This window comes from Bradyrhizobium lablabi (assembly GCF_018131005.1).
Taxonomy (GTDB): domain Bacteria; phylum Pseudomonadota; class Alphaproteobacteria; order Rhizobiales; family Xanthobacteraceae; genus Bradyrhizobium; species Bradyrhizobium lablabi_D.
On sequence record NZ_JAFCJK010000015.1, the window covers coordinates 1 to 92219 of the forward strand.

General features: G+C 62.8%; 89 protein-coding genes and 1 tRNA gene. 51 read left to right on the forward strand and 39 right to left on the reverse strand.

The genetic code is table 11. The features are described from left to right. Positions 1 to 450 precede the first annotated feature (450 nt). Positions 451 to 1248: a DUF2927 domain-containing protein gene (locus JQ553_RS31035; protein ID WP_212503873.1), complete on the reverse strand. Its 798-nt coding sequence runs from the start codon at positions 1246 to 1248 to the stop codon at positions 451 to 453. A gap of 93 nt (positions 1249 to 1341) precedes the next feature. Continuing rightward, positions 1342 to 1911, reverse strand: a complete 570-nt coding sequence (locus JQ553_RS31040; protein WP_212503874.1) for a L,D-transpeptidase — start codon at positions 1909 to 1911, stop codon at positions 1342 to 1344. Positions 1912 to 2128: 217 nt separating this feature from the next. On the opposite strand from JQ553_RS31040, the gene JQ553_RS31045 reads away from it, so the two are divergent. Beyond that, the gene (locus tag JQ553_RS31045; protein ID WP_212503875.1) at positions 2129 to 3676 is read left to right on the forward strand and encodes an acetolactate synthase large subunit; all 1548 of its coding nucleotides are present in this window, start codon (positions 2129 to 2131) and stop codon (positions 3674 to 3676) included. A 4-nt stretch (positions 3677 to 3680) separates the two neighbouring features. Next, on the forward strand, positions 3681 to 3908 hold the full coding sequence (locus JQ553_RS31050; RefSeq protein WP_212503876.1) for a hypothetical protein: 228 nt from the start codon (positions 3681 to 3683) through the stop codon (positions 3906 to 3908). Between the two features lie 128 nt (positions 3909 to 4036). Here the strand turns inward: JQ553_RS31050 and JQ553_RS31055 are convergent, their stop codons facing one another. Beyond that, on the reverse strand, positions 4037 to 4246 hold the full coding sequence (locus JQ553_RS31055) for a hypothetical protein (RefSeq protein WP_212503877.1): 210 nt from the start codon (positions 4244 to 4246) through the stop codon (positions 4037 to 4039). A gap of 163 nt (positions 4247 to 4409) precedes the next feature. Here JQ553_RS31055 and JQ553_RS31060 point away from each other — a divergent pair, with 163 nt between their 5' ends. Continuing rightward, entirely contained in the window at positions 4410 to 4550 is a 141-nt protein-coding gene (locus JQ553_RS31060; protein WP_212503878.1) for a hypothetical protein, read from the forward strand. A gap of 177 nt (positions 4551 to 4727) precedes the next feature. On the opposite strand, the gene JQ553_RS31065 is transcribed toward JQ553_RS31060, so the two are convergent. The 5 genes from JQ553_RS31065 to JQ553_RS31085 all read right to left on the reverse strand — a co-directional run bounded on the left by JQ553_RS31065 (position 4728) and on the right by JQ553_RS31085 (position 8298). Beyond that, the gene (locus tag JQ553_RS31065) at positions 4728 to 5195 is read right to left on the reverse strand and encodes a DUF4118 domain-containing protein (protein ID WP_249144713.1); all 468 of its coding nucleotides are present in this window, start codon (positions 5193 to 5195) and stop codon (positions 4728 to 4730) included. Next, positions 5195 to 5626: a hypothetical protein gene (locus JQ553_RS31070; protein ID WP_212503879.1), complete on the reverse strand. Its 432-nt coding sequence runs from the start codon at positions 5624 to 5626 to the stop codon at positions 5195 to 5197. Before JQ553_RS31070 ends, JQ553_RS31065 begins: the two co-directional genes overlap by 1 nt. 329 nt (positions 5627 to 5955) lie before the next feature. Next, a tRNA-Val gene (locus JQ553_RS31075) sits at positions 5956 to 6030 on the reverse strand. Between the two features lie 116 nt (positions 6031 to 6146). Next, positions 6147 to 7433 (reverse strand): hypothetical protein, encoded by a 1287-nt coding sequence (locus JQ553_RS31080; RefSeq protein WP_212503880.1) that lies wholly within the window; start codon positions 7431 to 7433, stop codon positions 6147 to 6149. Positions 7434 to 7695: 262 nt separating this feature from the next. Next, a complete protein-coding gene (locus JQ553_RS31085; RefSeq protein WP_212503881.1) occupies positions 7696 to 8298 on the reverse strand; it encodes a DUF1134 domain-containing protein in 603 nt (200 codons plus the stop codon). Between the two features lie 153 nt (positions 8299 to 8451). Here JQ553_RS31085 and JQ553_RS31090 point away from each other — a divergent pair, with 153 nt between their 5' ends. Next, the gene (locus JQ553_RS31090) at positions 8452 to 8916 is read left to right on the forward strand and encodes a YHS domain-containing (seleno)protein (RefSeq protein ID WP_212503882.1); all 465 of its coding nucleotides are present in this window, start codon (positions 8452 to 8454) and stop codon (positions 8914 to 8916) included. Position 8917: 1 nt separating this feature from the next. Here the strand turns inward: JQ553_RS31090 and JQ553_RS31095 are convergent, their stop codons facing one another. Further along, positions 8918 to 9745: a 3'(2'),5'-bisphosphate nucleotidase CysQ gene (locus tag JQ553_RS31095; RefSeq protein WP_212503883.1), complete on the reverse strand. Its 828-nt coding sequence runs from the start codon at positions 9743 to 9745 to the stop codon at positions 8918 to 8920. Between the two features lie 140 nt (positions 9746 to 9885). On the opposite strand from JQ553_RS31095, the gene chpT reads away from it, so the two are divergent. The 6 genes from chpT to JQ553_RS31125 all read left to right on the forward strand — a co-directional run bounded on the left by chpT (position 9886) and on the right by JQ553_RS31125 (position 16521). Further along, positions 9886 to 10533, forward strand: coding sequence for a histidine phosphotransferase ChpT (chpT, locus tag JQ553_RS31100; RefSeq protein ID WP_212503884.1), 648 nt, complete (start codon positions 9886 to 9888; stop codon positions 10531 to 10533). Between the two features lie 191 nt (positions 10534 to 10724). Then, positions 10725 to 13433, forward strand: coding sequence for a hybrid sensor histidine kinase/response regulator (locus tag JQ553_RS31105; RefSeq protein WP_212503953.1), 2709 nt, complete (start codon positions 10725 to 10727; stop codon positions 13431 to 13433). 28 nt (positions 13434 to 13461) lie between these two features. Beyond that, positions 13462 to 13932: a chemotaxis protein CheW gene (locus JQ553_RS31110; protein WP_212503885.1), complete on the forward strand. Its 471-nt coding sequence runs from the start codon at positions 13462 to 13464 to the stop codon at positions 13930 to 13932. Positions 13933 to 14003: 71 nt separating this feature from the next. Then, entirely contained in the window at positions 14004 to 14369 is a 366-nt protein-coding gene (locus JQ553_RS31115; protein WP_212503886.1) for a PleD family two-component system response regulator, read from the forward strand. 119 nt (positions 14370 to 14488) lie between these two features. Further along, positions 14489 to 15658, forward strand: coding sequence for a chemotaxis response regulator protein-glutamate methylesterase (locus JQ553_RS31120; protein WP_212503887.1), 1170 nt, complete (start codon positions 14489 to 14491; stop codon positions 15656 to 15658). Then, positions 15655 to 16521, forward strand: coding sequence for a protein-glutamate O-methyltransferase CheR (locus JQ553_RS31125; protein WP_212503888.1), 867 nt, complete (start codon positions 15655 to 15657; stop codon positions 16519 to 16521). Before JQ553_RS31120 ends, JQ553_RS31125 begins: the two co-directional genes overlap by 4 nt. Before the next feature lie 41 nt (positions 16522 to 16562). On the opposite strand, the gene JQ553_RS31130 is transcribed toward JQ553_RS31125, so the two are convergent. The 8 genes from JQ553_RS31130 to ctrA form a co-directional block, all read right to left on the reverse strand. After that, positions 16563 to 17720 carry a glutathionylspermidine synthase family protein gene (locus JQ553_RS31130; RefSeq protein ID WP_212503889.1) on the reverse strand — a complete coding sequence of 386 codons (1158 nt, stop codon included), beginning with the start codon at positions 17718 to 17720 and terminating at the stop codon, positions 16563 to 16565. Between the two features lie 36 nt (positions 17721 to 17756). Then, positions 17757 to 17990, reverse strand: a complete 234-nt coding sequence (locus JQ553_RS31135) for a hypothetical protein (protein WP_212503890.1) — start codon at positions 17988 to 17990, stop codon at positions 17757 to 17759. A 103-nt stretch (positions 17991 to 18093) separates the two neighbouring features. After that, positions 18094 to 18483 (reverse strand): hypothetical protein, encoded by a 390-nt coding sequence (locus JQ553_RS31140; protein WP_212503891.1) that lies wholly within the window; start codon positions 18481 to 18483, stop codon positions 18094 to 18096. A 2-nt stretch (positions 18484 to 18485) separates the two neighbouring features. Continuing rightward, positions 18486 to 18890, reverse strand: a complete 405-nt coding sequence (locus JQ553_RS31145) for a DUF350 domain-containing protein (protein ID WP_212503892.1) — start codon at positions 18888 to 18890, stop codon at positions 18486 to 18488. A 222-nt stretch (positions 18891 to 19112) separates the two neighbouring features. Then, on the reverse strand, positions 19113 to 20933 hold the full coding sequence (locus tag JQ553_RS31150; protein ID WP_212503893.1) for an ATP-binding protein: 1821 nt from the start codon (positions 20931 to 20933) through the stop codon (positions 19113 to 19115). A gap of 4 nt (positions 20934 to 20937) precedes the next feature. Continuing rightward, complete coding sequence (locus JQ553_RS31155; RefSeq protein ID WP_212503894.1) at positions 20938 to 22077, reverse strand: CHAT domain-containing protein; 1140 nt, start codon at positions 22075 to 22077, stop codon at positions 20938 to 20940. A gap of 9 nt (positions 22078 to 22086) precedes the next feature. Continuing rightward, on the reverse strand, positions 22087 to 23346 hold the full coding sequence (locus JQ553_RS31160; protein ID WP_409363104.1) for a hypothetical protein: 1260 nt from the start codon (positions 23344 to 23346) through the stop codon (positions 22087 to 22089). Positions 23347 to 23980: 634 nt separating this feature from the next. After that, positions 23981 to 24682: a response regulator transcription factor CtrA gene (ctrA, locus tag JQ553_RS31165; protein WP_016848562.1), complete on the reverse strand. Its 702-nt coding sequence runs from the start codon at positions 24680 to 24682 to the stop codon at positions 23981 to 23983. A gap of 367 nt (positions 24683 to 25049) precedes the next feature. Here ctrA and fliI point away from each other — a divergent pair, with 367 nt between their 5' ends. The 4 genes from fliI (at position 25050) to JQ553_RS31185 (ending at position 28601) form a co-directional block, all read left to right on the forward strand. Beyond that, positions 25050 to 26375 carry a flagellar protein export ATPase FliI gene (fliI, locus tag JQ553_RS31170; RefSeq protein WP_212503896.1) on the forward strand — a complete coding sequence of 442 codons (1326 nt, stop codon included), beginning with the start codon at positions 25050 to 25052 and terminating at the stop codon, positions 26373 to 26375. A 111-nt stretch (positions 26376 to 26486) separates the two neighbouring features. Then, positions 26487 to 26906: a flagellar export protein FliJ gene (gene fliJ, locus JQ553_RS31175; protein ID WP_212503897.1), complete on the forward strand. Its 420-nt coding sequence runs from the start codon at positions 26487 to 26489 to the stop codon at positions 26904 to 26906. Positions 26907 to 27096: 190 nt separating this feature from the next. Next, positions 27097 to 27642 carry a sigma-70 family RNA polymerase sigma factor gene (locus tag JQ553_RS31180; protein WP_212503898.1) on the forward strand — a complete coding sequence of 182 codons (546 nt, stop codon included), beginning with the start codon at positions 27097 to 27099 and terminating at the stop codon, positions 27640 to 27642. 83 nt (positions 27643 to 27725) lie between these two features. Next, positions 27726 to 28601 carry an anti-sigma factor domain-containing protein gene (locus JQ553_RS31185; RefSeq protein WP_212503899.1) on the forward strand — a complete coding sequence of 292 codons (876 nt, stop codon included), beginning with the start codon at positions 27726 to 27728 and terminating at the stop codon, positions 28599 to 28601. 267 nt (positions 28602 to 28868) lie between these two features. Here JQ553_RS31185 and JQ553_RS31190 read toward each other — a convergent pair whose 3' ends face one another. The 3 genes from JQ553_RS31190 to JQ553_RS31200 form a co-directional block, all read right to left on the reverse strand. Beyond that, the gene (locus JQ553_RS31190; RefSeq protein WP_212503900.1) at positions 28869 to 29069 is read right to left on the reverse strand and encodes a hypothetical protein; all 201 of its coding nucleotides are present in this window, start codon (positions 29067 to 29069) and stop codon (positions 28869 to 28871) included. 397 nt (positions 29070 to 29466) lie between these two features. Beyond that, positions 29467 to 31596 carry a flagellar biosynthesis protein FlhA gene (flhA, locus tag JQ553_RS31195; RefSeq protein ID WP_212503901.1) on the reverse strand — a complete coding sequence of 710 codons (2130 nt, stop codon included), beginning with the start codon at positions 31594 to 31596 and terminating at the stop codon, positions 29467 to 29469. A 263-nt stretch (positions 31597 to 31859) separates the two neighbouring features. Beyond that, a complete protein-coding gene (locus JQ553_RS31200; protein WP_212503902.1) occupies positions 31860 to 32156 on the reverse strand; it encodes a hypothetical protein in 297 nt (98 codons plus the stop codon). Between the two features lie 752 nt (positions 32157 to 32908). Here JQ553_RS31200 and JQ553_RS31205 point away from each other — a divergent pair. After that, positions 32909 to 33340 (forward strand): hypothetical protein, encoded by a 432-nt coding sequence (locus JQ553_RS31205; protein WP_212503903.1) that lies wholly within the window; start codon positions 32909 to 32911, stop codon positions 33338 to 33340. 72 nt (positions 33341 to 33412) lie between these two features. After that, entirely contained in the window at positions 33413 to 34711 is a 1299-nt protein-coding gene (locus JQ553_RS31210) for an MFS transporter (protein ID WP_249144714.1), read from the forward strand. Between the two features lie 10 nt (positions 34712 to 34721). On the opposite strand, the gene JQ553_RS31215 is transcribed toward JQ553_RS31210, so the two are convergent. Continuing rightward, positions 34722 to 35129: a DUF4864 domain-containing protein gene (locus JQ553_RS31215; protein ID WP_212503905.1), complete on the reverse strand. Its 408-nt coding sequence runs from the start codon at positions 35127 to 35129 to the stop codon at positions 34722 to 34724. Positions 35130 to 35606: 477 nt separating this feature from the next. Beyond that, the gene (locus JQ553_RS31220; RefSeq protein WP_212503906.1) at positions 35607 to 36155 is read right to left on the reverse strand and encodes a cupin domain-containing protein; all 549 of its coding nucleotides are present in this window, start codon (positions 36153 to 36155) and stop codon (positions 35607 to 35609) included. A gap of 147 nt (positions 36156 to 36302) precedes the next feature. On the opposite strand from JQ553_RS31220, the gene JQ553_RS31225 reads away from it, so the two are divergent. Both JQ553_RS31225 and JQ553_RS31230 read left to right on the forward strand, forming a co-directional pair. Beyond that, positions 36303 to 37631, forward strand: coding sequence for an aspartate aminotransferase family protein (locus JQ553_RS31225; protein WP_312015216.1), 1329 nt, complete (start codon positions 36303 to 36305; stop codon positions 37629 to 37631). Positions 37632 to 37717: 86 nt separating this feature from the next. Continuing rightward, positions 37718 to 38983 carry a D-amino acid dehydrogenase gene (locus JQ553_RS31230; protein ID WP_212503907.1) on the forward strand — a complete coding sequence of 422 codons (1266 nt, stop codon included), beginning with the start codon at positions 37718 to 37720 and terminating at the stop codon, positions 38981 to 38983. Here JQ553_RS31230 and JQ553_RS31235 read toward each other — a convergent pair. From JQ553_RS31235 to JQ553_RS31245, 3 genes are all read right to left on the reverse strand, one after another. Beyond that, the gene (locus tag JQ553_RS31235) at positions 38909 to 40216 is read right to left on the reverse strand and encodes an OpgC domain-containing protein (protein WP_212503908.1); all 1308 of its coding nucleotides are present in this window, start codon (positions 40214 to 40216) and stop codon (positions 38909 to 38911) included. The two genes, JQ553_RS31230 and JQ553_RS31235, sit on opposite strands and share 75 nt — an antisense overlap. Before the next feature lie 140 nt (positions 40217 to 40356). Further along, positions 40357 to 41829 (reverse strand): multicopper oxidase family protein, encoded by a 1473-nt coding sequence (locus JQ553_RS31240; protein WP_249144715.1) that lies wholly within the window; start codon positions 41827 to 41829, stop codon positions 40357 to 40359. Positions 41830 to 42006: 177 nt separating this feature from the next. Beyond that, entirely contained in the window at positions 42007 to 42663 is a 657-nt protein-coding gene (locus JQ553_RS31245) for a TetR/AcrR family transcriptional regulator (RefSeq protein WP_212503909.1), read from the reverse strand. 147 nt (positions 42664 to 42810) lie between these two features. Here JQ553_RS31245 and JQ553_RS31250 point away from each other — a divergent pair, with 147 nt between their 5' ends. Genes JQ553_RS31250 through JQ553_RS31260 form a run of 3 tightly spaced genes read left to right on the forward strand, consistent with a single transcriptional unit; the run spans position 42811 to position 46624 of the window. Then, complete coding sequence (locus tag JQ553_RS31250) at positions 42811 to 43308, forward strand: (2Fe-2S)-binding protein (RefSeq protein WP_212503910.1); 498 nt, start codon at positions 42811 to 42813, stop codon at positions 43306 to 43308. Next, the gene (locus tag JQ553_RS31255) at positions 43305 to 44357 is read left to right on the forward strand and encodes a xanthine dehydrogenase family protein subunit M (RefSeq protein WP_212503911.1); all 1053 of its coding nucleotides are present in this window, start codon (positions 43305 to 43307) and stop codon (positions 44355 to 44357) included. Before JQ553_RS31250 ends, JQ553_RS31255 begins: the two co-directional genes overlap by 4 nt. After that, positions 44354 to 46624 carry a xanthine dehydrogenase family protein molybdopterin-binding subunit gene (locus JQ553_RS31260; protein WP_212503912.1) on the forward strand — a complete coding sequence of 757 codons (2271 nt, stop codon included), beginning with the start codon at positions 44354 to 44356 and terminating at the stop codon, positions 46622 to 46624. Before JQ553_RS31255 ends, JQ553_RS31260 begins: the two co-directional genes overlap by 4 nt. Positions 46625 to 46706: 82 nt before the next feature. On the opposite strand, the gene JQ553_RS31265 is transcribed toward JQ553_RS31260, so the two are convergent. Next, complete coding sequence (locus JQ553_RS31265) at positions 46707 to 47342, reverse strand: cupin domain-containing protein (protein ID WP_212503913.1); 636 nt, start codon at positions 47340 to 47342, stop codon at positions 46707 to 46709. A gap of 187 nt (positions 47343 to 47529) precedes the next feature. On the opposite strand from JQ553_RS31265, the gene JQ553_RS31270 reads away from it, so the two are divergent. The 8 genes from JQ553_RS31270 (at position 47530) to JQ553_RS31305 (ending at position 53895) form a co-directional block, all read left to right on the forward strand. After that, positions 47530 to 48297: an ABC transporter substrate-binding protein gene (locus JQ553_RS31270; protein ID WP_212503914.1), complete on the forward strand. Its 768-nt coding sequence runs from the start codon at positions 47530 to 47532 to the stop codon at positions 48295 to 48297. A 40-nt stretch (positions 48298 to 48337) separates the two neighbouring features. Beyond that, entirely contained in the window at positions 48338 to 48991 is a 654-nt protein-coding gene (locus JQ553_RS31275) for an amino acid ABC transporter permease (protein WP_212503915.1), read from the forward strand. Then, positions 48988 to 49719, forward strand: a complete 732-nt coding sequence (locus JQ553_RS31280) for an amino acid ABC transporter ATP-binding protein (RefSeq protein WP_212503916.1) — start codon at positions 48988 to 48990, stop codon at positions 49717 to 49719. The genes JQ553_RS31275 and JQ553_RS31280 overlap by 4 nt, the downstream gene beginning before the upstream one ends. Positions 49720 to 49732: 13 nt before the next feature. Continuing rightward, a complete protein-coding gene (locus JQ553_RS31285) occupies positions 49733 to 51025 on the forward strand; it encodes an FAD-binding oxidoreductase (protein WP_212503917.1) in 1293 nt (430 codons plus the stop codon). Between the two features lie 147 nt (positions 51026 to 51172). Further along, entirely contained in the window at positions 51173 to 51418 is a 246-nt protein-coding gene (locus JQ553_RS31290; RefSeq protein ID WP_212503918.1) for a hypothetical protein, read from the forward strand. Positions 51419 to 51448: 30 nt separating this feature from the next. Then, on the forward strand, positions 51449 to 51730 hold the full coding sequence (locus JQ553_RS31295; protein WP_249144716.1) for a hypothetical protein: 282 nt from the start codon (positions 51449 to 51451) through the stop codon (positions 51728 to 51730). A gap of 327 nt (positions 51731 to 52057) precedes the next feature. Beyond that, a complete protein-coding gene (locus JQ553_RS31300) occupies positions 52058 to 53059 on the forward strand; it encodes an ornithine cyclodeaminase family protein (protein WP_212503919.1) in 1002 nt (333 codons plus the stop codon). Positions 53060 to 53082: 23 nt separating this feature from the next. Continuing rightward, complete coding sequence (locus tag JQ553_RS31305) at positions 53083 to 53895, forward strand: phosphate/phosphite/phosphonate ABC transporter substrate-binding protein (RefSeq protein ID WP_212503920.1); 813 nt, start codon at positions 53083 to 53085, stop codon at positions 53893 to 53895. Here the strand turns inward: JQ553_RS31305 and JQ553_RS31310 are convergent. From JQ553_RS31310 to hutI, 3 genes are read right to left on the reverse strand one after another with little or no spacing between them, the layout of a single operon-like run. Next, the gene (locus JQ553_RS31310) at positions 53877 to 54476 is read right to left on the reverse strand and encodes a HutD family protein (protein ID WP_212503921.1); all 600 of its coding nucleotides are present in this window, start codon (positions 54474 to 54476) and stop codon (positions 53877 to 53879) included. The genes JQ553_RS31305 and JQ553_RS31310 overlap by 19 nt on opposite strands. 13 nt (positions 54477 to 54489) lie before the next feature. Then, a complete protein-coding gene (hutU, locus tag JQ553_RS31315) occupies positions 54490 to 56157 on the reverse strand; it encodes a urocanate hydratase (RefSeq protein ID WP_212503922.1) in 1668 nt (555 codons plus the stop codon). Between the two features lie 34 nt (positions 56158 to 56191). Then, complete coding sequence (gene hutI, locus JQ553_RS31320) at positions 56192 to 57406, reverse strand: imidazolonepropionase (protein ID WP_212503923.1); 1215 nt, start codon at positions 57404 to 57406, stop codon at positions 56192 to 56194. Between the two features lie 98 nt (positions 57407 to 57504). Between hutI and JQ553_RS31325 the strand changes: the two genes are divergently transcribed. Together JQ553_RS31325 and hutC are read left to right on the forward strand one after the other, a co-directional pair. Then, complete coding sequence (locus JQ553_RS31325; RefSeq protein WP_212503924.1) at positions 57505 to 58863, forward strand: formimidoylglutamate deiminase; 1359 nt, start codon at positions 57505 to 57507, stop codon at positions 58861 to 58863. After that, positions 58860 to 59597, forward strand: a complete 738-nt coding sequence (gene hutC, locus JQ553_RS31330; RefSeq protein ID WP_212503925.1) for a histidine utilization repressor — start codon at positions 58860 to 58862, stop codon at positions 59595 to 59597. Before JQ553_RS31325 ends, hutC begins: the two co-directional genes overlap by 4 nt. 100 nt (positions 59598 to 59697) lie before the next feature. On the opposite strand, the gene JQ553_RS31335 is transcribed toward hutC, so the two are convergent. The 3 genes from JQ553_RS31335 to JQ553_RS31345 form a co-directional block, all read right to left on the reverse strand. After that, positions 59698 to 60738: an ABC transporter substrate-binding protein gene (locus JQ553_RS31335; protein WP_212503926.1), complete on the reverse strand. Its 1041-nt coding sequence runs from the start codon at positions 60736 to 60738 to the stop codon at positions 59698 to 59700. Positions 60739 to 60854: 116 nt separating this feature from the next. Beyond that, positions 60855 to 61697: an ABC transporter permease gene (locus JQ553_RS31340; RefSeq protein ID WP_212503927.1), complete on the reverse strand. Its 843-nt coding sequence runs from the start codon at positions 61695 to 61697 to the stop codon at positions 60855 to 60857. Positions 61698 to 61711: 14 nt separating this feature from the next. Beyond that, complete coding sequence (locus JQ553_RS31345; protein WP_212503928.1) at positions 61712 to 62503, reverse strand: ABC transporter ATP-binding protein; 792 nt, start codon at positions 62501 to 62503, stop codon at positions 61712 to 61714. A 1141-nt stretch (positions 62504 to 63644) separates the two neighbouring features. On the opposite strand from JQ553_RS31345, the gene JQ553_RS31350 reads away from it, so the two are divergent. Both JQ553_RS31350 and JQ553_RS31355 read left to right on the forward strand, forming a co-directional pair. After that, a complete protein-coding gene (locus JQ553_RS31350) occupies positions 63645 to 64568 on the forward strand; it encodes a cytochrome-c peroxidase (RefSeq protein ID WP_212503929.1) in 924 nt (307 codons plus the stop codon). Further along, positions 64565 to 67048, forward strand: a complete 2484-nt coding sequence (locus JQ553_RS31355; RefSeq protein ID WP_312015217.1) for a two-component system VirA-like sensor kinase — start codon at positions 64565 to 64567, stop codon at positions 67046 to 67048. The genes JQ553_RS31350 and JQ553_RS31355 overlap by 4 nt, the downstream gene beginning before the upstream one ends. 58 nt (positions 67049 to 67106) lie before the next feature. On the opposite strand, the gene JQ553_RS31360 is transcribed toward JQ553_RS31355, so the two are convergent. Further along, positions 67107 to 67430: a hypothetical protein gene (locus JQ553_RS31360; protein ID WP_212503930.1), complete on the reverse strand. Its 324-nt coding sequence runs from the start codon at positions 67428 to 67430 to the stop codon at positions 67107 to 67109. A gap of 296 nt (positions 67431 to 67726) precedes the next feature. Here JQ553_RS31360 and JQ553_RS31365 point away from each other — a divergent pair, with 296 nt between their 5' ends. Both JQ553_RS31365 and JQ553_RS31370 read left to right on the forward strand, forming a co-directional pair. Then, positions 67727 to 68452 carry a response regulator gene (locus JQ553_RS31365; RefSeq protein ID WP_212503958.1) on the forward strand — a complete coding sequence of 242 codons (726 nt, stop codon included), beginning with the start codon at positions 67727 to 67729 and terminating at the stop codon, positions 68450 to 68452. Between the two features lie 117 nt (positions 68453 to 68569). Beyond that, on the forward strand, positions 68570 to 68968 hold the full coding sequence (locus JQ553_RS31370) for a DUF1127 domain-containing protein (RefSeq protein WP_212503931.1): 399 nt from the start codon (positions 68570 to 68572) through the stop codon (positions 68966 to 68968). Positions 68969 to 69362: 394 nt separating this feature from the next. Here the strand turns inward: JQ553_RS31370 and JQ553_RS31375 are convergent, their stop codons facing one another. Then, positions 69363 to 69542 (reverse strand): hypothetical protein, encoded by a 180-nt coding sequence (locus tag JQ553_RS31375; protein WP_212503932.1) that lies wholly within the window; start codon positions 69540 to 69542, stop codon positions 69363 to 69365. 1021 nt (positions 69543 to 70563) lie between these two features. Between JQ553_RS31375 and JQ553_RS31380 the strand changes: the two genes are divergently transcribed. Then, on the forward strand, positions 70564 to 70836 hold the full coding sequence (locus JQ553_RS31380; RefSeq protein ID WP_212503933.1) for a DUF1127 domain-containing protein: 273 nt from the start codon (positions 70564 to 70566) through the stop codon (positions 70834 to 70836). Between the two features lie 5 nt (positions 70837 to 70841). Here the strand turns inward: JQ553_RS31380 and JQ553_RS31385 are convergent, their stop codons facing one another. The 3 genes from JQ553_RS31385 to JQ553_RS31395 form a co-directional block, all read right to left on the reverse strand. Continuing rightward, complete coding sequence (locus JQ553_RS31385) at positions 70842 to 71483, reverse strand: hypothetical protein (RefSeq protein ID WP_212503934.1); 642 nt, start codon at positions 71481 to 71483, stop codon at positions 70842 to 70844. Position 71484: 1 nt separating this feature from the next. Beyond that, entirely contained in the window at positions 71485 to 73656 is a 2172-nt protein-coding gene (locus JQ553_RS31390; RefSeq protein ID WP_212503935.1) for a hydantoinase/oxoprolinase family protein, read from the reverse strand. A 118-nt stretch (positions 73657 to 73774) separates the two neighbouring features. Further along, a complete protein-coding gene (locus JQ553_RS31395) occupies positions 73775 to 75073 on the reverse strand; it encodes a hypothetical protein (protein WP_212503936.1) in 1299 nt (432 codons plus the stop codon). Positions 75074 to 75416: 343 nt separating this feature from the next. Between JQ553_RS31395 and JQ553_RS31400 the strand changes: the two genes are divergently transcribed. The 4 genes from JQ553_RS31400 to JQ553_RS31410 all read left to right on the forward strand — a co-directional run bounded on the left by JQ553_RS31400 (position 75417) and on the right by JQ553_RS31410 (position 79413). Beyond that, positions 75417 to 76250, forward strand: a complete 834-nt coding sequence (locus tag JQ553_RS31400; protein WP_212503937.1) for a phytanoyl-CoA dioxygenase family protein — start codon at positions 75417 to 75419, stop codon at positions 76248 to 76250. A 256-nt stretch (positions 76251 to 76506) separates the two neighbouring features. Further along, a complete protein-coding gene (locus JQ553_RS35005) occupies positions 76507 to 76638 on the forward strand; it encodes a hypothetical protein (RefSeq protein ID WP_283817304.1) in 132 nt (43 codons plus the stop codon). Between the two features lie 4 nt (positions 76639 to 76642). Beyond that, the gene (locus JQ553_RS31405) at positions 76643 to 78094 is read left to right on the forward strand and encodes a GntP family permease (RefSeq protein ID WP_212503938.1); all 1452 of its coding nucleotides are present in this window, start codon (positions 76643 to 76645) and stop codon (positions 78092 to 78094) included. A gap of 119 nt (positions 78095 to 78213) precedes the next feature. Continuing rightward, the gene (locus tag JQ553_RS31410; protein WP_212503939.1) at positions 78214 to 79413 is read left to right on the forward strand and encodes an adenylate/guanylate cyclase domain-containing protein; all 1200 of its coding nucleotides are present in this window, start codon (positions 78214 to 78216) and stop codon (positions 79411 to 79413) included. A gap of 51 nt (positions 79414 to 79464) precedes the next feature. On the opposite strand, the gene JQ553_RS31415 is transcribed toward JQ553_RS31410, so the two are convergent. Next, positions 79465 to 80745: a matrixin family metalloprotease gene (locus tag JQ553_RS31415; RefSeq protein WP_212503940.1), complete on the reverse strand. Its 1281-nt coding sequence runs from the start codon at positions 80743 to 80745 to the stop codon at positions 79465 to 79467. 425 nt (positions 80746 to 81170) lie between these two features. Between JQ553_RS31415 and JQ553_RS31420 the strand changes: the two genes are divergently transcribed. After that, the gene (locus tag JQ553_RS31420) at positions 81171 to 82007 is read left to right on the forward strand and encodes an alpha/beta hydrolase (RefSeq protein ID WP_212503941.1); all 837 of its coding nucleotides are present in this window, start codon (positions 81171 to 81173) and stop codon (positions 82005 to 82007) included. A 98-nt stretch (positions 82008 to 82105) separates the two neighbouring features. Here JQ553_RS31420 and JQ553_RS31425 read toward each other — a convergent pair whose 3' ends face one another. Beyond that, positions 82106 to 82303, reverse strand: coding sequence for a hypothetical protein (locus JQ553_RS31425; RefSeq protein WP_212503942.1), 198 nt, complete (start codon positions 82301 to 82303; stop codon positions 82106 to 82108). A 521-nt stretch (positions 82304 to 82824) separates the two neighbouring features. Here JQ553_RS31425 and JQ553_RS31430 point away from each other — a divergent pair. The 10 genes from JQ553_RS31430 to JQ553_RS31475 all read left to right on the forward strand — a co-directional run. Continuing rightward, positions 82825 to 83163 carry a hypothetical protein gene (locus tag JQ553_RS31430; RefSeq protein ID WP_212503943.1) on the forward strand — a complete coding sequence of 113 codons (339 nt, stop codon included), beginning with the start codon at positions 82825 to 82827 and terminating at the stop codon, positions 83161 to 83163. Between the two features lie 979 nt (positions 83164 to 84142). Beyond that, positions 84143 to 84325 carry an HNH endonuclease gene (locus tag JQ553_RS35370; protein WP_409363105.1) on the forward strand — a complete coding sequence of 61 codons (183 nt, stop codon included), beginning with the start codon at positions 84143 to 84145 and terminating at the stop codon, positions 84323 to 84325. A 170-nt stretch (positions 84326 to 84495) separates the two neighbouring features. Next, a complete protein-coding gene (locus JQ553_RS31440; RefSeq protein WP_212503945.1) occupies positions 84496 to 85671 on the forward strand; it encodes a hypothetical protein in 1176 nt (391 codons plus the stop codon). Between the two features lie 813 nt (positions 85672 to 86484). Then, positions 86485 to 86880, forward strand: coding sequence for a hypothetical protein (locus JQ553_RS31445; protein WP_212503946.1), 396 nt, complete (start codon positions 86485 to 86487; stop codon positions 86878 to 86880). Positions 86881 to 86944: 64 nt separating this feature from the next. Then, positions 86945 to 87193 (forward strand): hypothetical protein, encoded by a 249-nt coding sequence (locus tag JQ553_RS31450; RefSeq protein WP_212503947.1) that lies wholly within the window; start codon positions 86945 to 86947, stop codon positions 87191 to 87193. Further along, the gene (locus JQ553_RS31455; RefSeq protein ID WP_212503948.1) at positions 87190 to 87576 is read left to right on the forward strand and encodes a hypothetical protein; all 387 of its coding nucleotides are present in this window, start codon (positions 87190 to 87192) and stop codon (positions 87574 to 87576) included. The genes JQ553_RS31450 and JQ553_RS31455 overlap by 4 nt, the downstream gene beginning before the upstream one ends. After that, positions 87569 to 87811, forward strand: a complete 243-nt coding sequence (locus JQ553_RS31460; RefSeq protein WP_212503949.1) for a DUF6074 family protein — start codon at positions 87569 to 87571, stop codon at positions 87809 to 87811. Before JQ553_RS31455 ends, JQ553_RS31460 begins: the two co-directional genes overlap by 8 nt. Continuing rightward, on the forward strand, positions 87808 to 88440 hold the full coding sequence (locus JQ553_RS31465) for a hypothetical protein (protein ID WP_212503950.1): 633 nt from the start codon (positions 87808 to 87810) through the stop codon (positions 88438 to 88440). Before JQ553_RS31460 ends, JQ553_RS31465 begins: the two co-directional genes overlap by 4 nt. A gap of 535 nt (positions 88441 to 88975) precedes the next feature. Beyond that, the gene (locus JQ553_RS31470) at positions 88976 to 89347 is read left to right on the forward strand and encodes a hypothetical protein (protein ID WP_212503951.1); all 372 of its coding nucleotides are present in this window, start codon (positions 88976 to 88978) and stop codon (positions 89345 to 89347) included. Between the two features lie 2261 nt (positions 89348 to 91608). Then, positions 91609 to 92219: PHB depolymerase family esterase (locus JQ553_RS31475; protein WP_312015218.1), on the forward strand; the 611-nt coding region annotated here is incomplete at its 3' end.

A 92219-nucleotide genomic window follows, 5' to 3' on the forward strand; every position in this document is an offset into this window, starting at 1 on the left:
AGAAGCTCACGCTTCTCAGGGGCGACGGTGGCAACAAAGCCCGGTCTCACCGAGGAGAGCGCGAAATAAGCCGTAAAACCATCGCGCAGGGAAAGCCGGGCTGTTTCCGGTTACACCTGTGGTCCTACCCCCGTGCTTTTTGTTGCACGGGGCCCATGGGTGCGATCGGCACCCGGCTTTCCCTGCGCCCTCATTCCTCATGAGGGTGGAAAGTGATCAAACCTCGAGCGCGCGGCGTCGCGAGAACGAGGACACATGACCAGCGTCATTGTGAGCCACCGGATCGCGCGAATGCGCGCCCGATGACGGGCTCCGCGAAGCAATCCACTGCGTCGCTTCGCTCCTCGCGATGACGGCATGACGCCGTGAGCAGGAAGCCGGTCTCAATGTCGTTGGTCCGCGCCCGGGACGACGTGGCGTTTGCGGTGCGCTTCACCCGAAAACGACGGCTCACTCCGCCAAATGATTCACCTGCCTCACCCACGCACGCACATCGGCGAGCACGTCGGGCAGCACCGCCTTGACCTCCTGCGCGGCCATGCCGGGCTTGATACGGGGATCGTAGAGCAGGTTGAGCAGGTACTGGTCGTAGACGTCGAAATAGCCCATCGAGACGCTGTCGTTGAACATCGTCCACGGGACAGTCGCGGTGTCGTTGATCGGGCCGAGCGACTGCAACAGTTCCTCGTAGGCGCAATCGAAGAAGACGAAGTCGCCATTGTCGACGGTGAGGATCACGTCGGAATGCTCGATCTCGTAACTCTCGTTCTTGCGGAAGCCGGACAGGCATTGCGGGTCGAGCGAGGAGCGGATCTCCTTCGCACGCTCGATGCCGTAGAAGGTGGTAATGGTGCGATAGAGGTCGCGATCGCGCACGAGCTTGACCCGCACGTTGGCGGCCTCACTGTTCTCGGTCATTGCGATGTCGAGATGCCTGACCTTGGCGCCGATGTCGGCAACGATCTTCGCGAGCTGGGCCTTGCGGTCGGCGCGGTCGCCATCGGCGAACACCCGCACGGGGCCGTCGAATTTGCGGATTCGGTCGACCTTGCCGGCGAGTTGGAATTCGGCGCCGAACGCGATCTTCAGAAAGCCCGTGATGATTTCCGCATCGCTGAACGCCTTCCTCTCGTTGCGCTGACGCGAGGCGATCGCCGGAATTTCGGTCACCGCGGCGCGCGTGTCGACCGCGTCGGCAAGGATGGCGGCAAGCGCCGCGGCGAGAAGCAGAATCGAAGGTCGGAGCATCCCGGCCACGCTGCCGCAACCCGCGCGGCGATGCAAGGCTGGATCAGCGCTGACGCCGCACCCCGTCGTCGAGTCCCTTGGATTCGACGTCGCTCAATTCCTTACGACGACGGTGGTTCCGACCCGAACGCGGTCGTAGAGATCGGTGACATCCTCATTGGTCATGCGGAAGCAGCCGGAGGAGACCGCCTGTCCGATCGTCTCGGGCTCGTTCGAGCCGTGGATGCGATAGAGCGTCGAGCCGAGATACATCGCGCGGGCGCCGAGCGGGTTCTCGATGCCGCCCTCCATGTGGCGAGGCAGATCGGGGCGGCGGCGCAGCATCTGCGACGGCGGCGTCCACGACGGCCATTCCTTCTTGGCGCTGATGCGATGGGTTCCACTCCAGCGGAAGCCGTCGCGGCCGACGCCGATGCCGTAGCGCAGCGCCTGACCGTCCCGCAGCACCAGATAGAGCCGCCGCTCGGAGGTACTTATGACGATGGTGCCGGGCGCGTAGTTGGTCGGGTAGTAGACGGTGGCGCGCGAGATCGGGCTCGCGCCCCTGCCGAAGAAGTTCAGGCCGCCCATGGCGTCGCGAGAGTCGAAGAATTCGGCCTGGGCCTGGCCGGCGCCTGCCAGCATGGTGAGGGCGGCAAACAACAGGGGAATCGAGCGGATCATCGTCATCCTCGCGAAACATTAAATATCTGGAAGACAGGCCATAGTTGCCGCCCTTTCGCAAGCGACGAAGCCGTGAGCGCGAAACTTTCGGACAACACGGTTGAAAAAGGCAACACAGTGGACGCGATATCTGCATTGTCCGCTAAGCCTTTGACGAAACGGATGAACAATGGTTGATCTGGACCATACCTTGAAAAGGATCTCCGGGAGAGAGGCCATGAATGGCGCGGAAAGTCTGGTGCGGACATTGGTCGCGGGCGGCGTGGACGTCTGCTTCACCAATCCCGGCACCTCGGAGATGCATTTCGTCGCCGCGCTGGACCGAGTGGAGGGCATGCGCTGCGTGCTCGGCCTGTTCGAGGGCGTGGTGACCGGCGCGGCCGACGGCTATTTCCGCATGAAGGGCACGCCGGCCTCGACGCTGCTGCATCTTGGGCCCGGCCTCGCCAACGGCCTTGCCAATCTGCACAACGCCAAGAAGGCCAATTCCGGGATCGTCAACATCGTCGGCCAGCACGCGACCTACCACATCGGCTACAATGCGCCGCTGACGTCCGACATCGAAGGGCTGGCGCGGCCGATGTCGGCCTGGGTGCGAACCTCGCCGGATGCGAAGTCCGTGGCCGCCGACGGCGCCGCGGCGATCGCCGCTGCCAAGAGCGCGCCGCCGCAGATCGCGACGCTGATCCTGCCCGCCGATACGGCCTGGAACGAAGCCGACGGTATTGCCGATGTGCCGGCGGACAAGCAGCGTCCGAGCTATTCGCCGCAGGCGGTCGAAACCGCGGCAAGGATTCTGCATGGTGATGCCGCGCATACGCTGCTGCTGGTCACCGGCAGCGCGCTGACCGAGCAGGGACTGGCGCTGGCGCGGCGCATCGCCGGCAAGACCGGCTGCACGGTGATGGGCCAGACCTATCACCCCCGCATGGCGCGCGGTCGCAGCCGCTTCTCGATTAATCGCATCCCCTATGTGATCGAGCAGGCGCTGCCGATCCTGAAGGATTTTCGCCACATCGTGCTGGTCGAGGCCAATGATCCGGTGGCGTTCTTCGCCTATCCGAACAAGCCGAGCCTGTTGAAGCCCGAAGGCTGCGAGGTGCATCGGATGACCGCCTGGGGCGAGAACTCCGTCGCAGCGCTTGAAGCGCTCGCCAACGTGCTCCACGCCAGGCCGCAGGACGTCAAGCCGCAGAAGCTGCAGGAGCTGACCAAGCCGACAGGCGCTCTCAATTTCACGACGATTGCCCAGGCGATCGCCTGTGCGATTCCGGAAAACGCGATCGTGGTCGACGAGTCCGTCACCACCGGGCGCGGCTTCTTCCCGCCCACCGCGGCTGCCGCGCCGCATGACTGGCTGCAGAACATGGGCGGGTCGATCGGCTTTTCGACGCCGGTTGCGACCGGCGCAGCGGTCGCCTGTCCGGATCGCAAGGTGATCTGCATGGTTGGCGACGGCAGCGCGATGTACACCATCCAGTCGCTGTGGACGCAGGCGCGTGAAGGCCTCGACGTCGTCACGATCGTGTTCGCCAATCGCATCTACCAGATTCTGCGCGGCGAGTTCGACGGGGTCGGCGCCGGCGAGCCGGGCAAGCGCGCGCAGGACATGCTGAAGATCGATCGTCCGACCATCGATTTCGTCGCGCTTGCCAGGGGCATGGGAGTGCCGGGCCGGGCGGTCGCGACAGCCGACGATTTCAACAAGGCGCTGGCGGAGGCGGTCGCCGAGCCGGGCCCGCGGCTGATCGAAGTGCAGATGTAGAAGATTGTTTTCGGTGGCCGCGGCGGCGGTCATGTTGGAACGGAATTTCGCGCATGTCGGCTGTCATAGCCCGTTTGGATCATGCATCCCTTCCGTATTTGCGCCACAAATGTGGCCGCGGCAGGAGGAGAAATTACAGGGGCTGGTGGTCAATTTTCAGCACGATCCCATGACGGTGCGCATCACCGGCTCCGTTTCTCTTTTGCTCTCCCCCTTCCGCACGCCTTTATGAACCTCGACCACTCACCACGGGCCGACGCAGGCGCGACGTAACGGATCGAGGACCAAACGGGCCGACACAGCGAAAGGCCGCCCGCGGGCGGCCTTTCGTACGATCGCCGAACGCGCAAGCATGTCTGTCTATTGCTTGGTCGCATCCTCGCCGGATTTCGCGCTCGACTTCTTGGCCGTCTTCTTTGCCTTCTTCGGAGCCATCTTGGTGGCCTCGCCCTTGCTCATGGCGTCGTCGCTTTTCGCCGCGGGCGCGGCCATGCCGCCGGCCTTGTCTTGCGCGAGCGCGGTCGACGACAGAAAGGCGAGGGCCGTGGCGGCAAGGATCAATGTTCGCATCGGATAGTCTCCATCTTTTCTTTTTCCCGGCGCGCCTCAACGGAAGCGCCTGTGATCAGTTCCGCCGCTCGGATCAGTTGTCCGTGATTAACGCGGGTCACACGTGGAACCGGGAACCCCACGTTGCGTTATCTGGCAGGGCAGGAGTTCCGAGGAGAGTCGCATGCGCTGGCGACCCATGGCGAATACAACCGACCCGATGTTCGACACCACTCGTGACGATGCCTTCTACGCCGTCGGCTGGACCATCAGCGGAATGGCGACGCTCGCCACCATCGTCGCGGTCTGGATGTTCGGGATTTGAGGGCGGCTATCGCCGCAATGCCCGCTTGCCGACGCCGGCGAACGACCGGCGCGAACGCCAGATGGCGCTTCCGGCCGGCGTGGCGAAGTGCATGACAAATTTCCGCGCGGTCATTGCTATCTCGATCGGCAACAGGATTGACCGTCACCGCGCGGGCGGCACAAGGCGGATCCAAAATCACTTCCGCAAAATGGCCAGCGCGTCCCGATAGAGCTGCGAAAAACAGACGACGAGAGCGCTCGACAGCAGGAACGTGGAGATGCTGTCGTATTCTGTGGCCGTTGGCCAAGTGAATTCAAAATAGGGCGGCATGAAAGCCCACACAACGATCGGGATCGTGACGATGGTGGCGAAGATGCCGGCAGGAGCACCGCCAAGCAGTCCCGCAATCAGGATCGCAGGAACGAAGCCTGCGAAATGAAACTGCCCGCCGAAAGTCACGAATGCTTCCTGCATCGCGGCGGCGACCGCCAGCACCAGCAACGCGGCGACGAACGTGGACAAGGACCACGGCCGCAGTCTCAAGATGTAGTCGTTACCCTTGCGCATCAGGTTCCCCCGCCGCCCCGCGAGTTCCCCGAGGTAGTAGCTGAGGCGGAACACAAATAAAAGCCCGTAGGATCCCGCATATCGGCGGCGCCACATTAGCGACTGCCGCGCTCCCAAACGGACGCGCGATCGTCAACTCCGTGCCTCATTGTCGGGCTTACTGCATTGCGGAAGGGTGATTGCGGGACAACAGAATGCTCGGACTTCTGATCATTGTCGCCGTTTTCGGCATCGGCTTCGGATTGGGATATGCCCTTCGCGAAGCGGCCTCCCGCCGCCGTCGGGCACCCCGCGGTACGGTCAGGGAGATTCAGGACGAACGCCTTCTGCAGCCGGTGGCCGGCGCCGGAGCGGGTGATGCCATCGATCTCGAGCGCCTTCTCGTCGCCGCGAATGACGGTCTCGGCAGCCGCCGCCGACAACAGCCGCGCACCAGGCGACCCGTCGATCGGGACGCCGAGCCTGACGACTTTGACGGCGCCGTTCGCGACCTGCTTGGTGAACTCAACCGACGCACCTCGGGGCACTCGCGGCCGCCACGTGCCGCTCGATCGTGAGTCAACGACCGCAAGCGCGGCCTGCGGACGCTGGCGTCAATCGGTTGGGGACGACATTGGAGCATGATCCGGAAAAGTGTGTCGCGGTTTTCCCTCGCGACAAACGCGCAGCGTTGCGGAGATCATGCTCAAACAAGGAGGTGAGATCATGCTGCCGCGTCAAGACAGCGAGCTACACTAGAGCGTTTTCGAGCGAAGTGGACGCCGGTTCGCGTGAAGAAAACGCGTCAAAACAAGAATTGAGAGCTTCTGTTCTGATTCAATCAGAACCGATGATGCTCTAACCCGGCCCCGGGTGATGGTGGACGCACAAGGGATCGAACCTTGGACCTCTCCCGTGTGAAGGGAACGCTCTCCCGCTGAGCTATGCGTCCGGGATCTGACATCAAGCGCCGCGATGGCGGCCGGACGAGATGCACTCGTCAGACGTCGCGATTTACGAAGTGCCGGGTGGGGGTGTCAAGCCAAGACCTGCGCGAGACCTGCGAGATCACGCCCCCTGCTGGCGGGCGCGGGAGGCATGTGACTGCAGCGCCCTGATCCGCTCGGCAAGCGTGCCGCCGCCCTCCGGCAGGCCGCCGGCCGGGGCCGCCGCGCCGTTGGCCGGCTTTGCCGCCGTCTTGGCGGCCACTGCCGGTTCGGCCGCGAGCATGGCCTCGATCGTCGAATTCGGCCCTTCGAGCTGGATGGCGAGCTTGGCGACCTCGGCGGCGATATCATTGATGCGCTCCCGCAGCAGCGCGTTCTCCATGCGCTCGGTCGCCCATGAGCTTTCGGCCTGCTGCTGGATCGTGTTGACGTCGCGCTGCAACTTGGAGCGTTCGTCGCGGGCGATGCGCAATTGTTCCTCGGCAGCCGCCTTTTCCTGGCGCAGCTTCTCGACCTCGGGCGACCTGCCCCCATTCATCGCGGCGATCTCCTCGCGGAGCTCCTTCACCGTCCGTTCGGCGGCGTCATTGGCCTGCTTGAGCTGAGCGTTCTCATATTCGCGCTCGGCCAACAGCTTGCCTTGGGTCGCAAGCCGTCCTTCAAGGTCGTTGACGCGGTTGCCGAGCAGCTCGGCTTCCTTCACCTGGATGACGAGCTGGCGGTCGAGATCGGTGACACGCTGGCTCAGATTTTCGACCCGGCCGCGTGCGTCGGTCAGGTCGCGGGTTGCGGCTTCCGAGGCGTTGCGCTCCTGGGCGAGGCGAGCCTGGGTTGCCGAGAACTCCTTCTCGGCATCGCCGACACGGCCCTTCAATTCGTCGATCTGCGTCCGTACTGCAACGAGTTCGATCTGGCGGCTGTCGGCCGTGATCGAGCGGTCGTTCAGCTCGGCATTGATCTTGCCGAGCTCGGCCTGCTTGCCGGCCAGGGCCTGCTCGGCAGTGCGCAACAATTCGGATTTGGCGCCGAACTCCTCCTCGGTGGCGCGAAGCTGCTCCTTCATCGCCTTTTCGCGCGCCTCAAGAGCGAAGATCGTGGCGTTCTTCTCGCCGAGCTCGATCTTCATGCGGTTGATGGCATCGGTCTTCTTGCCAAGCTCGGCGAGTTGGCTCGTGGTCTTGCTCTTGAGCTGGTCGACGCTGATCTCGAGCCGGCGCGCCGACATCGCGAATTCCGCGCGGAGCTGGTCCTTGTCGGCCTGGATTTCGGCCATCGACAGCGGCGTTGCCGCTTCCATGCGGCGCGTGGTCAGCCGCACGGCGCGGTTGTGCACCAGCGGCACGATCATGAGGCCGCACAGCATCGAGACCAGGAAACCGATCGCCAGATACATGATCGGTTCGATCATGAAGGGTCACTCCACCGGAGGAAACAATTTGTTAAGCACAATGCCACGGCAGGCCGGCCAAACGCCAGCCCATAGCCGCGTTAACGTGAATCGCCAGAGCATGATCCGGAAAAGTGTGTAGCGGCTTTCGCGACAAACGCGCGGCGTTTGCGCGGAGATCATGCTCAAACAAGGAGATGAGATCACGATGCGATTCGACATAATCGCATCATGATCTAGTGCTGCCACGCGGGCTCGGGCAATCACCCATAAGACTGACGGACTAGAATGGGTTCCAGGTCGCGTTTGGGGTGTATTTGAGGTAGCCGACATTGGCGCCCAGCCGCAAGCCGATCCCAGAGCGGATCGGCACCAGCACGATGTTGTTGGCGGTCAATGCGGTCATGCCGAAACCGCCGACAATATAGGCTGAGCCGTCGATCCCGACGAAGCGTTGGTAGATCGCGTTGGTGGAGGGCAGATTATAGACCAGCGTCATGGTGCGCGCGCCGTCGCCGCCCCAGTCGAAGCCGACCGACGGTCCCTGCCAGTAGACCCGCAAGTCGCCGGCATTCTTGGTGTAAAGCGTGCCTTCACCGTAGCGGAGCCCCGCGACGAAGGCTCCGGAGCCTTCCTCGCCCAGCACATAGCCATTGGGCAGGCCCCACTGGCTGACCGCGCGCTCGATGATCGAGGCGAGCCCGCGCGAGACGTTGCCGAAGAACTTGTGTCCGGCGTTGACCAGTTCGTCCGGTCCGTAATTATACGGACCCGGCTCACGCTGTGCCTGCGGGTATCGCCCGGTGGGCTGTTGCGCCGCAGCCTGCATGGGCCAGCACATCAGCGCGGCGAGCGCGACCGCAGCGAGGCGTGATGCGAAAGTCATAAAGAACCCCTGGTATCGAAATTCCGGACGCTGCCCTTAACCCGACGCCAACAAACACGGCTCTAGGTTGCGTCCAGTCTCCCCTCGACTCGGATGTTATCGGCAGCAACTATGACGGTACAACGGCAGGAAAGATACGCTTGGTGCGCCCCGATGGCGTTTTTCGGCCTGTTGGCGGGCATTTTAGCGACGGTCTGGCCTGGCTCGGCCGCCCGGGCCGCCACGACCGAGCGGGTGGTGGTGGGGCGCTATTCGGGCCTCGCCATCAGGGGCTTCGATCCCGTCGCCTATTTCACGGACTCCGTTGCTATCGAGGGGCGGCCCGAATTCGAAGTCGCCAAGGAGGGGGCTGTCTGGCGTTTCCGCAACGAGGGCAATCGCGCGTCCTTCGCAGCTCACCCCGAGATCTACGGTCCGCAGTTCGGCGGCTACGATCCGACCGACGTGGTGCGCGGGGTCGCCTGCGCCGGCAACCCACGTTTCTGGGCGATCGTCGGACAGCGGCTCTATCTGTTCGGCCGGGAAGCGAGCCGCGACGCCTTCGCTGCCGATCCGGCCCGCTACCTCGGGGAAGCCAGGGCGCGCTGGCCGGAGCTGGAAGAAAAGCTCGCCAAGTAGGTCAGGATGCCGCCGCCGGATCGCCCCAGGCGATGAACTCCGGCACGATGAAGTCCTCGCGGCCGAGGCCGAAATGCACAGGCGCGCCGTTTGAATCGGTGACCTTGCCGCCCGCGGCCGTGACGACCGCGTGGCCCGCCGCCACGTCCCATTCGCAGGTCGGCGAGAGGCGCGGATAGATATCGACCTGTCCCTCGGCAAGACGGCCGAATTTGACCGCCGAGCCCAGCACGGAGCGTACGGCACCGCCGCGCTTCGCGATGAAGGACTCGGTACGGTCGTCACCATGCGAGCGGCTGACCGCGACCGTCCATGGCGCCCCGCTCGGCGGACAGGCACGGGTCTTGATCGACGCAACGTCTAAAACGCTGCCATCGCGCAGCGTCAGTCGTTCCGCGCCCCGGCCGACGATGCCGCGCCAGATCAGTCCGAGCGCCGGTGCGCCGACAATGCCAAGCAACGGTGCGCCGTCGGTCACCAAGGCAAGATTGACCGTGAACTCGTTGCGGCCGGCGACGAACTCCTTGGTTCCGTCGAGCGGATCGATCAGGAAAAAGCTGTCCTTGTACGGCGGCTTCGCGGTGGGGACCCGTTCCTCAGACAACAGCGATATGCGCGGCGCCAGCCGTGCCAGGCCTTCGACGATGACGTGGTCGGCGGCAAAGTCGGCCTCGGTGACCGGCGATCCGTCACCCTTGCCGTCGACCTTCATCGCGGAACGATTGACCGCGAGGATCGCCTCGCCCGCCCGGATCACCAGCTCGGTGAGCGGTTCGAGCAGCGTGGCCGCGGTCTCGCGGTCGACGACGGGTGGGGGTGCCTCATTCATGAGCGGATCCCATATCCTGTTCGTGTTCCCCTTATCAGGGCCGCCGCAAGCTGGCAGCATGCGCTTTCGCAGTGTATCAAGCCCACAGGCATGCGTGATTCGCACTCCTTACGCGGCGTGCGGCTTTCCAGGAACATTCTATGTCTGGCACTTCGTCTCCCGGTACCGCTCCCGATGCACTCGAACTCGCGGCGCTTTTGTGCTCGCGTGTCTGTCACGACCTCATCAGCCCGGTCGGCGCAATCGTCAATGGGCTTGAGGTCCTTGATGACAACCCGAAGCCCGAGGATCGCGACTTCGCGCTTGATCTGATCCGCAAGAGCGCGAAGACCGCCTCGGCGCGACTGCAGTTCTGCCGTCTGGCCTTCGGTGCGGCCGGTTCCTCCGGCGCGCAAATCGATCTCGGCGACGCCCAGGCCATGGCGAAGGGACACATCGAGGACGGCAAGGTCACACTGACGTGGAATTTGCCGCGGCTGCTGCTGCCGAAGAATCGCGCGAAGCTGCTGCTGAACTTGCTGGTGATCGCGCAGCAGACGATCCCGCGCGGCGGCACGCTCACCGTCGATCCGGTCGGCGAAGGCGAGGGCATGGGCTTTCGGATCACGGCGGCCGGCCTCAATGCCCGCGTGCCGCAGAACATCGTCGACCTGCTCAATGCGACATCGTCGAACACCGTGGATGCGCACGCGGTGCAGCCGCACTACACGCGGCTGCTGGCAGAGGCCTGCGGTTTGAAGGTTACGCTCGCGCCCGAGGGCGAAACCGTGATCGTCACTGCGTCCTGAGGGCGCCTGCACGCAGAAATTGTTAATCAACTGTTACGACCCGCCGCGCGAATTGAATTGTGTGGCCTTATCTCTTTGTTGATCCCGTTCTTTTCCAGTTGCTCAACCAATATTAAACGGTTTGCGGGGAAGCTGGCCGAGTTTCGTCAGGCGCGCCGATGTCGCGTGCCGCTGCGTTCGAGGCTGGTTTCATGGACGATCTGTTGCGGGAGTTTTTGACTGAAACCAGCGAGAGTCTAGACACAGTCGACAACCAGTTGGTGCGGTTCGAGCAAGAGCCCAACAACGCGAAGATTCTCGATAACATCTTCCGCCTGGTCCACACCATCAAGGGCACCTGCGGCTTCCTCGGCCTGCCGCGACTGGAAGCGTTGGCGCATGCCGGCGAGACGTTGATGGGCAAATTCCGCGACGGCATGCCGGTCACGGCCGAAGCCGTGACGCTGATCCTGTCCTCGATCGACCGCATCAAGGAGATTCTTGCAGGTCTTGAGGCGACCGAGGCCGAGCCGGAAGGCAATGATCGCGACCTGATCGATCAGTTGGAAGCCATGGTCGAGCGCGGCATGGCGGCCATGGCCGCCGGTGAGACTGTTGCTTCCGAAGAAGCTGTTGTGCCGGTCGTCAAGGCGCCGCCGACCCAGCCGATGGTGACCGAGGGCATGCTGGTTGTGCAGACGCTGGAGCGCCCGCTGCGCCCGGGCGAGGTCTCGCTCGACGAACTCGAGCGCGCCTTCCGCGAGACCGCGACCGAGGTGGCGGCACCGGCCCCGAAGCCCGCGGCGGAGCCGGCGGAGGCGAAAAAGCCGCCGAAGAGAGCGGCAGCGGCGGAGGTTGAGGTGCAGGAAGGCGACAAGATCGCCAACCAGTCGATCCGGGTCAATGTCGACACCCTCGAACACCTCATGACCATGGTCTCCGAGCTGGTGCTGACGCGCAACCAGCTGCTCGAGATCTCAAGGCGCAACGATGACACCGAATTCAAGGTGCCGTTGCAGCGCCTCTCCAACGTCACCGCCGAGCTGCAGGAGGGCGTCATGAAGACGCGCATGCAGCCGATCGGCAATGCCTGGCAGAAGTTGCCCCGCATCGTGCGCGACCTCTCCGGCGAGCTTGGCAAGCAGATCGAACTGGAGATGCACGGCGCCGACACCGAGCTCGACCGCCAGGTGCTCGACCTGATCAAGGATCCCTTGACCCACATGGTGCGGAACTCGGCCGACCATGGCCTGGAGACCACGGCCGAGCGGCTCGCCGCGGGCAAGCCGGAGCAGGGCACCGTCCGCCTGTCCGCCTATCACGAGGGCGGCCACATCATCATCTGCATCGCCGACAACGGCCGCGGGCTCAACACCGAGCGGATCAAGGCAAAGGCGCTGCAGAACGGGCTCGTCACCGAGGCCGAGCTCGAGAAGATGACGGAGGCGCAGATCCACAAGTTCATCTTCGCGCCCGGCTTCTCCACCGCAGCGCAGGTGACCTCGGTCTCCGGCCGCGGGGTCGGCATGGACGTGGTGCGCACCAATATCGACCAGATCGGCGGCACCATCGACATCAAGAGCGTGGCTGGCGAAGGCGCCTCCGTCACCATCAAGATCCCGCTCACGCTTGCGATCGTCTCGGCGCTGATCGTGGAAGCTGGTGGCGACCGCTTTGCGATCCCGCAATTGTCTGTGGTCGAACTGGTGCGGGCGCGCGCCAATTCCGAGCATCGCATCGAGCGGATCAAGGACACCGCGGTCTTGCGGCTGCGCAACAAGCTATTGCCCTTGATCCACCTCAAGAAGCTCCTGAAGATCGACGACGGCGCGACCTCCGATCCCGAGAACGGTTTTATCGTGGTGACGCAGGTCGGTAGCCAGACCTTTGGCATTGTGGTCGACGGCGTGTTCCACACCGAGGAGATCGTGGTCAAGCCGATGTCGACCAAGCTGCGCCACATCGACATGTTCTCCGGCAATACCATCCTGGGCGATGGCGCCGTCATCATGATCATCGACCCCAACGGCATCGCCAAGGCGCTCGGCGCCTCCGGTTCTTCCGCCCATGACATGGCGGAGGAAGGGGCGGCCTCGCACGCCTCATCCGGCGAGCAGCTTACCTCGCTGTTGGTGTTCCGCGCCGGCACCAGCCAGCCCAAGGCGGTGCCGCTCGGCCTCGTCACCCGGCTCGAAGAGATCGCCACCGACAAGATCGAACTCTCAAACGGCCGCTACATGGTGCAATACCGCGAGCAACTGATGCCGCTCGTGCAGATGGCAGGAGTCAGCGTGCAGGCCCAAGGCACCCAGCCGATCCTGGTGTTTGCCGACGACGGCCGCTCCATGGGACTCGTGGTCGACGAGATTATCGACATCGTCGAGGAGCGGCTCAACATCGAAGTCACGGGCTCGGAGGACGGCATCCTGGGCTCCGCCGTGATCAAGGGCCAGGCCACCGAAGTGATCGATGTCGGCCACTTCCTGCCGATGGCGTTTGCCGATTGGTTCACGCGCAAGGAGATGCGGCCGTCCGCGACCGCGCAGTCGGTGCTGCTGGTCGACGACTCGGCGTTCTTCCGCAACATGCTGGCGCCGGTGCTCAAGGCCGCCGGCTACAAGGTACGGACCGCGCCGACCGCGCAGGAGGGCCTGGCCGCGTTGCGCTCGGGACAAAACTTCGACGTTGTGCTGACCGACATCGAGATGCCTGACATGAACGGCTTCGAGTTCGCCGAGAGCATCCGCAGCGACCACAACCTCAATGGGCTGCCGATCATCGCGCTTTCCGCGATGGTCTCGCCGGCGGCGATCGAGCGTGGCCGGCAGGCCGGTTTCCACGACTATGTCGCGAAGTTCGACCGGCCCGGCCTGATCGCGGCGCTGAAGGAACAGACCGCCGAGATCCGCAGAGCGGCCTGATGACGCGGCGTTAGGGAAACCGAGAGCGATGACGAACAAGAGCGATATCCTTGAGGGCACCATGGCCGAATACGTCACCGCCGTGATCGGCGGGCAGTTGTTCGGCCTGCCGATCTCCCGCGTCCAGGACGTGTTCATGCCGGAGCGGCTGACCCGGGTGCCGCTGTCCTCCTCCGAGATCGCCGGCGTACTCAATCTGCGTGGCCGCATCGTCACCGTGGTCGACATGCGCGCCCGCCTCGGCCTGCCCAGGCCCAGTGACGGCCAGCCGTCGATGGCGGTCGGCGTCGACCAGCGCGGCGAATCCTATGGCCTTCTGATCGATCAGATCGGTGAGGTGCTGCGCCTGCCCGACGACAGCCGCGAGGAAAATCCGGTCAACCTCGACCCCCGCATGGCCAAGCTTGCCGGCGGCGTCCACCGCCTCGACGGACAGCTGATGGTCGTGCTCGACGTCGACCGCGTGCTCGAATTGATGCCCGATGCCAAGGCAGCCTGATACGGCGGCGTCGGCCAGAGACTGAAGAACCAAAACGTCCGCTCCGGAGGACGAGGAAGTAGAGGTCGCAAATGAGAACTTGTCTTGTTGTCGATGACTCGAGCGTCATTCGCAAAGTCGCCCGCCGCATCCTGGAAGGCCTCGACTTCCAGATCGTGGAAGCGGAGGACGGCGAGAAAGCGCTTGAAGTCTGCAAGCGCGCGATGCCCGAGGCTGTGCTGCTCGACTGGAACATGCCCGTCATGGACGGTTACGAATTCCTCGGCAATCTCCGCCGCATGCCCGGCGGCGACCAGCCCAAGGTGGTGTTCTGCACCACCGAGAACGATGTCGCGCACATCGCCCGTGCGCTGCATGCCGGGGCCAACGAGTACATCATGAAACCGTTCGACAAGGACATCGTGACCGCGAAGTTCCAGGAAGTCGGACTGATCTAGAGCCAATAACAAGCGCGATCGTCCTGAAGTAATCGCGCTTCACTCCCGCGGTCGATCCGGCGGCAGAAGCCTTCGGCTCAACCGTCGTAACTTGTGCCGTTGCGTCGCTGGTGAAGGTCATGAGTGTTGCGTTGACGAGTGCCCCGACCCGGATATCGTCCCGTACGGACAAGGTACGGGTGATGGTGGTCGACGACTCCGTCGTCATCCGCGGATTGATCGCACGCTGGATTTCCGCCGAGCCCGACATGGAAGTTGCGGCGTCCCTGCGCACCGGCCTTGACGCCGTCAACCAGCTCGAGCGCATCAACCCCGATGTCGCGGTGCTCGACATCGAAATGCCGGAGCTCGACGGCATCTCGGCGTTGCCGCAACTCTTGGCGAAGAAGCGCAACCTCGTCGTCATCATGGCGTCCACGCTGACCCGCCGCAATGCGGAGATCAGCCTGAAGGCGCTGTCGCTCGGCGCCTCCGACTATATTCCGAAGCCGGAGAGCACGCGCGAAGCGAGCGCCGCCGAAACTTTCCGTCACGACCTGATTCAGAAGATCCGCCACCTTGGCGCCAAGGCTCGTCGCGGCACCTTTCACAGCACTGCCAGCCCGCAGCTGGCGCCGGGTCATGACGGGCCACGTGCCACACCGGGCGCGACGACGGTGCCCGCCGCTCCGATGCAGATCGTCCGCCGTCCCTTTGGCCTGCTGTCGCCCAAGGTGCTGCTGGTGGGCTCATCGACCGGCGGTCCGCAGGCACTGATGTCGCTCGTCGCCGAAATCGGGCCGGTGATCGATCGCTTCCCGGTGCTGATCACCCAGCATATGCCGCCGACCTTCACCACAATTCTCGCCGAGCACCTCGCGCGGACCAGCAGGCGGCCGGTGCGGGAAGCGATCGACGGCGAGACGGTAAGGGCGGGCCAGATCTATCTTGCCCCCGGCGGTCGCCACATGCGTGTCGCTCGCCACCGCGCGGACGCGGTCATCGCGCTCGACGACGGCCCGCCGGTCAACTTCTGCAAGCCCGCGGTCGATCCACTGTTCACCTCCGCAATCGACGTCTGGCAGGGCAGCATCCTGTCGCTGATCCTGACCGGCATGGGCTCCGACGGCATGCGTGGCGGCAAGGAGATTGTCGCCGCGGGCGGCAGCGTGATCGCCCAGGATGAAGCGACCAGCGTGGTGTGGGGGATGCCCGGCGCGGCCGCCAACGCCGGCATCTGTGCCGCCGTGCTGCCGCTGAGCCAGATCGCGCCGAAACTGGTTCGTGTGTTTTCGGGAGACCGTTCGTGACGCCCCTGGATTATGAGTATCTGCGTAGACTTCTGAAGGAGCGCTCCGGTCTCGATCTCTCTGCCGACAAGCAGTACCTGGTGGAGAGCCGCCTGGTGCCGCTGGCGCGCAGGTCGAATCTTGCCGGCATCCCCGAGCTCGTGCAGAGGCTCAAGAGTGGCGCCGAGCCGCTGACGTCCGATGTGGTCGAGGCGATGACCACCAACGAGACGTTCTTCTTCCGCGACAAAATTCCCTTCGACCATCTGAAGGAAGCCGTGCTTCCGGCGTTGATCCAGGCGCGCGCGGCGCGCCGCTCGTTGCGCATCTGGTGCGCGGCGTCGTCGACCGGACAGGAGCCCTATTCGATCGCAATGTGTCTGAAGGAAGCGGGCGCGGCGCTTGCCGGCTGGCGGACCGAGATCGTCGCGACCGATTTGTCGCAGGGAGTGTTGGAAAAATCCAAGGCCGGCCTGTTCAGCCAGTTCGAGGTGCAGCGCGGCCTGCCGATCCAGCTCCTGGTGAAGTATTTCACGCAGAAGGGTGAACTCTGGCAGCTCAACGCCGATATCCGCGGCATGGTGCAGCACCGCCAGCTCAATCTGCTGCAGGACCTCTCCCACCTCGGCACCTTCGACGTGATCTTCTGCCGCAACGTGCTGATCTATTTCGATCAGGACACCAAGGCCGGCATCTTCGCCAAGCTTGTGCGGATGCTCGAGCCTGACGGCGTGCTCGCGCTGGGGGCGGCCGAATCCGTGGTCGGCATCACCAATCTCTTCAAGGCCTATCCCGACAGGCGCGGACTCTATCAGCCGAGCAACGCTCCGGTCGCCCGCGCCGGCGCCCTGCCGCATGTGCTGAAGGCTGTGGCTGCGCGCTGAGTTCGGTTTCTCGATCCAAGCGACGAATTCGCCAGCCGATCTCATAAAATCGCGTGCGGCAAGAACCGCGACGCGTTGCCGGTGACCGGGTTCTCGTCCTCCCGGATCGACAACCCACATGGCGTGTGATCGACCAGCCAGCTTCCGAGCACTGGATATTGGCCGGCGAAATTCGGCAGCGGCGCCAGTGCCTGACGGACGAAGCCCTCGGCGCCGTAGGGACCTTCCTGCGCGACCAGCGTAATGCCCGCGCTGACGAGGGCAACATTGGCGCCTTCGCGCGAATAGATCGGTTTTCGCACGAACGACGTGCCGAGGCTCGCGACCCTGGGGTCGTCCTCGAAATAGGCTGGCAGCAGATTCGGATGATTGGGAAACATCTCCCACAACAGCGGCAGGATGCCCTTGTTGGACAGGATCGCCTTCCATGGCGGTTCGATCCAGCGCGTCGGGGCCTTCGCAAGGTTCTTGCCGAACGCATCGTGGAACATCCACTCCCACGGATAAAGCTTGAAAACGAGCTCGATGGGGCGGTCGTCGAGATCGACGAACTGGCCGTCGTCGCGCAATCCGATCTCTTCGATGTCGAGCAGTGTGGTCTTCAGTCCGGCTTGCGCCGCGGTGTCCTCGAGATAGGCGAGCGTGCCGGCATCTTCGGTGTTTTCTGTCATGCCGGCGAGGTGCAGCGGATGCTCGCCCGCCAGCTTGGCCCAGGTCTCGATCAGCCGCTCATGGATCGAGTTGAACTGATCGGCGCGCTTGGGAATGATGTTGCGCTCGATCGCCTGTTCGAGCCAGGTCCATTGAAACACCGCGGCTTCGAAGATAGAGGTCGGCGTGTCGGCATTGTATTCAAGCAGTTTCGCAGGACCCTTGCCGTCGAACTTGAGATCGAGCCGGCCGTAGAGGCTGGCCTCGTCGCGATGCCAGCTCTGCGATATCAAATCCCAGAACGCCTCGGGGATCTTCAGCCGGCGCAGATAATTTTCATCGTCGATCGCATGGCTCACCAGTTCGAGGCACATCGCGTCGATCTCGCCGGTCGGCTCCTCGATCTGTCGCTCGATCTCCTCGAGCGTGAATGCGTAGTAGGCGCGTTCGTCCCAATAGCGTTCGCCGTCGATGGTGTGGAAATCGAAGCCGGACTTCTCCGCCGTCGCGCGCCAGTCGTCGCGTTCGGGACATTCAATCCGTTGCATGGTCGGCCATGGCTTTATCGGACGAGGCGAGAGGCGTCAGCCGCCGCCGCCATGCGCATGACCGCCGTGGCCGTGGCCATGACCGCCGAAGTGATGCAGCCCGCCACCGCCGAAACCGCCATAGGCCGGCCCGCAATAAGGCCTGCCGTCCGGGCCGGACAGCACGCTGCTGCCGGGCCCGCAATCGCGGCGCGGCGTCAGGCCCATCGACACTGCGCCGATCGCCGCACTCCCCATCATTGTCAGCAAGACGCGGCGCGAGCGTTTCATGGCGGCGATCCTTTCATCGAAAATCGGGCTTCAAGTTTCCACCACCCGCGATCGCCCGGCAAGCGAAAGCGCTTCTGCACACGCTATCGTGCAGGGATCGTGTTCAGCCGCCGCTGTAGCCGAACGCATGGGCGAAGGAACCGAAGCCACCGCGGCTCACGGAGCTTGAAGGGGAGGTCGATGACGATGCGCCGGACTCGCCGCTGAAGAAACTGCTGCGCGAGGAGCTTCCGCCGCCGCCGCGGCCGCCCGATCCTGATGAAGAGCTGCGCGGCGCACATTCGGTGCCTGCTTGCGGGACCGCGGGCGCAGCCATGCCCGGCGAGGCCGGTCGGCAGTCCTCGCGCGGCATCAGCGCGTAGGCGCTGCCGCCCACGGCGAGCGTGCCCATCACGAGCAGTGCGACGTGGTTGGATCGCTTGGCGGCAATGGCCGGCCGCGGCGGCTCCGCCCGCCGGCGCTTGCCGAATTCCGGATTGGGCTTCTCCGCCATGATCAGTAGATCATGCAGGCCGCGTTCAGCGCGCCTGCGGCCAGCGAGGACAGTCCGAGCCAGATCGCCGGCGCGAGCTCGCCTGACGCGATCCGCGCCGACAGGTTCGGCACCGGGATTTTGACGATGTAGTAGACGATGATCTGCACGATCAGCGCGATGATGCTCCAGATCAGGCAGTCCACGACATTGGCGGCGTGCGCAATCGCGCTGACAACGGGCAGCACGAAGCCGAGCAGGCTCAATCCGAGCGCGATCGCAGCGGCCGGATCGTTGTCGCGGATCAATTGGAATTCGTCATGCGGCGTGACGCGGGTATAGACGAAGAGGTAGGCGATCACGGACAACAGCGCCGTGCAGAAATAGACCAGGAACGCCGGCAGCCCGGCGAGCGATTGCAGGATCATGTCGATGCGCCGCGCAAATGAGAAGCGCGTCCGCCCGCGCCTCTGATTCGTTTGGTTGAAGCATTGCACGATCCGTTGGTCGGTGCACGCCGATCGCAGGTTCGTCCTCAGCCGGGTGGTTGCTACGGCCGCGCCGTCGAAAGGCGATCGTCGTTCCGCTGCGTGGTTCTCGAACGCACCATCATCGCGCCCTTGCGACATGGTCATCAGGGAAGCAAAGCGTCAGGATTGAGCTTTCGGGCTCATCAAGAACGCCTTGAAGATCGAGGAGCGGATCACGATTCCATCCATATGGCGCGCGAGCCGCTTCGAAAAAATGAACAGGTTTGCACCGATGCACAGAAAAGCGTACCACAGCAGCGCATTGAACATGTTCGCGGGATTGGAAAAAAGTCGCCCGAGCGCTCTGAAATTCCAGTCATCGATGCTGGCGTAAGCGATAGCTATTGCTATCAGGATGATGTAGCCACCGGCTATCTTGTTGGCTAGCTCGAGCCAGCCGCGCACAAACTCCCGCCGCTTCTTGATGACAGTTCTCGCCGAGCCCCAAAAATCCAGGTCTACCGCGATCGCGTCATGTCCAAGGCTGTAGTAGAGGGGGGCCGCATCCGTATCAGGGTGCCTTTCGTCACCCTTTTCGGAAGTGTTTAGCTGTGTACCCGCGAAGATTGGCACCGGCTTCGCACTCGCGCTCTGCCCACGTGGATCGTTACGCAAGATCCTTCGCTCGTCCTGCGAGAGAAACTGTGCCATCTGCGTCGGGTTTGCGCGACATTCCATTTCCTCCGCAATTTCAACGAACCGATACTCGCTGAGGATGAGTGTTAGAGCGGTATTGTCCGACTGCTTGTGGACCATGGCATGCAGGACGTCCTTCCAGCGGTCCCGTTCTTCCTCGAACTCAAAGCCTTTCAAGTCGGGAAACTGCTCGATAATACCAGCCTGAATCGCCTCGTCGATATATTGCCCGACCTGACTGTCGGGCGGTCCAAGCTTTTCGTAGTCGGAAGACCTGATCAGACGCGTTGAGCCGAATGTCGAAAAGCTTTTCGCCCATCGATCCTTGGCGCCCCGGTAGAGACGCTCGCATGTGATCTGCAGGACAGGCAGGATTCCGCCAGACGTCTTCGCCTTTTGCATATTACCAACGATCGTTTCGGGCAGACCGAACTCGAAATCGAAATCGTAGTGATCGCCCGGCTGTCTTCTTCCTTGAAGGTATTTCGTTCGTACGTTGCGCGACGTCGGAATCCGAATGGCCTCAACCAGTTGTTCGTTCGTCAGCTCCTGTAGCTGAAAGGCTCGGGGCTTGTCGCGGTTGTAGCGCCGGCTATCGAGCTCGGGAAAGAAGTCTCCGAAATATTCCTTCCGCAAGGCAACGATCAGCTTCATGTCGATTGTCGCCTTGCTGAAGGCGATCAGGAAATCAAAGAAGGTGCGACGATTGCCTTTGGTGTCTCGCGGGTCGAGCGTCAGAATCTCTTCGCCTTGGTCGATTACCAGCACGACTGTCCTCGGGAGGAGCTTGCCAACGATCCGCAGAACGCTGATCAGTTTTTCGACCGATGTTGCATTGGCTTCCACGAACTCTTCTCGGCTGCTCGCTTCGCCTCGAATCGGCAGCAGCGACAGTTCCTGGGGTCCAGTGTTGGGCAGGTCTATGCGAAAGGGTGTGTCGCCCCAGTCATAGAGAACCTCGCACATCCGCTGCAGCGGCGCCTCGGTGCACCGGATGAAGAGCGCTTTGACATCCTCCGCATCGAAAGTGCGCAGAAACTGGAAGCCGTCGACGCTGGATTCGAGGTGCGGAATAAGTCCCGCACGAAGAAAGGATGACTTTCCGCACCCTGTCGTCCCGTGGAGCAGCAAGACCTTGAGATCTCCGTCGCTGACAATGTTCGCGCAGAGCTGGATTTCCCGTTCGCGCGCGGCAAACAGACCGGCGTCGATGGGGGTGTAGTAGCTAAGGCCCTTGTACGGATTGTTGGGCCAACTGATCGTTGCGGGGACGGGCTCCGGCGGGGCTTCGGCGCTGATATACATTGAATCATCCGGTTGAAACGAGTTCGGTTGAGAGGTTCAGGCCAGCTTGCGCCATGGCACCCTCCGCCGCCTCCAAGCGGAGATCGACGGGGCAACAAACCGAAAAAACCAGGCTCAAGGGCCAATGCTCCATGCGCAACGCCAACATGATTCGGCCGACCGGTTCGCCGGTTGCGAAGAACCGGTCCAGGAAATGAGTAACGAAGCGGAGTGTGAAGATGTCGGGAACCTTCACTTCCGTGCCAATGAAGCCGCAATAACCAGGCTTCGCAGTCGCCCGGAAAAACCCTTGATGAAGGTCGCCGACGCTGGTCTTGCATCCTGCCAGGAACACGAGTGCCGGCGGAGATGCATTCTGAAGGTCCTGGCGCTCGAACATCTCTTCGAATTCGTCAGCACTCAGCGTCCTTCCCCCGATTGAAAGCTCGTTGCCGGTGGCATGACAATAGAGCGTCAATATTCCCTTCAGAGCCGACTCCTGACCGCGCCATTGCCTTCCAATATCATCCAACCTGAAGCTCGGCTCCGGTGGTTGGCCCAGGAGCACGTTGAGCCGATCTTTTTCCGCGGGCTGGAGTTTTGAAGACGTGGCGGTCCACAGCTCCTGGTCAGCGCCGAACAGCAGCCCGAAGCGCTGCTTCGGCCAAGCGCTTTCGAACCATTCAAAACGATTGACGAAGTAATGAACGGCGGCAGTGAACTTCACGCACCAAAAATGCTTCCTGAACTCCTGCGGATCGGTCTTGTCGTCCACCGGTTCGTCGTAGACCAACCCCCACGGAAAGTGAACTTTGGACGGAAGACGAAAAGTGATGATGTCTCGACCGGGCCTGAAGTAGTTCTTGATCCAGTTGCGCGCTCGCGCCGCCTCTGCCTTGTCGGTCGCCTGGTCGCCAAACAGCAACGCTTCGAAGAGCGCGTTTCCTTGTTGCGCCAGCTTGCGAACGAGATCGTCGTATTTGTGGTATTCCTTGTCGCGGCCAGCGTCGACGAGCGCTTGCAGAGCTCCTCGAGCTTGCTTTGCGCGGGTTTCGATCCGACTGATGCTCGTGTGATAGAACACCTCGGTGGTGCCCATCGCCCATGTGACTTTGAAAAGGCCTTCGTCGTGGTTGTTGAAAAATCTGACCGTAATGTCTGCCATTGTAATGCCCTAGGGCCGAAAAATCCTTCTCACCAATTCACCGCGGGTGGTTTCGCCAATTTCGGCGTACGCCAGTTCATAGGGAAAATAGGGATATCCCGTTTCTTTCAATATCGACCATGAAGAACGTTGATTGCCGTCGACTTCCTTGAAGTACCTGATCCAGCTTCCCGTGTTCACATAGTTCAGATCCGGATTGGGGTTCACCGGTTCATGCGTGTGACCCATTACGACCGCGTTGGCCTGGCCACTGTCGATGATGGCTCGCGCCGCCTTCCGCAACTCGCGGGTCTCGTCGGCGACAAATCCTCCACCCAGGGTAAGATAGCCGTCGTCGCCGGGTGATAGCAGCCCGCTGTGATCGCGTTCTACCTCGCCGAGGATGTCAGGGTGCGCGACCAGGAAATCGAGCAACTTCTCCGCATTCGCATCGTCCTGCCTGGCATAGAATTTCAACGTTCTGCTGCCGATGACGAAGCCGGTGGCGGCGAGCCGCGATTTCAAGGCCTCGGCCTTCTCGTCGCCCAGTTCGGAGACCAGCCGGCCCATTTCGGCGGCAATCCTTTCGGGTTTTTCTTCAGCGCTGAGCAGATCGCTCGGGGCCTTGGCGAGCCTATCGGCCAGGAACGAAGCCAAGCCCCAATACGAGACCAGCGCCTTTATCGGTCCGAAGTCGCGGGCAGCCCCTGAGACCAGAAATATCTTCACGAATTTGCTGAACGGCTTGACGTTGTCGACGAATGGATATCGCTCGTCCATCTGGTTCATGAACTTGAGCAGAAATCGCGTCCCCACGCACGAGATCAGCCGCGCTACGTTGTTCCTGTCAGTCATGATCGGCGGGGCGTTCGTCGACCAGTAGGATTTGCCATTGATCTTGAAGTTGTTGCAATTGTCGTGCTGATGACCGTGCTCGATCCACAGCTTTGGAAATTCCGGTGGCTGATATTGCTGATCGAGATGGATGCGGACTTTGCCGGCAGTGGCCTGGCTGGAGAGACTTCTCTTCAATTCGGCTTGCACCGCGGGCCAATAGATATCGGCATCGTGATTGCCGGGCATTATGGTTAGCCGGAGGAGGGCTTTGGATTCGACGAGCCGGGCCAATGCGGCGAAAGCCGACCGGTGTGCGTGCTGGATATTGGCAAGCTTTTGCAGTGATTGCTGTTCGGTGAAGCACAAAGGCGTGCCTGTTGGAGTCTCCGATTCAAAATCGGAGGACTGCCATGGTGCGGCCTGAACGAAGTCGAGAAAGTCACCATTGATCACGAGTTCGGTCGGAAGAGCGTCGGCGATGATCTGGTCGCAGAATTGAACAAATCCACTCTCGACCTCCGGATCGAAGTCCTCGAGCGGACCGGATCCCATATGGAGATCGCTAATGACGAGAACGCGCATATCGTCCTCCCATGAGAAATGAGCGATCTTGATCGTTCGGCCGGTGAGCGTCAAGGTTGTAGGACAGCAATACTGCTCTCAAACCGAAGGTCGCCGAAAACAAGAGCCCGGCCATTTGCGGCGGATCAATGGGATGCCCCTCATTCCGGTCGCTCGATCGGTCAATCGGTGGTCTCCACCCATCTTAAATCGTACGGTTTCTGAGACGCAATTTGTTGTTGTTTTCGATAGGGAGCGATGCCGTGGCTACAGGCATGCCAAAGAAATTCCGCGCATGGTTTGGCGGCAAGGGCTATGGCGCCGGTCCCGTCATCGCCCAGAGCATGATCCGGAAAAATGTGTCGCGGTTTTCCCTCGCGACAAACGCGTCGCGTTTGCGCGGAGATCATGCTCAAACAAGGCGCTCATCGCGCTTTACTTGTCCGAAAACAAAAACCCCGCCGTTTTTGGCGGGGTCCGGTCAGAAGACGCGAACCATGCGGTTCGCTGCAACATTCCCCGCAGATCAGGCCGGGATGCGCTCGTCGGCTTCGTGCGGCTCGCGCAGCACATAGCCGCGGCCCCACACGGTTTCGATGAAGTTGCGCCCTTCGGAGGCGTTTGCGAGCTTCTTGCGCAGCTTGCAGATGAAGACGTCGATGATCTTCAGCTCCGGCTCGTCCATGCCGCCATAGAGGTGGTTGAGGAACATTTCCTTGGTGAGGGTCGTGCCCTTGCGCAGGCTGAGCAGCTCCAGCATCTGATATTCCTTGCCGGTCAGATGCACGCGCTGGCCGCCGACTTCCACTGTCTTGGTGTCGAGATTGACGACGAGGTCGCCGGTCTGGATGACGGACTGGGCGTGGCCCTTGGAGCGGCGCACGATTGCATGAATGCGGGCGACCAGTTCGTCCTTGTGGAAGGGCTTGGTCATGTAGTCGTCGGCGCCGACGCCGAGACCCTTGACCTTGTCCTCGATGCCAGCGAGCCCGGAGAGGATCAGAATTGGTGTTTTGATTTTCGACACCCGGAGCTGCTTGAGCACATCGTAGCCGGACATGTCGGGCAGGTTGAGGTCGAGCAGGATGATGTCGTAGTCGTAAAGTTTGCCGAGATCGACGCCTTCCTCTCCGAGATCCGTCGTATAGACGTTGAAACTCTCGGATTTGAGCATCAGTTCGATCGACTGCGCGACGGCGCTGTCATCTTCAATCAGCAGAACGCGCATGCCAGTCCCCTATAGTCGCCGCTCCGGGCGTCAGGTCGGCCGCACTTGCGGCACTCACAAAACGCCTTTGAACAACTGATTCGGATCCTGACGAGTTATGGTTAACAAAAACTGATTCCTCCGCGCAAGCTCTATCCGTGCAATTTTTGTCGAATCGCCCTAAGATACTGTGCAGAAGAAGCTTTTCCTATCCGTTCTCGTTCAAGTTCCAAATTAAGAGACGGGCCTAACCGACTCTTGCGACTCGCCCTTCTTCTGACGGGCAAGCGACCTCAGTCACCAAAGACAGTGACGCAATGATTAATGATGCGGGTAAACACGAAGTTAAGCGGTCTCAGCAAAAGCGCGGAAACTTAAGGTTTTCGCAATGAAGGCGCTCGCGGAGCAGATCGGCGACATCGACGGCGTCAATATCTATGGCCGTGTGGTGGGTGTGCGCGGGCTGATGGTGGAGATCGCAGGCCCGATCCATGCGATGTCGGTCGGCGCACGCATCGTGATCGACGTCGGCGGCAACCGCTTCATCGCGGCCGAGGTGATCGGCTTTTCCGGCAGCAATGCTGTCGTGATGCCGTTCGGCGGTCTCGATGGTGTGAGGCGCGGCTGCCGTGCGGTCATCGCCAATGCGGCGAGCCAGGTGCGGCCGTCGCCCTCATGGCTCGGCCGCGTCGTCAATGCGATGGGCGAGCCGATCGACGGCAAGGGGCCGCTGCCGCAGGGCGCTTCGCCGATGGCTTACCGCAACTCGCCGCCGCCTGCGCATTCGCGCAAGCGGGTCGGCGCGCCGCTCGATCTCGGCGTGCGCGCGCTCAACACCTTCCTCACCTGTTGCCGCGGCCAGCGTCTCGGCATCTTCGCGGGCTCCGGCGTCGGCAAATCGGTGCTGCTGTCGATGCTGGCACGCAATGTCGATGCCGACATCACAGTCATCGGGCTGATCGGCGAACGCGGCCGCGAGGTGCAGGAATTCCTGCAGGAAGACCTCGGCGAAGAGGGCCTCGCGCGCTCGGTCGTGGTGGTCGCAACGTCCGACGAACCGGCGCTGATGCGGCGGCAGGCGGCGTATCTGACGCTTGCGATATCGGAGTATTTCCGCGACGAGGACAAGGACGTGCTGTGCCTGATGGACTCCGTGACGCGCTTTGCAATGGCGCAGCGCGAGATCGGCCTGTCCGCCGGCGAGCCGCCGACCGCCAAGGGCTATACGCCGACGGTATTCACCGAATTGCCGAAGCTGCTGGAGCGCGCGGGGCCTGGGACCGGCGTCGGCACCATCACCGCGGTCTTCACGGTGCTTGTCGATGGCGACGATCATAACGAGCCGATCGCGGACGCGGTGCGTGGCATCCTCGACGGCCATATCGTGATGCAGCGCTCGATCGCCGAGCGGGGGCGCTATCCTGCGATCAATATTCTCAAGTCGGTCTCGCGGACCATGCCGCGTTCTGCCGATCCCGATTTCCTCCCGGCCATCACCAAGGCAAGGCAAGTCATGGCGACCTACGCCGATATGGAGGAACTGATCCGGCTCGGTGCCTACCGGGCCGGCTCCAGCGCCGAGGTTGACGAGGCGATCCGCCTGCACGAACCGCTGGAAGCATTCCTGAACCAGTCCAAGGGCGAATCCTGCACCGTTGGCGATGGCTACCGCCAACTGGCGCAAATCCTCTCGGGTTTGGAAACGGAACGCTAACTTTGTCGGGCCAATATCATCGGCGGTACATCATTAGCGATGCCGGCGGGGCCCAGGGGGAGCCGGCTCTGTCCCGCGTTCCAAATCGGGACTTCTGGGGAGTACGAGTCGATGAAGTCACGTGAAACGCTGATCCGCCTGAAGAAATTTCAGGTCGACGAAAAGCGCCGCAGGGTCGCCCAGATCGAAGGCATGATCGCCGATTTCCAACGCATGTCGGTGGAGCTCGAGCGCGAAATCCAGGTCGAGCAGGAGCGGGCCGGGATCAATGATCCCAGCCATTTCGCCTATCCGACCTACGCCAAGGCTGCGATCCAGCGCCGCGAGAACCTGACCCGCTCCGCCGACGAGTTGCGCGCCCAACTCGAGGATGCCAAGGCGCTGCTGTCGGAAGCCTTCGAGGAGTTGAAGAAGGTCGAACTTCTCGACGAGCGTGACCAGGCACGCGAGCGCGCCGAAGAGAGCGCGCGCGAGCAGGCCGACATGGATTCGATAGGCTTGATGCGCGCACGGCTCGGTGTCATCGCCTGACCCGCTTCGTCTGCGCCGCACGACAATGAAACCCGGGCCTCACGGTCCGGGTTTTTGCTTGGCGATGTCCATAAGCGAGCCACTGGTGAACTATCAGGCCACAAACTATGCTACGACCGGGCGGGACACATTCGGGCGACAAGACCATTGGCAACGAGCCGACGAGGAAGCGAGATTTGGGGGACGCTGGATGTTGACGCCAGCTGAGCTGGTCTGGCTGATCGCTGCCGTTGCGAAAGGAGATCAGGCCGCTTTTGAGCGCCTTTACGCCGCCACGCGCGCGAAACTCTTCGGCGTCGTGCTGCGTATCTTGCGGCGACAGGACCTCGCCGAGGAGGTCATTCAGGAGGCCTACGTCAAGATCTGGAATAGCGCCGGCCAGTTCAATCCAGCCCTGTCTTCGCCGATCACATGGATGGTTTCGATCGCGCGTAACCGCGCCATCGACGTGGTGCGCAAGAAGAGCGAGGTCTCGCTGGAGGAGGAGCCGGCAGCGATGGAGGTGGCTGCTGAATCGTCCGATCCGCTGGCGCGCCGGGAGATGACAGAAGAGTTGAGGCGGTTGTTGGAGTGCATCGGTCGCCTGGCGCCGGATCGGCAGAAGCTCGTTCTGCTCGCCTATTACAATGGCTGGAGCCGTGAACAACTTGCCGCAAAGTTCGAGACGCCGGTGAATACGGTGAAGACGTGGCTGCGCCGCAGCATGATGGACATCCGGGAGTGCCTTGGACTTTAGAGCATGAAGAGATTGATCCTCACTCGCACCACATCGATCTTTCGCGTCTCGCCTCGCGGGGCAGGCGATAGCGGACGACGTTGATGGCCTATAGCGAAGACGATATCGCGCTCGCTGCGGAATATGCGCTCGGGACCCTCGATGCGCAGGAGCGCGCGCAGGTCGAGGCCATGATGGCCGCCGACAGCGAATTCAGCGCGATCGTCCGGGCGTGGGAGTACAGGCTCGGCTCGCTGAATCAGATGGTCGGCTCGATCGAGCCACGCCCGATCGTGTGGGAGAACATCAAGGCGGCGATCGGACATTCCGCCGAGCCGCAAGCGCCGCTGGCGCTGCCTGAGCCGCCGTTGCCGTCGCCGCGGGCCGAGCCGGACGAAATCCGGCCAGCTTCTGCCATCGCCGACGACAATGTCGTTTATCTCTCGGCGCGCATCAGGCGCTGGCGCACGATCGCGTCCGCCGCGAGCGCGGTCGCAGCCGCGTTGCTGCTGACGCTCGGTCTTCAGATCTACCATCCCGATGCCTTGCCCGACCGCATCCGGCCGAAGCCGCGCACAGAGATCGTCGAGGTAAAGACGCCGCCCCCGCAATCATCCGCGCAGTACGTCGCGCTGCTGCAGAAAGACGCAAGCTCGCCGGCCTTCATCCTCACGGTCGACGCCGCCAGCAAGACCTTCACCGTGCGCAAAGTGGGTGCCGAAGCTGAGCCGGGCAAGAGCTTCGAGCTCTGGCTGATCTCCGACAAGCTGCCGCAGCCGCGCTCGCTTGGTGTGATCGGCGCCAGCGACTTTACTGCGCGACCGGCGCTGTCGTCCTACGATGCCGGCATGATCAACGACGCCACCTATGCGGTGACCGTCGAGCAGGCTGGCGGGTCACCGAGCGGCCAGCCGACCTCGGCGCCGATCTTCACGGGGAAGCTGATCGAAACCGTGCCGGGCGCGTCTGTGCCACGCTAAAGCGCGATGAGATTGGATTAGGCTGGGTCGTCATCGCGTTTTAAAGCATCCTCGCTCAATCAGATCGCGTCCCGCGGCAACATGCGTTCGCGGCACCTCGGGAACAGGTCTGCGTGCGGGTTGGCCCAACATATAAAAAAAGAAAACGCCCGTGGGGAGCGGGCGTTTTCAACAGTCAACTTGGGGGTAGTTGGGGGTCTTAAATATCCACGTAACGACTTTGGGGGGCTATAAAGACGCTACGTGAATTCCGTGAAATTCTCCTCGTTAGCGGACCAGGGCGTTGGACGAACTGGTGACCACGACCGGCTTGCCGGCCTTCATCACCCGCGCGGTCTGGGTATAACCCTCGTCCGAGCTGTTACGCGCCGAGATACCGAAACCAGCGACCAGGATGCCCGCAATCAGAGCCACGACCACGATCTTGAGATGCGTGGTTCGATCAGCGCTATAGATCGAGTGGTTCATGCAATGCTCCTGCCGCCCCCGGTCATACGGATTTGTCTAGGACATCCGTCGCCGGGTTCATCGTCTCGCGCCTTCACAACGTAAGATTTGCCAATTCCGTTCCCCAGAGGCGATCACAAGGCGGTGAAAAGACTTGAACGGGCGCGAGCAGGAAGGATCGCCCTAAACGCGAAGAGACAAAAAATATACATTATACCAAACCGTTATCTTGAAAGTCCGAGGTGCGTTGTGTTGTCGCCGGCGGACTCCGTCCGCCGGCAGGCTTCGCATAAATCATTTGCCTGTAGCGAAAAAACCGCTCTCACCGCTGGTGCTGATTTGGGGCGTATCGCTCGGTTCCCCTCGAAAGAAGAGCGCCAATCCGCCGGGCTGAGGCTTGATCCCGGAAACGCGCGCTCTAGACACTGCCGACCGTCTTCAGCCGGGCGCGGGGATGAATCTCCGCCTGGGAAAGTACCGTGGTCTGCGAGCGGAAACGCTCGACCAGCGAGCGCACGAACGGGCGAACTGCCGCCGAGGTCACCAGCACCGGCGCCTCGCCCTCACGCGCCGCCTGTTCGAACACATTGCGCACCGCGGTCATGAATTCCGAGAGCTTCGAGGGCTGCATCGCAAGGCTCCGGTCGTCGCCCTGGCCCACGATCGACTCGGCGAACGCCTGCTCCCAGCGCGCGGACAGTGCGATCAGCGGCAAATAGCCGTTTGGCGAGGTGTTCTGGGCGCAGATCTGGCGCGCCAGCCGGGCGCGCACGTGCTCGACCATGGTCGCCGGATTGCGGGAGAACGCCAGCGCGTCGGCGATGCCTTCCAGGATGGTCGAGAGATCGCGGATCGAGATGCGTTCGGCGAGCAGCAGTTGCAGCACGCGCTGGATGCCCGACACCGTGACCTGGCTCGGCACGATGTCCTTGATCAGTTCGCCCTGTTCCTTCGGCAGTTCCTTGAGCAGCTTCTGCACCTCGCCGTAGGAAAGCAGGTCCGCCATGTTGGCCTTGAGCAGTTCGGTCAGATGTGTCGACAGCACGGTGGCGGCGTCGACCACGGTATAGCCCTTCAGCGAGGCCTCTTCCTTGAGGCCGGCATCGACCCAGGTTGCGGGCAGGCCGAAGGTCGGCTCGATGGTGTGGATGCCCGGTACCTGCACCTGGTTGCCGGCAGGGTCCATGACCATGAATTGGTTCGGCCAGATCTTGCCGGTGCCGGCATCGACCTCCTTGATCCGGATCACGTAGCTGTTCGCCTCGAGCTGCACATTGTCCAGGATGCGCACCGCCGGCATCACGAAACCCATCTCGACCGCAAGCGAGCGGCGCAGCGCCTTGATCTGCTCGGTGAGGCGGTCGGTGCCATCCGGGCCGTTGACGAGCGGCAACAGCGCGTAGCCGAGCTCGATCTTGAGGTCGTCGATCTTCAGCGCCGCGGAGATCGGTTCCTCCGCGGTTGCCGCGGCGGCTGCGGCCGAGGCCGGGGCGGCGGCAGCGGCGTCTGCGCTCGCCTTGGCGACTCGCTGCTGCTTGCGCGCGGTCCACGCGAGCGCGGCGGCGCCGGAACCGAGCGCGAGGAAGGGGAGCATCGGAATGCCTGGCAGAAGCGATAGCACGATCATCACGCCCGCCGACATGCCGAGCGCCTGCGGATAGCCGGAGAGCTGGCGCATCAGCGCCTTGTCGGCGGCGCCGGTAATGCCGGCCTTGGAGACCAGAAGGCCCGCGGCGGTCGACACGATCAGGGCCGGCACCTGCGTGACCAGGCCGTCGCCGACGGTCAGCACGGTGTAGGTGCGGGCGGCCTCGCCGAAGGAGAGACCCTGCTGGGCGACACCGATGATGATGCCGCCGATGATGTTGATGAACACGATCAGGAGGCCGGCGATGGCGTCGCCGCGGACGAATTTCGAGGCACCGTCCATGGCGCCGAAGAAACCGCTTTCGTCCTCCAGCGCCTTGCGCCGTTCCTTCGCGGTTTTCTCGTCGATCAGGCCGGCGGACAGGTCGGCGTCGATCGCCATCTGCTTGCCGGGCATCGAGTCCAGTTGGAAACGCGCCGCAACTTCGGCGATGCGGCCGGAACCCTTGGTGATGACGACGAAGTTCACGATCACCAGGATCGCGAACACGATGATGCCGATCACGAAGTTGCCGCCCATCACGAAGTTGCCGAAGGCTTCGATGACGTGGCCGGCAGCCGCCGTACCCTCATGACCGTGCGACAGGATCAGACGCGTCGAGGCCATGTTCAGCGACAGCCGCAGCATGGTCGAGATCAAGAGGATGGTCGGAAACGACGAGAATTCCAGCGGCGCCTGGATGAACAGCGAGGTCATCAGGATCAGCACCGAGACTGTGATCGAGACCGCCAGGAACAGGTCGAGCACGATCGAGGGCAGCGGCAGGATCAGCACCACCAGGATGGTGAGGATGCCGAACGCCAGCGCGATGTCGCCGCGCTTCAGGATGTTGCCGATCTCAGTGAGGGAGGGCAGCCCGCCCCCGGTCATTGAGCCCTGTCCCGCCGTGACGTCGACCATGCTCGCCGGCTCCCCCCGCGAATGACGGCTGCGGCCGCCAAACGTCTGCGCGGCGGCCGAAGGACCACCGTTCCGAAAGTGAGGCACCGCACTGGCGTCCACGGGGGTCTCCTCCCGTCCCACGCGATCGACGACACTCGACTTCACTGGGCAATTTTTGCCCGGTGTATGGTTAGCAAACGGTTAATGGGGGTGCGTCCGACGGTGTCATTTCCGGCAGCCGCTGTAGTGGGCCGCCGTCGCAGTCCGGCCTGCCCAGGCGGCTATCTCAGGGCGCCGAGCACGGCGCCCGACGCGGCAATGACGCCCAGCACGATGACGCTCGCGCGCCACAGGAACTGCCGCCGCGCGTCGCGCCGATCGTGGAAGGCCAGCCAGTCGCGGACAAATCCGGCAGGGATGTCAAACACCACCGCGGGCTCCTCGCCATGATGGGTCTCGTGTTCGCAGTACATCGTCCTGACGGTCGGCACGCCCAGCCGCTCGAGCTCGCAATGCCATCGCCAGGCATGCTCGCCGTTGGCCCAGCGATTTTCGAAGGGGATGACGTGTGATTCCATGACGAGCCTCCGGCTCACCTCGAACCCACGCGGCAAGCTTAGCCGACTTTGCCAACCGGTGCGAGAGATCAGTCGTTCGCGCACGGCCGCTTGGATCATCTCGGCGATCATACGTCGGTTCAGATTGGCAAGGCCCAACACCGGTTATTTGACCGGTTCGATCCATTTGCGCCAATGCGTCGGTTGAACGTGGACGTGATTGTTTGAAACATCGACCCATTCGGCGCCGTCCCTGTGACAAGGGAATTCCAATGCGTGGACCATTCCATCGTAGGTCAGGACGCAGACTTCGAGACTCCGGTCCGATGGAGCAATTGAAACGGGCAACCATTCCGCGGGCAACGTATGCATGATGTACCCTCCGGTGAAATGCGCTGCGATCCCTCAAGGTGTGAGGCGTCCGGCTTGGTACCAGCACGCGTTCCGCCATAGGCGGCCCCGCCGATTTGCCGTGCACGATCCGCTGTCCCGACGCGTCACCAGACGATCATCACTCGGGCCGCGATTGGCAAGTGTGAACAAGGTCGCATCGCATCAAACTTTCACGACAGCATGATCGTCGTCCAGCGATGGATATTCCGAGACGGCCGTTCACGATGTCTCATGCCGCACGCTCGAGCACGATCAACCAGGCCTGTCAGCGCTCCACGACAGTGAGCTGAACTTCCGGAGCCTATGCCCGACGAAAGGTAGAACTTGATCAATGCTTCTCGGGGGTTTCGATGTCGAACCAAAGAGACTGCGCAGCGGCAATGACCGGCAGGCGTCGGCTTGGCAGTATCGGACTTGTCGCGATCGTGGCTCTTTCCTTCGCGACCATCGCCACGGCAAAGCTCCCGGGTGACGAAGGCGCGATGATGCGCATGCTGGCGTGCGAAGGCGAGGGCGTCAGGATGGAGGTCTATGTGCCGCTTGCGGTCGCTGGTCACGGTATGCGCGCTGGCCAGACGGTGGCTGGCTACTACGCGCTCGATCTGACCGACGCCAACAAGGGAAAGCCGCTCGAGCCGGTGCGCGTCACCATGAGCGCCGACAAGAAGACCGTGATCGTCGATCAATACACAAGGGGCCTGCCGCCAACGCACGTCCCCGTCGGCGGTGGCACGGTCGATTTCGACCAGCGATTTGCCAAGAGCGCCAAATGCGGCCCGTTCCAGTCGCAGGATCCGAACTTCGGGAATTGACGCGCAAAGCTGGCGCTTGGGATTCCCGGCCTCGACGCAGGCCTCTCGGGAGCGGCGCCCCCTTGTCACTGCATGCCTAATCTCTCGGCATTGCGGCTTGACCTGGAGGCCATTGGCGTCGAAGTTCCCTGCGCCGTGGATATTGCTTCTCAATTCTCCCCCGTTTCCGCTGCTTTCATTCCCGACTCGCGACGGGCGTGGCTGCGGCTTGCCGTCGCCGTGGCGATCGGCTCGCTCGGCAGCGTCGGCATGTGGTCGGTGGTGGTGGCGCTACCGGTGGTGCAGACGGATTTCGGCGCGACGCGCGGCACGGCTTCGCTTGCCTTCACCATGGTGATGCTCGGCTTCGGTCTTGGCCAGGTCGTGACCGGCCGGATCAGCGACCGCCATGGCATCGTCGCGGCGATCGGGGTCGGAATCGGCATCCTTGGACTCGGCTATGTCGGCGCCGGCTACGCGCCGTCGATCTGGACATTCAACCTGCTCCATTTCGCGATCGGCCTGTCCTCGGCGGCGACTTTTGGCCCCTTGATGGCGGAAGCCTCGCACTGGTTCGACCGTTACCGTGGGCTCGCCGTCGCGATCGCGGCGAGCGGCAACTATATCGGCGGCACCATTTGGCCGCCCGTCGTCAATTTCGGCATGCAGACTTTTGGATGGCGCGCCACCCATGTTGCCATCGGCATCTTCACCGCGATCGCGATGGCGGTCACGCTCACGATCCTGCGCCTCCTGATGGGCGCCGCTACGCAGCGCAGCCACGTCAACGCGGCGCCGCCACGGGTCGACTTGAAGCTGTCCACCAATGCGCTGACTGCGATCCTGTCGCTGGCCGCGATCGCCTGCTGCGTGGCGATGTCGATGCCGCAGGTTCACATCGTCGCCTATTGCGGCGACCTCGGCTATGGCGTCGCGCGCGGTGCCGAGATGCTGTCGCTGATGCTCGGCTTTGGCATCATCAGCCGGATCGGGTCGGGCTTCCTCGCCGACAGGATCGGCGGCATCCGCACGCTGCTGATCGGTTCGATCGCTCAAGCCAGCGCACTCCTGTTCTATCTGTTCTTCGACAGCCTGACCTCGCTCTACGTCATCTCGGCGATGTTCGGCCTGTTCCAGGGCGGCATCGTGCCGAGCTACGCCATCATCGTGCGCGAGGCGATGCCGGCCGCAGAAGCCGCGACCCGCATTGGCATCGTGATTTTCGCCTCAGTGTTCGGCATGTCGTTCGGAGGCTGGATCTCCGGCGTGATCTTCGATGCCACTGGCTCCTACGCCGCCGCTTTCGCCAACGGGTTCGCCTGGAACCTGCTCAACGTCTCCATCATGCTGCTGCTCCTGCTGCGCGGGCGGCAACGGCTGGCACTGGCGTAGCGCCCCGGGCTCAAACTGCCTGACCGGACTTGAGCAGCGAGCAGCCGGTGATCTTCAGGCTGCCGTCAGCCTGCCGCTCCAGCGTATAGAGCGCCTCCCATGCCTCGCCGTTGGCGTCGACAATATGGACGCGCTGCGCGATCCAGCCGCCCTCGGTGCGCGCCTCGCCGAATTCAAAGCTCTTGTGGCGATAGACCGGTGCGTAGCTGTCCTGCACCATCAGCATGAAGATATCGGCCCGCGGAAAGATCTGCTGGATTCCGGGCGCCGCATAGGAATACGCCACCGCGGCGTCGTCCCTGCTGAATGCCTGTTCCTGCGCCCGGATCACGTCCTGCGCGGCGGCAACGTCGTCTGCGGCAGACGCAGGCGCGGCGAAAGCGAACAGGATGGCAGCGAGCAGGACAATGACGCGCATGAGGGTGCTCCGTGACGATGCCTTCTACGCGACATAGCCTATAGCGTTTTCGATCGAAGTGGATGCAGGTTTGCGTTAAGAGAACGCGTTAAAACAACGATCTGGAGCTTCGGTTCTGATTCAATAAGAACCGATAACGCTCCACGCCGGTTGAAGAATCCGGCCGTGGTGCCGAGTTCGCCCGGATTTGATCTGGCGCAAGGCGCCGGCGCACCGGTGCCTTAGACTTGCGGTATCAATCCGGGAGGATCGTCGTGACCCTTGATACCGTTCTCGTCATCATCGCCGTGACCATGATGTTCGGTACGCTCGCCGCCGTGATCGCCCGGGGCGATCGCCAGACCCGCAACCAGTGATCCGCCGGCGTCGCTCCTACCGGATCGAGCCCTTGAACAGGTCGATGTCGGGTGAGGCAGGCGCCAATGGGCCGCGACACGCCGTCCTCGCGCGGTAGCTCGCAGGCCAGACGCACCGGGTTCAAAACGTCGGTGGCGTGCAGGCGCTGATCACCTCGCATGGCTTGGCGCCGATGCAGCGGAAGCGGTGGGGACGCTGGCTCTCGAAATAATAGGCATCGCCGGCGTTCAGCACGCGCCGCTCGTCGTCGACCGTGACTTCGAGCCGTCCGCTTACCACGATGCCGCCTTCCTCGCCCGCATGCGACAGCGGCACCCGGCCGGTGTCGCTGCCGGGCTCGTAGCGCTCCTTCAGGATCTGCAAGCTCCGGCCAAACAGATTGTCGCCGACCTGGCGGTAGGAGATCGGCTGCTTGCCGATCTCGGTCAGTTCCTCGGCGCGGTAGAACGCCTTGCGCGGCCGTTCCGGTTCGAGGGCGAAGAATTCGGCGAGCCCCATCGGGATGCCGTCGAGGATGCGCTTGAGCGCGCCGACCGATGGGTTCATTTGGTTCGATTCGATCAGCGAGATGGTCGAGTTGGTTACGCCGGAGCGCTTGGCAAGTTCGCGCTGGGAGAGCTTTTGGCGCGCGCGAATGAATCGCAGCCGTCCACCGATATCGACGCTCATGGCCCTGTCCCTGTTGCAGGTGTTGCGGATCGAACAAATATGCGCAGACCGCCCCAATCAGATCAATGGGTTGCGGTACGGCAGAAAAGGACTTGTTGAGTGACGCGAAGCGTGGTCCGACTGGTGAGATCAGCAACGGAGGCCGCCGTGACCGTCCATCAGATCCCGAACACCATCAAGACCGATTCCTATTGGATGCCGTTCACGGCCAACCGGCAGTTCAAGAAGGCGCCGCGGCTGTTCGCCTCCGCCGAGGGCATGTATTACACCTCGGTCGACGGGAGGAAGGTGATCGACGGCTCCGCCGGCCTCTGGTGTGTCAACGCCGGCCATGGCCGCCGCCAGATCGCCGCCGCCGTCGAGCGGCAGCTGATGACGCTGGACTTCGCGCCCTCGTTCAACATGGGCCATCCGCTGGCCTTCGACTTCGCAGAGCGGCTCGCCGGCATCGCACCGAAGGGCCTCGATCGCATCTTTTTCACCAATTCCGGCTCCGAGTCGGTCGACACCGCGCTGAAGATCGCGCTCGCCTATCACCGCGCCGCCGGCCAACCGACCCGCACCCGCCTGATCGGCCGCGAGCGCGGTTATCACGGCGTCGGCTTCGGCGGCATGTCGGTGGGCGGCATGGTGGCCAATCGCCGCGCCTTCGCGACCCATCTGCCGGGCGTCGATCACATCCGTCACACCCATGATCTCGCCCGCAACGCTTTCGCAAAGGATCTGCCGGAGCATGGCGCCGAGCTCGCCGACGATGTCGAGCGGTTGGTGGCGCTGCACGGCGCCGATACGATCGCGGCCGTGATCGTCGAGCCGGTGCCCGGCTCGACCGCGGTGCTGCCGCCGCCGAAGGGCTATATGCAGCGGCTGCGCGAACTCTGCACCAAGCATGGCATTCTGCTGATCCTCGACGAGGTCATCACCGGCTTCGGCCGCCTTGGCACGCCGTTCGCCGCAAATTATTTCGGCGTCACGCCCGACCTGATGACGACCGCCAAGGGCATCACCAACGGCTGCGTGCCCTGCGGCGCGGTGTTCGCCAGCCGCCAGATCTACGACGGCCTGATGACCGGACCGGAGGGCACGATCGAGCTGTTTCACGGATACACCTACTCGGCGCATCCGGTGGCCTGCGCCGCGGGCCTCGCCACGCTCGACATCTACAAGGACGAGGGGCTTTTGACACGCGGTGCCATGTTCACCGAATACTTCCGCGATGCCCTGCACTCGCTGAAGGGCCTGCCGAACGTGATCGACATCCGCAATGTCGGTCTGATGGGCGCGGTCGAGGTCTCGCCGCGCAGCGACGGCGTCGGCGCGCGCGGCTACGACATCATGGTCGATTGCTTCAATAGCGGCCTCTACCTGCGCATGAGTGGCGACTCGCTTGCGATGTCGCCGCCCTTGATTGTCGAAAAAAAGCACATCGACGATATGGTCTCGATCCTCGGCGACGCGATCAAGCGCGCTGCGTGATCGTCGCCGTCGCACCAACGCCGTCGCTGCGGAAGCAGGGGTTTTCGCAGCGGCGCGCGCGGTGCCGTTGCAGGATGTGAGGAACAGTGAAGGTCCTTGTTCTCGGCAGCGGCGTCATCGGCGTCACGTCGGCCTATTATCTTGCGCGCGCCGGCCACGAGGTGACGGTCATCGACCGCCAGCCCGAGCCTGCGCTGGAAACTTCCTTTGCCAATGCCGGCGAAGTCTCGCCCGGCTACTCGTCGCCCTGGGCGGGTCCCGGCGTGCCGGTGAAGGCGGTCAAATGGCTGTTGATGAAACACGGCCCGCTGGTGATCCGCCCGAAGCTCGATCCCGTGATGTGGCTCTGGCTGCTGAAGATGCTGCGCAACTGCACCGCGGCGCGCTACGCGGTGAACAAGAGCCGGATGATTCCGATCGCCGAGTACAGCCGCGATTGCCTGCGGGCATTGCGCGCCGAGATCGGCATCCGCTATGACGAGCGCGAGCGCGGCACGCTGCAGCTGTTCCGGGAACAGGCTCAGCTTGATCATACCGGTGACGACATCGCGGTGCTCAAGCAATACGGCGTGCCTTACGAGGTACTCGATCGCGGCGGCTGCATCGCCGCCGAGCCAGCGCTCGCCGCGGTGAAGGACAAGATCGCCGGCGGTCTCCGTCTGCCGCAGGACGAGACCGGCGATTGCCATATCTTCACCCAGGCGTTGGCCCTGGAAGCCGAGAAGATCGGTGTGCGCTTTCGCTTCAATGTCGGCATCGATGGGTTGAACGCGGACGCGACGCGCATCACCGGAGTGGCCACCGGCGCAGGCGTGATGCGGGCCGATGCCTATGTCGTTGCTCTGGGCAGCTACTCGCCGCGTCTCGTGCGTCCGCTCGGCGTCTCGCTGCCGGTCTATCCGGTCAAGGGCTATTCGATCACGGTGCCGGTTTCGGATGCCGACGGCGCACCGGTCTCGACGGTGATGGACGAAAGCTACAAGGTCGCGATCACGCGGCTGGGGAATCGCATCCGGGTCGGCGGCACCGCGGAAGTGTCGGGTTATTCGACCAAGCTCTACGCCGCGAGGCGCGCGACGCTCGACCACTCGCTCACCGAACTGTTCCCGCGCGGCGGCGACCTTTCCAAGGCGAGCTTCTGGTGCGGCTTGCGCCCGATGACACCCGATGGTCCGCCGGTGATCGGCGCGACGCGCTATGCAAACCTGCACCTCAACACGGGCCACGGCACGCTCGGCTGGACCATGGCCTGCGGCTCGGGGCGCGTGCTCGCGGATCTATTGTCCGGCAAGAGACCTGACATCGACACCAAGGAGCTGTCGATCGACCGCTACGACCACCGGTTCGGGTAAGGTCTCGCCATCTTTGGGAACGGAGCGATTGTCCGCTGCGGCCTTGGCCAGGCCGGACGCAATCCATCTCAGGTGAGCGGCGTGGCGATGAGCTGCTTCGTCGCCGCGCCGCGGCCTGACGCTGATCAGGCGCGCCAGGGTTGCGGTCGCGATCATCGTTACGACGCCGCCGAGACTCAGTGCTATCTGCATCGCAAGCCCGTTCGAGATCTCGAGCAGCGCCGCGTGGCTGGCGAATGCCAGCAGGACGCCGACGCAGTAGACTGGCAGCGAGTTCTGGCCACAACGGATCGCGGCGCGCATCACCGGCGTCGTCAGCCCTCGCCAATCGCGAGGCACGCACCATGCCGCCAGGACCGCTATGGCCAGGAAATGCAGCAATCGCAGCGGATCGAGATTCGATTTGTCCAAGGTGTGAAGCGCCAGCGCCTGAGGGATCAGCGCTTCCAGCGGTTTGATGCGCCAGCTCAATGTGACGATCAGGCTGAAGAGAATGTACAGAACGGCGATGACAAGCACGGGGCGTGAGGTCACCCATGGCCGGGCTTTCTCGCCCTCGATCATCCACCACGCGCCAAGCACGACCAGCAGCTGCCAGGCCAGCGGATTGAAGGCCCAGTGGCTGTTCGGCCATGCCGGCACGGTCCAGTCGAAGGCATGGACCAGTGTATAGAGCACGAGCGAGGCACCAAGGGTCACGTTAGGTTTGCGCAGCAGCAGCCACAGGAGCGGCGCGAACAACAGATGCAGCAGCACGAAGATCGGCAACACGTCGGTGTTGACCGGGCGGTATTGCAGGATCGCCGCGCGCGCGAGCGTCCCGCCGGGGTGATCCAGTAGAACGCGGGTATTGCTCGCGTCCGCGAGGCGATCGCCGCCCGCGACGTAAGCCAGAATGGTGCAGCCGAGCGTGAGCAGCAAAAACGCGACATAGATATCCCAGCTTCGCCGCACGGTTCGTCTGACGACTCCGCTCCAGCCCTCGCGGCACAATGCCCCGCCATAGGCCAGCGCGCAGGTGACACCCGAGACAAAGACGAATATTTCCGCGGCATCGCTGAATCCGTAATTCCGCGGAGTGAGCCAACTTCCGATGTTGTCCGGGATGTGGTTCAGAAAGAGCCACCACAGCGCGATGCCTCGGCAGGCATCTATCCGCAGGTCGCGGCCTTGGCTTTTCAGCTCCGGCAACCCTCGGATCAATGGCCTGGAGGTGGGGAGTCCATCGCGCATCTGACCTGCTCCCAAGCCGGGAGGATGGACCTGTCATCGGAAGCACGGTGTGAGCTGGTTCACGTTCACGGACCTTTTTGCGCCGCACTTGCGCGCGGAGCGACCTGCGTTGGCTACCTGATCGACGCGTGCCGGCGCGTTCAAGCGACGACTTCGATGACGCCCATCATGCCCTTGTCTTCGTGATCGACCGCGTGACAATGGTAGACAAACCTACCGACGATCGTCGGATCGGTGAAGGGAATGACGACTTTGAGCACGCCAGGCCCTTGGTCCGTTGCCGGCGGCACTGAAAAGGTGTCGCGCAGACTGTCATCGTGCCATGGAACGCCGGCTACTTCCGTCACCAGGAAGGGTGTCTGGTGAATGTGGAAGCTGTGATACTGCTGATCCGTGTTGACCACCGTCCACTCTTCCGTATCTCCGAGCTTGACGGTTTGGTCGGTGCGCGCCTCGTCGACGACGCGGCCGTCAATCATGAATGTCTTGCGGTCGTTGGTGCGCGAATAAGATAGCGTCCGGCGTCGCGCAATCGGCGCGGTGCGAACGTCATCTATCCATTGCGGCCCATTGACCCGCAGGCGCAGAATATCATCCTCGATCGCCGCACTCTGCGATGAACCGCTGGACTGGATGACTGCCAGTTGCCGCACCGGTTCAGGTGGCCGCCAGGCTTCGTTCTGAAAGGAGATGGTTCGCATCGGGTATTCCCCGGCCGGCGGACCGATCGCAATGGCGTCAATCCGCTCGCCCGGGCCAATGAAAAACTCAGTGATCTTGCGCGGCTGAGACAACGCGTGCCCATCGGTTGCCACGACGTAAAGCGGCATGCCCTCAATACGGAATTTGTAGAAATCCGACGCTCCGATGTGCGCGATGCGCCAAAATTGCATTTCGCCGGAGCGTATGGCGACGGCGGGATTGATCTGACCGTTGATCGAAACCACTTCGCTTTCGTCGCCGAACTTGGCGTGCTTGATCAGGAAAAAACGCTCCGGCAGTCCGCGCAGCCGCGGAAAAACTTGGTCGATGCCATCGACGACCAGAGCACCCGACATGCCGCCAAGAATTTGATCATTGACGAAGCCGTGCGCATGGGGGTGATACCAGAACAAGCCCGGACCTTGCCGGCCGTACGCCGGAATGCGCACCTGGTATTGGAATGCTTCGCCGGGTTGAACGTGAACGAATACGTTATCGCTGTTGCCCTGCGGCGACACGCTCATGCCGTGAAAGTGCAGGTTCGACGCGGTGCCGGCACCGGCACAAATAGGGCCCATGTAGCCAGGACGATCGAGCCCGGAGGCCAAATTGTTGCGAAAGGTGATCCGCAGCGTATCACCCAGACGTGCTCGCAGCGTCGGCGGCACATAAGCGCCATTGTAGAGCAGTCCGGTAAACGTGCGATCGCCGAGTTGCACCGGTCCGGGTGCTGCCGCAATCGTCGTATCGAGCACGCCGTTGACGCTGTGCATCTCGGGCGGCTGGATGAGCGGTTCGGGCGTTGGCGCTTTAGGCTGCGAACGCGCCCACGGCATCGACGGGCCGAGGGATAGCAGACCTCCGGCCGCGGCCGTCGCGCCAATGAAACGACTGGCGGCCTTGATGAACAAGCGGCGGTCGAGCGTCGAGGACTGGCGCATTGCATCCCTCATCACGCGCATGGCTACCGGCAGACGATCTTAGGTCCTCTATCGGGCCGAATTATATCCTTCGATCCGCAGGATGGCGGGTAGCCGGTTAGCATGTGCCGAGACTTGGCGCTTGTCACAACTCTTTGTACCCCCATCCTAGCGCGGTTGCTTTCGAAGAGCCTTCCGCCTCGTCGGCTTGTGCCTTGACGTTGACGGCGCCGCCTCGCCGCCTGCCGATCGCACGCGCAATCCGTCCACGAAAACATCAAGGAGCCGCAGGGCGGTCGCTTGCCAACCGGGCTGGTCGTGCACGTAGCACATGCCGATCAACGCGCGCAGCACGTCCTCGGCGCTGATGTCGTCGCGGATATCGCCGGCTGCCACCGCACGCCTGAGCAGCGCGTCGACCGCCCTGGTCAGGCGATCGAACGAATAGGCATGCAGCTCCGCCGAGCCGTGCGCGACGAGCGCAAGGGCCGTCGCCATGCCTTTCTTGGTCGCGACGAACTCGACATTGGCGCGCAGCCAGCTCCGCAGCGCCTCGACCGGTTGGGGGCCGCTTCCCAATTGCTCGGCGAGATCGCCGAGGTGTTCGACCTCGCGGCGATAGACCGCTTCATAGAGGGCCTCGCGCGTCGGAAAGTGGCGATAGAGCGTGCCGATGCCGACGCCGGCAAGGCGCGCTACGGCCTCCAGACTCGCGTCGCTGCCGCCGGCGCTGAATACGGCCTTCGCCGCTTCCAACACGCGCTCGCGATTGCGCACGGCATCGGCGCGGGGCCTGCGCGCAAATTTTGTTGATTGACCGGCCATTCCTTTTCTTTTGCCCTCCCTTGTTAACCGGAGGGTGCCTCCGTATATGGCGGCCAGCACCCGACCTGGCAAGGCACGCTGACACGCATGGCGGCCGCAGGCTCGTGTTGCCTGATTCAACCGACCATACACGGATCGGAGCCCTGCATGAATTTCTCCATCAGCCTCACCATCAACGGCGTCCGGCGGGATGTCGCGCTCGACGATCCGCGCGTCACCTTGCTCGATCTCCTTCGCGAGCGCCTCGACCTGACCGGCACCAAGAAGGGATGCGACCGCGGCCAGTGCGGTGCATGCACCATCCTGGTCGACGGGCGGCGGATCAATTCCTGCCTCGCGCTCGCGCTCAGCCATGACGGCGCCGAGATCACCACCATCGAAGGCCTGGCGCGCGGCGACCAGCTCCATCCGGTGCAGGCCGCTTTCATCGCGCATGACGGCTTCCAGTGCGGCTTCTGCACGCCGGGCCAGATCATGAGCGCGGTCGGCCTGATCCAGGAAGGCCGGGCCGGTGGCGACCCGGAGCGCGTGCGCGAAGGCATGAGCGGCAATCTCTGCCGTTGCGGCGCCTATGCCGGGATCACCGAGGCCGTGCTCGAGGCTCAAGACAAGATGAACGTTGCCAACCAGAGGCGCTCCGCATGATGAACTTCGATTATGTCAGGCCGGCCAGCGTCGCCGAAGCGATCGGGGCCGCGACCGAGCCGGGTTCGGTCTATCTTGCCTCCGGCACCAATCTGCTCGACCTGATGAAGGGCGGCGTCAGCCGGCCGAGCCGCCTCGTCGACGTCACGCGCCTGCCCGGGCTTGATCGCGTCGAGCGTCTTGCCGACGGCTCGCTCCGCATCGGCGCAATGGTGCGCAATGCCGATCTCGCGCATGACCCCGATTTTGCAAAGGCCTATCCCGCCGTTGCCGAGGCGCTGCTGTCGGGTGCATCCGGCCAGCTCCGCAATGCCGCGACGGTCGGCGGCAATTTGCTGCAGCGGACGCGCTGCGCCTACTTCTACGATGTCGCGAGCGCCTGCAACAGGCGCGCGCCGGGCGCCGGCTGCGATGCCCGCCATGGCGAGAACCGCCTGCACGCGGTGCTCGGCTGGAGCGAGGGCTGCATCGCCACCCATCCGTCCGATTTCTGCGTGCCGCTGGTTGCGCTCGACGCGGTGGTTGAGATCGAAGGCAAGCGCGGCCGCCGCGAGCTGTCGCTCGAGGCGCTGCATCGTCTGCCCGGCGACACACCGGAGCGCGAGACCGCACTGGAGCCGGGTGATCTGATCGTCGCGCTGCGGCTGCCCGCCGAAGCTCGGAGCTTTGCCGCGCATGGGCGTTACATCAAGCTCCGCGAGCGCACGTCGTACGCATTCGCGGTGGTGTCCGCTGCCGCGAGCCTGCGGATCGAGCAGGGCAGGATCGGCGAGGCGCGGCTTGCGCTCGGCGGCGTCGCCGCAAAGCCCTGGCGCGCGCGTGCGGCCGAGCGGCTGCTCGCAGGCGCCTCGCTCGATGCTGCCGTCTATCGCGAGGCGGCGCGCGCCGCGCTCGCCGATGCAAAACCGTCCGGCGACAATGCCTTCAAGATCGAGCTCGCGCAGCGTATTGTGGTGCGCGCGCTCACCCTTGCCGCGGCAGGCACGCCGGCGCTGATGCCCGCGCTTCCCGGCTCTCCCTTCTCTTCCGTTTCAGGAACGCGCGCATGACACCCGAGATCAACCTGACCCGCGATCCCGCCCATCTCAGGCACGGCTCGAATATCGGCCAGCCGCTGACGCGCCGCGACGGCGTCCTGAAGGTCAAGGGCGAAGCCCGCTATGCCGCGGACAATCATCCGCCCGGCATGCTGTATGCCGTGATCGCCACCGCGAGCATCGCGCGCGGGCGCGTCACCTCGCTCGACGTCGCCGCGGCCAGGCGCCATCCCGGCGTCGTCGACGTCATGACGCCGTCTCACAAGCCGCAGCTCGCCGAAGACCCCGACGCCAAGACCAATCCGTTCGCCTTCCGTATGGAGGTGTTGCAGAGCGACGAGGTGCGCTACGCCAACCAGGCGATCGCGGTCGTGATCGCCGAGACGCTTGAGGCCGCAACCGAGGGGGCGGCCCTGCTGTCGCCGCGATATGACGTCGCGCCTGCGCGCGTCGGCCTCGACGCCGACGAGAGCTACACCCCGCCGGTGGTCGGGCTCGGCAATCCGGCCGAAGTCCACCATGGCGATGCCGATGCCGGCCTGGCTGCGGCGTCGCAGCGTATCGAAGCGATCTATGAGACGCCGGCGCAGTACCATAACGCGATCGAGCCGCATGCGATCGTCGCGGCGTGGAATGGCGACCGGCTGTCGATCGACACGCCGAGCCAGGGCATGGTGCTCGCGCAGATGCGCATTGGCGGACTGTTCGGCATTCCACCAGGCAACATCCACATTCGCAGCCCGTTTCTCGGCGGCGGTTTCGGCTCAAAGGGTCTTGTGGCGGGGCCGCAGATCCTCGGCATCATGGCGGCGAAGCTGGTCGGGCGTCCGGTCAAGCTCGTGCTCCGCCGCGAGCAGATGTATGGCCCGGTCGGCCATCGCCCGCCGACCCGGCAGCGGCTCCGCATCGGGGTCGGCAGTGACGGCGCGCTGACGGCGATCGAGCATCACGCGAAAGTCACGACCTCGAGCTTCGACGATTTCTATGAACCCGCCGCCGATGTTTCGCACGCGCTCTATGCTACTCCGGCAATCAAGACCTCGCACGAGGCGTTGCGCGTCGACAGCGGCACGCCGCTGTTCATGCGCGCGCCGGGCGAGGCGACCGGATCGGTTGCGCTGGAAAGCGCGATCGACGAAGCGGCCTTCGCCTGCGGCATCGATCCGCTGGCGTTTCGGCTGAAGAACTATGCCGAGGTCGAGCCGGCCACCGGCAGGCCATTTTCGTCCAAGGCACTGCGCGAATGTTACGCGAAAGCCGCCGAACGGTTCGGCTGGTCGCGTCGACCGCTGGCGCCAAGGCAGATGCGCGACGATGCAGGCTTCCTGGTCGGTTGGGGCATGGGCACCGCGATCTTCCCCGCGTTGATGTTTCAGGGCAATGCGCGCGCCGTCATCCGCGCCGACGGCACGGGTGCGATGGAGACCGGCGCGCACGACATGGGGCAGGGCGCATGGACCGCGCTCGCGCAGATCTCGGCCGACGCGCTCGGGCTCGATCTCGAACAGGTCGCATTCAAATCCGGCACCTCCGATCTCCCGGATGCCGGGATCGCCGGGGGTTCGGCACACACCGCGACTGTCGGAAATGCGATCCACAATGCGGGCGCGGCGGTCATCGCCAAGCTCGCCGGGCTCGCGACCTCGGACGATCGTTCGCCGCTGTTCGGTGCCGGCAATGCCGGCGTGATCGCGCGGCAGGGGCGGCTGCACCGCCGCGACGATGATGTCCGCAGCGAAAGCTATGCCGACATCCTCGCGCGCGCCGGCTTGGCGGAAATCGATGCCAGCGGCAGCGGCGCTGCCGATCCGGCGGCGCAATCGCAATATGCCATGCATGCGCACGGCGCCGTGTTCGCGGAGGTCAAGGTCGATCCGAACCTGGGGCAGGTTCGCGTCACGCGGATGGTCGGCGCCTTTGCTGCCGGCCGCATCATCAATCCGCGACTCGTCCAGAGCCAGCTCTACGGCGGGATGATCTGGGGCATGTCGTTCGCGCTGCACGAGGAGGCCGTGACCGACCGTCGCTCCGGCCGGATCCTCAACGCGAACCTCGCGGAATACCACGTGCCTGTGAATGCCGACGTGCCGCCAATGGACGTGATCACGGTCGACGAGCACGATCCACATGTGAACGCGCTCGGCATCAAGGGCGTCGGCGAGATCGGCATCACCGGCAGCGCAGGTGCGGTCGCCAATGCCGTGTGGCACGCAACCGGCATCCGCGTCCGGCGCTTCCCGATCCGGATCGAGGAGCTTGTGACGGGGCTTTCGGACTAACTTGCCTCTCCTGGAGGCGCGCGATCGACCCTTCCCTCCGGGGAAGGGTCGCAATCTTTGCTTCACCGGCGTGCGATGGGCTTCACCCCGCCTGCGTCACGCAGTTCACCCACAGCACGACGGTCTTGGCATCATCGGCCGGATTGGAGAAGCGGTGCGGCCTTCGGCTGGCGAACCGGAAACTGTCGCCCTGCTTCAACGTCCAGGTCCCCGCGTCCACCGTCAGCGTCATCTCGCCTTCGAGAACGAGGCCGGCTTCCTCGCCGTCATGGGTATAGAGCTCGTCACCCGTGCTGCCGCCGGGCTCGAGGTGAACCAGGAACAGATTGAGCAGGTTCTCCGAACCGGCGGGGCTCAGCAACTGCTTTGAGATTCCGGTGCGCCAAAGCTTGAGCTCGGCGCGCTGCCCTTCGCGCGTGACGATGCCGTTCGATGCGCCATCGTTCGGCGCTGCGCCGAACAGCGCGGCGATGCCGACGCCGAGCACGTCGGCCAGCGTCGCGAGCACGCGCAACGAGGGCGAGGACAGGCCGCGCTCGATCTGGCTGATGAAGCCAATCGAGAGATGCGTGCGCGCCGCGACCGTTGCCAGTGACATCGCCCTGGCACGGCGCAGATCGCGGATGCGGCGGCCGACCGCGAGGTCCACTGCCGGCTCGGCCGGCTTTTTGGCGGCACGCCGCGCTTTTGCGGGCCTGCCTGCCGCTGATTTGCGCATTCTCTTGCCGCCGCTCACGTCAGGGCGCTTCCTTCATGCGTATGAAAACCGCTTGCAATGATCGCGGTTTCGTGTCCACAATTTCATATTGGTGAAAATAGGCCGGAACGGCGTCGCCCGCAACCTCAAGCTCGAAACCGCGGGGCCGGGCGACGCGGCGCCGGTGTCAGCTTCAGGGGGTGTTGCGATGTCCTTTCAGCGTCTCGTCCAGGCCGTACTCGCGGCCCTCGCCATTGCGGCGAGCTGGCCCGCCTCGGCGCAGCAGGTGCTGAAGGTCGGCTCGACGCCGACGGGCATTCCCTTCACCTTCCTCGACACCAAGACCAACTCGATCCAGGGCATCATGGTCGATCTCGCCACCGAGATCGGCAAGGACGCCGGCTTTGCGGTGCAGATCGAGCCGATGCAGTTCTCGGCGCTGATCCCGTCGCTGACTTCGAACAAGATCGACATCATCGCGGCCGCGATGTTTGCCACCGCTGCGCGCAAGGAGGTGATCGATTTCTCCGACGCCGTCTACACCTATGGCGAAGGCCTCGTGGTTCCGAAGGCCGACACCAAAAACTATAGTTCGCAGGAGGAGTTCAAGGGCGAGGTGGTCGGCGCCCAGGTCGGAACGGCCTTTGTCGATGCGCTGAAGAAGACGGGACTGTTCAGCGAGGTCAAGGTCTACGACACGATTCCCGACATCCTGCGCGACGTGAATGCCGGCCGCCTCAAGGCCGGTTTCGCCGACTATCCGATTCTCGCCTACAACCTCAAACAGGGTAATTTTGCCGACGTCCGCCTGGTCGACTCCTACAAGCCCGTTACCGTCGGTACCGTCGCGATTGGAATCCGCAAGAGCGATTCAGAGCTGCTGGCCAGGATCAACGCCTCGCTGGCCAAGCTGAAGGCGAACGGCGCCATCGCAAGGATCCTTGAGAAATGGGGGCAGAAGGCCAACGCCTCCTGATACGCAAAGGCCGACGAAACGCCGCGCGTAATGTGAGCCGATGCAGAAGTTCCTGAACGATGCCGTCGAGTTCGTGCCGATCCTGCTGCATGGCGTCTGGCTGACGCTCGTCGTCACCATCGGCTCCCTGGCGCTGTCAACCGTTCTCGGTCTGGTCTGGGCCCTGATGCGGGTGTCCGGCATCGGCGTGCTGTCGGGCCTCAGCGCATCGGTGATCAATGTGATCCGCGGCATCCCGATCATCGTGCTGCTGTTCTATCTCTACTTCGTGATGCCAGATGTCGGTGTCACGCTGACGGCGCTGCAGGCCGCGATTCTCGGGCTCGGGATTGCGTACTCGGCCTATCAGGCGGAGAATTTCCGCGCCGGCATCGAGGCGATCGACAAGGGGCAGATCGAGGCGGCGCAGGCGATCGGCATGAGCTGGTGGCAGACCATGCGCCGCGTGGTACTGCCGCAGGCGGTGAAGATCGTGCTGCCGCCCTACGGCAACGTCATGATCATGATGCTGAAGGATTCCTCGCAGGCGTCCACCATCACGGTTGCCGAACTCGCGCTGCAGGGCAAGCTGATAGCGTCGTCGACCTTCAAGAATGCCAGCGTGTTTACGCTGGTAGCGCTGATGTACCTCACCATGAGCATCCCGCTGATCCTGCTGGTGCGCCATTTCGAGAAGCGGGCGGGACGGCGATGATCGAATTGACTGACGTCCACAAGAGCTTTGGCAAGGTCGAGGTGCTGAAGGGCATCTCGGCCTCGGTCGAGAAGGGCGAGGTGGTCTGCATCATCGGTCCGTCGGGCTCCGGCAAGTCGACCATCCTCCGCTGCGTCAACGGGCTCGAAGGCTACGACCGGGGCGACATCCGCGTCGAAGGGGCGCGCGTCAATCGCGACAGCAGCTCCATCGTCGCGATCAGGACCCAGGTGTCAATGGTGTTCCAGCGCTTCAACCTGTTCCCGCATCGCACGGCGCTCGAAAACGTCATCGAGGGGCCGATCATCGTGAAGAAGGAGCCACGCGACGAGGCTCTGGCGCGCGGCCGCGCGCTGCTCGCGCAGGTCGGGCTCGCGGAGAAGGCGGACGTGCACCCGCCACAACTCTCCGGCGGGCAGCAGCAGCGCGTCGCGATCGCACGCGCGCTGGCGATGCAGCCAAAGGCGATCCTGTTCGATGAGCCGACCTCGGCGCTCGATCCCGAATTGGTCGGCGACGTGCTGTCCGTGATGCGCCGGCTCGCCGACGACGGCATGACCATGGTGGTGGTCACGCACGAGATGGGCTTTGCCCGCGACGTCGCGGACCGCGTGTTGTTCATCGATGGCGGCGTCATCGTCGAGCAGGGCGCGGCGAAATCCGTTCTCAACCAGCCGCAGCACGCCCGCACCCAGGATTTCCTGCGGCGCGTGCTCCATCCGCTTTGATCCGGTTACACGTATGAACGTACCCGTCCGCCTGCCGTTGCCGCCGAGCCTCTATGCCGACACCGCCGTGCCGCCGGTCGCGACACCACCGCTCACCGCGGACAAGAGCGTGCCGGTCGCGATCATCGGCGGCGGCTTCACCGGCCTCTCCACCGCATTGCATCTCGCCGAGCAGGGCGTGCCGGCGATCGTGCTTGAAGCGCAGGAGCCGGGCTGGGGCGCCTCCGGCAACAATGGCGGGCAGATCAATCCGGGACTGAAGCACGATCCGGACCAGATCGAAGCCGATTTCGGCACCGATCTCGGCCGCCGCATGGTCGAATTCTCCTACGGCACCACGAACTTCACGCTCGATCTGATCCGCCGTTACCAGATTCCCTGCGAGGCGCGGCAGAACGGCACGCTGCGCGCCGCCTACAACGAAGCGAGCGCCGCCGCGATCGAGGCGACGGCGAAGCAGTGCATCCGGCGCGGCATGCCGGTGAAATTGCTCAACGCCGCCGAGATGCGCGAGATGACGGGGAGCGACCGCTATCTCCGTGCCATGCTCGATGCACGCGGCGGCGATCTGCATCCGTTAAGTTACGTGCGCGGGCTCGCGCGCGCTGCGATTGGCGCCGGCGCAATCGTTCATGGCGAGACGCCGGCTCTGGCGCTGCGCCGTGACGGCGCGCGCTGGCGCATCGAGACACCGCGCGCGGTCGTGCATGCCGACAAGGTGCTGCTCGCGACCAACGGCTTTACCGACGATCTCTGGCCGGCGCTCCGCCGCACCATCGTGCCGGTGTTCTCGTCGATCGCATGCACTGCGCCACTGTCCGACGATGTCGCGCGATCGATCATGCCGAGCCGGCCGGTGCTCTACGAGAGCGGCCAGATCACGGTCTATTATCGCATCGACCAGCGCAATCGCCTCTTGATGGGCGGCCGCGGCCCGATGCGCTGGATCAAGAGCCCGTCCGACATCTCCTACCTGATCCGCTACGCCGAGCGGTTGTGGCCGCAGCTTGCCGGCGTTACATGGACTCATGGTTGGAACAGCCGCCTCGCCATCACCAAGGACCACTATCCGCACGTGCACGAGCCCGCGGAGAATCTCCTGATCTCGCTCGGCTGCAACGGCCGCGGCGTCGCACTCTCAACCGCGATGGGCGCCCAACTCGCCCGCCGCCTGATCGGCGGGAGCAGGGCCGAGATCGACATGCCGATCACGGGCGTCAAGCCGATTCCGATGCACGCCTTCTGGCCCCTCGGCGTCACGGCTGCCGTACTGACGGGGCGGGTAAGGGACCGGCTGGGGGTGTGAGTCCCGCCCGACAGGGTCATTTCCTCGCGCGCGCATGATCCCGGCAATGTGACCGATCGTGAAGTCGCGATGTGTTGGGGCCGCGCGATCCACGCACATATGCCGCTCATCATCTGACAAGCGCGTTCATCCATTGGAGCAAAGTCGATGCGTGTTGTTCTGGGATTGGGAATGGGATTGTTGATCGCGCTGGGTGCTTCCGCTGACGCGGCGACAGCGCACCATTCCCGTGCGCATCATCATGTCATCCTTCCCCATGGCGTGGCCTCGAGCTTCGCCGCTGTCCCGCCTCCGGCCTACGCGTGGCCTCGACCGTCGGTTCGCTTCCACGACACTCCCAGCTACAACGATCCGTCCAAGTTCGGCGGCCAGTCGCTCGGGATGGATCCATAGTGCAGCCGCGTTGTGCAGCACGGTCAGGTCATGACGGTACGCAACATGATTAAACGAAATGCGACGCATGCAGTGTTGCCTTTGTTGCTGGCGCTGGCCCTTTCGTTCGTTGTCTACGGCTCGGCCAATGCGGCATCCGGTCATCGCGCCAAGGCGGGACGCTTCCGCACGCCTCATGTGATCGTTCCTCCCGCGCAGCGCGCAGTTCCACAGGGCGCGGCTCCATCAGGGCAGTTCGCAGTCCCCGGCTGGTCCGATGACGCAACCCGGCGCTGGCTCGACAATGCCAGCTCGTCATGGCACCAGGCCTGATGCAGATGCCGCGATCCGCTGGAGTGTGTCGTGACGCGTAGCTATCGTCAGCGCGCCGATCACTGATTTGCCCGACGAGGCAAGTCCGGCCTCCACCGAGCGACAATCGGCACCCGGCTTCCCCTGCGCCCTCAGCTGAAGAAGAGGGACGATGAGATGCAAAACTCGGTCACATCGCGCCGCGAGAATGCGCGCTGATATCCGTTGTTTGAAATTTTGGATGGGTACCGAGCGAAGCAGCGAAGCAACCATGGTTCTGGCTACGGCGCGATTGACACGCTTATCGTCTCGGATTATGTATAGACATAATCTGAGGAGGACGTTGTTATGCCGCCGATCTACATCACCTACCTCAACCGCCTCGACATCGACGAGCTGAAGATCACTGACGATGAAATCCTGTCGGCGATCGAAACGAGCCTGGCAGCCCAGGGCAGGGGCGACACCGTCATCGAGCCGCGCGTCCATCTCGAACCCGGCGTCGCCAACGGGCACTTCAACGTGCTGCGTGGGGCGATCAAGCCGCCGATCGACAGGGCCGGCGTCAAGATCGTCGGCGACTTCGTCGACAACTACAAACTCGGACTTCATTCGGAACTTGGCATCCTGGCGCTGTTCGATCCCCGAACCGGCGCGCCAAAGGCGATCATGGACGCGAGCGGCATTACCGACATGCGCACCGGGGCGGTGACGGCGATCGGCGCCAAGTATCTCGCCCGCAAGAATTCGAAGATCCTCGGCCATATCGGCGCGCGCGGCACCGCGTACTGGAACGTCCGGCTGCTCGACCGTCTGTTTGATTTCGACGAGATCCGCGTGCATTCGCGCCGCGAGGAAAGCCGCAAAAATTTCGCCGATAGGCTCAGCCGCGACCTCGGCAAGAAGGTGGTGGCGACGGAAGACTGGAAGTCGTGTCTCGAGGGCGCCGACATCGTTGTCGAGGCCTCCCGGCTCGACAAGCCGACGCCGATGCTGAAGACCGAGTGGATCAAGAAGGGTGCTTTCGTCGTTCCCTATGGAACGATGAGCGCGATCGAGCTCTCGCTGACCGACATCATGGCGAAGCTCGTGGTCGACGACTGGGGCCAGTGCAAGGGCGGAAAATTCGGCAGCCTTCGCGCCCACGTCGAGGCGGGCAAGCTGTCCGAGGCGACGCTGCACGCAGAGCTCGGACAGATCGTCGCCGGTCTCAAGCCGGGGCGCGAGAGTGACGCCGAGACCAATCTGCTCTGGCATCGCGGACTTTCGCTGTCCGACATTGCGTTGGGTCATGCGATGCTGGAAAAGGCCGAGCGCATCGGCGTGGGGCAGCGTCTGCGCTTTGCCTGATTGGAAGGCTGGGGCATCTTGCAATGCATTATGCTGCCAACGCGCGAATGTATTCGGTCAATCCGCAGGCGGCCGCCGCCTGGAAGGAGCTGTTCGGCTGGCTTTCGCGCGAAAGCGGCGTCGGGCTCGACGTTATCGATCATGCCTTTCCGCTTCCGCTGGCTGAGCTGTGGTCGCGCAGCGATCTCGGTTGCGCCTTCATGTGCGGATTTCCGTTCATGCTGGCGGCACATCGGCCACGCCCGGTCGCCGCGCCTGTTCCGACCAGGGCTCCGGTCGCAGGGCGGCCGGTCTATGCCACGCGGCTCCTCGTCCGAGCAGACTCCGGATTCCACGCGATCGAGGATACGTTTGGCGGGCGGCTCGGCTATACGGTCGAGGACTCCCATTCCGGCTACAACGCGCTGCGGCACCATCTCCTGGACTACTACCGGCAGCGCGGCGCCGGGCTTTATCGCGAAAGCGTCGGCCCGCTGACGACGCCAAGGCGCGTGGTCGACGCGCTGCTCGCCGGTGACATCGATATCGGTCCGCTCGACAGCTACGCGCTCGACCTGATGCTGCGTCATGAGGCCGAGCTCGCATCGCAAGTCAGGATCGTGGCGACCACCGATCCGGCGCCAATTCCGTTCCTGGTTGCGGCATCCGGATGTCCAGATGAAATCGTTGCCAGGTTGCAGGCGACGCTTGCAACCTTTGCCGGCGCGCCCGCCTGCACCGAATTGAGAGACCGGCTTTGTCTCGGAGGCTTCGCCCCCGTCAACATCGCGGACTATGAGCTGATGCTGCGCTGGGATGCCGAGGCGCGTGCGGCAGGCTATGTTCGGCCGGCCTGACGGCTTTCGCGCAGGAGCACGAGGTAGCATTCGGTCGCCTCATTCGCCGGTGCGATCCGGCACGGCGTATCGTCAGCGCGCGAAAGAATGGCAGCATCGCCGCGCGCCAGGAGGGCGGTGCCTTGCGGCGAGGTCAGACTGACGTCGCCAGACGGCGCGACAACCACCGCGGTCCGATGGTCTGCGAAATCGCAGGCCACGGGTTCGCGAATGCGCCGGAGCCGATGTTCAAATCGTCCGCGCCGCGTCATCACGTTGAGATCGACGATCTCGCCGCCGAGCAGTCGCGCGGAGGTCGGCACGTCGCCGGCGAAGCGGATCGGGTCGGAGTCGCCGTCGAGCACCAGCGCTGTGGCATCGCCGATCGTCAACGCCAGTCCGTGTCCCGTGATCACGGCAAGCGTCCGATCGATGCCGGCGAATTTGGAGAAGGGCCCGTCGGAGGCGACTCGGGCCATGCTGATGCGCCAGTCGAAATCATCAAATGACGCGCCCGGCGGCTCGACGGCGATCTCCGTCGTCGCGCCGCCCCCGTTCTTCCACGGCGTCGTTCGGCAATCGATGGCGTGAACGATCCTCACGGCGCGCCTGTCCTCAACCGAGGCTCGGCAGGTCGAGATTGTTGGCTCGCGCGCACTCGATCGCAAGCTCGTAGCCGGCGTCGGCATGCCGCATCACGCCGCTCGCAGGGTCGTTCCACAGCACACGGGCGATGCGCCGCGACGCTGCCGGCGTGCCGTCGCAAACGATGACCATGCCGGCGTGCTGCGAGTAGCCGATGCCGACGCCGCCGCCGTGATGCAGCGACACCCAGGTGGCGCCGCTCGAGCAATTGAGCAGCGCGTTCAACATCGGCCAGTCGGACACCGCATCCGAACCGTCGCGCATCGCTTCGGTCTCGCGATTGGGCGAGGCGACTGATCCGGAATCGAGGTGGTCGCGGCCGATCACGATAGGAGCCTTGAGTTCGCCGCGGGCGACCATTTCGTTGAAGGCGAGGCCGAGCCGGTGGCGGTCGCCGAGGCCGACCCAGCAGATGCGGGCCGGCAGGCCCTGGAAGGCGATCCGCTCGCGCGCCATGTCGAGCCAGTGATGCAGCAACGCATCGTCGGGCATCAGCTCCTTCACCTTGGCGTCGGTGCGATAGATGTCCTCCGGATCGCCCGACAGCGCGGCCCAGCGGAACGGACCGATGCCGCGGCAGAACAGCGGACGGATATAGGCCGGCACGAAGCCCGGAAAATCGAACGCCTCCTTGACGCCTTCCTCGAGCGCCATCTGGCGGATGTTGTTGCCGTAATCGACGACCGGAATTCCTATGCGGTGGAAGTCGAGCATGGCGCGGACGTGCTCGGCCATCGAGGCGCGGGCAGCGCGATCGACCGCCTTCGGGTCGCTCTCGCGGCGCGATTCCCATTCGTGAATCGACCAGCCCTTCGGCAGGTAGCCGTTGACCGGATCGTGTGCGGAGGTCTGGTCGGTGACGGCATCGGGCCGCACGCCGCGCCTGACCAACTCAGGAAATATCTCCGCCGCGTTGCCGAGCAGCCCGACCGAGACCGGCTTCCTTGTCCGTCCGGCGTCCTCGATGATCGCCAGCGCTTCGTCGAGATCGCTGGCTTGCCGGTCGAGATAGCGCGTGCGCATGCGCATCTCGATTCGCGACGGCTGGCACTCAACGGCGAGGCAGGATGCACCGGCCATCACAGCGGCAAGCGGCTGCGCGCCGCCCATGCCGCCGAGCCCTGCCGTCAGGATCCACTTGCCGGCGAGGTTGCCGCTATAGTGCCGGCGGCCGAGCTCGGCGAAGGTCTCGTAGGTTCCCTGAACGATGCCCTGGCTGCCGATATAGATCCATGAGCCGGCGGTCATCTGGCCGTACATCATCAACCCCTTGCGATCGAGCAGGTTGAAGTGCTCCCACGTCGCCCAATGCGGCACCAGGTTGGAGTTGGCGATCAGCACGCGCGGCGCATCGGGATGGGTGCGGAAAACGCCGACCGGCTTGCCGGACTGCACTGCGAGGGTCTGGTCGCCGTCGAGGCGCCGCAGCGTCGAGACGATGCGGTCGAAGCTTTCCCAATCGCGCGCGGCGCGTCCGATGCCGCCATAGACCACGAGCTCGCCGGGCTTTTCGGCGACGTCCGGATCGAGATTGTTCATCAGCATCCGCAGCGGCGCCTCCGTCAGCCAGCTCTTTGCCGAAAGCTCCGGGCCGCGGGGCGCACGAATGGTGCGCGCATTGTCGATACGTGTCGTCATGGGAGAACATCCGGTGAAGAAGGGAGCGGCAGGGTCATGTCGTCCGGCCTCGCCAGACGCGCGCATGCAAGGGATTGAAGCCCATCCGGTAGACCAGCTCTGCGGGGCGTTCGATGCTCCAGATTGCGAGATCGCAACGTTTGCCCGCCTCGAGGCTGCCGGTCTCGGCCGATAGCCCGAGGGCGCGGGCGGCCTCGCGTGTCACGGCGGCGAGGCATTCGTCGACGGTCAGGCGAAACAGCGTCGCCGCCATGTTCATCGTCAGCAGCAACGAGGTCAGCGGCGACGAGCCGGGATTGTTGTCGGTCGCGAGCCCGATCGGAACGCGATGCTTGCGCATCAGTTCGATCGGCGGCGCCTGCCGTTCGCGCAGGAAATAGAACGCGCCCGGCAGCACCACCGCGACTGTGCCTGCGCGGGCCATCGCTGCGATACCCTCTTCATCGGCATATTCGAGATGATCGGCCGACAGCGCGCCGAACCGCGCCGCCAGGGCCGCACCGCCGAGATTCGAGAGCTGGTCGGCATGGAGCTTGACGGGAAGATTGCATTCACGCGCGCGGGTGAAGACCTGGGCGGTCTCCTCCACGGAGAACGCGATTCCTTCGCAGAAGGCGTCGACGGCATCGACCAGGCCCTCGGCGGCAAGCTGTGGGATCATCTCGCAGACGTCGGCGATATAGGCCTTGGAATTGCCGGCCCGCTCGGGCGGCAGCGCATGGGCGCCAAGGAACGACGTCTGCACTGTGACAGGGTTATCGCGCCCGAGCTGCCGTGCGGCGCGGAGCTGCCGGCGCTCGGTCGCAAGCTCGAGCCCGTAGCCCGACTTGATCTCGATGGTCGTCACGCCCTCGGCGAGCAGGGCATCGAGGCGACGTTGCGCGCCGGAGACGAGCTCGCCCTCGCTCGCACGCCGCGTCGCCTTCACCGTCGACACGATGCCGCCACCGCGCCGCGCGATTTCCTCATAGCTTGCGCCCGCAAGCCGGAGCTCGAATTCCTCGGCGCGATTGCCGCCATGGACGAGATGGGTGTGGCAATCGATCAGGCCGGGCGTGATCCAGCGCCCCTCGCAATCGGTCCGCCGGGCCGCGTCGAGGCCGGTCGGTGCATCAGCCTTCGGTCCGGCGTAGACGATGATGCCGTCCTTGGCGGCGAGCAGGCCGTCCTCGACGATCCCGATGCCTTCGCGCCGGGGAGAAAGCGTGGCAAGGCGACAGTGATGCCAGACACGATCAGCGACAGTCATGACGATGGAAGCCCGCTATTCTCTGCGTCCGAACGCTTGGCATAGATGCCATTTGTCTATACATATTACCTGGCGACACGTCAATGTCGGAGACCAGATTGTACCAGCTCCATTTCAAGCAAGCTCTGCTGCCTGATGGATGGTCGCGCGACGTGCGATTGTCTCTCGAGAGCGGCCGTATCGCGTCCGTCGATACCGGTGTCACAGCGATCGGCACCGACGAGCGGCACGCAATCGGATTGCCGGGGCTCGCCAATCTCCATAGCCACGGCTTCCAGCGCGGCATGGCGGGCCTCACCGAGATTCGGGGCGCCTCCTCCGATAGCTTCTGGACCTGGCGCGAACTGATGTATCGCTTCGTCGGCCGCATGACGCCCGACGACGTCGAGGCAATCACGGCGCAAGCCTATGTCGAAATGCTGGAGGCGGGCTTCACGCGGGTCGGCGAGTTCCACTATGTCCATCACGATCCCGCGGGCGTGCCTTACGGCGATATCGCCGAGCTCGCCGGGCGCGTCGCCGCCGCCGCAAATGCAAGCGGCATCGGCCTCACGCTGCTTCCGGTGTTCTACGCCCATGCCGGCTTCGGTGGCCGCGCACCCGATCAGGGACAGCGGCGCTTCGTCAACAGCGTCGATCGATACGCGGATCTGGTGGCAGCTTCGCGGCGTGCCGTTGCAGGATACGACGGAGCCGTGGTCGGCATCGCCCCGCATTCGCTGCGTGCGATCACGCCAGACGAAATGGCGGCGATCTTGCCGCTCGCCGCCGGCGGGCCGATCCACATCCATGTCGCGGAACAGGTGAAGGAGGTCGAGGATTGCATCGCCTGGAGCGGGAGCAGGCCGGTGCAATGGCTGCTCGATCATGCGCCGGTCGATCGCAGCTGGTGTCTGGTGCATGCCACGCACATGACGGAGGAGGAGATCCGCGCGATGGCCGCGACGGGCGCAGTCGCGGGGCTTTGTCCGGTGACGGAGGCCAATCTCGGCGACGGCATCTTCAATGCGCCGCCATTCTGCCGCGCCGGCGGCCGGTTCGGTGTCGGCTCGGATTCCAACGTCCTGATCGGCGCGGCCGACGAACTGCGGCAGCTCGAATATTCGCAACGCCTGGCGCTGCGCGCGCGCAACGTGATGGCAACGCCGCACACCCCCTCAACCGGACGCGCGCTGTTCGACGGCGCGCTTGCCGGCGGTGCACAGGCGCTCGGCATCGCCGGTGGCCTCGCGGTCGGCTTTGCGGCCGACATCGTCAGTCTCGATGCCGACAACCCGGCGCTGGCCGGCCACTCGACCGACGCGATTCTCGACGGCTGGATCTTCGGCAGCCGACGTTCTCCTGTGGACTGCGTCTGGACATCCGGCCGCAAGGTTGTGACAAACGGCCGGCACCATCAGGTGGAATCGGTCGCCGCCGGCTTCCGCCGTCGGCTGGAGGCTCTGCTCGCGGAATGACTGCACCATCAAAACGAGGCGCCAACGCCGGGGTCGCGCTTTATCAGCGCATCCGCAGCGACATCGAAGGCCGTATCGTGTCCGGCGAATGGCCGCCCGGGCACCGGCTGCCGTTCGAGCACGAACTGATGGATACCTATTCCTGCGCGCGCATGACCGTGAACAAGGTATTGTCGGGACTCGCGGCGGCGGGCTTGGTCGAGCGCAAGCGTCGCGCCGGCAGCTTCGTGTCACGCCCGAAAGTCCATTCGGCCGTGCTGCAGATCCCCGACCTCAAGGCGGAAGTCGAAAGCCGCGGCCAACGCTACGGCTATGCGCTGCTTCAGCGGCAGAAACGCACGGCCACGCGCGAAGACAAGGCGCGGCTCGATCTGGACCTGCGCGCGCCGATCCTGGCGCTGCGTTGCCGTCACGATGCCGCCAAGCAACCATTCGCCCTGGAAGACCGGATCCTCAACCTTGATGCGGTGCCGGACGCAGCTCAGCAGGATTTCTCCGAGGTGCCGCCCAGCACGTGGCTGGTCGACCATGTGCCATGGACCGAAGCGGAGCACCGCATCTCGGCCGGCAACGCCGACGAGGCGCTGGCCGCGGATTTGAACATCGACGTGGGCACGGCCTGCCTCATCATCGAGCGTCGTACCTGGCGCAATGGCCAGCCGATCACGGCGGTCCGCCTCGTCCATCCGGGGCCGCTCTACGATCTGACCGCGCGGTTCACGCCGAGCGGCTAGAGCTCCGGTTCCGATTGAATCAGAACCGAAGCTCCGGATTCTTGCTTTGACGGGTTTTCTTCAGGCGAACCGGTATCCAATTCGCTCGAAAAAGCCATGGCTACTTGGCCTTCGCCGCCTCGACGAAGTGGTTGGTCCACAAATCGCCCTCGGACGTCTTGGCATCGAACTCCTTGCCGAAATTGGTGCCGACCTCCTTGGCGAAGGTCAGCGCATTCTGCATGCTCTGGACGTCGATCTTGCCACCGTCGGCGACTCCGCTGCGCATCGCCTTGAGCGCGGCCGTGATGGCCTGCGGTTCCGCCTTGGCAAAGAATTGCTTCTGAATCGCCTCGGCGGTTTGCTCCGGCTTGTCGACCGCCGCGGCGCTGGCCTCCTGCAACGCCTTCGCCGTTTTGGTGATGAGCTCCGTCGTCGCCGGGCTGATCGGCTTCTTGGCGACGAGCACGAGGTAGGGCTGGTTTGCCAGTAAGGGGAATTCGTCTCCGAGCGAAATCAGGACGACGCCGCTTCCCGCCTTCTCGGCCAGAAATCCTTCTGGCGGTGACAGCACGAAGGCGTCGATCCGCTTTGCTTCGAGGGCGGCCTGGACGGCGGTCGGATTGCCGACCTGCGCCACTTTGATGTCGGTCTTCGGGTTGAGGCCGCCCTTGCCGGCGAGCCAACGCGCAGCAATTTCTTGCGCGCCGGCAAGGGCGGTGGCGCCGACGAGCGCGCCCTTCATGGCGGCGAGCCGCTTCTCGAGCGGATCGGTCGTCTTTACGCCCGTGCGCTCCATGAGCGCGGGCGAGACGACAAGCTGGAGCGTGACTTTCGACATCAGCGAATAGACGATCTGGAAGGGTTGGCCCTTGGCCACGGCGCGCAGCATCGCGTCGGGGCCGACCGCCGCGAGTTCGATGTCGCCGGCATCAACGGCAGCGAGCGCCGAAGCGTCGCCGCCGGGCAGCGCCACGACGGTGGCGGTTAGTCCCTGCGTCTTGAACGTATCGAGCGCGCGCGCCGACCAGATCGGCAGGAAGCTCAAGGTCGGGGCGCCGAGCCCGATCCGCACCGTCTGCTGTGCCGTCGCCACCGTCGGCAGCAGCATCAGCGTGGCGCCGATCATGACCGCTTTCGCCAAACCCATGGTCGCGCGCATGAAAATCTCCCTGTTCCGGAACGTGATGCGATGCAATTTGAATCCTGTCGTACTCACCTATCCATTCGAGATGGTTCTCTCGAAGGAACGGTTCCGTTGTTTCCGATCATGCTCTCCTAGACGTCGATCGGGCCCGCGCCTGAAAGCGCGCGCCAGCGCAACAGGCGCCGCTCGAGCCGGCCGGCGAGAAAATTCGCGACGGTCACGAACGCCAGCAGGATCACGATGCCCGCGAACACGCCCGCGGGATCGTAGGTTGATGAGGCCTCGTGAATGAACAGGCCGAGCCCTTGCGCCGACGAGGTGAATTCGCCGACGATCACACCGATCACGCTGTAGGGGATGGCGAGCCGCATGCCGAGCATCACGAATGGCGCCGCAGCCGGCAGGAACACGTGATACGTGAGCTGACGCTGGTTTGCGCCCATCACCAGCGTGAGATTGACCAACTCGCGGTCGACGCTGCGCACGCCGGCGAACACGTTGTAGAACACCAGGAAGAACACCATGATCGAGGCGAGCGCGATTTTCGATCCCATCCCGATGCCGAACCAAATGATGAAGAGTGGCGCCAGCGCGATCTTGGGCACGCCGTAGAACGCCATCACATAGGGCTCGAAGATTCGAGCAAGCCGCGGCGAGCGGCCGAGCGTGTAGCCGCCAATCACGCCGCCCGCGACGCCGATGACGTAGCCGAGTACAAGCTCCTGGCCGGTGGTCCACAGATGCGGATAGATCTCGCCGGACATGAACAGCTCGTAGAGGCGCTGGGCAACCGCGGTCGGCTTGCTGACATAGATTTCCTTGATCAGCCGGCCGGACGCCCATTGCCAGAACAGTAGTAGCGCGATCCCGGGCAGCAGCTTCAACAACCATTGCAGCGGTCTTGCTGCGTTCGCGGCGAGACGTCGATGCAAGGGCGCGGTCCCCTCGGAGGCGTCATAGGCCAATTCGGTCATCGGTTTGCTCTCGGTCAATGAACGCGTCCGGTCTCGATCTGTGAGCGGAACTCGATCCAGACAGCGTCATAGGCGGCCTCGAAGCCGGGGTTCCGGAACGGCTCGAACATATTGCGTGGACGGGGCAGGTCGATCGGAATGTTGGCGAGCAGCCGCGACGGCCGCTGGCTCAGCACCACGACGTGGTCGGCGAGCAGCACCGCTTCGGTGATATCGTGGGTCACGAAAACGACGCTCGCGCCGGCATCCATCGACAGCGCCTGCAGGTCGCTCTGCATCACCATGCGGGTCTGTGCGTCCAGTGCGCCGAACGGCTCGTCCATCAGGATGATGTCCGGCCGATAGACCAGCGTGCGCGCGATCGAACCGCGCTTCTGCATGCCGCCGGACAATTGGTTCGGGAAATGCTGCTCAAAGCCCGTGAGACCGACCGATGCGAGCGCGTTCGCAACCCGCTCGCGTCGTTCACTGGCCGCAATCCCGCGCAGCAACAGCGGCAACTCGACATTCTCGGCGAGCGTCTTCCAGGGAAATAATTGGGCTTGTTGCGGCACGAAGCCGACTTCGGTGTTGATCTCCGTGACCTTGCGGCCGCGATGATGCACCGCCCCACGCGTCGGCGCCAGCAGGCCCGCCGCCATCTGCAATAGCGTGCTCTTGCCGCAGCCGCTCGGCCCGATCACTGCGACGAACTTGCCGCGGTCGACTTCGAAGCTGATCCCGTCGAGCACACGGACCTTGGTCCGTTGTCCCGGCGCCGGAAAGTCCTGCCCGATCCCGTCGAAGGCGAGTACGCGGTCGCTCATGCCGGCCATCCTCTATCCGAACATGTCTATACATAATCGAAGCCGCCAAAACGGGCAAGCCGGGATTGATGCGAAGATTTTCGCCTGGATGCCCACGATCTCATCAGTAACCGCACCTGCGAGAGGACCTGATTTCGACATGCATCTCCGCGTTGTGAGCGTCCTACGCTTTCATGAATGCGCCGCATCGGAGGCCGGGAGAAACTGTCCTCCAAACGTCGGTAAGCCGAACTGGCCGCGAAGGCTCTGCCGCAATTGCTCCAGGCAACGCGAGTCTGTGGAGTTGGCTCGATGGAAGCATCGACGTGCAAATATTGAGATTGCACAGGAAGCTTCAGTTCGCCGCGCGCTATCGGAGCCGGGCTGGCGTCGGGTACGTCCTTCACCTCGGGTGGAACCCACTCGGATTACGACAACATCGTGGTCGACATTGTTATCGCTGCAACGCTTTTACCGTGGCTGGCGACATTCACGTAACACCTGTGCTTCTAACGTTTCCTCCTCAATCGAGGAGTTGTGAATTGTCAAAAGCGCGAATACGGAGCCTCGGGTCGCGCGCAATGCATCCCGATCGCTCAGGTCCCGGCCTCGCTGTCCAAGCTGCTGGCAAATTCGAAGACGGATCCAATGTCGAACTCAGATCCGACGATAAGAAGCGGCCGACAGGCCCTCACGTCGGCTCGTCATGGTCCTCTGCATTGCTCTGGATGATGGACGGTTTTGCCGCTTGCGCGCTCGCGCATTACGCGGCAGCTGCCGACCCTCAACATCGACCACGCGTGCAGCCGATGCACCGCCGCCGCACCCCGGATGCGGGTTCTACCGGTCAGACCGCCGATCAGCCCTCGCTGCCGGCCAGGGTTCCGCGCATCCTGCGGCGGCTCCGACGGCCGCTGGCCAGCAACAGGCGACTTTAGGCAGAGTTCACGCAGACGTGAGGGTCGCTCCAGTCTCGGCATCGTGATGGATTGACGGCTTCACCGTCACCAAATCTTGCCGCCTGCGTGTTTTTGCATGCCACGCAGGTTTCTCACATCAACCGGATAACCACTATCACTGCCGAAGAAGCCAAATTCGCTTGAACCCCGCCCTCCAAACCAGATTTCTCCGACTCGCTCGCGCCGCGGTGCTTTGGATTTGCGTGCTGGCTCTCGCGGGCCTGCATTATTGGCCGGCGCTGCCACAAGGGGCCGAACGGCCCGCCGAGACCGCCAGTATCGCGGTCGACGAGCCGATCACGCCGATTCCCGAACCCATCTTGTCGGAACCGTTGAAGGTTAGGCTTGGCGAGCGACTCTTTAGGGACACGCGCCTGTCTCGCGACAATTCGCGCAGTTGCGCATCCTGTCACGACATCTCCGCCAACGGCGCGACGGGTAACCGGCTGGATCACGGGATCGACGGCACGACGCTTCCCCTCAACACGCCGACAGTGTTCAATTCGTCGTTGAGCTTTCGGCTTGGCTGGGAGGGACGATACCGGTCGCTGGACGATCAGACGGTGGCGCTGCTGCAAGCGCCGCACGTAACGAACATCACGCCCGGCGAAGTCGCTCAAAAGCTCAATTCGGATCCGGATATCCGAAACCAGTTCGTGGTCGCTTACGGCGGACGTCCCGATGCGGACAATATCGTGGATGCCATCGCAATGTTTGAGCGGACCCTGCTGACTCCGGGCAGCCGCTTCGACCAGTGGCTGAAGGGAGATGCAAGCGCGTTATCGCCGCTCGAGATGGATGGCTACCGGCTGTTCAAATCGCTCGGCTGCGTTTCCTGTCATCAAGGCGTGAATGTCGGTGGTAATCTTTTTGAGCGCCACGGCATATTTCACCCGTTGGCTTCACCGGAGCCGAAGCTTCTTCGAGTGCCTAGCCTTCGGAATGTTGCGACGACGGCTCCCTATTTTCACGATGGCAGCGCGCCAACCCTCGATGATGCCGTTCGCAGGATGGCCCTCGCCCAATTGAACTCGACACTGACCGACGGAGAGGTCAAGGCGATCGTCGCCTATCTTGGCACTCTGACCGGGGAATTTCGTGGCAAGTCCGTCGGAGCAGGCCCGTGAAACTTGCCGCGATGGCTGCCAAATTGCTCATCCTGCTATCGCTGCTCGCATGGCTTAGCAATCTGAGCCTGAATACCGCACGCTTCGACCGTGAGCTGCGGGCGCTCGATGATTTCTCGACATATGAACGCGGAATGAACCGCGAGGTGTTCACGGCGCGTGCGGGATTGTCGCGCAATTATGACCACCTGGCTCACTTGACCGACGCCTATGACAAGTCGCTCGAGCGGCTCCGCGAGGTGGCGCGCGAGGGGCCAAACGAAAGCGCTGCGTTCGAAGCGCTTGCCGCTCGCGCCCGCCGCCAGGACGACCTCGTTGAGAAGTTCAAGAGCAGCAGCGCATTGCTGCGGAATTCCTTCGCCTATTTCAGCTTGTTCGACGCGGACCTCGCCGCATCGGGAAACACTGAGGTTGCAACTGCCGCAAACCAGCTGTCTGCTGCCATGTTACGTCTGACGCTCGATACTTCGTCCGATCACGCGCGCGAAGTCAAGGAGGAGATCGATCAGCTTGCAGCGATTCGAAGCCCGTCGGAAGAGGCGGCGCCGATCCAGGCCGTGCTCGCGCATGGTGGCCTGTTGCACGACCTTCTGCCGGCGACCGATGCAATATTGAAGGCTCTGATAGCCGAAGCGAGCACGAGCGAACAGCAAGCGATCCGCTCAATGATCGCCGAGCGCCAGCGCTCCGCGCAATCGTCGGCGCGTCGATACAGTTTTCTCCTGTATATCTCTGCCGTGGCGCTGCTTGGTGTCCTGATCTATCTCGGTCTGCAGCTGAGGGCGCGCGCCGTAGCGCTGCGCCGGCGCGCCGAGTTCGAGCATGTCATCGCCAGCATCTCGACACGGTTCATCAAAATGCCGCATCACGAAATCGCGAACCGAATCGAAGAGGCGCTGGGAACGCTGGCTCGATACATCGGTGCCGACCGGGCCTATTTTTTGGTCCCGAGTACGCCGATGCAGGTTTATCGATGGTATTCCGACAACGTGGACTTCCCTCGGGGGTGGCCGGAGAAAGCGCTCGAACTCGCCTCGCGCTTTGATCTGGGCAAGGAGGGGGTCATCCACATTCACAAAATCAAGCCTTTGCATCCCTATGACACGAAGAACCTGCTTGTCGAGGCCGGGCTTCGGGGCTGGTTGTGCGTCATGGGTCCATTTCGACCGGGAAGCAGCGTGATCCTCGGCTTCGATGCGCTTCATGCCGGCGCTCTCACCCAGCATGGTGAATTCACACTGTTTCGCATGGCATTCGATGTCATCGCCAACGCCGCGCGCAGGGTCATTCTCGAGCGGGAGAAGGAGCGCCTGGAAGCAAGCTTGCAGCAGGCGAGGCGAATGGAGACGATTGGCGCGCTCGCCAGCGGCGTCGCGCACAACTTCAACAACATTATCGGTGCGATTATCGGACACACGGAAATGGCCGATGCGGAGGTCCGTCGTGGAGAAACAAAGGGAAGACACCTCGATCAGATTCGCCTTGCCGGCGAGCGGGCGCGCCAGCTCACCGATCAGATCCTGACGTTTGGACGCGGCCAGGGAAAGCGGGAGCAGGTATGCATCAGATCGCTGGTTGCGGAGACTGAGCGCTTGCTCAGGGCGTCGCTGCCCGCGCTCGAGCTGGAGTTCGTGATTGGGCAAATGCCTGAGAGTGCGCTCGTTGTGGCAGAGGCCGCCCAATTGCAACAGGTCTTTCTCAATATCTGTGTGAACGCGGCACAAGCGATGTGCGAGCGCGGCAGGGGCAAGATTGAAATCCGAATCGAGGAGCAAGTAAGGGACCGACCGCTTCGCATTCGTGGCAGCGAGATCGGTCCCGGTCGGTTCACGGTCGTCTCGATTTCGGACTCCGGTCACGGCATGGACCAAGCGACAATGGACCGGATTTTCGAACCCTTTTTCACCATCAGGCCCGAGGGCAATGGCCTTGGGCTTTCGACGGCGCATGAGACCGTCCTGGAGTATGGAGGAGCCATCGAGGTAACGAGTATCCTGGGGGCCGGTACGCGCTTCGACATCTGGCTTCCGTCGGCGGCTCCCGATGGCTCGACCGTTGTTCAGCATGCGCCTCCTCAGCTCAGCCGCGGAAGCGGTCAGACGGTGATGATAGTGCAGCCCGATCCATCAAGCCTGCTGCGCGACGAGGAAATCCTGGCGGCGCTTGGATACGAACCGGTCGGCTTCACTGAACCGTCGGAGGCAACGAAGATGTGCTCTGCCGATCCGGCGCGACTTGATGCCGTGCTGATATGCCCGCATGCGGGAACAGACCGGGCGCTGAGCCTGGCAGCTCAATTGCACAAGATCGCACCGTCCCTGCCAATCGTGCTTGCGACTCCGTCGGCGAGGGGCCTGGATCCGGCGCGGCTTGCGGCCTCCGGGGTGTCGGAGTTGCTTCACTATCCGTTGATGTCGTCGGCCGTGAGCAGCGTCATGTCGCGGTGCCTGGCGATCTCGGCAGCAGCGATGCCGCAATGATGCATCGGGCGACAGGCAAACGCGATCGCCCGACGAGATCAGCCTCATGGCCCCGCGATCAGCAGCCGCGACAGATGGTGATCTTGCGATCGAGGATTTCGTCCTCGCGCCTCAAGCCGAGTTCTAGGGGCGACAGCTCCGTCGTGGCCGGAATGTCGCGTATCCGTGGCTGCCGGTGACCGATCGGAGCTCGATCTCTCGAAGATATGACCGTCGCTTCGTCGACATTCTGACGAAACACGGAATCAAACGTGACGTTAGGAGACTCGCCGATGACGTCGGCGGGCGCTGATCGGGTCGCGCCGACGTCATCTGCGGCATGGACGATCGAGCTTGATAGAGCCAGCATGACAAGGACAGTCGTCGCGCTCGATATCGGCATTTTGATCTCTCCTGATTGTAACCTTTTGTGCGACACGCGTTGCGTCACCAATCAGGATAGTGGTCTCACGCTACGTCTCGATGTCGCGCGCGACATATCGCACTACTCTTGAAACCGAGACTCGATCTAGCGCAGGACGCAGAAACTCTCACAGCCATTTGAACCTGTTGAACCTGACGTAGTGAGACTGGTTGCGCTATCTACGTTGCGTGGACTTCGATTGGACCAGGCATCATCTAGCCGAGCAGAAGCTGGCCGCTCATTTTCGATTTGGCTTGAAGGCTTAAGCGATGGAGATGATCGAGAGTGCAGGCCACATCATCGTTGTCGACGACGACGCGTCGGTACGTATGATGCTGACGAGGTTTCTGGAGGAACACAGCCTTCCCGTGAAGGGCGCGTCAAATCGGGCTGAGCTGAGCCGTCATCTTGAGAGCGCCGAGCCCGGCCTGATCGTGCTCGATCTCCGGCTTGGTCAGGACGACGGCTTGGATGTCCTGAGAGATATCCGTTCGAGCTCGGATGTGCCCGTCATCGTCATGACCGGACATCGCTGCGATGAAATCGACCGGATTGTTGGACTTGAGCTCGGGGCAGACGACTACCTTGTGAAGCCCTTCAATCCGCGGGAGATGCTCGCCCGCATCCGTGCAGTGTTGCGGCGACAGGAGATGGGACGGACCGCACGGGCCCGTGATCCGGAGCGGGGTGGCTACAGGTTCGGGGGCTGGAGGCTGGAGCGCCGTGGACGCAAGCTGTTTGACGCCGGCGAGGCACAGGTGCCGTTGAGCAAGGGTGAATATGCGCTGCTGGTCGCCTTTCTGAGGGCTCCGCAGCGGCCGCTTTCGCGGGAACACCTGCTTCAAGCGACGCGGATTCATGAGGATATTTTCGATCGCAGCATCGACGTTCAGGTCCTTCGGCTCCGGCGGAAGCTGGAGACATCTCCGAGCGCGCCGCGGGTGATCGTGACCGAGCGGGGGGTTGGGTATCTGTTCGCCCTCCCGGTCGAGCCTTACTGAAAATGACCAAACTGCAGCGTCCTGGATTACAGATGTAGTGCTATTTCCATTATCTGAGACAGCGCCGTAGCCGGCAGGCCGCAAGCTCTCCGCATCACCTCAGTGGAGAGCTTCAAAATGCATTGGCGACAATCGCACTACGACATCCACGGCATCAGCATCGCGCGGCGACGACAGCGACCACGCCTGGTCGCACGGCACATGATTGCAGGAATCGCCGCATTCCTGACGAGAGTGAAGCAGGCGATCCAAACCGAGTTGGCGATCCGCCGTGCCGTAGCCGAACTCTCTGAAATGGATGACCACATGCTCCGCGACCTCGGACTCCGCCGATGCGAAATCGCGGGCTGGATGCGCTGGCCGCAAGCAATTGTCGGAGCGGACGATGCGTCGATCTTCTCGGATAGGACCGCTCGACGAAATCCGGATTTGCCGACCATAAGCTCCCCCCTCATTGCCGGCGGGGAACGGCCCGAGCAGGAAGTGCGCGAACTGCACTCCTCGTGGTGGGAATAGAGCATGAGCGCGTAGGGTTTCCGTCGCGGCAAACGCGTAGCGTTTGCGCGGAGATCATGCTTGGGCAAAGGGCTAGAGCGCGATGATGGTTCATCCTCATCTCGTCGCGCTCTGGTGGCCCGCGGCAGCTATGAGACCGCGCTGCCGATTTCGATGCGGTCTTCTCGGGCACTCGCGGTGGAAGCGGGGATGCCGAAGATCGGCGCTGCAATCAATCGAGCCAGGAGCCGGGCGGACGTTCGTTGATCATGGGCGAGCCGTGAATATCAATGTTCGCGGCCGTCCCGCGTCAGCAGGCCGCGTTCGCGCGCGGGCGATTAACTACCACTATCGCGGCACGGGACGTGACAGCAACGCAGTTGAAGAGAACTTGCGTAGAAGTCTTCGCCGAGATCTACGCGGCCGCGTCGACGGTCGCAATCACGGTCCGCATATCGGAAGCCAGCTCGCGATAGCGCGCACCAAGCCGCACATATAGTTCGCGTTTGCTCCCATCCACCGCCCGGTTGGCGATCAGCTCGCATTCGGCAGCAAGGGTCTCAAATCGTTCCAATTTGGCTTGGAATGCGGACATGGGCGGGCCCCGAAACTATTACTGAGGGACCCGCCACGCTACACCATTGATTAGGTCTCAAAGAACATTGTTATCGGATAGAACTATTTTTGTTGGCCGGGATGCTTCGAGCCCCCACGACGGATTGCGCGGCGGGAGGGGCGCAAACGGTGGCCTCGGCGATCATGCATTCCGCCGGGCCGCTTCAGATTGATGGTCGCCAATCCGGACGTCATCGCTGCGGTATCATCGTGTTCGGCCGCGCCACCCCTATACCAGGCGATCTAAGACCAGAGGTATATTTTCCCTGACCAGCCGATAGGTAATTCTTCCCTTTATGAGGGAATCGCTCGATGACGAACTCTCCGAAGGGCTGACCGTTCGGGTCTGGTCGGTCATCTTCGTTGTCAGCTGGATCGCTCTCGTCGCCTGGTTGTTCGGATGATGTGTGCCGCGCAGGCGAACAGACCCGCTCTGGCCGGAAGGATCTTCGCGTAGTCGCTCTCGCGCAGCGCGAAGCCAGCGAGAGTCCACCAATTTGGCTACACCAAAAAAGGTAGATTTCGCGAGCGCGGTCTACGAGCTATTTCAGGGTGGTGCCGCCCCTCTTACCGGCACTCAGCACCCCAAACGGCCTCAGCACGTCCCCCGCTGCTGAGGCCGTTGTCACAGGCAAAGGCCATCACTCCGTGGCCAAATTTGTTGAGCGCGACCTGCCTTACATCTATCGCGGGCGCCGACGGGATCGGAAAGGCCAGCGCTGCCGCGTGCTGACCCGTGGCAACAGGAGTAGTTGCCTGGTCGAATTCGCGGATGGCTTTCGAATGATGACTACGCGGGATTCGCTTCGACCTTGCTCAGTTGCGCCTCCCAAAACAAAGATTTAGTCGCCGCCCGGCGGCGTCATGGACCAGGCGATAGCCCATGTCGCGGAGCGTGAAGAAAAAAGCTGCCGATGAGGAAAATGTAAGCCAGCCGTCAAGCGCGCCAATACGCGTGCTGGCAATCTCGCCGGTGAACAGTCCAGCGCAGGACACACCGCATGAGCACGATCCACGGCACCACGGAGTTCGGACCGGCAACCGCAAAACGGCCGGTCTACAGTCCGCTCGAACCATATTGGGATGCATTCCAGGAGTGGCGCAAACGCGGGAGGCTGCGAAGCCAGCTGTGCCGCCTGACCGACAGCGAACTGGCGGATATCGGCGTCACGCGCGGTGAGATCGACTACATCGTCTCAAAGCAATCCATTGATCCCACCGGCTTCCGCTCCTGCGGGGCAGGGGTGGCCAAGAATCCAGAGCCTCGGTCCTGATTCAATCAGAGCCGATCATGCTCTGGAGCGACGGCCGGCCATACCACATAGTCCAGCAGCTTGGGATGGCAGGGCAGGCCGAGCAGTGTTTGCGCGAAGGAGCCGGCCGCGATCTCGCTAAGTGCTGAGATCCCCGTGGACCATCGCCATCGGCCTATTTGAAGCAATGTGGCCTGATACCGTCTTGCTATCGGTACGTCGGGTCGGGTCGCTTCGGCATGATGGTAAAGTTCGTGGGCGACGAAGACATCTTGCGCTGTTGCCCCGCGAAGTAGCCGGGTGGCCAGGCCGCCGGCAAGTACCTGTTCAAGCGGGGCAAGCCCCTGTGTGTAGAGCACGATCCGCGATGGCTTCGACCGATATTCGGCGAACCGCCAGATCGAGCCGACCAAGGGATCGTCATCGCTTGCCATGACGGCCACCTGGAGCTGGCGCGCGATGTCGCGAGGGGATAGCTCAGGAAAGCGCCGCCGCACGCTCCTCGCGGTCGCCGCGCCATCGGCCAGCGCTGCGGAAACGGCGGCGATTTGCGTCTGATCGTCCAGGCGTTTGGCGTGATGGTCGGCCCTTAGCATCAACAATCCAACCGTCTCGGGCGACGCGCTCATGATCTCGCCGAACGGCCGGTCGCTTGCCGCGCGCGTCATCCTACAAACCTCGCGACGGCGGAATGCCGATCAACGCGACGGAGGCGTCCGCGGTTAGTCCATCGAGTTCGCCGCGGGTGACGGCCACGGCCTGATCGATCGAGTTGACGCCGGACAGGTCGATCAGCTGGCCGCCGACGATGACGAAGATATCGGGCGTGATTGTGCTGTCGCCATTATAGATCGTCGTGTCTTCCCAGAGCCGCCGGAGGCCGTCGAGCGCCGTCTGTGCCGAGACCGGGCGAACCACGCTGTGGCTGCGTTGCACGCGAATGACGCCGTCGAGATCGATCGCGCGCACCGGGCTGCGGCGCTTCTTGAAAATACCCCAACTGCGCTCCTCCACCTCGCCTTGGAAAACACGGATGCGCGGCGTGGTGGCCGCGAGCGCGACCCGCTCGAGGCTGACGCCCATCGCCTTCGCCGCGATTTCCCGTGCCTCGGTTTCCCCAACTTCGTCCTTGCGCTGGCGAGCGCGCATTTCCGACGCCCCCATCGCGGTGGCGCGCACTCGATGGGTGTTTGGATCGACCTCGATCGTTACTTCGACACCTTCGGGTGCAGCGCCAAGCCTGACCACGGCTTCGAGAGCCTCCCGCCGGATCCGCTTGATGTCCTCTGGCTGGGCATTGGGGATGATGCGCTCCACCACGTCTCGCACCAGTGCCAGCGCAACACCAATGGAGGAGATCACCTCGGCATCCCTGGATATCTCGTGGTGGAGGCCGGTGCGGGTGGAAGCATGGGGTATCAAGGCCGCGGCACCGCCACCCTCGCCGACAAGCAGGGCTTGATCGCGATCGAGCTTATATTCGGCGATGAGGTCGTCGACGACGGGGATCACCTTGTCGGTAGCGATGTCGAGGATAGCGCGCGCCGTATCCTCAATCGACTTGCCGGTAAAATCGGCGAGGGCCGCCATGGCGCGCTGTGCCGACTCCTTGTTGCCGCTGGCGTGCAAGCCGGGCTTTGCGTAGCCGAGAATGTTGGCCGCGCAGGTATTGGTGATGGCATAACGGGTACCGTTGGCCGAACGTACCGCCACATAGTCGGCGGGATCGTCAGCCTTCGGCTGGAAGAACTCGATTTTGGGATCAATGATGTCTTCGGGTCTGGCAAAGGCGGCGTAGGGCAGTCCGGCTATGTGGGCGCTTCGCGGGCCGACATCGACCAGCTTGCCGTCACGCGCGCGGACCATGCTGCCGCCGGCAATACCGATGACGCGAACGTCAAGCGAGCTGACATAGGTCTCGTGACCGCCGACGCGCGCATATTTGACCGTCGGGCGTCCGTTCCGGATCACTCCGATATTGGTGCTGGTGCCGCCGACCTCGAAGTAGATGCCGTCGGACACGCGCAGATACATCAGCGCGCCCGCGACGCTCGCCGCGGGGCCGGACAGCATGGTCATAACCGGGCGGCGTCGCATTTCCTTGATGTCCATGACGCCGCCGTCGCCGCGCATGATCATCAGCGGTGCCTTGATGCCGGCCTCGCGGACGCTTGCTTCGGTCATGGATGCGGTATCGATCATTTTCGGCAGGATGCTGGCGTTGATCACGGCGGTGCGCGTCCGCGTGGTCAAGCCATAGAGCTTCGTGATCTCGTTGCCGCAGGTCGCAGCCAGGCCGGCCTCGACGACCAGGCGGCGCACGGTCTCCTCGGCCTCGTTGTCATCGACGCCGAAGGCCGAGCTGGCGACGACGACCTTGGCGCCTTCGGCCTTGAGCCGGTTGATCGCGTTGTTGACGGTCTCGTCGGTCAGGGTTTCCTTGGTGAGAAAGCAGTTGGCCGGCGTAAGATAGCGGCCCGGCGCGAGTTCGATCGGCTTCATGGCGCTCTGACCCTTGGCCAGCAGCGACTCCACGCGGGTCGACATTCCGATTACGCCGACATTCGCGACGTCCCCTTCGAGCAGGGCATTGGTCGCCTGGGTCGTCGAGTGGGCCAGGAAGATGACTTCCCCGGGATCGACACCTGACTGCTCCAGCACGTTGCGAAAAACGTCAACGACGCCCTTCGCGACACCGCGTGGATCGGAATGCGTGGTCAGCACGGAGAACCGCCCGACCACCTCGTGGGTTGCATTGTCGATCAGGACAGCCTTGGTAAACGTCCCACCCACATCGATGCCGATGCGATAAGCCCGGACAGGCACAGTCGGTTCGGTCAACGTATTATTGTCCTTCCATAGCGTTCTCGAGCGAAGTGGACGTCGGTTCGCGCGAAGAAAACGCGTCGAAACAAGAATCCAGAGCTTCGGCTTCGATGCAATCAGAGCCGATAACGCTCTAGTTGAGCGACCCAAGCATCAGATAGCAAATCAGGGAATTGAGCGCGACCATCAGACAGCCGAAGGGCAGCGCGGTTTTCAGGAACTCCCCGTGGCTGACCTTGGTCTGTCCGATCGTCCAAAGCGTCCACGAGTTTGTCGGGTCCATGCTTCCCTGGAGGATCGTCGGTGCGAGCCAGATCGAATAGAGATAGGGAATCGGGATATCCTTGTTGGCGAGCACAATGGCCAGCAACGCCGCCCCTGTTCCGATCACGACCAACGGCCCGCGGTAGATGCTCCCGATGCCCCCCAGCACACCGAAGAAGATAGCGGCTTGCAGCGGCGTATGGGGCAGGACCGGTGCGAAGATGGGCTTTAAGGCATTGGCGACCTCAGGGGTCTGGCCGGCAACGATGATCATTCCGCAGATCGTCCATAACGCGGCCATGGTGGCGACATCGGGGAACGCGTCGGAAAACGTCTTGTTGAAGAGGTTGATGCTGCCCTGAAATGTTCGATCGCGTCCCGTCAGCACGAGTGCGAGCACGATCGAGACCAGAAAAGTCGGGATGATTTCCCATTTCAGGATCATGATCATGAGCACGGGAAACACCGGCACAATGTATGTGTAGTAGGGCGTCCGCTTGCGGACGGTGGCTTCGCCGGAATTGGCGACGTCCACAGAGGCCAGCCGACGAACGCCACCGTTCCTCAAGTAGACGAATTCCAGAAGCCACGCCGCCAAAATGTAAACGCACATGCCGACGATCCAGTACGTCAGGTACGGCGCTTCATATTTGAGGCCGGGAAACAGTTTTTGAAATGTGCCGAACTGAACGAGGTTGATGAAAGTGCCGGCCCCGATCCCCATCGTGAACGCGGGCGCCGCGACGTAAGGCGGGATGCCCTGGCCGAGCATGATCGGCAACGCGATGATTCCGATCGCGATCGCGGCGCCCACTCCGTACATCGATGTGAACAACAAGGCGGTCACCAGCGTGACGATCATCGCCGTGATCAGCGGCCGATCGCCTGCGAGTTCCACGGCAGAGCGGATCACGCTCTCGGCTATGCCGGTCTGGATCAGCACCTGTGCAAACCAGGCGCCGAACACGATGATGATCACCGCGCTGGCATAGGCGACGCCGCCGGCCTGAAGGATTTTCTTTTGAATGTCGTCGATGCCGATGCCTGCGATGGCCGACCAAAGCACCGCCAGGATGAGCAGCATAATGATCGGGCTTTGCCCCCGGATGATCAAAATGACGACGGCCAGAAATGCAACGAGCAGCGCAATGCCTGTCCCAAAATCCATGTCGCTTCCTTCCCCGTTTCGCCGGCCGCTTTTCGAGATCGGCCTTTTGCGAGAAACAAGTCTGTCATAACGAATGGAGGCTGGCGAGACCAACTGCTTGCAGACCAATGTTCTCCGTGTTCGTGCGGTGCTGGCAGTTGCGTCGCATCAATCGCCGCAGTTGAGGCGCAACCCACGCGGGTTGATTCAATTCCCGCAATCCGTCGAGCGGCGCGACGCGCTGCACCGGAAACGCGCGGCTGTTGCGCCATCGGCGCTTATTGACAGCAACCCGATGGCAGGCCCACTCTCGCCGTAGTTCCGTTGCCGGCGGCAACCAAAAAAAGAATAGCGGAGGACATGAATGACGAAAGTGCTGAGCGAGAGCGAGGTCGCGAACTATCGCGAGCGCGGCTACCATTTCCCGGTCGACGCCCTGAGCGCGAGCGAAGTCGCCGAATTTCGCGGCAAGCTCGAGGATTATGAGGCGAGGAGCGGCGGCCCGATCAAGGGCGAGATGCGCCATCGCAGCCACGTGCTGTTTCCCTGGATCAACGACATGATCCGTCATCCCAAAATCCTCGATGCGATCGAGGATGTATTGGGGCCGGACATCCTTTGCTGGAACACCAGTTTCTTCATCAAGGAGCCGCGCGATCCCGGTTTCGTGTCGTGGCATCAGGATGCAACCTATTGGGGACTGAGTTCGTCCGATGTGGCGACGGCGTGGATCGCGATGTCCCCGGCCAACAAGGTTTCCGGCTGCATGAAGTTCGTGGCGGGGACCCACAAGCAGCAGGTCAAGCACGAGGATACGTTCGACCAGAACAACCTGCTGACCCGCGGTCAGGAAATCGCCGTTGACGTGGACGAGTCCGAGGCCGTTTTTGTCGAGTTGAAGCCCGGTCAGGCTTCACTGCATCATGTGCTGCTGTTCCATGGATCGGAGCCCAATCGGTCCGATGATCGGCGGATTGGACTTGCGATCCGCTACATTCCGACCCGGCTGAAGCAGGCGGTAGGGCAAAGGGATTGGGCGACGCTGGTGCGCGGCAAGGACACCTACCGTCACTTCGAGCCGGAGTATGTGCCGAAGCACGATCTCGAGCCCGAGGCGCTCGCGTTTCACAAGGCGGTCACTGAAGAACAATTGCGCGTGCTCTATCGTGGTACCGACAAGACGGCTTATCGCGCCTGACCTCAGCGCGATCATCCCGTGGGCGAGAACGGACCGGGCCTCAAGGCGCGGTCCGCTTCATTTTGACATTTTGACGACACGGCGACGGATGGCGCAGATCTCCTGTCGACCACACAGGTCTATCTCGCATGCTCGGGCTATTTGCGAGATAGTTGGGCGTGCTAAGCTCGACGCAGAACTTGGAGCATGATCCGGAATAGTGTGTCGCGGTTTTCCCTCGCGACAAACGCCTAGCCGTTTGCGCGGAGATCAAACCATGACCGACAGCCCGTATCCGCGGACATCAACTAATCGGCTCAATGAGATTTCATTCAATTCTTCGCCGGCAAAGGAGCTGGGGATGATGCGTTCGACGGCCGACCTCGAAATCCTGTTTGAGGAGTTCTGAGGCCATGGGTCTTCTCGGCATACTTGTCGGGCTTGGTCTGCTGATCTGGCTTTCGTTCCGCGGCTGGAGCGTCCTGTTGCTCGCGCCGGTCTGCGCGCTGGTTGCCGCGGCCTTCGGCGGTCAGCCGCTGCTCGCCAACTGGACGCAGACATTCATGACCGGCGCGGCAGCATTTCTTGCACAATTCTTTCCCATCTTTCTGCTCGGCGCCGTATTCGGGAAGCTGATGGACGACAGCGGCGCGGTTACCGCTGCTGCAGGCTTCATCACCCGCTGTCTGGGCGAGCGCCGGGTCATGCTCGCCGTCGTGCTCGCGGGCGCCTTGGTCACCTACGGCGGCATCAGCCTCTTTGTCGCATTCTTTGTTATCGTTCCGATGGCCCAATCTCTTTTTCGCAAGGCGGACATTCCCCATCGTCTCGTGCCGGCGGCGGTCATTCTCGGGACCTCGACCTTCACCATGTCGGCCCTGCCAGGCACACCGTCGATACAGAACGCAATACCGATGCCCTTCTTCGGCACGACGCCCTTCGCCGCGCCGGGCCTCGGCATTTTGGCGTCGATCATCATGCTGTGCGTCGGGCTGTGGTGGCTTCTGCGCGCAGAGAGAGCGGCGCGAAGTTCGGGTGAGGGCTATGGCGACACGCAGCAGACGGTTGCCGAAGATCCCGACGAGCAGCTCTTGCGCCAGCGCGCGACGACCTCGCGGGACTTCGATCCGGCGGAACTTCGCCATGGCTACCACAGCAAGGACGCGGTCCCGGTTTTCAGCGCCCTCGCTCCACTGGTCGTCGTGTTCGTCGTCAATCTCGTGATGTCGTTCCTGGTCCTGCCGCGGCTTGATTTCTCTTTCCTGGGCGAACAGCGCTGGGGGAACACGTCGCTCTCTGCGGTGTCAGGCGTCTGGTCGGTTGTCGCTGCATTGACGGCGGCGATCGTGACGGTGATCCTGTGCAACTGGCCGCGGCTGCCTGCGCTGCGCCAAACCATGGACGCCGGCGCCAATGCGTCCGTCCTGCCCGCGCTGAGTGTCGCGAGCCTTGTCGGATTTGGCGCGGTTGTCGCCTCGCTTCCCGCTTTCGGCATGGTGCAGGACTGGGTGCTGCGGATCGAGGGCGGGCCGTTGGTATCGCTTGCCGTCGCCACGAACCTGCTTGCGGGGCTTACAGGGTCGGCTTCCGGCGGCCTGACAATCGCGCTGGATGCGCTGGGCCAGACCTTCATGGACGTTGCAGCGCGGGAGGGAATTGCTCCCGCACTGTTGCATCGTGTGGCAGTGATCGGCTCCGGGACCCTGGACATTCTGCCTCACAACGGCGCGGTCGTAAGTTTGCTCGCGATCTGCGGTCTGACGCATCGCCAGAGCTATCTCGACATCGTGATGGTCGGTATCGTGAGCTCGATTTGCGCGCTCACCGCGCTGATCGTCATCGGCTCGCTATTCGGCTCGTTTTGATACCGAAGGGAGGCGGTTGATGCGTCGGCGGGCGGGCCTGAAACGGCATTGACGCCCTCGAGCGGAAACACGACATATCCTGATGCCGCCGGACCCTGCTCACTGCTGAGGAGCAACACATGAACGCGCCGTCAAACATCGATGCTGTCACCACGCCTTCCGACAGCGACGTCGTGCACTGGCTGACAAACCACACGCGCGATGAGCGCTTCATCGACAATATCTTTGCCGAGCTTTGCGTCCGGCTCCAGCGGGCGGGCATTCCCCTCAAGCGGGCGTCGCTGCATCTCCTGATTTACCATCCGCAGTGGCTTGGCGCCCGGATCATGTGGTCCGACGGGATGCACGAGGCCGAGATGGAGAGAGTGGACTACGATGTCAGGGGGCGATCCGAGTACATCGGCAGTCCCGCCAACGAGATCCATGACGGCGCCGGCGAGGTGCGCGAGAATCTCGAGCGCGATGCCGCGCTGGGCCGCAAGCACGCGCTCTATGACGAGATGCGGGCCAAAGGCCTGACCGACTATGTGGCATGGCCGCTTTACCATACGCTCGGCAAGCGGCATATCGTGACCTTCGCAACCGACCGGCCCGGCGGCTTCACTGAGGCGCATCTCGCCAACCTGGCGCGCTTGTTGCCGGTCCTGGCGCTGGTCAGCGAAATCCGCATGAAGAACCGGTTGGCGCGAACGCTGCTCGAGACCTATGTCGGGTCGCATGCCGGCGAGCTTATCCTGGCCGGCGCCACGAGGCGCGGAGCGGGGACGACAGTCCGCGCCGCCATCATGATCTGCGACCTGCGCGACTTCACCAAGATCTCCGACAACTGGCCGCGCGATGATGTCATCGATCTCCTGAACGGCTATTTCGACGCGATGTCGGAGCCCATTGCGCGACACGGCGGGGAAATCCTGAAGTTCATCGGCGACGGTTTGCTCGCCATTTTTCCGCTCAGCCAGCCGCAAGCCTGCGCAAATCTGCTGAAGGCCGTGGCCGAAGCCCGTCAGTCCATGATTGCCCTGAACGAGGAGAACGGCAAGACCGGCCGCGCGCCGCTCAATTACGGCATCGGCATCCATGTCGGAGATGTGATGTACGGCAACATCGGATCTCGCAGCCGGCTCGATTTCACGGTCATCGGCCCCGCGGTCAACATGGCTTCGCGTCTCGAAGCCCTCACCAAGCAATTGGGAAGACCGGTGCTGCTGTCCCGCGCGTTCGCCGACTTCGTCAAGGACGATTTCGATCTCGAACGCATCGGCGAACATGCGGTGCGCGGCTTTAGCGACCCGATCGAGCTGTTTGCCTATCACGGCTGAATCTGAACATATCGCCGGGCGGCGACCCAGCTCCTGCGAGCGCCACCGCCGTCACGGCTGGAGCTGGACCAGCGTCTCGCAGGGAATGATGATGTTGTTGGCCTGCACGGTCGGATTCATCAGGAAGCCAGTGTTGTTCTTGGTCGTGATGTGATCCAGGCCCAGCGCATGTCCGATCTCGTGCGCGGGCACGATGTTGGTGTTGGCGCTTCCCGGCGTCATGGGGTTGAACCACAACATCCGGTTGTCGGGATCGCCGCGCCCGGCGACGATTGGATCTATGTCGTCGATGAATTGTGCCGAGATGAACATGGTGACCGCCGCCGGATTGGTGACGAGCGGCTGGAGATCGTCAAACCGGAAGTCCTGTGTCGTCGTCAGCGGGCCGATGCCGGAGCGGATGCTCAGTTTCTTGTTCGGATCGATCGTCACCACCCGGCCTTCGGTCGTCACGGCGTCGACGATGCGGCTCGTGCCCGATGTGAAGGTCAGGTTGGCCTGATTGTCGTAGATCCGGCTGACGACGCTGGCGACGGCCCGCTGTGTCGCGATCATCAGGCCGTTGGCGAGCGGCGCCCGGCCGAGATGAACCACGTCGATCGGGATCGTCGACGCCTTGCGCACCAGCAGGCGAACCGGGATCGGCCCTCGCTGGCCTTCGACGATCACGCTCAAGTCGGCCTCGCCCTCCAGACGTCCGATCACCGTGACGGTGTCGCTGGTCTGTTCGACGATCTCCGCCCTGGAGCTTTCGAGGGCAAATCCCACCGCGGCGTTGTTTGTGCCCTTCACCTTCAGCTTCCGCGTCTTGCCGATCGGAACCATCTGGCGCACCGGTGCGAGACCGTCGAATGCCGACCACGCGTTGCCGACCAGCCTGAGCCGTGCGGCGCTGAAGCCGCGCGCATCGCAGGGCCCGAAGATCGGGCCATCAGGCGTAATCGTCACGTTCACGTCGACGCCGCCGCCCTTGCGCCGGTTGAACATCAAACGCATGCGCTTGATCGTATTCTTTTCCGGATCGACGCGGCCGTCATGCAGCAGGCCGGGCTGGGCTTTCTGAAACACCAGGATCGCGTCGATCACCGACTCCATGGCGTCAGGCGTGTTGGTGAGGTCGTTGATATCGAGCGTTCCGTCGGCTCCGCCGTCCTGCGGCGCGATGCCGTTCAGCAGCGTCTTGATCACGAAGATGTCGTCGGGCTGGTTCTTGCCCTTCAGGCCCACGGATTCCGCGATCGAGAAGCCGATCACGTTGACGGGTTTCAGGTTGATCACCATGACACCCTCCATCCGCTGGTCGCCCGGATCAGGCGCGCCCCGCGCTCTCATCGATAGGTCTCGGCCGGCCGGTTTCAGGTTCAAAAGGATCTCGCATGCATCCTCGGCCGGGCGCATCACGGCCGGCGTCGGACGCAGCCCTGACAATCGGAGATCACAGCCACACTGAACAGGCTTGGTGCGCAGTGAATGCGAAGAGGCGACGGTGTGGGCCGTCATCGCCGGCTCGCCAGGAAGCGTTACACCCGTAACGCGTTTTCACGCTCCATCCACCGAACCTGAAATATCATCGCTTGGTTCTCTGCGCGGCACGTCGTGCAGGGCATTCAACCCTGTAAAGGCAAGCACGCGTGAATAGCAGTTCGCACACCGGCCTCGATCCGCAAGTCGCGGAGCTTCTGACCAAGTTGCACAGCGCCGCGACCCGGACATCGCCTGTTTCTGCCAGTCAGATGATCGCTACGGTAAGAGCGAGAATGGACGCCGTCGCTCAGTTCGGCTTCCCGCACGAGCCGCTCCGGATGACGAAAGACCTTGTCATTCCCGGTATTGCCGGCCCACTGACGGTGCGGCTCTATGTCCCCCTTCAGGAGCTCGCGCGTCCTGCGCCGGCCTTGCTGTACTGCCACGGCGGTGGCTTTGTCGCCGGAGGCCTGGACATTTACGATACGGCTCTTGGCGCGCTGGCCAACCGCGCCGGTTGCCTGATCGTATCGGTGGCGTACCGATTGGCCCCCGAACATCCATACCCGGCGGCGAATGAGGATGTCTGGGCCGCGCTCAAATGGTTGAGCCGCACAACCGAGATCAATGCCGATCCGCGACGGATCGCCGTCGGAGGCGATAGCGCGGGTGGATTGCTCGCGGCGTGGGTCGCACAGAAGGCAAGATCCGATGGGTTGCCCTTGCGCTTGCAGGCTCTGCTCTATCCCAATTTGGATGCGACCGCATCGAGCAAATCCTGGCACGAGCTTGGGACCGGCGCATATGGATTGGGGCGGGACGAGATGCTCGATTGGTACGGCGCCTATCTGCCGTCGGGCGTCGATCGCACGGATCCGAAGGTCTCACCTGTCTACGCGACCGACCTGGCAGGATCGGCGCCGGCGTTGATCATCACGGCCGAATTCGATCCGTTGCGTGACGAGGGAAACGAGTATGCCGCCAAGCTCCGCGCGGCGGATGTTCCGGTCAACCACTATTGCTGGCCAGGGATGATACACGGCCTGATCTCGCTCGGAGGCGTGCTCGATGCGGGAGGCCCGTTCCTCGATCGCGTGTCGAACGGCCTTCGGTCGGCCTTTTACGGCTGAATCAAGCAACCTGCTTACGCCAACGTCGCTCGTTTGAGCCCATCCGCGTTGCCGCCACCGGCCGCCCGCGTATCCGATTTGGGTCAGGGCGCAGACGTTCAGCGCGGTCTCTCCAGGGGTTGCCCCGGCGCTCGATCAAGCGGCGGATGGGGGCGAGCCAGTCCCGTGGTTCCCGCCGGGACGTCGTTGCTGACGACGCGCGTGCCGACCTGCCGCAGCGTAGTGACTGTAGCAACCAGGATCGTGGCGGCGAGCGCCAGCATAAACAAGAACAGCGCAGTTCGGTGTTCGTCCATCGGGCATGCCCTCCTGCGCCCAGCATATTAACGCAGTGCGAGGTCGAAGGGTCCCTCACCGTAAGGGGTACCCCGGTGCGGCGACGGTTGGGCCGAAGGCCGCTGGGGGTGGCCGCCACTCGCTGGATATATATGGCCATCACCATCCGGACACGCAACCGGTACCGAGCAGGAGCGAGCGAGGCGACTCTCCGGAAAGTATGAGCGCTCAATCCCACAATGGAATCCGAACACCACCTTGCCGCACGACCAACTCACAGCGAAGTGGTCCAAACAGTCCGCCGCGTAGCTGGCAATTCGGTCACCAGCTCTCGCGCATATGCGGCCGAACCCTTGTTACCGCGGGCCAACGAGTTCGTCTGAATGGGCAGGACGCTTCGGCACTCTATTTTTTTACTATAATGCATGATGTCAATTATCGGTTGCGTATTGTTGAAACGCCGAACCATTGCGAAGCCGCGCACGGCGGCGTAAAGCGGCCCGGCCCTCCACCGACCTCGACCACGAAAGGTTGAGCTGAATTGATTGACGACAACATCGAGACCGTCGACCTCAAGGCGCAGGTCCGGCTGCTCCCGCTCCATCGGTCGCACGAGAAAGTGCGTGCTACGATCGTGAAAAGCGTTCTCCTCGCTGTTGGGGTGCTTCTCGCTGCTGTCGGTCCGCGCCCGGCAGCCGCGCAGGAGCCGATCGATAACGAAATCGTGGATTGCAAATTCCATAAGCAGACGTTCCCCTCGAACACGACCTGCGTCCGGATGACCGGCGAAGCCCCTGCGCTTCGCCAAATCGCCGGCACGGTAACTCTGGACCAGGTGCTGGATCGGTGTGTGACCGATGAGGCTGCTGCCCGGCAATAGACGAGGCCAGTACCTCGACATGTGCATCGATATCGCTAAAGACGTCGCTCCCTGATGGATCGCCGGGATAGGCGTATCCCTCCAGCCAATCCTATCTTCGCGTTGCAGGATGCCCCCTTCGTCGCGAAGTAGCTGAACGCCGACCTCCAAGCGGCGTGAAGCGAAAGGGGGTGCCCAACAGGCACCCCCTTTTTCGCTTTCAGGTGTCACCCACTTACGGCCACAGAACTCGACGAGGCCAGCACCGAAGAATTAAGTGCACTGGACTGTAACTCGGCACAAGAAGTCCTGCGGTTTGAATGGCTCGCTCAAGACCCGGTTCTAAACGACCTGCCAAACCTCAAGATGGCGGCGGGAACCAATTATCCTGTGACGCCGCAGCGCTGCTCGCCTCTTCGCGCTCTGGAGCCGCACTGGGCAGGACTGGTCGGGAGACGAGAGCGTTGCAGGGCTCTGGGCGTACCTGAAGACACTCGGCATTCCCGTATTTCGCTTGCCTGGCTCGCCTGTGGTAGTCGTCTCCCAGTTAATCGGGAGGGCGATCCCAGGCGTTTACAACAAGGTCATGAACTTCCGGTCTATCGACCCGAGGGATGATCGGGTTGGTCTCGCTAGATCGGGAATTACCGATCAGCGGGTGTGGAATGAGTTTTTTGATCCTGCTGCGAACAAGCTTCGTGAGGCTGACCTTGAGCAAGAATTCAACCGTCTATGGATGTCCACCGTCGGGAATTCTGAGGCAGCCCTCGATGCAGAAGCGGCGCGGGCAGGTGCAGAGGCCGCTGCCCGCAGCCTTGAGGACCAGAACCTAGATAACCTTCTTGCAAGATATCATGCGAGCCTTGCCGTCCGGCCAGCGCGTCCGCGCGCTTCGTCAGCTACCACTCGTGTGTACGAGCGTGACCCATTGGTCATTGCTATTGCTCGCAAGAGATCCGGACATCGCTGCGAGGTGTCAGGCTGCGCTCACCCGCAGTTCATGGCGACTGACGGGCTGCCCTACTGTGAAGTCCATCACGTCATCCCACTTGCCGGAGGCGGGGAAGACCGCATCGAGAACGCGGCGTGCCTGTGCGCCTCCCACCATCGGGAGGTTCATCATGGCAACCAGCGCAGTGTCATCGAAGCTCAACTGAAGCAATTGCGGGCGGTTGGCTGGTGAGCCCGACGCATCAATCACCCGCAGCCCGGACGACGCTGCCATCCGCGCGCCGACTGTTGGCGCGTATTCCCAAGAAATTTGGCTCAAAATCACAAGACGTGATCGCCGTGTCCGTGGCAGCCATCCACTCGCGGATTAACGCCTCTCATTATAGTCGTTGAGGTCTTTTTATGTTCGGTATGCTTGATTATCGAGTCTACAAGCTGCTCTGGCTGATTTGTGCACCGCTCCGCGTGCTAGTTTGGATCGCAGCGTTCGGCGCAGTTTTGGCCGTATTCAGTGTGCCGCTGACCGCTCAGACGACGCAGGACTCACGCACAACCATTCCCAATTTGAGCGGCTACGACGACGAGACGCGACGAACAATGGAGCTTGCTTGTATTTCCGAAAAGACACGCGGACCTGTTGCCTACGGCACGTGCCTGAACCGGCAGATCGCTTCGCTGCAAAGGTCGCCCGGCATCCCCAATTTGAGCGGCTACGACGACGAGACGCGACGAACAATGGAGCTTGCTTGTATTTCCGAAAAGACACGCGGACCTGTTGCCTACGGCACGTGCCTGAACCGGCAGATCGCTTCGCTGCAAAGGTCGCCCGGCATCCCCAATTTGAGCGGCTACGACGACGAGACGCGACGAACAATGGAGCTTACTTGTATTTCCGAAAAGACACGCGGACCTGTTGCCTACGGCACGTGCCTGAACCGGCAGATCGCTTCGCTGCAAAGGTCGCCCGGCATCCCCAATTTGAGCGGCTACGACGACGAGACGCGACGAACAATGGAGCTTGCTTGCATTTCCGAAAAGACACGCGGACCTGTTGCCTACGGCACGTGCCTGAACCGGCAGATCGCTTCGCTGCAAAGGTCGCCCGGCATTCCCAATCTGAGCCGCTACGACAGCGAGACGCGACTAGCAGGTGGTACAAAGTTAGTTGGTAATTGGCTAGTTAGTGAGAAGGAAGATCGCTTCGAGAGCGGCGGAACGTTTTTTGCCGTCACTGGTGATGGTGCAGGGAATATGTTCGCAGTGCGGTGCATCGAGAACACTCTCACGCTTGGTATAGGCCAAATAGATAATGCTACTCGTAAATACCAAGTCGGCGACAAATTCTATATCAAGCTGCGAGTAGACAAGCAGCCGGTGCTCGAATTGACAGGCGTAGCAGTAAACGAGTCGCTTATTCAGGTGGACGCGACGGCTGAGATCGTTCGCTCAATACGCGACGGCAAGGAAATTGCCGTGCGGCAGGAAAGCATTCAGGGTGTCTCAAATACCACTATCTTCGATACCAAGGGAAACGCGAAAGCGTTTGCGCGCCTGACCAGGGAATGCAAGGCCAACTAGCCGTCTACGGATGAGAGTTGGCGTCGTCAGAACGCGCGCTTGGCAGGCCATTCGCACGGATGCAAGCTCGATCGTGGTGCGGCGTTCGCATCACGTATCGGGTTCGGCTTAATCCAACCCGAGCTCTGGCCGTCGCCGCCATTGGTTGGAGCGTAACAGGCGAAGACAGTTAGCGGGTCAAGAAGAAGCCCATCGCACTTGAGGTCTCCTTGCGAGTAATGGGCACTGGCAGGGACAAAATTGTCTTTCCAGACCTTGGCCATGACCGCAGCCAGGAAGAGCTGTAGCATGTTACCCCGGCTTCGCCGCAACTTCAGCTCTAAGGCATTGCGAAACGCTCGATGTTGAGCTGATGTAATGTTTACAGGCATACTAATTCCCGACAGTCTTGACCGCTGGATAATACGTGAACTCGAACTTCATTGAAGGCTCAATTTCTGCGTGTGCTCGGTCGACGCAGGAGCTAACCATCACTTCGACTAAAGTCGTCTTTGGCATTTGTCGAGGTGGCCGATCGAACGGAAACACTCCCTCGCTTTTTCGGCGATCAGAAATGGATGAAAAAATCGAGACCAAACTTACCAGCCACGGAGGGAATCCGAAACCGAGGCGTTCTCAAAATGAAATCGAGTCGCTCTTAAAACGGAGATCGACTCGTTTTTTCGTGGTCAGCACGGATGATCTTGTTTTGGTGGGCCCGGCAGACCTACCGTGCATCAGCAATCCCAATCATTTAGCGGATACTGAGACAGTCAAAAATCCAGATACTTCCGGATGTTTGTCTCAGCGCTCTGTCTCAGCCGAGGCGCTGTGATGGCCGACGTCCAGTTTCTTCGCCTGAACACCGGTTGGGCACTGGCCTATGACGCCAACCAGTGGGTGCTTCAGCGCTTCAAGGGATTCACCGAAGATGGGCTGGACGACTGGGAAGCCGTTTCCTTCGTCCGATCCCGCCGCGACATCCTTGCGCGCTGCATGCGTGAGAAGGGTGCGCCTGCAGACGCCATTGCCCACGCGATGGCGGCACTGCCTGAGACGTTCGAGGCCCTTCAAGGCCGTAGTGATGCCAGAAGGGTCGGCAAGGCCGAAATTCGATCCTGCCCCAGCGGCATCGCCCATAGATGCGTTCTCGATACCGCCACAGCGCGCTTATGCCTCGGAGGCAACATCCATAGCCGACGAGGACAAACCGGCTGTAGCGGCTTTTAAAACGCCACTGAGGGAACCTCCTCCGATTAAGTGGGTCGTTTTCATCAGGGTGGATCCGCACCACGTGAACATCGGTTTGGTGGACGAGCCTGCGGAGAGGCTTCGTGAGCTTCAGGCCGGCCATGCTTACGAGCACGAGCTGCTACTGGCGATTCGCGGCACGTGGGAGGATGAGCGCGATTACCGCAAACGGTTTGCCTGTCATCGCAAGCGGGGGGCTGTGTTCAAGTACGCGGGCATCAAAGCATTCATCGCTGACACGCTCGCAGCGAATGGCGGCGACCCCGTGGTCTTGATGAGGGACGCGGCATGACTGACGGCATTCTGAAAGAGCGCGCAAAGCGGCTTGGCTACAAGCTGAAAAGGCGCGGGACGACATACAGCCTGATCGACAACAAGGGTGAGGGACCAAGCGGCACCATCGATGGCATCGTCTGGTGGCTCAACGTGATCGAGCACGAGATCGCGGCGCAGGTCTCCACCGCATGCGGAATGCCGCTGTACACGATCAATGACCAGGCACCCAAGCCCGCCGAGCCGTCACCGGTGGCGGAGCCGCTCGAGCCGATCGTCCAGCACGAAACAGGCGGCTGGTCGGTTCGGCACGACGTCGAGCGATACCCGAGCCACGCATTCGCAAGGGCAGCTTGGTTGAGGCGACACAGCAGACACCGCGAGGACACTACCAATGGCTGATGTCATTCCGTTTCCGGTAACGCGCCGACAGGCTTTTGTCTTCAAGCAGGCTGAGCATGCCGCCCTGATGAACCCGGATGCCGGAGAGCGTTACGTGCTGCGCCAGGTCAAGGTGCAGCGAGATGCGATGCGCCGCAAGGGTGTCCCCGAGCAACTGATCGAGCGCGAGCTACGCAGTTTGGAGAACGCGATCAGGGATGCACTGCAGCGCTTGCTGATCGGTGGTGTCGCATGAGCCGCCGCGGTCGCAAAACGGCCATCGGGGGACAGTTTGCACCCCGTACCATCGAGATGCTCGAGTCGCCCGCCTATCGCGTTCTGAGCCTTTCCGCGCGCAAAGTGCTGGATCGGCTCGAAATCGAGATGGCGCACCACGGCGGCACGGACAACGGAAAGCTGCCCGTCACCTACGACCAATTCCAGGAGTATGGGATTGATCGACAGGCAATCGCGCCGGCTATCCGCGAGGCCGTCGCCCTTGGGCTTCTAGAGATCACGCGCGAGGGCCGCGCCGGAAACGCTGAGTGGCGTCAGCCAAACCTATTCAGGCTTACCTATCGTCATAGCGACGGCGAGCGAGGCTACGGCACCAACGAATGGCGACAGATCGAGTCGCTCGAGGAAGCCGCCGCAATCGCGAAAGCAGCCAGAAGTGCGAAGCCGAAAAAAACAAAATCCCAGTGGGGGAAAACGTCACGTTTCAGTAGGGAAAACCCCAACCGAAAGCGGCCAATCCATAGTGGGGAAACCCCTACTACATGCCATAGTGGGAAAACCCCTACTACTATCGATATCTCCGGTAGGATGGCGGCAGGACCACTAGCTTCTCAGAGCCCAGCCACCGGTGCGGAGGACGCAGCATGAGCGTCCACCCGCGCGCAACCGACACAGCGGCCTATGGCGATCGGCCTGCGCCGGAGAGATCACGAAAGAGGATCTGTACCGACGGCTTGGCGATCTACGGGCGACACACGGCGACGACTGCTTCGATCGCGAGCAGCCCATGCCGTGGTTCATGCGATACAAGCCACAGGGTCCGCGGGCGATGGCTCGACGTCAGAGATATGGCGAGTCGGTCGCGATGGTGGTGACGACATGACCGCACACCCGCACCACCTGTCCCTAGCGCGCCCCTCAGCCAAGGCACTGCCACTGCACACACCGCCCAGCCAGCGCATACAGCGAAGACAAGACCAGGATAGCGCCATCGGGCCAGCCCGCACCGGTGCCGCTCTAATCAAGGACAAAGCCCCTTGTAGGAAGCCCACACGCGCGGCTTCGAGCGGCCGCCGCTCTTTTGCGAGTCCAGATGCGGACAGCGCATCGGTGGGCGCGGCTAGGCCACGTCGGGGCAATTCCTCGAAAAAAAACCAAGGAACCCTTTGGCGGCTTTTTTCCAGTGCGGCGCGAGGCGTTGCACCATTTCAGCATATTTCGGATTTTCGAAATCCTGGTTTTCTTGTCAGCGGAGGCGCCCGTGCCTTCGGTGTTTAGGCCCGAAATGGGCTTTTCTAGGAAGCCGCTTGGGCTGCGGCGCTGCCTTCTCGAGATCCTTCGCCGGCGAGACGGGCTGACGGCGCACGATTTGGCTGGCATCGCCTACGGCCGGCGGATCATTGTTCGGCCGGGATATCGCAGGCACGTCACGAACTCGCAGATGGTCTGCGTGCAACGCGCGTTGAGGCGCATGATCGACAAGGGTCTGATCGAGGTTCTCTATCGCTACCGGCGCCGAAAGGTTTACGTTTTGCGGCGAGAGGTCGAGCAATGACTGACAACGAGATCCCAGAAATCGACGAGGCCATGCCTCGGTGCCGTCAGCCGTTGATGGCGCCGAGGTAACGCTCGCCAAGCTGATTGCCAAACGGCCGGCGAAGTGCATCGCGCCAGGACAAGCGACCGGTATTTTGCGACCGCTCAAAGAGCCAGGTTAGAAAAGATTGCGAGCAAAACCCGCTCGATCGCGAAGGCTGCGGCCTGAAGGTAAACGGTCGCGGGCTCGCCGACGAGGGCAGATATCGTTTGATGCGCGGACGTCTGATCTGCATGCGCGCTTTCACGCGTTTCGTTGATAGCGAAGCAGTGAAGCTCTTCCAAGGTCTTGTGGCTAAATCCGGGCCCCATTTGGCCGATGTCGCGTCCGGCGTCGTTTTCCCTCACAGCCAGGACTGATCTAACTTGGGCTTCATTCCGAAGTGCAAGGTCTGCGCGGCGACCGCCATCGTCTCGGCCGGTGCGCGGATTGCAGGATGGTCCGCAAGTGACCGCGCTGCTCGTCGAACATCTGAAGCGTCCCGGCTCGCAGCTGCTGCGCGGGACCAAGGAAGGGGTCCACCTGTCGACTCTCCCAAATCGCCGGAAGAGCTGAAACGCTTACCAGCGCCACCACATGGCAAAGAATAGGCCCGGCATCGCTGCCGGGCCGAACGCTCTAAAAATCGCTACGTAATGAAACGTCAGTAGCAGCTGGTTGTGCAGACGTCCCGTGTACTGGCTGCACGACGTGGGAGCAGGTGGTACTGCTTTGGTGGGGATCGTGGAAGAGAGCATTGCAAGTGCGATAACGCTGATCAATTTCATTGGTTCCTATCGCACTGGAGCCGGGATTGGCAGTTGCGTTCAATGAGTCTTTGCAACGTAAAGCGTCAAGGACGATCGCTTGTGACCAGCTGCCAACCCGCGACTCGAAAAACCAAATCAGGGCTACGTACAATTCTGAACAGATCACGACCCGACCAAGGCATACATTCGACGGGTCATGGACGACAATCGCCTGTTCACCATCCTCATCATCGTGCTGGCCACACTGCCGGTGATAGTGAGGGCTTTTGCGCTCATCCTTCTCTGAGCCTTGGGAGCCGCAGATCGTCAGATGCGGGGAAACGCGCCAACACATCGCGCGTTTTGCAGAGGTGTCCAAAATGCACGGAGATGCCTGAATGGAATCGATACCGGGAATTGCCGGTTTGTTCGGCTTATTCGGGATTCTCGCGGCGCTCTATTGGCATTTCGTCCGCTGACCGTGCATTAGAATTGATCCTGCACCGGGCGGTAGGCCGGATGCTTAGGGGTTCTTGACCTTGACCCAATGGGTGCAGCGCCCGGCCTCATAGCCGCGCGCTGCGCATGCTTCGACACCAGTCCCTCCAGTCCCATCAGGCAGGCGTGGCGGAATAGGTCGGCACCAATCTCGCCGTGCTCGTAGGGGGCAAGGTGGATGCCATCCACCCGGCGTGTCAGGAGCCGGGCGTCGAAAAGCATAGAACTGAACGTCGGCTTCGTGCTTGCGGGACAGTAGCCCGTCGAAATCGGATTGGCCGTCAACCCGAGCAACACAGCTTCGCCATCGATCGCTAGCGATCGCGAAGCGTGAGTGCGGTCTCACGATCCACGGAAACCGCTTCGACCAGTCGAGCCCGCTCTTGCTGGTCTTGAGCATCAAAACTGGGAAGCGCTGCGATTGTTGTCGGCACCGGCCCTCGCCACTGGCCCGTCGGCGCACGCTGCGATCATTGATTTGGAGCTTATTGGCAAGCTCGACCTGTCCATTGGACATCACTCCACTGGGGCAGCATCTCTTAGACCCAAGCTTGACGAGCGCAGCGTTGAACTTATCGGTGGTCAGGCGGGGCTCCTGCGAGGTTGAGGCTGCTGATTAGGCGGTACAGGGTCATCGACTGGCATTCACCGCCGATTTCGGTGTTTGGTGGGTGGCGACTGTGAGGTCAGATGGACGACACGATGACCCGCAGGCTCTAGGTGAAGGCGGTGGAGCGGTCTTTGAGCAGGCCGGCCTTACCCAGCTTCTGACCACTCACGGCCGCCGTAACGGTTGCCTTGATGTGGCTGAGACCTCGCATCCGAGGAACAGATATAGTTGGAGATTGTCAGCATTGGACAAGTCGACCGCGAAGAAGCACGAAACACCTTGCGTCCATTGAAATTAGCGGCGCGCGCTTCTTGACTCCTTTGCGCAAGCTCCCATGTTGCGGTGCACGCTGATCTTTCGCAACGCAATATAGGTGTGCTCCGGTGCGCGATTTCCCGCCGATGCTTGCCCGTCTTCAGGCCTTTCGAAGCAAATTCGAAGGTCTTCTTGCAGCGGCCCGAAAGAGCGCGGCTGGGACGCCTGCCGACCGCCCGACCCGGCTACGAGAATTGACCGGGTTCGGTACAAATCCCGGCAATCTTCGCATGTTTGCCTACGCGCCGAAACACCTGCCGCGTGGGGCGCCCTTGGTCGTCGCGCTACATGGCTGCACCCAGACCGCCGCCGAGTATGACCGCGGCACCGGCTGGTCGTCGCTTGCCGACAACCTTCGCTTCGCGGTTGTCTATCCGCAGCAGCAGCCCGCCAACAATCCGAAAAACTGTTTCTCGTGGTTTTTGCCTGGCGACATCGCGCGCGGAGAGGGCGAGACGCTTTCGATCAGAGAGATGGTGGAGCACGCCATAGCGGCTTTTGGTACCGACCGCCGCAAAGTCTTCGTGACCGGCCTCTCCGCCGGCGGGGCCATGGCGTCGGCTATGCTCGCAACCTACCCAGAGGTTTTTGCCGGGGGCGCCGTTATTGCCGGACTACCCTATGGGTGCGCTAACAACGTTCAACAAGCATTCGAGGCCATGTTCACCGAGCAGAGATA

Bases quoted from the DNA above. Each gene is read 5' to 3' on its own strand.
- JQ553_RS31290 (WP_212503918.1), top strand. From the start codon at position 51,173: ATGCGTGTTGTTCTGGGATTGGGAATGGGATTGTTGATCGCGCTGGGT.
- JQ553_RS31255 (WP_212503911.1), top strand. From the start codon at position 43,305: ATGATGAACTTCGATTATGTCAGGCCGGCCAGCGTCGCCGAAGCGATC.
- JQ553_RS31385 (WP_212503934.1), bottom strand. From the start codon at position 71,483: ATGACGCGCGCGGCAAGCGACCGGCCGTTCGGCGAGATCATGAGCGCG.
- JQ553_RS31405 (WP_212503938.1), top strand. From the start codon at position 76,643: ATGGGTCTTCTCGGCATACTTGTCGGGCTTGGTCTGCTGATCTGGCTT.
- JQ553_RS31235 (WP_212503908.1), bottom strand. From the start codon at position 40,216: ATGCGCGATGGACTCCCCACCTCCAGGCCATTGATCCGAGGGTTGCCG.
- JQ553_RS31260 (WP_212503912.1), top strand. From the start codon at position 44,354: ATGACACCCGAGATCAACCTGACCCGCGATCCCGCCCATCTCAGGCAC.
- JQ553_RS31285 (WP_212503917.1), top strand. From the start codon at position 49,733: ATGAACGTACCCGTCCGCCTGCCGTTGCCGCCGAGCCTCTATGCCGAC.
- JQ553_RS31150 (WP_212503893.1), bottom strand. From the start codon at position 20,933: ATGTATATCAGCGCCGAAGCCCCGCCGGAGCCCGTCCCCGCAACGATC.
- JQ553_RS31410 (WP_212503939.1), top strand. From the start codon at position 78,214: ATGAACGCGCCGTCAAACATCGATGCTGTCACCACGCCTTCCGACAGC.
- JQ553_RS31215 (WP_212503905.1), bottom strand. From the start codon at position 35,129: ATGCGCGTCATTGTCCTGCTCGCTGCCATCCTGTTCGCTTTCGCCGCG.
- JQ553_RS31130 (WP_212503889.1), bottom strand. From the start codon at position 17,720: ATGCAACGGATTGAATGTCCCGAACGCGACGACTGGCGCGCGACGGCG.
- JQ553_RS31455 (WP_212503948.1), top strand. From the start codon at position 87,190: ATGACTGACGGCATTCTGAAAGAGCGCGCAAAGCGGCTTGGCTACAAG.
- JQ553_RS31190 (WP_212503900.1), bottom strand. From the start codon at position 29,069: ATGAACCACTCGATCTATAGCGCTGATCGAACCACGCATCTCAAGATC.
- JQ553_RS31205 (WP_212503903.1), top strand. From the start codon at position 32,909: ATGACCGGCAGGCGTCGGCTTGGCAGTATCGGACTTGTCGCGATCGTG.
- JQ553_RS31040 (WP_212503874.1), bottom strand. From the start codon at position 1,911: ATGATCCGCTCGATTCCCCTGTTGTTTGCCGCCCTCACCATGCTGGCA.
- JQ553_RS31440 (WP_212503945.1), top strand. From the start codon at position 84,496: ATGTTCGGTATGCTTGATTATCGAGTCTACAAGCTGCTCTGGCTGATT.
- JQ553_RS31200 (WP_212503902.1), bottom strand. From the start codon at position 32,156: ATGGAATCACACGTCATCCCCTTCGAAAATCGCTGGGCCAACGGCGAG.
- JQ553_RS31090 (WP_212503882.1), top strand. From the start codon at position 8,452: ATGGCGTTTTTCGGCCTGTTGGCGGGCATTTTAGCGACGGTCTGGCCT.
- JQ553_RS31135 (WP_212503890.1), bottom strand. From the start codon at position 17,990: ATGAAACGCTCGCGCCGCGTCTTGCTGACAATGATGGGGAGTGCGGCG.
- JQ553_RS31210 (WP_249144714.1), top strand. From the start codon at position 33,413: ATGCCTAATCTCTCGGCATTGCGGCTTGACCTGGAGGCCATTGGCGTC.
- JQ553_RS31185 (WP_212503899.1), top strand. From the start codon at position 27,726: ATGGCCTATAGCGAAGACGATATCGCGCTCGCTGCGGAATATGCGCTC.
- JQ553_RS31060 (WP_212503878.1), top strand. From the start codon at position 4,410: ATGCGCTGGCGACCCATGGCGAATACAACCGACCCGATGTTCGACACC.
- JQ553_RS31250 (WP_212503910.1), top strand. From the start codon at position 42,811: ATGAATTTCTCCATCAGCCTCACCATCAACGGCGTCCGGCGGGATGTC.
- JQ553_RS31465 (WP_212503950.1), top strand. From the start codon at position 87,808: ATGAGCCGCCGCGGTCGCAAAACGGCCATCGGGGGACAGTTTGCACCC.
- JQ553_RS31445 (WP_212503946.1), top strand. From the start codon at position 86,485: ATGGCCGACGTCCAGTTTCTTCGCCTGAACACCGGTTGGGCACTGGCC.
- JQ553_RS31095 (WP_212503883.1), bottom strand. From the start codon at position 9,745: ATGAATGAGGCACCCCCACCCGTCGTCGACCGCGAGACCGCGGCCACG.
- JQ553_RS31055 (WP_212503877.1), bottom strand. From the start codon at position 4,246: ATGCGAACATTGATCCTTGCCGCCACGGCCCTCGCCTTTCTGTCGTCG.
- JQ553_RS31415 (WP_212503940.1), bottom strand. From the start codon at position 80,745: ATGAGAGCGCGGGGCGCGCCTGATCCGGGCGACCAGCGGATGGAGGGT.
- flhA (WP_212503901.1), bottom strand. From the start codon at position 31,596: ATGGTCGACGTCACGGCGGGACAGGGCTCAATGACCGGGGGCGGGCTG.
- JQ553_RS31400 (WP_212503937.1), top strand. From the start codon at position 75,417: ATGACGAAAGTGCTGAGCGAGAGCGAGGTCGCGAACTATCGCGAGCGC.
- JQ553_RS31045 (WP_212503875.1), top strand. From the start codon at position 2,129: ATGAATGGCGCGGAAAGTCTGGTGCGGACATTGGTCGCGGGCGGCGTG.
- JQ553_RS31460 (WP_212503949.1), top strand. From the start codon at position 87,569: ATGGCTGATGTCATTCCGTTTCCGGTAACGCGCCGACAGGCTTTTGTC.
- JQ553_RS31080 (WP_212503880.1), bottom strand. From the start codon at position 7,433: ATGATCGAACCGATCATGTATCTGGCGATCGGTTTCCTGGTCTCGATG.
- JQ553_RS31365 (WP_212503958.1), top strand. From the start codon at position 67,727: ATGATCGAGAGTGCAGGCCACATCATCGTTGTCGACGACGACGCGTCG.
- JQ553_RS31220 (WP_212503906.1), bottom strand. From the start codon at position 36,155: ATGAGCGTCGATATCGGTGGACGGCTGCGATTCATTCGCGCGCGCCAA.
- JQ553_RS31300 (WP_212503919.1), top strand. From the start codon at position 52,058: ATGCCGCCGATCTACATCACCTACCTCAACCGCCTCGACATCGACGAG.
- JQ553_RS31110 (WP_212503885.1), top strand. From the start codon at position 13,462: ATGACGAACAAGAGCGATATCCTTGAGGGCACCATGGCCGAATACGTC.
- JQ553_RS31425 (WP_212503942.1), bottom strand. From the start codon at position 82,303: ATGGACGAACACCGAACTGCGCTGTTCTTGTTTATGCTGGCGCTCGCC.
- JQ553_RS31065 (WP_249144713.1), bottom strand. From the start codon at position 5,195: ATGTGGCGCCGCCGATATGCGGGATCCTACGGGCTTTTATTTGTGTTC.
- JQ553_RS31370 (WP_212503931.1), top strand. From the start codon at position 68,570: ATGCATTGGCGACAATCGCACTACGACATCCACGGCATCAGCATCGCG.
- hutI (WP_212503923.1), bottom strand. From the start codon at position 57,406: ATGACTGTCGCTGATCGTGTCTGGCATCACTGTCGCCTTGCCACGCTT.
- JQ553_RS35370 (WP_409363105.1), top strand. From the start codon at position 84,143: ATGGCGACTGACGGGCTGCCCTACTGTGAAGTCCATCACGTCATCCCA.
- ctrA (WP_016848562.1), bottom strand. From the start codon at position 24,682: ATGCGCGTTCTGCTGATTGAAGATGACAGCGCCGTCGCGCAGTCGATC.
- JQ553_RS31340 (WP_212503927.1), bottom strand. From the start codon at position 61,697: ATGACCGAATTGGCCTATGACGCCTCCGAGGGGACCGCGCCCTTGCAT.
- JQ553_RS31035 (WP_212503873.1), bottom strand. From the start codon at position 1,248: ATGCTCCGACCTTCGATTCTGCTTCTCGCCGCGGCGCTTGCCGCCATC.
- JQ553_RS31145 (WP_212503892.1), bottom strand. From the start codon at position 18,890: ATGATCCTGCAATCGCTCGCCGGGCTGCCGGCGTTCCTGGTCTATTTC.
- JQ553_RS31265 (WP_212503913.1), bottom strand. From the start codon at position 47,342: ATGCGCAAATCAGCGGCAGGCAGGCCCGCAAAAGCGCGGCGTGCCGCC.
- JQ553_RS31085 (WP_212503881.1), bottom strand. From the start codon at position 8,298: ATGACTTTCGCATCACGCCTCGCTGCGGTCGCGCTCGCCGCGCTGATG.
- JQ553_RS31115 (WP_212503886.1), top strand. From the start codon at position 14,004: ATGAGAACTTGTCTTGTTGTCGATGACTCGAGCGTCATTCGCAAAGTC.
- JQ553_RS31345 (WP_212503928.1), bottom strand. From the start codon at position 62,503: ATGAGCGACCGCGTACTCGCCTTCGACGGGATCGGGCAGGACTTTCCG.
- JQ553_RS31120 (WP_212503887.1), top strand. From the start codon at position 14,489: ATGAGTGTTGCGTTGACGAGTGCCCCGACCCGGATATCGTCCCGTACG.
- JQ553_RS31270 (WP_212503914.1), top strand. From the start codon at position 47,530: ATGTCCTTTCAGCGTCTCGTCCAGGCCGTACTCGCGGCCCTCGCCATT.
- fliJ (WP_212503897.1), top strand. From the start codon at position 26,487: ATGAAGTCACGTGAAACGCTGATCCGCCTGAAGAAATTTCAGGTCGAC.
- JQ553_RS31180 (WP_212503898.1), top strand. From the start codon at position 27,097: ATGTTGACGCCAGCTGAGCTGGTCTGGCTGATCGCTGCCGTTGCGAAA.
- JQ553_RS31295 (WP_249144716.1), top strand. From the start codon at position 51,449: ATGACGGTACGCAACATGATTAAACGAAATGCGACGCATGCAGTGTTG.
- JQ553_RS31275 (WP_212503915.1), top strand. From the start codon at position 48,338: ATGCAGAAGTTCCTGAACGATGCCGTCGAGTTCGTGCCGATCCTGCTG.
- JQ553_RS31335 (WP_212503926.1), bottom strand. From the start codon at position 60,738: ATGCGCGCGACCATGGGTTTGGCGAAAGCGGTCATGATCGGCGCCACG.
- JQ553_RS31420 (WP_212503941.1), top strand. From the start codon at position 81,171: ATGGACGCCGTCGCTCAGTTCGGCTTCCCGCACGAGCCGCTCCGGATG.
- JQ553_RS31380 (WP_212503933.1), top strand. From the start codon at position 70,564: ATGAGCACGATCCACGGCACCACGGAGTTCGGACCGGCAACCGCAAAA.
- JQ553_RS31245 (WP_212503909.1), bottom strand. From the start codon at position 42,663: ATGGCCGGTCAATCAACAAAATTTGCGCGCAGGCCCCGCGCCGATGCC.
- hutU (WP_212503922.1), bottom strand. From the start codon at position 56,157: ATGACGACACGTATCGACAATGCGCGCACCATTCGTGCGCCCCGCGGC.
- JQ553_RS31395 (WP_212503936.1), bottom strand. From the start codon at position 75,073: ATGGATTTTGGGACAGGCATTGCGCTGCTCGTTGCATTTCTGGCCGTC.
- chpT (WP_212503884.1), top strand. From the start codon at position 9,886: ATGTCTGGCACTTCGTCTCCCGGTACCGCTCCCGATGCACTCGAACTC.
- hutC (WP_212503925.1), top strand. From the start codon at position 58,860: ATGACTGCACCATCAAAACGAGGCGCCAACGCCGGGGTCGCGCTTTAT.
- JQ553_RS31375 (WP_212503932.1), bottom strand. From the start codon at position 69,542: ATGTCCGCATTCCAAGCCAAATTGGAACGATTTGAGACCCTTGCTGCC.
- JQ553_RS31280 (WP_212503916.1), top strand. From the start codon at position 48,988: ATGATCGAATTGACTGACGTCCACAAGAGCTTTGGCAAGGTCGAGGTG.
- JQ553_RS31140 (WP_212503891.1), bottom strand. From the start codon at position 18,483: ATGGCGGAGAAGCCCAATCCGGAATTCGGCAAGCGCCGGCGGGCGGAG.
- fliI (WP_212503896.1), top strand. From the start codon at position 25,050: ATGAAGGCGCTCGCGGAGCAGATCGGCGACATCGACGGCGTCAATATC.
- JQ553_RS35005 (WP_283817304.1), top strand. From the start codon at position 76,507: ATGACCGACAGCCCGTATCCGCGGACATCAACTAATCGGCTCAATGAG.
- JQ553_RS31360 (WP_212503930.1), bottom strand. From the start codon at position 67,430: ATGCCGATATCGAGCGCGACGACTGTCCTTGTCATGCTGGCTCTATCA.
- JQ553_RS31105 (WP_212503953.1), top strand. From the start codon at position 10,725: ATGGACGATCTGTTGCGGGAGTTTTTGACTGAAACCAGCGAGAGTCTA.
- JQ553_RS31155 (WP_212503894.1), bottom strand. From the start codon at position 22,077: ATGGCAGACATTACGGTCAGATTTTTCAACAACCACGACGAAGGCCTT.
- JQ553_RS31305 (WP_212503920.1), top strand. From the start codon at position 53,083: ATGCATTATGCTGCCAACGCGCGAATGTATTCGGTCAATCCGCAGGCG.